We start from the raw sequence: 115,343 nt of genomic DNA on the forward strand, positions 1-115,343 counted from the left end.
AAAATGTTGCCCCATTCAGCTACATCAGGTGCAACACCAAGTCCTAGGAAACTTAAACTACTTGTTGTTAATACAACCACACCTATATTTAATGAAAAACGTACAATCATAGGCGCAATCGCATTCGGTAAAATATAACGCCATATGATATTCCAAGTGTTTTCACCAGTGATACGTGCTGCATCTACATATTCCATGCGTTTAATTTCTAAAACACTGGCACGCATTGTCCGTGCAAATGATGGTATATTACCGATACTTAAAGCAATAATTAAATTTGGAATACTTGCTCCAAATGATGCAATAATTGCCACCGCTAACAATAATGATGGAATTGCAAACACTACATCTAAAATTCGCATTATTAAATTATCAATATGATTAAAATAACCTGCGATAGTGCCTAGTAACACACCAAAAATAACTGCAATAACTACTGAAATAATTGAAATTGAAAATGTCAGTTTCGTTCCGACAACTACGCGTGTAAATAAGTCTCTACCGAAATCATCAGTATCAAACGGATAGGCTAGACTCGGTCCATGTAACAGTGCATTGAACTGATTTTTAGTAGCCAATGTCGTATCAAATGTAAATTGTGACACAATTGATAATGTCAGCATGTAGACTAAAATAAGTAACCCGATAATCGCAATACGATGTCTAGTAGTTTTTCGTATAAACGATTCCCACCCGTTATAACTATGTATTTGCGATGTACGTTGGTAACGTCTAATACTTACAAACATTAATAATGTAAATACGTTGCCTGTTAATGTCATCAACAATAACAACACTTCGACGATACGTCGCCATAGGTCATGATGCTTCCATGTTTGTTCCATTGTTAAAATGATAATTAAAATGATGGTTAAAACGATTAGCAATGTTTCAGCAATATAGAACGTATCGGCCACATAACCTTTAAAAAGATTTAATGCACTCGTTAATATAACTAAAATATAAGTTGCAATAGCATAACTTGCGAATAGTTTTAAGGAAGCTATCTTTGTTGTAAGTTTTACCATATGCCTCACTTCCTTTCGTTAATTTCACTACGTAATTTTGGATCGATTAAAGCATAAAATATATCAATAATTAAGTTTGCTAAAGATATTACAATTGATATATATACGACCCCACCCATGACTGCTGGAATATCAGGTATTAGTTGTTTTTGGACGATATAACGACCGATACCATTAATGTTAAATACTTGTTCCGTCACTGCTGAACCGCCTAGTAACTCTGCCACTAGAAGACCAACTAGCGTTACAATTGGAATAATGGCATTTTTCAAAATATGTTTAATAACTACTTGTATCGTCGATAATCCTTTTGCATAAGCAGTTAAAACATAATCGCTGCGCATTACTTCAAGTACAGAAGACCTTGTCATACGCGTGATAGAAGCAGCAATACTTGTTCCAATGACAAGTACAGGTAAAATCAACGATATTGGATGTTCTGGCATATAAGATGGTGGTAAAATATCCAATTTCAATGAGAACGCTAAAATGAATAATAGCCCTTGCCAGAAACTTGGAATAGATAAACCAATTAATGCAATTATCATTAACGTGATATCAAGCCAACTATTTCGCTTCATCGCACTGATAATTCCAATTGGTATCGCAATAATTAATGCCACAATTAGCGCTAATACTGCGACAATTATTGTAATTGGAATTCTTTCGCCAACTGCTTTAGTCACAACCTCATTCCCTTTGTAAGTCGTACCTAAGTCAAAGGTAAAAACACCCTTGATGGTATCCCACAATTGAATAAAATAAGGTTCGTTAAGATGATGTAATACATTGAATTGATGTATCTGTGCCTTTGTTGCATTTTGTCCCAGTATGCTATAAGCCGCATCAAGCGGTGAAAAATACAGAATGGTAAACACACTGACAATAACACCAATGATGACAATCACAGCCATGACAATTCGCTCAAAAATATATCTAACTAATGGCTGTAAATAAATAGTCAATAAGATGAACATCGGCAAGGCCAATATCACTTTGATCATGATGAACTTATGAAATAATACATTTTCAAAGTATGTTGAAAAATGTGCTTGTTCAATATTCTTTGAATTCGTATTAGAACTTTGTGCCTTGAATATTTTTAATGCTTCTTTATGTATTTGTGTGGATGACTTTTGCTGCGATAAATATTTATATTTTTGATGTAACGCCTGTTCAATTTCTGAAATTTCAGAATTATTAGCGTAAAAATTTTTTCTCTTAGCAGAAAAGAAAAACTTTATCACTGCATATAAAAATATTGGCAAGCTTAATACCGATAATACAAACTTGTAAAATGCCTTGTGATACAACGACTTAAAAGATTCTAAATAAGTAATTATGATAATCACTCCTTGTAAAATAATCTTGAGTAGATTACTATGATATACAAAAGTATAGAATAAATTTACACATTTGTGAATAGGGAGGCACAACATCATGTCAAATTTATTAGAAGTCAACAGTCTGAATGTACAATTCAATTATGATGAAACTACAGTTCAAGCGGTAAAAAACGTCTCTTTCGAATTACGAAAAAAACATATCCTAGGTATTGTTGGTGAATCAGGATCAGGAAAAAGTATTACCGCTAAATCTATTTTAGGACTACTACCAGATTATCCGAATCACACGTTAACAGGAGAAATTATTTTTAATGGGCAATCGTTAACAAATTTATCAACTTCAGCGTTACAACAAATTCGAGGTAAGGATATTTCAATGATTTTTCAAGATCCACTCTCTTCGTTGAATCCAAGATTAACGATTGGCAAACAAATTACAGAAGTACTATTTCAACATAAACGTGTATCTAAATCTGAAGCAAAGTCTATGACAATAGACATTTTAGAAAAAGTAGGTATAAAACATGCAACTCGACAATTTGATGCTTATCCACATGAACTTTCTGGTGGTATGCGTCAACGTGTCATGATAGCAATGGCATTGATTTTAAAGCCACAAATTTTAATCGCAGATGAACCAACAACGGCATTAGATGCCAGTACACAAAATCAATTACTGCAGTTAATGAAGTCCCTTTATGAGTACACAGAAACGTCTATTATTTTTATCACTCACGATTTAGGTGCTGTGTATCAATTTTGCGACGATGTGATTGTAATGAAAGATGGAAGTGTCGTTGAAAGTGGCACGGTTGAAAGTATTTTTAAATCGCCACAACATACCTATACGAAACGCTTAATAGATGCGATTCCTGATATTCATCAAACGCGCCTGCCAAGACCGTTAAACAATGATATTTTATTAAAATTCGATCGCGTGAGCGTGGATTACAAGTCACCAAGTGGCAGCCTATACCGAGCAGTTAATGATATTAACTTGGCTATTAGAAAAGGCGAAACATTAGGCATTGTCGGTGAGTCAGGACCAGGGAAATCGACATTAGCTAAGACGGTCGTCGGTCTAAAGGAAGTGTCAGAAGGTTTTATTTGGTATAACGAATTACCATTAAGTTTATTTAAAGATGATGAATTGAAATCTTTACGACAAGAGATACAAATGATTTTCCAAGATCCATTCGCATCTATTAATCCAAGATTTAAAGTCATTGATGTGATTAAACGACCACTTATCATTCATGGGAAAGTCAAAGATAATGATGACATTATTAAAACTGTCGTATCGTTGTTAGAAAAAGTTGGCCTAGATCAAAGTTTCTTATATCGCTATCCACACGAATTATCTGGTGGGCAACGCCAGCGTGTAAGTATCGCTAGAGCACTTGCTGTTGAACCTAAAGTGATTGTTTGCGACGAAGCAGTGTCAGCTTTAGACGTTTCAATTCAAAAAGATATCATCGAGTTATTAAAACAATTACAGTTAGACTTCGGCATCACTTATTTATTCATCACACATGACATGGGTGTTATCAATGAAATATGTGATCGAGTTGCAGTTATGAAAAATGGCGAAATCGTTGAACTGAATAACACAGAAGATATTATCAAACATCCGCAATCAGACTATGCAAAGCAACTTATTTCAGAAGTAGCAGTTATTGCTAAATAAAAGTTATGCGTTGTGCAACTTTATCACTGTATGGTCTGGAATAAATCGGGCAACTTCTGATGTGTTATGTTAGATGACTTTGTCATACTAACTATATTGTGCTATGTTAGGGCTCGGCACCATATCAAGTTTTAGGTGCTTTGCCATGATTTAAGGGTCACACCCATACTTTGGGCATTTTAACGCATAATAAATCCCCCGCCACTATATAAAGTGCGGGGGATTATTTGCATTTTATTAGAATATTCAGACTTTTAAGTGTGTCAACTTAGCTTAGTCAATGTATATTTAACGTCACTTACTCTTTTTCTTTCATAATTAACACATTCAAATAAATTTTGATCAAAAAACACAAAGTTAAAAGTACCATCTTGCAATATGCTCTCATACATTATCCCGTCATATTTAAGGCTTCGAATATAATCAGCTAAATATTGAAATGGCAAATAATCTATTCCTTGTTCATCGCTTGGATTTGTTATTCCTTTATGAATCTTTTTTAATGTTTGGTAATTTACAAAATACTTTCTAAATCCATCATCGCCAGCTTTGATTGCATTACTAGTTAAATTAGTTAAATTCGCAATTTTCAATTTCTCTTTTGTAACGTTTTTTTGTAACTTAACCTTACCTATATAAATAATGTCATTATGCTTAGGTTTAACTTCTTCTATACTGACCTGTTCTTTTGTACTAAGGTATAATACGCTTATCCATTTAGAATTCAATCTTCCTGCCGTTGCAAATCCCTTTGGTGGTGACATTAGTTCACTTTTCTCTGTAATGAACTTAACTATTCTAGATCTATATAATGGTTCAAATCTTTCTCTAAATTCCTCAATACTATAGTAATTAGTAGTGATATCGAGAAAGAACGCTAAATTCTCTAAATTGATCATATTATTATGAAATCTATTTTTATACTTCAAGCTCTCACAAAATCCATCCCAGTCATTATTTGCTACAATTAGATTTTCATTTGTATATTTTTTATCTTTAATGATTTTAGCGCCTACTAAACCTTCCAACACCCGTCTATCTATATTTTCATCATCTTTAAAAAGTTCATTTAAAATACAACTTATTTTATCTTCTTCAACATTAAATATACTCCAATCATCTTTTAATGCTGTTTCAATTTTTTTACCTTCTTTTGGGCTAAAAGTATCTGGTAAATTTATACTAATATCATATAATTCTAACGCTGGTCTTAAATAATCTCTAATCTGCTCTAATTTATCTATGTGTCGAGTCGTATCAAATATTTTAACACCAAGATGATCGTTATCAATATCACAATTGTCAAATTTGCTATTATCATTTACAATGATTTCTACGATTTCAGTATTATTAAAACATTTTTCACATATTTTCATTTTGAGACTCCAAGTATCTATTCATAATTTCTAGATGATGCATGATAGATAACCTTTTAATTAAACCTAATCCTGGATACTTATTATTTTCATTTAATTCTTCGAATTGTCCGATCGCATAAGATCTATTTTTATTATCTAAGTTTTTAGACCAAGTTACTAATTTATCTACAGCCTCAAAAAACTTTTTAGCTGGATTTAATCTATCGTTATTAGAATCAGAGACAAAATGTTTAACTCTTAACTCATTAGCCTCATCAAAATAGACAATATGTATCGCAATAGCTAATGGCGAAAAGCCACCGTCTACATATTCTCCACCTATAACAGAATAGTCTGAAAATGCTACGTATCCATCTTCCTTATAATAAAGGTGATCGTCGCTATAAAACTCGTCATCATTATCTAAATAATCAACATTACGACTTAGTTTATTAAAAGGATCCATAATGATGCCTTTGTTTGGAATATTACGCAATTTACGTTTAATGTGTCTATCATCTGGTACAAAAACCATTTCAAGTTTATTTTTATCTCCAAACATTTCCCAGTCATCTACACTTGTTAAAATAGCTAAACTATTACTTGAAAATTGCTGTTTCAACCTATCATTGCCTTCATCAGAAGGACCCAAGTAAGCTTTTTGAATAACACTTTTGTTTTTTGTTATTATTTCAGTTAAATGTTCAACAGTTTCGTTACTAATCTCTTCTTCAGTTAACTTTGAATTTACTACTAAATTTATAGAGAATGCTTTTTCACCACAGTATTGCAAAGTATTTTTAAATGTGGTTGTATATTTAATTGGTTCAATTATAGGTTGAATACAATCACCAATCAAACCTTTCTCTAACAATTCTCTAATTGCAAATAGTTCATTTTGTTTCCCACGCAAATAAGGATAATACATATTAATCCTCCTTAAGAAAATGATATAGTTTATTTTTATCTTTCTTTGTCATTTTTGCGAAATATAACAAGAACTTAATTTCAGTCGGAGCTGCTAAAAATTCATCTTTGTATTCTTTCATGTTGCCTCTTTTTTTCAACTCAGAAATCATATTGTTATGCAGTTTCGTCATTGGTATTTCTTTAAACACGTCAAATAACACATCATACTCTGTGAAATCATTATAAGTTGGCACATCCATATGATTTTGTGCAATAACTCTTTTTCTTTCTTCTTTTCGTAAAAAGTTGTACATCGCTTTTGTGTTTAAGAGACTATTGTTTTCTTTAGGTTTTTGAACTTCACTCAGTGTATTTCTAGTAGTTAACACTAAAATTCCAACTGTTGTATCTTTGTATCTAGCCATAACTTTATTCAGATGTTTGTCATTTGTAATGACTACGACATAATTAAACACTTCATAATAATCATTAATTTGATTATCTAATCTATCCAGCTTATCTAATTCTGTTTTAATCTCATAGACAACACCTTTGCCGTTTAACAATATAAAATCAGCAATACTTTTCCCTATGGGCATCTCAGAAAGTGCAGTAGTTGTATTAACAGAATGTCGTCCTAGAAGGAGTTTATTAAGCATTGTGTTTTTGTAAAAATATTCGTTACGATAAGACTTTTTAAGATAATTATATAAAGATTTCATCTTCTGTATTACATTGATATTTTTAGGTCCCTGTATATAAAAATCATATGCCTCATCAACAACATCACTTTTATTTTTGATTGCAATTTGATGTAATATCTTTTGACTAAAAACACGATTAATCATATTTCTATTATCCATAGCTACGCACCTCCTTCAACATACATTTAATACTTATCCTGTTAATATTATAAACTATTTTAAATGCCTATAGACATTATTTCTATACACATACGATGATAAAATTGTATTGAAACCAAATGATGATTGCCAAACACATGGTAACTAACAAAATATAGAAAATAATAATGCCCCCTACACTAATCTAGCGAGGGGGCTGAATCATTACACACCGTATTTTTCAGTTGTTTCTGCCACGAAAGATTCAATGGCTTTTCTTGCTTTACGTTTTTCTTTCAATGGCAAATCACCAATCATTTTTTTAAGGTGATGTGGGTTTACAACACCACTATACTGGTAGTCATTTGAAATTGTTTTTAGGGCTTGTTCATCGATAGATCTCTCTCCAGCAAATCCTTTGAACTCCGCTTCTTTTTTAATACTTTCGAAATTAACATATTCTTGATCGATATCATCATCCTTATTTAAAGAAGGTACAACATTGTCGATGAATTCTCTAATTAGATCTCGTTTTAACCTCAATGTCGGATCATCTGCATGATCTAAAATACGTCTAATTTGTTCTTGGTTACGACGTTGTTCCGCTTTGTCTTCAAGATCAATTTGTCTCAATATATTCATAATATAATTCACATTAATCGTATCATTACGCATCATTTCTATTTCGAAATCAATATCATTTAAAATGGATACTTTGTTTTTCTCAGCCGTCGCTCTTTTTACTTGATCGTACACAGCTAAATATTTACTTTTATAGTCTTCATTCTCTTGTTCATCCATTCCAATTTCATCAATTGTAAACTCAAACTCGTCAAATGCTTTTAAACGTAATATTATTTTAGCTAATAAACGATAAGCTTCAACAAAGCGCTTTAGCTCTTCTTCATCTTGAATGTCATCAACCATGTGTGGTGTCGGCACAATCATTTTAAGCTCACGATAAGCGTCCATAAATTCTTTTTTATACTCTTCATAACTACGCATTAAAATTGTATCCGTATCATTTGTTTGTGAGAATACTCTCAGTGCATCGTCTGTCTCTTTTTTCAAGTCACGATAGTTTACAATTTCACCAAATGGCTTTGATTCTTTTTCAACCCTATTTGTACGTGAATACGCTTGAATTAAATCATGATACATTAAATTCTTATCAACATATAAAGTGTTCAGTACTTTACTATCAAAACCAGTTAAGAACATATTAACAACGATTAAGATATCAATTTTACTATCTTTAACGCCCTTTTTAACGTTTTTTGAAATATGATTAAAATACTCATTAGTCGTGTCTGTTGAAAAATTCGTCTCGAACTTTTTATTATAATCACTAATCATTTTCTCTAATTTTTCACGTGAATGATATGGCACTTCACCATCACGATCATCTTCATTAGGTTTAAACGTAAATATACCAGCTACCGTTAATGGTTGTTCCAACTTTTTGTTAAGTCGCTTAAATGTCTCATAATATTTAATAAGCGCGTGAATACTTTGAACTGTAAATATACTTGAATATTGACGATTACGTGTATATTTATCATGATTATTGATGATATGTCGTGTTACTAATTCCACACGTTTATCCGCTAACCATACTTCTTCCGTATCAATTGCTTCAACCATGCTGTTATCTTCTGCTTTTAAAGCTTTATTTTTAAAAGTATTAATATAGTCAACTGAGAAACCAAGTACATTACCATCATGAATGGCATCTCTAATTAAATACGTATGTAAACATCTACCAAAAATATCTGCAGTTGTTCTACCATCTTGACTACTATTTTCTGGGAAACGTGGCGTACCAGTGAACCCAAAGTATTGGGCATTTTTGAAATGTTGTTTAACTAGACGATGCATGTCACCAAATTGACTGCGATGACACTCATCAATAATAAATACAACTTTATTCGTTTTATACTGTTCTAATAAATGGGCATTACCTTGAATCGCTTTAGCCATTTTTTGAATCGTCGTTACAATAAGTGGCAAACTTTTATCATTTAGTTGGCGTACCAGTTGCGAGGTATTAAAAGTTTTGTCTACAGCACCCTTAGCAAATTTATTAAATTCCTCTTCTGTTTGGCTATCCAAGTCTTTACGGTCAACCAAAAAGATAACTTTCTTAATGTCATCTTGCTGTGATAAAATCTGACTCGCTTTAAAAGAAGTCAACGTCTTACCACTTCCAGTTGTATGCCATACATATCCATTATTCCCTGTCTCAGTCGCTTGTTGAATAAGTGATTCTACCGCATACACTTGATACGGACGCATTGCCATCAGTATTCTATCTGTTTCATTAATAATCATATAGCGCGATATCATCTTAGCTAATTGACAAGGTCTCATAAATGACTCAGCAAACGATTGCAATGTATTGATTCGGTTATTCTGTTTATCACTCCAATAAAACATGTGACTCTTCAATAGTTCGCTATCATTATTAGAAAAGTATCGCGTTTCAACACCATTACTAATGATAAACATTTGTATGTAGCGGAATAAGCCTGTGTAATTTTGTTTACGGTAACGTTTTACTTGGTTAAACGCCTCATTAATATCAATGCCTCGACGTTTCAATTCAACTTGGACAAGGGGTAGTCCATTGATTAATATCGTTACATCATAACGTGCTTTATATGTATCCTCGACAGATACTTGATTCGTCACTTGAAACTTATTTTTACACCAACTTTTCGTATCTAAAAACGACAAATAAATCTCAGACTCATCATCACGTCTAAGTGGTAATTTATCACGTAAAATACGGGCACTCTCGAAAATACTTTTCCCATCAATCATCGTTAACAGACGTTGAAATTCTTTATCTGTTAAGGGATTGCCTTCTAATTTGTCCGCATGACGCTCATTTAAAATCGTTCTAAAATTATCAAGCAATTGCTTATTATCACGTATCGTTACTCTTTCGTAACCCAATTGTTCAAGTTGATTCATCATTTCATTTTCTAATGCGTATTCACTTTGGTATGCCATTCATATCCCCTTCCGTACACTTTCTATTGCTCTAAATATATCATAAACTTTAATGAAAAATGTTTGTTTTTTATCTTCAAACGTAAATTTATTCTAATTTTATTGTCTTATCTTTTAATATTTGTGTTTGAGGTAAGTCGTATACTAAAATTTGAATACAAATAATCAAATCATTGATAAATTTTTTGCCTACGATTAATGGAGGGACTTGAATGGTGTTAATTACCTATCAAATTATTTTATTTTTAATTATCAGTCTAAGTTATTATTTAACTTTAAATCATTTCATGGCAGTCACTGTAGGTAACTTCACTTCAATATTCGGCATGTTCGCAGCCATACTCTTTATGTACTACTACCTACTCTATAAAAGTCCCGAATACAATCAACGCAAACGATTTAAACATTTCATTCATATCACTAATTTGATAATAATTGCTTTTAGCACCTTCATATTAGTTCATTTAGCATTAAAATTATTCTTCAGCATTTAATTGCTATACTATGAAAAAAGCAAAGCTCAAATCTGAACTTTGCTTTAATTTGTCACGCCTTTATCATTTTCAAAATAGCCTCTATGCCAGTTTTACAAACTTGTATCAACAATTTTTCATCAAGCAACTGAATCACATCAAAAACTTCAATTGTTTACGTTGCAACTTACTTTATATTAGAACGCACACAATATCTAATGTTTAAAATCTATCGTCGCAAGATGCTTCCTGTAATTATCAAGTGCCATTTTCGATTGGGTTATACAATCTAGAATCGCATGATAATTTAATGCTACAAATCGATAGTACAATATATCTACCGTGAATAACTGTGCAAATAATGACGTTGTAGCCGCCATACGCATTTCATTTTCATCAGTTCTGCCATAAATCAATGCATAGTCTGCAATTTGAGCCACTGGATTATTAGCTGTACTAGATATAGTTATGATGGGAATACTGTAATGTGTGGCCACCTGTGCAATTGACTGCAATTCACTATGACTACCTTGATTCGTCACAAAAATCATGCAATCTCTATCATCATGCGTCGCAAATGTTGACACAAGTAAATGCGTTTCATGTAATAACCTGACATTTAAGCCAATACGAGATAACTTTTGAAAAAGATCACCAATAGTCAAACTCGATGCGCCAAATCCAAATAAAAATATTGTCCTGGCATTTTTCAACACATCACAAATTGCATCAATTTGCGCATCCATAATATTAGTAGCTACAAATCGCATCGTATTCGTTGCTCTAGCAATCATTTTATTTTTCAAAGTTTCTACAGATTCATTTTCAATCAATTCCAAATGTGGATTGGTTGCAATATCTTCGGGTAAGTATCGAGATATCGCAATCTTTAGCTCTTGAAAACCTTGATGTGTCATTTTCCGACTAAATCTAACAATTGATGCTGTACTAACATTCGTAACATCTGCCAAATCATTCACAGTCATATCAATGATTTTATGTGGATTCTTTAAAATGTAATCAGCGATTATCTTTTCTGTCTTCGTAAAATCACTCAACTGCTTATCAATGCGATATAAAATATTTGTCATCATTAATCACCCAACAAATCTGTCTGTCGCATCGCCTTTGTCGTTCCAAATAAATATGTACAAACGAATCCACCAGCATACGCAGCAAGTAATCCTGCAATATAACCTAAATACATATTATCTGAGATTAATGGTAATAGTGACACACCACTTGGGCCTATTGCTTTAGCACCAATATGTCCAATTCCACCTATTACAGCGCCACCAATACCACCGCCAATACAAGCAGTTAAGAAAGGTCGACCTAATGGCAAAGTCACACCATAGATTAATGGTTCTCCAATACCTAGGAAACCAACTGGCAATGCACCTTTTAAAGTATTACGTAATGTTGTGTTGCGTTTACATCTTACCCAAAGTGCTAATGCGGCACCTACTTGTCCAGCACCAGCCATCGCTGCTATTGGCAATAAGTAAGTAGCACCAGATTGGTTAATCATTTCTATATGAATTGGCGTAAAAATATGATGAAGTCCTAACATAACTAACGGTAGGAAGCTTGCACCAATGATAAATCCACTAAATACGCCACCAATACTAATAATTCCGTTAACTACTGAAACTAAACTGTCTGAAACAAAACCTGCTAATGGCATAAAGATAAAGATAGTTAATAGTCCTACAATCAACAATGCAATAGTCGGCGTTACAATAATATCAATCGCATTTGGCACAATTTTATGCAATCTCTTTTCGACAATACTTAAAATCCAAACGGCAAAAATAACGCCAATAATCCCACCTTGTCCAGGTTGCAATGGTTCTCCAGTGAAGACATTCATTAAAATATTTTTACCAGCAATACCCGTTAATAACGTTGTACCACCAATCACGCCACCAAGTCCTGGTGTCGCACCAAATTCTTTAGCCGCATTAATACCAGTGAAAATAGCTAAGTATGCTAACATACCGTCTTTAATGACATTAAATACTGTTATAAGTTGCGTAATCCAAGCACCTGAAATATAGCCTGCCACCATTAAGTTACTCAGTACTGCTGCAATACCACCAATTAATCCAGCTCCAATAAATGCAGGAATCAACGGTATAAAGATATTGGCAATTGATTTCAATACTTTATTCAACTTACCATTCTTTTGTTTTGCTTTATGTGCTTCTTTATTCGCCTTTGCTTTATCAGCTGCATATGATTTATAGTCCATTTTTTCACTATCATTGTGATTGTGTGGTATTGGGTCACCTAGTTTAACACCACTTAATTCCGCCATATGATTAGCCACTTTATTGACTGTACCAGGTCCAACCACAACTTGAATGCGTTCATCGTGTATAACACCCATGACACCATCAATGTGCCTTAGTTCTTGGTCATCTACTTTATTTTCATCTAATACTTTAATACGCACACGTGTCATACAGTTCATGACACTATCTATATTATCCATACCACCTACTGCAGCAATAATTCGTTCTGCAAGTTGTTGTTCTTTGGTCATTTAAATCCCTCCTAAGGTTGTCTATCTCTGATTGCTCGTTTAACAATGTCACCATTGTTTAATAACCGTCTTGTTGCTTCTTCCTTAGAAATGCCACACATACCCATAACTGTCGCAACTTTCACATCATGCTCAGATACCTGATATAACGCCATTGCTTCATCATATGTGATAGCACATATTTCTTGAATAATACGCACTGAACGGTCGATCAGTTTTTGATTGGTTGCTTTAACATCAATCATGAGGTTATCGTAAACTTTTCCGACACCAACCATTGTGATGGTTGAAATCATATTTAAAATTAATTTTTGTGCTGTACCAGACTTTAAACGCGTTGAACCAGTTAATACTTCTGGACCAACTTTAACTTCTACTGGATACTGCGCAATTTCACTTATAACTGCATGTTCATTGCATGAAATAGATACTGTTGTAGCACCGATTGTGTTAGCAAATGTTAAACCGCCTATAACATATGGCGTTTTGCCACTCGCGGCAATTCCTATAACGACATCTTTTGATGTTAAATCTATATTTTTCAAATCTTCTTCCGCTAATTTTTTGTGATCTTCCGCACCTTCTACAGCCATTGTCATAGCATGTTGTCCACCAGCAATAATACCTATAATTTCATGAGGGTCAGTATTGAATGTAGGTACACACTCCGCTGCATCTAAGACACCCAATCTTCCACTTGTACCTGCACCGATATAGATCAATCGTCCACCCTTTTTATACTGTGCAATTGTTTTTTTAATTACTTTTGTCAATTGTGGTATTGCCTTTTGAACTGCTAACGGGACTTGCTGATCTTCTTTATTCATCGTAATTAAAGCCTCTTCCACAGTCATTTCATCAAGATGCATCGTCGCTTCATTACGCGCTTCGGTCGTACTATTTTCCATCACTTCTTACACTCCCTAGTTTTTTGAAAATAAAATGTATCATTCGGCTCGATACAACTTAACAGTGGTAAGTCTTCTTTAATAATTTGTGCAACAACATTCACATTGTCATGTGCACTAAGCGTTTGTCTCACAATTTGCATTTCACCTTGATAACGACCGTTATTCAAATTATCAACGGTTACCGAACCAATGCGTCGTTGCGTTGTAAACTGTGGTTGAATCGAATGTGGACATATTTGTCTTGACGTTTCCGAACGAATGACATTTTCCGGATTATCCGGACGTACTTTATGACACATATCGAAAAGGTAAGTCACTGTCGTATCAAACACTTCTTCAATACATAACGTGAAATGCCTATGCTTGCAAAAATCTATAAGTTGTTTTGCCTGCCTCATTTCAATCAATGAGTCTCCAACTAACACTTCAGATACACCAGTTTCTTGTAATAATTTAGCTGCAACGACAGGATGACTATGTCTCGTTGCTTCAATTGTTGGCAAGCCTTTATGCAAAGGACCTCGCAAACCACTCCCTACAATAAAACCATATATTTGTGCCTTTGGATTAAATTGATAAATGAGTTCATTTTTCTTATTGACCAAGTCAACAGATAATCCCGTATCTGGTCTTGGATAATAGTTATGACAAAATGAAAGTAATGTAAAATCATTCAATTGTTGATGTAAGCTTGTTAACAATTCCCGGGAAATAATACTTGCATTCAAACAGCACTTTAAACCCTGTGCCATTATCGCTTCGATTGTCTCAATTGATGTACTATGATCGATACGAATCATAAATTGTGCATCATATTGTCGAAGATGCTCATAAAAAGATGGTGTTAAAATAGATGGATTAGCATCTATGAGGTAAGTCACTTGTTCATGTTTTAATAAATTGAGTAGTTTTGTGAAATAATGATATTTTGTCTCGTCATCTTCTTCTGGTATTTGTAAAGATGTAAAAATCATTTGGTAACCTTGTTTAATCATTCGCTTAATATACGCTTCATCTAAAGGTTGTCCTAAATACACTGAAAAGCCTGTCAAAGTAGCCCTCCTTAACAATATAATTATTAGGAAAATATAGTTGAGTTGTGTAATCGCTTACATTTTACTATAAGAGAAAACACATTACAATATTAATCAGTTGAAGCCTGTTCATTGTAATAATCTTACATATTTCTGTCACAAGTTAATTATTATACCATCAAAGATTATCCTTTTCTTTTAAGTGCTGATAATAGCTGCTACTGCTGGATTATTACAACAACTTTTATACATTTTATTCAGGATTATCTTATATTATGTTTTAATAATAATCTGTGAAAAATTAAGAGATTTGAAAGTGAATTTAATAATTGTATTGAAAACGCATACTTCACCATGCTAAAATAGGAGTCGCAAACAAATAAGATTCAATAAGATGTGATGGTAAGCTAGATAAACTAACGTATCAGTTTTATATGCTACTTAGTCAATTGCTTCTTTTACATTAATTACATACACCAACGTGTTACTAAGTAAGATTAGGCATGAGTTAAATTAAGCTGTGATGGTTACCAACACAGTCTATTTGCTCGTGTCTTTTTTATTGAATCTTAAATAATAAATACAACTTTGGAGGTTGGACAAGTGAGGAAGAAACTTTTCGGTCAATTGCAACGTATTGGTAAGGCACTAATGTTACCTGTTGCGATTTTACCAGCAGCGGGTCTGTTATTAGCTATCGGTACAGCTATACAAGGCGAAGCATTACAACACTACTTGCCTTTTATACAAAATGGTGGCGTTCAAAATGTCGCTAAATTAATGACAGCTGCCGGTAGTATTATTTTTGAAAACTTACCTATGATTTTCGCATTAGGTGTCGCAATCGGATTAGCTGGCGGTGATGGCGTAGCAGCTATCGCAGCATTTGTCGGTTACATAATCATGAACAAAACAATGGGTGACTTTTTACAAGTTACACCTAAAAATGTTACTGATCCAGCGAGTGGTTACGCTAGCATTTTAGGTATCCCAACATTACAAACAGGTGTGTTCGGCGGTATTATTATCGGGGCCCTGGCAGCTTGGTGTTATAACAAGTTCTATAACATTAACTTACCATCTTATTTAGGTTTCTTCGCTGGTAAGCGTTTCGTACCTATTATGATGGCTACAACATCATTTATTTTAGCATTCCCAATGGCATTAATCTGGCCAACAATCCAAACAGGATTAAATGCATTCAGTACAGGATTATTAGACTCAAATACTGGTGTTGCCGTATTCTTATTTGGTTTTATTAAGCGTTTATTAATTCCATTCGGTCTACATCACATTTTCCACGCACCGTTCTGGTTCGAGTTTGGTTCATGGAAAAATGCAGCTGGTGAAATTATTCACGGTGACCAACGTATCTTTATCGAACAAATTCGTGAAGGCGCACATTTGACAGCTGGTAAATTCATGCAAGGTGAATTCCCAGTTATGATGTTCGGTTTACCTGCAGCAGCTTTAGCAATTTATCACTCAGCTAAACCTGAAAACAAGAAAGTAGTAGCAGGTTTAATGGGTTCTGCTGCTTTAACATCATTCTTAACTGGTATTACAGAACCTTTAGAATTCTCATTCTTATTCGTAGCACCATTATTATTCTTTATTCACGCAGTACTTGATGGTTTATCATTCTTAACATTGTACTTATTGGATGTTCATCTAGGTTATACATTCTCAGGTGGTTTCATCGACTACGTTTTACTTGGCGTACTACCTAATAAGACACAATGGTGGTTAGTTATTCCTGTAGGTCTTGTATACGCAGTCATTTACTACTTCGTATTCCGATTCTTAATTGTAAAATTAAAATACAAAACACCAGGTCGTGAAGATAAGCAATCACAAGCTGTTACTGCTTCAGCAACTGAATTACCATATGCAGTATTAGAAGCTATGGGTGGCAAAGCAAACATTAAACATTTAGACGCTTGTATCACACGTCTACGTGTTGAAGTTAACGACAAATCTAAAGTTGATGTTCCTGGTTTGAAAGATTTAGGCGCATCTGGTGTATTAGAAGTCGGCAATAATATGCAAGCAATTTTTGGTCCTAAATCTGACCAAATCAAACATGAAATGCAACAGATTATGAATGGTCAAGTAGTAGAAAACCCTACTACTATGGAAGATGATAAAGACGAAACTGTTGTTGTTGCAGAAGATAAATCTGCAACAAGCGAATTGAGCCATATCGTTCATGCACCATTAACTGGTGAAGTAACACCATTATCAGAAGTGCCTGATCAAGTGTTCAGCGAAAAAATGATGGGTGACGGTATCGCTATCAAACCTTCACAAGGTGAAGTTCGTGCACCATTCAACGGTAAAGTACAAATGATTTTCCCAACAAAACATGCAATTGGTCTTGTATCAGATAGTGGTTTAGAACTATTAATCCACATCGGTTTAGACACTGTTAAATTAAACGGAGAAGGCTTTACTTTACATGTTGAGGAAGGTCAAGAAGTTAAACAAGGTGATTTATTAATCAACTTTGATTTAGACTACATCCGCAATCATGCAAAGAGTGATATTACGCCTATTATCGTTACACAAGGAAACATTACAAACCTTGATTTTAAACAAGGTGAACATGGCAACATTTCATTTGGCGATCAATTATTTGAAGCTAAATAATGCTTACTATAAACAGGTGCGTATACCTTCATAAGGTGACGCGCCTGTTTTTTCATTGCTATTGTGTTTTGCAGCATCATTGATAGTTCGCTCTCCCCTTAAATTTTGAATTTTAAGATCATCAATTAAATCCCCCTTCATACTCATTTCCTAAAAAATATTAATTGTTCACTATTGTTAGCGTTTTCACAACAAAGTCAACTTCCTTGACCTTACACTATATTCGAGGCTATCATTTTAAGTGTAAATATAGAGAAAAGGTGGTTTTTTTATGAAACAACGCATTGGAGCTTACTTAATTGACGCTATTCATCGAGCAGGCGTCGATAAAATTTTTGGTGTTCCTGGTGATTTTAATCTCGCTTTTCTAGACGATATTATCAGTAATCCCAATGTAGATTGGGTAGGAAATACAAATGAATTAAACGCAAGTTACGCAGCGGACGGTTATGCCCGTCTTAATGGACTCGCTGCATTAGTTACTACATTTGGTGTTGGCGAATTAAGTGCCGTCAACGGTATCGCAGGTTCGTATGCTGAGCGCATACCTGTCATTGCGATTACAGGTGCGCCGACACGTGCTGTTGAACAAGCCGGTAAATATGTACATCACTCACTTGGTGAAGGTACATTTGACGACTACCGAAAAATGTTTGCACATATAACCGTTGCACAAGGTTATATCACACCTGAAAATGCAACAACCGAAATACCACGTTTAATTAATACAGCAATCGCCGAAAGACGCCCAGTTCATTTACATTTACCAATCGATGTCGCAATCTCTGAAATTGAAATACCGACACCATTCGAAGTAACGGCAGCCAAAGATACTGATGCGTCAACATATATAGAGTTATTAGCATCTAAATTGCATCAATCGAAGCAGCCTATCATCATTACTGGACATGAAATTAACAGTTTTCACCTCCATCAAGAATTAGAAGATTTTGTAAATCAAACACAGATACCAGTAGCACAACTTTCATTAGGAAAAGGTGCTTTTAATGAGGAAAATCCATATTATATGGGTATTTACGATGGGAAAATTGCCGAAGATAAAATACGAGATTATGTGGACAATAGCGATTTAATTTTAAATATTGGAGCTAAACTAACAGATTCAGCAACAGCAGGATTTTCATACCAATTCAATATCGATGATGTCGTTATGTTAAATCATCACAATATCAAAATTGATGATGTTACAAATGATGAAATATCTCTACCTTCATTACTACAACAATTGACCGATATATCATATACGAATAACGCATCGTTCCCTGCTTATCATCGTCCAACATCACCCGATTATACTGTTGGCACAGAACTATTAACACAACAAACTTATTTTAAAATGATGCAAAATTTCTTAAAACCAAATGATGTCATTATTGCTGATCAAGGTACATCATTCTTTGGTGCTTATGATTTAGCATTATACAAAAACAATACTTTTATAGGGCAACCGTTATGGGGTTCTATCGGCTATACATTACCTGCAACATTAGGTTCACAATTAGCAGACAAAGATCGTCGTAACTTATTGTTACTTGGCGATGGTTCATTGCAACTAACTGTTCAAGCTATTTCAACTATGATTAGACAGCATATTAAACCGGTATTATTTGTGATTAATAATGACGGCTATACGGTAGAACGACTTATTCACGGCATGTATGAACCTTATAATGAAATTCACATGTGGGATTATAAAGCTTTACCAGCTGTATTTGGTGGTAAAAATGTTGAAATTCATGACGTTGAATCATCAAAAGATTTACAAGACACGTTTAATGCAATTAATGGTCATCCCGATGTGATGCATTTTGTCGAAGTCAAAATGTCTGTCGAAGATGCACCAAAGAAACTGATCGATATCGCTAAAGCTTTTTCGCAACAAAATAAATAATTTCATCTTATACAGGGTATAAGCTTTAACAGATATATTATTAAATGAAAAGGACTCTGATATAAGATGATTAATTTTAATAAAACCGCTTTAGTGTTAATCGATCTGCAAGAAGGTATTCTTAAAATGGATTATGCCCCATATACAGCTGAAAATGTCGTTCAAAACGCTAACAAGTTAATTGAAGCTTTTAGAAAAAACAATGGTTTTATCGTATTCGTTCGCGTGAAATTCTATGATGGTAAAGATGCATTGAAACCAAATTCGATGGTATCATTACCACCAAAAGAAGGCGGCGACTACAGTCGTTTCCATCATTTATTAGACAAGAGAGATGGCGATTTTGTCATAGACAAACGACAATTTAGTGCATTTGTAGGAACGGATTTAGACTTACAGTTGAGACGTCGAGGAATTGATACGCTTGTTCTTGGCGGTGTAGCAACACATGTTGGTGTAGATACGACAGCACGAGACGCCTATCAATTAAACTACGATCAGTATTTTGTTACTGACATGATGAGCGCTCAAAACGAAACGCTACATCAATTCCCAATAGATAATTTATTCCCTATAATGGGGCAAACAGTAACCACAAGCGACTTACTAAATATATTGAACTAAGCATACACTTACCCCCTTCGATCATGTTGAAGGGGGTATCTTTATTTTACAAAGTATTAATACGTCGAGTTGTCTAACCTTCTATATTTAACATATTCTATATCTGTTAAACCGTTCTTAACCTACGCCATTACTACACAAAAAACAGTATTTATTCCGGAATTTTCAAAAAATTTAGTATTTATTACAAAATTATGTATCACTTTAGGTTTAATTTTTGATATTATCTTAATTAAGTAGATTTTTATAAGTTCTAAAAAGGAGAACAAATACATATATGAAGAAGAAACTAACACTTAAAGAAAACATGTTTATAGGTTCTATGCTATTTGGTTTATTCTTTGGTGCCGGCAATCTTATCTTCCCAATACACTTGGGTCAAGCTGCTGGTTCTAACGTTTTTATCGCTAACTTAGGATTTTTAATTACAGCAATTGGCTTACCATTTCTAGGTATCATTGCTATTGGCATTTCAAAGACATCTGGTTTATTTGAAATTGCATCGCGTGTTAATAAAACATATGCTTACATTTTCACGATTGCCTTATATCTAGTTATCGGACCATTTTTCGCCTTACCTAGACTGGCAACTACATCATTTGAAATTGCATTTTCGCCATTTTTATCACCAAAGCAAATCACTTTATATTTATTTATTTTTAGCTTCGTCTTCTTTGTGATTGCATGGTTTTTTGCGAGAAAGCCATCAAGAATTTTAGAATATATCGGTAAATTTTTAAATCCGGTATTCTTAGTATTATTAGCAATTATTTTATTATTTGCTTTTATCCATCCATTAGGTGGCATTTCTGATGCACCTATTAGTAAACAATATCAATCAAACGCCTTATTTAACGGCTTTTTAGATGGATACAATACCTTAGATGCGCTAGCGTCTTTAGCATTTGGTATCATCATTGTAGCAACGATTAAAAAGTTAGGTATCGAAAATCCAACTGATATCGCTAAAGAAACAATTAAGTCTGGTACTATCAGTATCATTATGATGGGTATCATTTATACCCTACTAGCAATCATGGGTACATTAAGTATTGGTCATTTCAAACTTAGTGAAAATGGTGGTATTGCCTTAGCGCAAATTACGCAATACTACTTAGGTAACTACGGTATCGTCTTGTTATCACTCATAGTTATGGTTGCTTGTTTAAAAACAGCTATCGGTTTAATTACGGCATTTTCAGAAACATTTGAACACCTTTTCCCTAAAATGAATTACCTAGCGATTGCAACAGTTGTGAGCTTTATCTCATTCTTATTCGCGAATGTTGGCTTAACTAAAATTATTATGTACTCAGTCCCAGTGTTAATGTTCTTATATCCATTAGCAATTGCCTTGATTGTACTAACATTATTTAGTAGCAAATTCCATCATTCAAAAATTATTTATCAATGTACCATTTTCTTTACAATGATTGCTGCATTAGTAGATGGATTAAAAGCTAGTCCAGAGTTCATTTCAAGCACATCATTCTCACAAACTTTGATTAATTTCAGCCAAAAATATTTACCATTATCAGACATTGGTATGGGCTGGGTTGTTCTCAGTTTGATTGGTTTCATTATCGGCTTCATTATTTATAAAATTAAGCATCGTAAAATTCCACAAGCATAATACTATGCCACAGTCATATGTTAAACATATGCTTGTGGCATTTTTTATTCATACTACATTAAACTGCACTCGTATACATACATATTAATGATTATCCACGAAAAATATTAGTACTTTCATTTTACGAATCACATTAATACATACACAACTTTATCTTTATATTATTAAATTTACATTTGACACTTATATTGAACAACTGTAATATATTAATATTAATTCTTTAAATTGTATAAATATAAAGGAGGGAGACCGATGAATTCAATCATTGAATTAACTGATTATTATAGTTCTAATAATTATGCACCACTTAAGCTTGTAATTACTAAAGGTAAAGGTGTCAAAGTTTGGGATACTGATGGCAAACAATATATAGATTGCATTTCGGGTTTTTCAGTTGCAAACCAAGGCCATTGTCATCCAACAATTGTTAAAGCGATGACAGAACAAGCTTCAAAGTTGTCTATCATTTCACGTGTCCTTTATAGTGACAATCTCGGGAAATGGGAAGAAAAAATTTGTCATCTTGCTAAGAAAGACAAAGTACTCCCCCTTAACTCTGGTACTGAAGCTGTTGAAGCAGCCATTAAAATTGCTAGAAAATGGGGCTCTGAAGTTAAAGGCATTACTGACGGACAAGTTGAAATCATCGCTATGAATAACAATTTTCACGGTCGTACACTTGGCTCATTATCACTATCTAACCACGACGCATATAAAGCAGGATTTCACCCCCTACTTCAAGGCACTACAACAGTAGATTTTGGAGACATTGAACAATTAACACAAGCTATTTCACCGAATACAGCAGCAATTATTTTGGAACCAATTCAAGGTGAAGGTGGCGTTAATATACCACCGAAAGGATATATTCAAGCTGTGCGTCAACTATGTGATAAACATCAAATATTATTGATTGCAGATGAAATTCAAGTTGGTCTTGGTAGAACTGGGAAATGGTTTGCTATGGAATGGGAGCAAGTTGTTCCAGACATTTATATTTTAGGTAAGGCATTGGGTGGCGGCTTATACCCTGTATCTGCTGTACTTGCAAATAATGATGTCATGCGTGTTCTAACACCAGGTACACATGGTTCAACATTTGGTGGTAACCCTTTAGCCATTGCAATATCGACGGCAGCGCTTGATGTACTTAAAGATGAACATCTGGTTGAACGATCAGAACGCTTAGGTTCAATTTTATTAAAAGAATTACTACAACTTAAACATCCAAGCATTAAGGAAATTAGAGGTCGTGGTTTATTTATAGGCATCGAACTTAACACAGATGCCGCACCTTTTGTGGATCAACTGATTCAACGTGGAATCTTATGCAAAGACACGCATCGTACTATCATTCGATTGTCACCACCTCTAGTTATTGATAAAGAGGAAATCAATCAAATTGTTGCAGCTTTTCAAGACGTTTTTAAAAATTAACAATTAATCATTTATATATGATATAGGAGGGATTCATGATGATTAAAGTAGGTATCGTTGGCGGTAGCGGTTATGGCGCAATTGAATTAATTCGATTATTACAAACACATCCTCATGTAACGATTGCACACATCTACTCACATTCAAAAGTAGATGAACCGTTGAAATTAACATTTCCACATTTACAACATATTATGCAACATTTCGAAGCACTTACAGTGGACAATAATGACTGTGATGTAATTTTCTTTGCGACACCAGCACCCGTAAGTAAAACATGTATCCCTCCCTTAGTAGAAAAAGGTATTCATGTTATCGATTTATCTGGCGCATTTAGAATTAAGAATCGTGAAATATATGAAACATATTACAAAGAAACTGCTGCAGCACAAGATGATTTGAATCATGCTATTTACAGCATTTCAGAATGGCAATCTTTAGATAGCAATGGAACGAAACTCATTTCTAACCCTGGCTGTTTCCCTACAGCAACGTTATTAGCATTACATCCACTTATTAGCGAAAAAATTGTAGATTTGTCATCTATTATTATTGATGCTAAGACCGGCGTGTCAGGTGCTGGTCGTTCATTATCACAACGTGTTCATTTTTCAGAAATGAATGAAAATCTAAGCGCTTATGCAATCGGAAACCATAAACACAAACCGGAAATCGAGCAATATTTATCTATCATTGCGGGTCAAGATGTATCAGTCATATTTACACCACATCTCGTACCAATGACACGAGGTATTTTATCAACAATATATGTCAAATTATCATCTGAATATACGACTGAATCATTACATAAATTAATGACCTCTTATTATGCTAATCAGCCATTTGTCAGAATTAGAGATATTGGGACTTTTCCAACCACAAAAGAAGTACTCGGTAGTAACTACTGCGATATCGGTATCTATGTAGATGAAACAACGCAAACAGCAATTTTAGTATCAGTGATTGATAACCTTGTCAAAGGGGCAAGTGGTCAAGCCATTCAAAACTTAAATATATTATATGATTTTGAAGTTACGACTGGCCTAAAACAATCACCAGTTTATCCATAAGGGGTGTTAGAATGAAACATCAAGAAACGACATCACAACAACATAACTTTTCAATTATTAAACATGGCGATATCAGTACACCTCAAGGCTTCACGGCCGGTGGTATGCACATCGGTTTACGCGCTAACAAAAAAGACTTTGGCTGGATTTACTCATCGTCTTTAGCAAGTTCAGCTGCCGTATATACTTTAAACCAATTTAAAGCTGCACCACTTATTGTCACTGAAGACACTTTACAAAAGTCTAAAGGGAAATTACAAGCACTTGTTGTTAATTCAGCTAATGCAAATTCTTGCACAGGTCAGCAAGGTATCGATGATGCACAACAAACTCAAACATGGGTTGCTCAACAACTTCAGATACTATCTGAGCATGTTGCTGTTGCTTCAACTGGTGTTATTGGAGAATATTTGCCAATGGATAAAATTAAAACTGGTACAGAACATATTAATGATGCTAATTTTGCAACGCCAGGTGCTTTTAACGAGGCAATTTTAACAACTGATACATGTACAAAGCATATCGCTGTATCACTAAATATTGATGGTAAAACTATTACAATTGGTGGCAGTGCTAAAGGATCAGGTATGATTCACCCAAATATGGCTACCATGCTTGCTTTTATAACAACCGATGCATCAATTGAATCGAATACACTTCATCAATTATTAAAATCTTCGACTGACCATACATTTAATATGATTACTGTTGATGGCGATACAAGTACAAATGACATGGTATTAGTCATGGCAAATCAGCAAGTTGAACACCAAATACTTAATCAAGACCATCCACAATGGGAAATATTTGTTGATGCATTCAATTTTGTCTGTACATTTTTAGCTAAAGCTATAGCCAGAGATGGCGAAGGCGCAACAAAGTTAATCAGTGTCAATGTTTCAGGCGCTAAATCAATATCAGACGCAAGAAAAATCGGTAAAACTATCGTAAGTTCAAATCTAGTAAAATCAGCTATTTTTGGCGAAGATGCCAATTTTGGTCGAATCATTACAGCTATTGGCTATAGCGGATGTGAAATTGATCCTAACTGCACATATGTTCAACTGAACCAAATACCTGTCGTGGATAAAGGTATGGCTGTACTATTTAATGAGCAAGCTATGTCGAATACATTAACTCATGAAAATGTCACAATTGACGTTCAGCTTGGTTTAGGTAACGCTGTAGCGACTGCATACGGTTGTGATTTATCCTATGATTATGTGCGTATTAACGCATCATATCGAACATAAGGTGGTGTTGGTTAGATGAAATTTATTGTCATTAAAATTGGTGGCAGTACACTAAGTGACATGCATCCATCAATTATTAACAACATTAAGCATTTACGATCAAACAACATCTACCCCATTATCGTTCATGGCGGTGGCCCATTTATTAATGAAGCATTATCAAACCAGCAAATCGAGCCACACTTTGTTAATGGCCTAAGAGTGACTGATAAAGCAACCATGACTATTACTAAACACACGCTCATTGCAGACGTTAACACTGCATTAGTAGCTCAATTTAACCAGCGCCAATGTTCTGCAATAGGCTTATGTGGTTTGGATGCTCAATTATTTGAAATTAAACGTTTTGATCAACAATATGGATATGTCGGGGTTCCAACCACTTTAAATATAGACTCATTGTCTTATTTATGTACTAAATTTGTACCTATCATCAATTCGATTGGTTTCAATAACCATGATGGAGAATTTTACAACATAAATGCAGACACACTCGCCTATTTTATTGCATCATCATTAGAAGCACCCATTTATGTACTAAGTAATATTGCTGGCGTGCTAATCAACGATGTTGTTATACCTCAACTACCCTTAGCCGATATTAATCAGTATATTGAGCATGGTGATATTTATGGAGGTATGATTCCCAAAGTGCTTGATGCTAAAAATGCTATTAAAAATGGCTGTCCTAAAGTTATCATTGCATCAGGAAACAAGCCAAATATTATCGAAGCTATTTACAATAATGATTTTGTTGGGACAACGATACTAAAATCATCAGTATGACTTTGAATGTGACCACTCAATCTTGTATTTTTCGGCTTCGAAACATAGTTGTACCTAATTTGTTTAATGATTATGCAGCGTCACCTTTTCACCTGTCTCATTTCACAAAAGAAATCTCAGAATATAGTATGATACAATATGAGATGAAAAACACTATTAGTGATTTTCAAATTTGTAACTTGAAATATTTTATATTTTAAAAGTTTTTCATTGTGATTATTTTCACAAAATACTATAATGAGGATAGAAAAAAGAGAGGGGTCCTTAAGTTGACGAAACGACAAATGATAATATTCATTTATGCCGGAATCATTGGTGGCTTGTTGTCTGGAATTGTAAAATTAGGTTGGGAGGTCATGTTTCCACCTCGTACACCAGAACGAAATGCAACAAACCCACCTCAAGAGTTATTGCAACAATTAGGATTTAGTAGTGAGTTTACGCATCAAACATATACATTTTCAAATATGGAATTGCCTTGGGTAAGCTTTATTGTCCACTTTAGTTTTTCTATCGTCATTGCAATTATTTATTGCATATTAGTTAAAAAATACGCTTACTTAGCAATGGGACAAGGTGCTGTTTTTGGTATTGTAATATGGGTGTTATTCCACCTTATCATTATGCCGATTATGCATACTGTACCTGCTGTGTGGGATCAACCATTCCAAGAGCACATATCAGAATTATTTGGACATGTCGTCTGGATGATGACAATTGAATTAGTGCGACAACATTTTGTCTATCGCTATAAATTAAATTAATACATTGACTAACATTAACGTGAGTTTTAAATCATCGTTTGAGTATGATGATTGATACTCACGTTATTTTATTAACTGACATGATATGATTCCAGCCAACTTACGTGAGCATTAAAGTCTCAAATGCGTCGTAACAAGCCATTATTTTTGGCAATTTCAATATTGCTCAGTATATTTTCACCTTATCACTTACTTTAATCTCGTCATGATTTTGAATGATGCCATCGTGTATTCACCTTTCATTTTTCCAATAAAAAAAACATCTAACAGTAAACATTTAGGCAGTATATTTTAAAATCACTGCGCAATGATACTGTCAGACGTCATATTAACTACTCAATAACTGAAATACAGACACTTTTTTATAACCCCAGGGTGCTTGTCCTAAGAAACATACCTGTACCATAAACTGATCAAAAATAAATTGTTTGAACTTCACTTCACGTGATTGATAAAAGTGTGATTGCGTCATATCATAAATGTCCAATCCTTTGATTAAACCTTCACCAATCAATTTTGTAAAACTTTCTTTTTGTGTCCATATTTGATAAAAATCATTTAAACTACATATTTGATGTGCTTCGTTTGTAGAGAAACACGTCACTAATGTACGCCAGTCTAAACGTTGTGATATCTTTTCGATATCAATACCAACTGGTTCTTTATCGACAACACACACGATATAAGGATAACTATATGATAAGCTCACATAGATGGGCTGTCCATCACGATTGTGTTGAACTATATCTGCCTTACCTCGTGGCGAAATGTGATAATGCCATTCATGTGGTAATAACCCTGTGTCATGTTGAATTCCATATTGCACTAAAATATCTCCCAATCTGTGCATGAGTTTATCTTGATTGTATCTATAGTTGACTGTACGCGGTTTTTTATATGACCAACGACTTTGTGATATTAATTCTTCAATACTTTTCAAGTTACTCTGTAATTGCATTACAAATACTGTCATAACTTTCCCTACTTACTTATTGAATATTGTTTTGATATATTGCGCCCAATGATACAGCCAATTGTTAGTTATCGTTGGCCATTTTTCACTGATGTGATTCATTATTTTTAATGTTAATTTTGTATCTATCATTGCTAGTTGTTGTTCACGGTCAACACTAGTTAATCCAATTGTTTCGTACATGTCTTGTTTCTGTAAAATTTCATTAAATGATTCATCGCTGACGAGTTCAATTTCTTTGCGCTTAACGCATTCTAACAAAGATTTCACCGGCATTTTATTAGGTGATAGCACATGGTAAATGATTTGTGGTGTGTTGACCTGTGCTAATGCGACAATTTGTCTGGCAGTCGTATCCACAAAAGAAAAATCTACAGGCATTTCAGCGAGGCTAACCCCGATACAATTCAGTTGTAACAAATCATTCATTACCATTGAAAAACGGTTAGTCTTTATATTTCTCATATGCCATCTCCCATTGTAAGGACTCGTCAAATTACCAACACGTACAATCCGACCATCTAAGCCATTATTTACAGCTTCTAATACTTTTAATTCACTATAAAATTTACTCCGTGTATATGGTGATGTTAGTAGTTGTCCTTTATAGACATCTGCTTCTGAAAATGTCACATCTTCTGTGTCTATATCAAAATAAGTTCCCACACTTATCGTAGACACATATATTAACCTTGCATGATGTTGTAGTGCCAAACGTATGACATCAACAGTACCTTGAACATTTACTTTTTCAAATTCATCATCATCACCAAAATGATCTGTACGAGCACCTGCATGAATAATCGTATCCATGTTTTCTGGTAAAACAACATCATCCATACACTCAAAATCACCAACAATGACTTCAATGTTTGATAACATCATTTCAACCGTCTCTTCTGAAAAATAATCATTTAAATTCGTCATCAACTTATACCATGCTATTTCCTCATTATCAGCACGTACGAAACAATAAATGCGATGACTGTATCCTTGTAGTGCTTCAATCAGATAAGCACCTAAAAACCCTGTAGCACCAGTCAATAGTGTATTTCCTAGAGGTCGATGACTTAGACTATCCTCTAAAATACCCAAATTATAACGAGTCATAACTATGTTTTGTAATTCCGAAAGATTATCCGGTAATGCAACTAATGATTGTTGATTTTGGTGCATATAATTAACAATCTGTCGCACGGTTTTATATTGATATAATGTCTGCATTGAAATATGATGGCCAAATCGTTTTAAATGCGAGACAACTAACATCGCCTCTAATGAGTTACCACCAAGTTCAAAGAAATCATCGTCAACACCGACATCATTTTGTTTCAATACCTCTCCGAATACATCAACAAATGTCTGCTCAATTTCATTAGATGGTTCGCTATACACTTTATTAGACTGTTGTATAGGTGATGGATTTGGCAAACGCGTAGTATCCACCTTGTCATTCGTGGTTAATGGCATACAATCGATATGCGTTATAGTCTTAGGAATCATATACTTAGGCAGATGATCATTTAAATATTGCTTCAAATCCTGCTCCATTCGTTGCTCTCCAACATAATAAGCATTCAATATATCATGCGTATCAAAGTGACTTACTGTGACAACACAATCAGATATACCACGAATAGCTAATATTGCATTTTCAATTTCATCAAGTTCAATACGGTACCCGTTAACTTTCACTTGTTTATCTATTCTTCCTAAAAATTCAATTTGACCATCAGATGTATAACGTGCTAAATCACCACTATGATACAACTTTCCTTTACCAAATGGATTATTTTGCCATTTATCAGCCATTAATTCTGAACGATTAATATATCCTATCGCTAAACTATCACCTGCAATACACAACTCGCCTGGCATACCAATACCGCATAACAAACCATCTGACATAATATACACTTGGATGTTAGATAAGGGTTTGCCAATTGGAATCGTCTCAGGTATCAAATCACCACATTGATGTGACCAATACGATGTGATGACTGTTGACTCAGATGGTCCATAGGCATTGAAATACGTGCCACAATGCTTCTCAATATATTTAACAAAGTTTGCCGTACTAGTTGCCCCGCCTGTAATCAATTTTTCAATATAAAAGTCTTCCATAACACTACACATCTGTAATGGAATCGATGCCACCGTAACACGATGCTTATTAATGAGTTGTTGTAACTGTGTTGGATTAACACGTTCCTCTCTATCCGGAATCACAAGCGTATGACCATTTAACAAACAACAATAAATCTCCATAACTGATGCATCAAAAACAATATTTGCATGTTGCAAAAATACTTCATTGTCGCCTAATTGCAATTCAGTTGACCATGCATGCACTAAATTCAACAAATTTCGTTGTCGTATGGCAACCCCTTTAGGCATCCCAGTCGTACCAGATGTGTAAATAGCATACATCTCATTATCTAACATCGCTGTGTTTTCAAGTTGATCGCCATGTAAATCATCATATTGATCATTTTCCTTTGATTCAACAAAACCTTTAGCATTTTCCAATTGAATGACTGGTAATGTCGTTTCAATTTCAATGCCGTAAGACATGACTGCAGTTACTTTAGCATCCTCCAAAATTGCACCTTGTCGTTTTTTCGGAAAATCAATATCGATAGGTATATAAGATGCACCTACTTTAACTGTCGCCAACATCGCCGCAATCATTTCAAAACTACGTTCTGTAAACAAGGCAACCCGTTGACCATTGCCCACACCATTTGATAGGAGTATGTGCGCAATGGCATCCACATAGTTGCGTAATGTTTCATATGTCATTGTCAAATCATTCATGACTAGCGCAACATGATTACCTTGTCGTGAGACAACTTCATTAAAGTAACTTATGATAGATTTATTTCCCGGGACATTAAGCATTCGATCGTTAACATGCGTATTGACCCAATTTAGAAGTTCCTCCGTGCCATTTGGTATATCGCAAATTTGTAGTGTATCTTGATGCTTCAAAATATAATCAATCATAATCATACATTGATTACCCATGTGACGAACTGTTTCTGAGTGATATAAATCGGTATTATACTCGATATTGATTGTATAGTCATCGCGATCTTCTTCAATGATGAAAGATAAATCAAATTTCGCCGTCACCGATTTGGGTTGAATGTGTGTTAATTTACTATGCCCAAAATGAGCATGATTCGTTTCATTGTTTTGTAGTACTAACATGACATCAAATAATGGATTCCGTGAGGCATCATGTGATTGATCTAAGTCATTTACTAAGCATTCGAATGGGTATTCTTGATGCTCGTATGCCTCCAAACTCATTTCCTTAACTTCTTGTAAAAACTGTGTCCACATTTTATCAGGTGACGGTTGCCCTCTATATACCAACGTATTAGCAAACATGCCTAGCATTTGCTCCGCGCCTTTATGCATACGCGCACTCATTACACTACCGACAACAACATCATCTTTTCGAGCATATCTGCTTAACAACGTCATGACCACACTCATAAAGAACATAAAATCAGTAATTTGATGCTTTTCTACATATTTTTGAAGTAGCTGTCTCGTTTGTTGATTCATTGTAAATGACATCATTGCTCCATTTGTCGTTTTAATATTTGGTCTAACATAGTCTGTCGGTAAGCTTAAAATAGGTACTTCATCTTTGAATTGAGATAACCAATATTGTCTATGTTTCGTCATATCACGATGCGACATCCACTCACTATAGTCTTTATATTGCAATTTAAGTGGTAACAATAATTTATGTTGATAAAGTGCGTTAAGATCATTCATTAATTGTATATTACTCATACCGTCATTAATGATATGATGTGTATCTATAAACAGGTATGCATGTAATGGACTTCTAATGTATCTCACTCTAATTTGACTTGGCTTTTCCAAATTAAAAGGTGCCACAAATTGGCGCATGATTTCTTGTTCATCCGTAAAATGCGTGTTAACTTCTTCAAAGTCAGCTACAACATCTGCCACAATACGTTGTCGAACCTCATCATCTACAACAATATATTGTGTTCGTAGAATCTCATGTCGCGCTATCAAATGCTGAACTGCTTGTCGCAATTGAGCTACATTAAGTTCTGATGATAACCGCCATAAAAAAGGTACGTTATACACCGTATCTTTATGGTTTGATTTCCATAATAAATACATACGCTTTTGTGCAGAGCTCAACACATAATCATCTTTAACTATAGCTTCAGGAATCACTTCATAGTTTTGTTCTTGAACCTTAGCAATTGCTTGTGCTAGTTCAAATACAGTTGGCTTTTGTAATAAATCACCAATTTGTAATCGTTTCCCAGTAGATGCCTCTATCCGATTCACCACTAACGTTGCTTTTAATGAATGGCCGCCTAATTCAAAGAAATTATCATGAATACCTACTTGATTCACATGTAAAATATCTGCAAAAATTTGGCATAGCAAGTGTTCGGTATCTGTACTCGGTGCTACATAGGCATCCGTATCGACATAGTCCATGATAGGCAATGCCTTCTTATCTAATTTCCCATTAATAGTAATAGGAATTTGCTCAATATGCATAAAATTAACTGGTATCATGTACTCCGGTAAGGTCATACGTAATTGTGATTTAATCTTATTATGTGATAATGTATGCATCGCTTCATAATAAGCAACGATATACTGATCTTGATCATGATTTTGAACAGTAACAACAGCTTTATTAATACCTTGTATACGCTCGAGCGCATGCTCAATCTCTGACAACTCAATCCTAAACCCTCGAATCTTAACTTGTTTGTCCTTTCGATATAAATAATCTATGTTGCCATCGGGTAACAGACGAACGATATCACCACTTCTATACATCAGCTGATTTATATTTGAATCTTTGATAAATTTATCTGCTGTCAATTCTGGCTGATTTAAATAACCTGCAGCTAACCCAAAGCCACTTGTACATAATTCTCCAGGAATACCAACGCCACAGCGACGCTCGCCATGCATGATATAAACATGAGTACCAAGAATCGTTTTACCAATAGGAATACGATTTGGAACTTTGTTAGGTATATTATACGTCGTTGTAAATGTTGTATTTTCAGTTGGTCCATAACCATTAATAATTTGAGGATGCTTAGGTCTTTGATTAAGCAAATCTACCCACTTAGCATTCAATACTTCTCCACCAATTAATAAATACTTTAACGGTACCAATACTTCTATTCGTTCACTAGCAATCTGATTAAATAATGAGGAGGTTAACCACATAGTATTAACGTCATTTTCATTGATTAATTGTTCTAACACTATTGGATTTAATAATTGTTCTTTTTTAGCAACAATCAGCTTTCCACCATTGAGCAATGCACCATATATTTCAAATGTTGCAGCATCAAAGGCTATAGTTCCTGATAACAAAATCGTCGTCTCTTCATTTAATGGTACATAATGATTTTGATGGACCAAGCGAACAATACCTCGGTGCGGAATTAGTGTTCCTTTAGGGTTACCAGTTGTCCCCGACGTGTAAATAACATAAGCATGATCTTCTAACGTGTTACATTTAGAAAGATTATCAATATTTTTCCACGCTATCTTGTTCAAATCAATGTGATTAATATTTTGTTTACCATTTTCATATAAAGCTTGGTACGTTATTACAACTTTAGGCGTTGCATCTTTTAAAATGTACGCCTGACGATCACTTGGATAGTTCGTATCAATTGGCACGTAAGCCCCACCAGCTTTCAACACACCTATCATCGCTATTATCATCTCAATACTTTTTTCAGCTATGACAGCGACACGATCATTAGGTTCAACACCGTACTGGTTTCTCAAACGGTGTGCTAAATCATTCGCGCGTGCATTCAATGTTTGATATGTTATAAACACTCCGTCAAATTGCACAGCGATATGATTCGGCGTTGCTTCAACTTGTTGCTCAAATAAGGTAACAACTGTTTGCGCATCATCTAAATCAGGCAAACTTAAATTGATATCGTCATATAATTGAATATCACGTTCTGTCATCAAATTAAGTTCATCTACAGTTGTTCGTTTATTTCCATTTTCTTCAGTAATTTGCAAATAAATATTACGAACTAAGTCACTCAGCGTCTCGATTGAGAGCAAATCATATGCTGCACTGTTATATATAATTTTGAACCCGTGTTGATATGGAAAAATTTCAATATCCGCTAAAGATGTATGTGCATCATGTATTTGATGTACATCCTCAATAACATCATTACAACAAGACATCATTTGATGATAACAATGAAAAATAGTCTCTAATGAAAGCGAAGACTTCGCGCACTGTAATTGCGACATATTTTGCAACACACATTTATTAAAATCTGTTGTAAAACGTTGACATACATCTTTTGCATCGATTGTTAACGTTAAGGGCACAATATTTCCGTGCAAATCATTTGGTAAATGTGATGGTACATGTATTCCTAATGTGACATCATGTTGTTGACTCATTATATGGTTAGCTAAATACACACTAACAGCCAACGATGCCATATCTATTGATGTCATATCATCAATCAAATACGTTTGATATAAAGCTTGCTCAAATGGATGCTTAATTGGTAAATAACTATCAATATGGATGTCAGAGTTATTCTCTAACCGAAAGTAGTTTGAGTCTAATGCTATATGCGATGCATCTTGATTGTCTTTATCATCATTTCTATTTAAATGTGCATGCTGTCGAGTATTGTTAATAACAGTATTGCCACGATATGCATTGCATAAATCATCAAGAAAAATATCAATTTGACTATCATCGAAAATAGACACATGAAAATCTAATAGTATATATGCAGCATCAGCGAACTGAAACAATTTAAATTTGAATAAAGGTGAATCATTAAAATGGTAAGTACTTAATTCTTGCTTAAAAAAAGCTTCTAAATCATAGTTTGCGGAAGAAGATGGAACTTGTTTTATCTCAATAAAAGGCAGAAATTCATGAAGTATCATTGTTAAATTGTCATCGGTAGTAACATCAAAAAAATGTCTTATAGATGCATGTTGTTGCACAATTGTCGATAATGCATACATCATTTTAGTAGCTTCAACATTTTTAGCGAGTTTAACCCAATACGCATTACGGTGTGTCGTTGATTCTGTATTATTTTTGTATATACGAAAATATTCCTGTTGAAATCTCAAATTACCCATAATCATAAAAAGTCCTTCTTTCATATCATAATACTCATTACTTACTGAAATTGCATGATGATATGATAACCGACGAAATGTTAATTAACTCGTTATGTAATGATTAATATAAAACACCATTCGCAACATATAAGCGATATATTCTACCCTAAAATACATCTTGTATCATCGTTACAATTGGTATATTTTTCAATGTAAATTACATACATCTTCGATAAATAGCACACTACAACTCGTTAATCACTTTCTCTTGTTCACATCTCATTGCAAATTCAATATTGTTGTTACAAAATATCCATGAAGCAAGTTTATATTAAACAAACAACTCGCATAAAACAATTGTTATCCTTAAATTTTAACAAATTCTTAATAAATTTATCTCTATTTTAATCACGACCAAATTAATAGGTTTTCAATATAAAGAGACTTGTTAAATAAATGTTTCAGCAAATTCAATCTATGCTTACTTTCTTTCGTCCTCTAAATACACCTATAACAAGTAACAAAGCACCCATTACTAACAAGATAAACATACACAACCCCATTTGTAAGGAGGTTAAGAACACACCCAAGACAATCCCTAACCTCGCTAATGTTTCCGACATATGAATACCTAATGCATGAAAAGCACTATATGTCCCTCTTTTATCTTCTGGAATAATTTTAAAGCGTTGCTCTTCAAATATAGGCGAATAAACGATTTCACCTATAGTAGCAATCATCATGAATAAGATGAGCAAGCTAAATTGATTGAGATACGTGATTCCACTATAACCGACAATATAAAATAGTAAACTGAACACTAAAGCTATTTTAAAATCTATTTTTAATACAACTTTTGAAATAAAATACGTGAGTACAATGACACCAACAGTATTGGTCATGAGTAAAATTGCTAACATCTTTGCCCCTGTAATATCATAAGGACCTATGCTGATGGTCTCAAATTGATCTTTTAATCTAATTGCAATATACGAAGATGTTGAGAATTCACCCATCATTAAAATACTGAATCCTGAAATCATTAACATATAGTTTCGATCTTTTAAAACTGATTTATAACTACGCAACACTTTCAAAATATGAAATTGTTGATAAAAAGGCGTTTGCGCATTAGCAACAGTTCGTACTGATTGATTTTGGTCTTCTGGCAACCAAATATATAAAATCACCAGTACAATTAAAAAAATACATGCCGCGACTAAGAAAAGTATCAACATACTATGACCATAGATTAATCCACCTAACAAAGCTCCGATAGCAACCGATAAGTTCGTAATCCAATAACTCATTTTGTAAATGTAATGTTCAACATCTTCCGTTATTGCATCCATAATTAATGTATCCATAACTGGAAATTGCAAGCCCCAAACGATAGTGAATATAGCGTATGCAATGCAAAAGCAGATGATTTGCCATAGCTGGTTAGAGCTAAATATGCCCATTAACACTAACATAACAACCATCGTCAACTGATAAATCAGCACGAGAGCCTTTTTTGGAAATATTTCGATAATATAGCCAGAAATAATAGATAACGGAAACTTCAAAATCACTAAGACAACAAGATATATACCAACGATAGATTGATTTAACATATCAGTTAAATATAATGCTATAAATGGGATAAACGCTGTCGTAATAATCAATTGTAAAAAATTACTAATTAATCGTACTTTCAATGTTGTACTTAATCGCTTCATTGATGTCTACACCTCACTCGACATGTATAACAAGCTCAATATTTATGGACTCCTGATTTTTCACGTATTTTCACAAAAATTGTACATTTCACTCAAGACATACTCGTTCAACTTCTTAATACTTATTTAATTTATGACTATATAGCAGTAGTTGATGCGGGGGCCCCAACATAGAAGCTGGCGGAAAGTCAGCTTACAATAATGTGCAAGTTGGCGGGGCCCCAACACAGAAGCTGGCGGAAAGTCAGCTTACAATAATGTGCAAGTTGGGGTGGGACGACGAAATAAATTTTACGAAAATATCATTTCTGTCCCACTCCCAAGAACCACTACATAATAAATCATTTGTGACTCTTTATCATTTCTGTCCCACTCTCTAATTATATATTATTCCAGATGATTGAAATTTATCAATAATTGCGTAAGTGAACACATATGTGCCCGAACGTTGTATTATAATTCAGGCACTAAATTTTATATGCGTAATCGCAGTAAAAAACTACTACCATCTATAAAGCGGTAGTAGTTTTCGACGAATAGAATAATGCACCATCTTAATTCAGTTAGCTATTCAACTCTGCTTCAAGTTTACCTAAATGTCTTAATGTTGGTGTCAATGCTGCGAAGAAGAATCCTTCTTTTAACTTGCGAACTTGTGGTGAATATGGTGTATATGCTCTTGAGCCACCATTGACAACAGAAGCTTGATTCACATCTAGCAATAAATAGCCGATGTCCTTCTTCAATGATATTAATTCATTTAAATGTGAAGTTAAGTTACCGTCATCTAATATTGCATAATATTCCTCTCTAAGTTGACGATAACGTTTTTTAAAAGCTTCAACATCATACTCTAAATATTGATTTATTCCGTTTTGCGCATTTGAAAATGCATCAATTAACTCTAAAGAACTTTTAATTGAGCCTAATCCTATTGGAATTTGATAAGCAATAAATTGCGGGCGAATAGTTGCCGCAAACTGCTTCGCATCATGTGTGATAATTTGTGATTGTGGCACTACGACTTGATTCAATGTAATCTGATAAGTTGCCGAGCCGTTTACCCCTAAAAAATTTGTTTTTTCAACGAGAGTGATACCATCTTGATTGGCACGTAGAATGAACATGACAAATTCATCTGATGATTCATGCTTCGAAATCGCACCAAAATAATGGTCTTCTTGAATATTACTTACTGCTGGCATACGTCCACTGACAACCAATTGTCCATCAACATAAGTGTGTTCAAGATTCAACTTTTCTAAATCATTAAATGACTTCATCGGATTAGACAATCCAGTAGCACCTAATATTTCACCAGATAACAATTGTTGTTGTAAGTCTTTATTTAAATGTGGCTGCGCGGCATTTTCTAAATACGTTGAAAAAGCCAATTGGCACCATAAACAAAATCCTGTTGTCAAACAAGACTGCGATACAGCTTCGATTACTTCAGCATTTTTTCTCAGTGTCGCTTCACCAAAATAGCCATCTACAAATAATTGTTGGATAAATGTTCTCGGATAATACGTCCCTTCATCAACTTCTACTAAATGAGGATCTAATTGTTCTTTGATAAGCGTTTCTAAAGTCATCATCATCTCTCCTTATTCACCAAATCTTCTAAGTATAAACTGCTCAATATAACTAATGAATCGATCAATAATAAAACCAAATAATCCGATAAAGAATATTGCTGCTAAAACATCTTCTAAGTTCAACATATTTCGTGCATCAACGATTAAAAAACCTAATCCCGATTGTGCACCAATCATTTCACCAGAAACTAAAAATATCCAACTTGTTCCTACCGCCATATGTATCCCAGCCATGATTTGTTTAAATGCCCCGGGAAATAATATATTGCGATACAATGGCCACCCAGTTAAATTTAAATTTGCCGCTATTTTTAAATATTGCGGTTCAATGTCTCTAACGCCTTTAATGGTATTGAACACAATTGGGAAAAAAGCAGCGATAAAAATAATCGCAATCGCTGGCAAACTACCAATACCAAACCATAGAACAACAAATGGTGCCCATGCTATCGGAGATATCGGCCTAATCAATTGAAATAGCGGTTCGATAGCGTTGTATAGCCAACGATTCCTTCCAAGCAAGAAGCCCAATGAAATAGCAACCACCAATGCGACAACAAAGCCCGCTACAAATCTCCATAAACTAATTGCTAAATGTTGGAAAATTTCTCCAGTAACAATGAAAGTCCATATGCTTTTTCCTACAAGAGCAGGACCAGGTAACAATACAGGTTGGTAATGTCCAATAATAATGACCATTTCCCAAATGCCTAAGAAAATAATAAATGTGATAATAGGTAATATAATTTTATTAATTGTGAGACGTGTCATGAACGTGATGCCTCCTTATACAATGACGGTTCAACAAAGTCATCATATGCAGGTGGATTAAACAAATGATGTTGTTTTACCAATGTCGTAATTTCTTGATAGCCAGATGGCTTAATTGTTAAATCACCATAGGATGTCCATGCCGCTGACTGTGTTAAAACGTCACGACTTTGTTTAAAATGATGCGTCATAATGTCTACACTTTGCTTGTGATCATTCATTTTAAAGCCACACTTTTTATAATCTTGTACAAATGCTTGCGCTACATCCTTATGTTGATCAAGCAATTCGCCTCTCAGTACTAGCACACAGCAATACGCATCAGGTATAACGTCATCACCATGTTTCAAAGTCTTACCTTTGCCTAACTTTTCACCCAGTGCACCGAATGGTTCGGCTACAGAATACCCTGTAATTCTGTGTTCACTTAATGCGGCTGGCATCTCCGCTGGCGACATTTCATGATAGCTAAAATGACCCGGTTCAATCTTCAATTGTTTACGTAATTCCTCAAGTAAAAGATAATGCGTTGAATAACGATGTGGTATACCAAAATGGTAATCATCGCCATTATTATTAAATTCATTTAAGTGCATACCTTTTTGTCCCATAATGACATTGCCTTCATGATGACCCAATGCCACAGCCTTTATATTCGAGCCCTTCTGCCTTGATTTCATCGCGAGCTCTATCAAGGTAGATGCACCATCAATACGACCACTGTTTAATGCGTCCATTAAATCTGGCCAATTATTGAATTTAACTAATTCTAATTTATATTTCGGATGATTGTGTTGTGATAATAATTTTTTAGTCATCATCAAATTAGCTGAATGTGTAATCGGCAAATATCCAATTTTAATCACTTGCTGCTGTTGGGCATTTTTAGACGGTTCTTTAGACGTCCTTTGCCAATCACATCCTGTAATTATAAAGATTCCAATGATGACGATTATGCTTAACCTTTTCATCGTCACTCACTCCTTATAAATAATATTCAGGTTCAACTTGATGATGATTCAATGCAAATGTTTCCATAATATCATTACGAATTTTAAGTAGGTGGCTATCATTGCGACTGCGTGGATGTGATGCTGTAATATCATATTGCGAAATAATATTGCATCCTTCTCCTAATAGAACAATGCGGTCGGAAAGATAAATAGCTTCATCAATATCGTGAGTGACTAAGATAATAGTTGATTCCGTTTTGTGTTTTAGTTGCACTAGTTGATCTTGAAGTTTATAGCGTGTAAACGCATCTAATGCACCTAATGGCTCATCCATCAATATAACGTTAGGCTTATGCACATGCGCTCGACATAATGCTACACGTTGTTTCATACCTCCGGACAGTTGCTCGGGAAAATGCTTTCCTCTGCCTTCTAAATCAACTAATTTAAGCTGTGCGTTAATCTCTTCATCACTAATTTTCTGTTGGAATCCAATCCTAATGTTGTCATTAATCGTTTTCCATGGCAGCAGATTATGATGTTGAAATAGCATTAAACAATCTGGAGACGGCTGTTGTTTAATTTCGTTATCAATAATGACACGACCAGATGATGGATGAATAAATCCACCGATAATATTGAGTAAAGTAGACTTCCCGCAACCACTTTTTCCTATAAAAGTGACTATTTCTCCCTTACTAATGTCCAAATTAAAGTTATGAATTACTTTATGCAATCCAAAGTGATGTTGTAATTGTTGTATTTTAATCATGACAAGCCCCCTTTTATTCCCTACTATTTTAATAAGAATTAAATGTATATCTAAAGGGCTATGCCAAACACAGCCCTTAAATCGTGAATTGTTATATCTATAGATGATTATGGTTTGGTGCGAGCACTCTTATAACATAAGCGTTATTCAATTAACGACGTTATATTAATTTCAGCTCTACAAAATTTAATAAAATGATTGTTTTAGCCAATAATTGCATATAGTTCATTAGTTTCGCCATATCAACTACTTACATTTATAGCATTGAGCTATTCTAATTAACTGCCATCTCAAACCACGCCAAACCTATATACATATATCTCATCAACTTGTTGTCTTATTAAAGTTTTTCGATGCCATCAATCGGTGTATCAACTGCTTTGCGCGCGCGACGTACCGCTTCTTCATCAGGTGCGTTGTATAAACAAATACATTTAGACATATCTTCACATACATATGTGCGTTTAAATTCAACTTCCGGTACTTCTTCATAATGAATAGAATTTTTCTTTTTACGTGCTAAATACTGATCCATCGTAATACCTTCAGGAATGTTCCAAGTTACAAGGTAATCAACATGTGCATCACCATTTTTAACTTCATCTAAATCTTTACCAACTAAGCGTACTTCTTTGACTAATTGAATACTAATACCTGCTTTTGTTAAAAATTGTTTAGCTTCTGCTTCGTCATTTGCTTCCACAATAAAATAACCATGAGTTAAATTTTCAGTAGCTTGTACTTCAATTAATGTTGGAATTGTCTTCGTAGATAGTGATGCTGCCTTTGCTTCTAGTTCTTCTTTCGTTGATGCAAAATCAAGATTGTTAGCTTCTAATAAAAATAATGTCATTAATAAGACCTCCTATAACAATGGTTGAAAAAATATTACTACAATCCTTATCGGATTACAAGGATATTGAGCGATTTTTTTAAATATCTAGATAAAATTCTGTAAAATATATTTTCAAAGAGTATAAAAATAATGTTAGGGTATAAGTAAATAAACATATATATAGGGGGCTATCATTATGGATAAAGAATCCGTCGTAGCAAGTTTAGCAAGAAATAAAAAGATTGCTGTAGAAACAATGGCCGGTCAAAGATACATCATAGAACGCATTTTACATACAAATGATGAAAAACATATTCATATTTTGAAACCTAAAGATGTCGTGTTAGATGTAGATAGCATCAAAGAAATTGACGAAAATCATTTAAATGATGCAACATAATCCAAAACAAAACGTGCGCCTATGACATAGATTAATGTTTTAGGCGCTACAATGTTTTATTTATGTTAATTTGTCGAAGTATGGCTCATCTAATGGATTCAATTGCAAGTTTTCAATTTGCAACGTTGAATGTGCAATGCCATATTTTTCTTTCAACAATGATGATACTTGATCAATCGCTTGATAATCATCGCCCTCATATTTTTTATCTAACACAACATGGGCACTTAATGAATAATGCTCTGTTGTAATACTCCACAAATGAAATTCATGTACATCTAATATGCCATCTATGTTTTTAATATCTGCCATAATTTGATCAGTATCCAAATGTTGAGGCACACTTTCCATTAAAATCAACCACGCATTACGCGTAATTTTATAACCACCACGTAAAATGATGAGTGAAATTACAATACTAATGATTGGGTCGATGATGCGCCATCCTGTAAAGTAAATCAATACAACTGCAACGATGACACCAATAGAGTTCAATAAGTCTCCCATGAAATGCCATAATGCACTTTGAATATTGATATTGTCTTCTTGTTTTAAAGACCTTACAAGGATAATAGTCAAAATAATATTGACGAGTAAACCAATACTAGCAATCATAAACATAATGCCACTTTCAATTGGTTGCGGATAAATAATACGTACAATAGCTTCATATAAAATCCAGATTGAAATGACAATTAATGCTAAACCATTTAAAAATGCAGCTAATATCTCAAATCTTAAATATCCAAATGTATATCGTGCAGTCGGCTTCTTACTTGCAAAATAAATGGCCAACATGGATAAACCAAGTGCTAATACATCACTAAGCATATGAAATGAATCTGACAGTAATGCCAATGAATTAGATACTAAACCTCCGACAAATTCAATCACTGTAAATAACAATGTGATGATAAGTGATGCCCACAGCGTCTTTTTAGAACTTTGTTGAATTTTTTGATGATTGACATGATGAAAATATTTGTATCTGTTTATCGTATTCGCCTTTTTCCCATTCATACGTTTGCCACTCCTAAATAAATGCGTCGTATTTAATATTGTCGCTTTTAAAAATAATTCTTTATAGCTTCTCAGATTAATATTAATGCTTCCGTAATTAACCATGATTTATACACCATCGTTCTTCACATGACAACTCATTAATCTTTACCCTTTATACCTTTATGTAATATCACCTTGGAAAAACTTTTACAGCACACTCGCTCTTTGCTTTATCCCTATCATATAGAAATTTTTAATAATGTACGAGATTATTGTGTTAGTTACATAAAAATGACAAAAAAGCATCTCAAATTTATTGTTTAGTTTCATTAAGTTCAAAAAATCGCAATAGCTTTAATGATTGTTCCACATATTAAAACAAACGATGACTTTGCATATAGAACTTCACATTTCTAAATCACCACAATTAATAAACAACTCTGTCTTTATAATAGCCGCTCGCAAATTAGCATAATTAAAAACAGCAGTATGATGATTTGCAATTAAAAACCATCCTACTGCTATTATTTTAGTCATTATATCCTAATATCATTATGCATGTTCCTAAATATTTTGTTTCGCTTAAAATCTAAACAACTCCGTAAACATGTTAAGACTTACCGCTAGACTGACCTACGAACACGCCTCAAAAATGATATTGATTCTAGTACAAACCTTTTAAAGCGTTGCTTGTATCAATATAAATATTTTTAACTTGTTGATAGTTACTTAACGCACCTTTATAAGTTTCTCGTCCGATACCTGATTTTTTATAACCACCAAATGGTGCACCTTCTGGTACTTGGTTGTAAGTGTTAATCCAAATACGTCCTGTACGAACAGCTTTAGCAATATTTAATGCACGTGTGATATTTTGAGAAAATACGCCGCCAGCTAAACCATACTCTGAATCATTAGCTATATCAATTGCTTCTTGATCATCCTTCACTTTAATCACTGTTAAAACTGGTCCAAATATTTCTTCTTGCGCTAATTTATGATGATTATCTGGCACAGCAATTAATGTCGGTTCAAAGAAGAATCCTTTATCTAACCCATTTTCAGTTAAGCGATGACCACCTGCTAAAATTTGTGCATCTGATTCTTTTGCTGCATCAATATATGATTGAATTTTATCTAATTGATCCTTACCAGTTTGACTACCCATTTGTGTAGCTTCATCTTGTGGGTCTCCAACTTTAATATTTGAAAATGCCTCTTGTAAACGTGGCACCAATTGATCATAAATTTTTTCATGAACTAATAATCGAGAACCTGCACTACATACTTCACCTTGGTTGAATAAAATACCTAACTGAATACCTTCAACTGCAAGGTCTAAATTAGCATCATCCAATATGATATTGGCGCTTTTACCACCAAGTTCTAATGTAGCAGGTACTAGATGTTTTGCTGCAGCTTCGGCAACTTGATAACCTACATCAGTTGAGCCCGTAAATGATAATTTATCTACACCATCATGATTGAAAATTGCATTACCTGATTCTGAACCTTTACCCGTTAGTATATTGACAACACCTTTAGGTAATACCTCTTGGAAAATTTTAGCAACTTCCAATAAACTTAATGGTGTTGAAGACGAAGGTTGAATCACAATTGTATTACCTGCAGCAATGGCTGGCGCAATCTTCCATGCAGCTAATAGCATTGGGAAGTTCCAAGCAACAACAGCACCTACGACGCCAATCGGCTCATGACGTACGATACTCATTGTGTCTTTATCGATATCATTCACTGTACCTTCTTCTGTTTCAATAACACTTGCGAAATAATGGAAATGTCTTGCAGCAAATGGAATATCAATTGCTGTTGTCTCACGAATCGGTTTACCATTATTTAATGTTTCAATCATTGCAATTTTATCTTTTTGTGCCATTAATTTATCACCAATATCACGCAACATTTGTGCACGTTCTGATTTAGAAGTTAATGACCATGATTCAAATGCCTCTTGCGCCACTTCGACTGCATGATCGACATCTTTATCTTTTGCTCTTGTAATATGTGATAGTGTTTCTCCAGTTGCTGGATTAGTCACTTCGATTGTTTCGTCACTGCTACCTTTAACAAATTCCCCATTGATAAATAAACCATAATTCTCTGCAATATAATCTCGAACGTTTACTGCCATATTATCTCTCCTTTGTTTATTGGCTATAATATAAATCTCTTAGCATCATATTTAATAATGCTTTTAAACGATATGATTCACATTATATAGTAAGCGTTTACATTTTATAAAATAATCAGCTCACAGAAGTCTCATTTTTAAAACTTTTGCGTCGTTTTTGCACATAAAAATAATCTTATTTTCGAAAACATATTGCACTTTTCAAAAATAAAACACATAATATAACTATAATACTTGAGAACAATTCTCATTAAATAGTTTGGTTGTTATGAAAGTCGCGCTTAAAATGCGTTAATGGGACAAGGATAATTCAACAACGTTTCATTTTACTGAGTCATTGCACTTATCATACACATTATATTTAGCATGATTTATATTACTAAAACAATATTACATGCGCATTAGTACTAGAATGGAGTTTTTTCAATGCGACTTATTTTAATCGTCATTGGCTTAATATTTACAGCGCTTGGTATTGCAGGTGCCGTATTACCTTTACTGCCAACGACCCCTTTTTTACTCGTAGCAGTTTTTTGTTTTGCTCGAAGTTCAGATCGCTTTTACAATTGGCTTATTAATCAAAAAATTTATAAAGAATATGTAGAAAACTTTTATTTACATCGAGGCTACACGCTACAACAGAAAATTAAAATTTTAATTAGCTTATACATTGTAATAGGTTTTTCAATTTATATGGTGGATGTTCTTGCAGTCCGTATAGGATTAATCATAATGGTTATCATACAAACCGCTGTACTCTTTACATTTGTAAAAACATTACCCAAATCAAATAATAAAATAGAGGAGTGATTGCCCATGTTTATGGCAGAAAATAGATTACAATTACAAAAAGGCAGTGCGGAAGAAACGATTGAACGTTTTTACAATAGACAAGGTATTGAAACTATTGAAGGCTTCCAACAAATGTTTGTCACTAAAACATTAAATACCAAGGATACAGATGAAGTTAAAATCTTAACTATTTGGGAATCTGAAGATAGCTTTAATAATTGGTTGAATTCCGATGTATTTAAAGAAGCTCATAAAAATGTACGTTTAAAAAGTGATGACGATGAACAGCAAAGTCCAATATTATCAAATAAAGTATTCAAATATGATATTGGCTACCACTATCAAAAATAAACATATTAAAAACCCCTAGTCACCGCTGGTTGTCTAAACCAACTTCATGATTAGGGTTTTTTTATTATTTGTGACGTAAAGGTACGAATTCATCCGGCTTGTCTGAACGCAATCCAAAATAATATTCTATTGCTTCACAAATACGTCGTGATGCTTGTCCATCACCATATGGATTATTCGCTTGACTCATACGTTGATACGCTTCATCATCCTCAATCAATTGTTTCACATTTCGAACAATATTGTCATAATCTGTGCCAATTACTCTCGATGTTCCCGCCTCAACGCCTTCGGGACGCTCTGTATGATTCCTTAATACCAACACAGGTTTTCCAAATGTAGGAGCCTCCTCTTGAATACCACCAGAATCTGTCAGCACGAGGTACGATTGATTTGTAAAATTATGGAACTCAATCGCATCTAATGGCTCAATTAATTCAATCCGATTTCTCCCAGATAAATATTTTTCGGCAATCGCTCTTACCTTTGGATTACGATGCATTGGATAAATGAAGACAACATCTTTATATTCATCTGCCAAATCTCTTACTGCTTTAAAAATCTGATGCATCGGTTCCCCAATATTTTCACGACGATGCGCTGTTAGTAAAATAACTTTCTTACCTTTATGTTTATTAATAATCGTTGAAACAAAATCATTTTGAACTGTTGTTGACAATGCGTCAATAACTGTATTTCCAGTAATAAAGATACTCTCTTTGTCTTTGTTTTCAAAAAGTAAATTTTTAGCTGCAATTACTGTTGGCGCAAAATTCAATTCAGCAATATTACTTACCATGACTCGATTTAACTCTTCAGGAAATGGTGAGTATTTCTGATGTGTTCGAAGTCCAGCTTCTACATGTCCGACCGGAATTTGATGATAAAATGCTGCCAAGCTTCCTACAAAAGTCGTTGTAGTATCACCATGTACTAAAATCATATCCGGCTGTTCCTCATTAATGATGCTATCAAGTTTAGCAAGCGCATTCGCCGTAAGGCCCGCTAACGTTTGTTGATCTTGCATAATATTTAAATCATGATCAGCTTGAATATCAAATATACTTAACACACTATCTAACATATCTCTATGTTGTGCTGTAATCACAATGTTCGCTTCAAAGTTCCCATTATGATCAATTTCTTTTACTAATGGTGCCATTTTTATTGCTTCGGGTCTCGTACCGAAAATAACCATAATTTTTTTCATAACATTATCCTCTCTGAAGTTCAAACACATGACAGCTTATCTTTCCTTAATCATGTATGTCCTAGTTTGACACATTTTATTTGTCGATAAAATTAAATATATTGCCATAATTATAATACGATACATCTTCAAATGATGATTTCACAACGTTTTTTGTATCAAAAATCACTTTATGCTTCATTTTATCAAAATGACTGTCCGATAAATTTTTAAATTCTGAGTGGTCACTTAAAATCAATACTAGCGATGCGTCTTTGACAGCATGTGACATATCATGTTCCACAAAATCTAATTCAACATGTGGATCATAAGCACATACTTCTATGTCTGGTTCTTGATTTAATAGCTCATAAATATCAAATGCTGGTGATTCTCTTATATCATCAACATCACCTTTATAAGTTAAACCAAATACTGTGACTTTATTCCCGCTCAACGCTTTGATGATTTGCTTCGTTGTATCAACAACATAGGCCGGCATTGAATTATTAATTTCACGTCCAGTTTGAATTAACTTTGCATTTTCAGGGTCTTTAGCAATAATAAAGTACGGATCAACAGCTAAACAATGACCGCCTACACCTGGACCAGGTTGATGGATATTAACACGCGGATGTTTGTTTGCCATTTCAATCACATCTAATACATTAATATTTAAGTTATTGCAAATTTTTGTTAATTCATTAGCTAAAGCAATATTCACGTCTCTATATGTGTTTTCCATTAGCTTACTCATTTCAGCAGTACGTGCATCTGTTTCAATCATTTCTCCCTGAACGAATGTGCGATAGACACGTTTACCCGCTTCAATACAAGCTTTAGTCACACCGCCAATGATGCGATTGTTATGAACTAATTCTTCTAAAATTTTTCCTGGCAGTACACGTTCTGGACAATGTACTAAATAAATATCTTCACCTATTGTAAACCCTAAATTTTCAATGACTGGTTTTACAAAATCATCCATCGTTTTGGGCGCAATTGTCGACTCTACAATAATGGTATTTCCTTTTTCTAAAAATGGTAAAATACTATCTAATGCACGCATAACTAGCGAAATGTCACATGACCGGTACTGATCATCATTATTCGGCGTCGGAACGGCAATGATAAAAACATCAGATGCTTCTGGCGTTGTAGATACCTTCAATTTTCCCGATGACAGTACCTCTTCATAAACCTCTTGTAATCCAGGTTCTTCAATACTAATTTGACCACTTTGTAACTTATCAATCCTTTGCTGATTAATATCAACACCAAGCACATCGACGCCATGCTTTGCAAACATAATTGATGTTGGTAAACCAATATAACCTAAGCCAACTACTGTTAACTTCATACTATAACCTCCAAATAAAACGATTTGTATGTTGATTTTATTTAATAGATGACTTATGCCTTATCTTTGGTTGTCGTTTCATCCATGATGTCCGCAATAACAAGTGACATTTTTCCAGGAATAACTTCAAGCGCATTATTATTTTCATATAACGTATTGCTGTATGTTAAATTGCCGAATAATTTTCTAAAGACCGACAATTTATTAAAATACTTATTTAGCATTGAAGGCATGTTGATCAATACCGTTTTACGATGTGATTGGCGACGTATTTCATACATTACTGACGATGTATCAAAGTAAAAACTATCTTGAGGATGATACACTCCTGTCACTTCTAATGATATTAATTGATCAATAAATGCTGTCAGATGTTTAATATATAATGCACTCCGCTGATTGTTAATATTTGGAATGATTGGCAATCGCTTTGACAATTGCATTAACCGTTGGAAATTTCCTGGGCAATGTGCACCATAAATCATTGGTGGTCTCACAATTGCTACTTTAAACGAATCACTGATCAACTCTTGTAATGCTTGTTCAGCTAACTTTTTGGAAATACCATAATTGGTCGTAGGGTTCATTGGTGTTTGTGTATCAATTTGATCTGATTTACCAACCTGACCTTCTTTTCCATAAACTGCCATAGTACTCATAAAAATAAATTGTTTAACGTCTTCAGCTTTAGCCTTTTGTGCCAATTGTTTCGTAAGCAACATATTCACTTGCATATAATCAGATAGCCTTGCTTGAGGTGAATTGTTGTGAACCAAAGCTGCTGTATGAATTAAAACATCATAACCTTTGAACGAGGTCGACTTCCATAATTGATTCCTAACATTAATTTGATCCACTTGATGTCCTTGTTCAATAAGCTTATCTTTTAAAGCATTACCGATATATCCATGTACGCCTGTAATTAAAATATTTTTTCTCATTAGTGATGCACACCTTCTGAAGTAACGATATTTTTAATTGTTTTATATATGATATACATATCAAGCATCATAGATTGATGTGTTAAGTAATAATGATCATACGCTACTTTTTGATCATCAGTAATATCATCTCTCCCCATCACTTGAGCTAGCCCTGTTACACCTGGTCTAATCGTATGCACGTTCGCTTTTGTACGTTTTTCGATTAATTCGTATTGATTATAAAGAGCTGGTCTAGGACCTACAATTGACATTTCTCCTTTTAAAACATTCAATAATTGTGGCAATTCATCAATAGAGGTCTTACGAATGACCTTCCCTGTCTTTGTTATATACGATGTTGAATCCATTAAATCAGTTGCAACATTAGGTGTGTCTATTTTCATTGATCTAAACTTATAAATATTAAACAATTCATTATTAATCGTCGGTCTTTTTTGTTTGAAAATGGCTGGTCCAGGTGATTCCATTTTAATTAGTAATGCTGTAATTAACAGAATCGGACTTAAAACTACTAAACCATAAATTGAACTCACTACATCGAATAATCGCTTCATAATTATCTCCTCACTTCAACAGATTGTAATACTTCATAGTATTAATTTCTCTCGTATATTTATCTTTAAACAGTTGATGTGCGCGCTCACCCATCTCGTGCAATTCCTTACTCGAGTGAGTGTTGATGAAGTTATAAATGGCATGTGCATCGCCATTATCAATTTGGATACCCGCATCATATTGTTCAACATGTTGAACGATATCAGATTGCTTATCCATGATGAGTACCAACGGCTTCTTAGCTGCAAGGTAGCCATAATTCTTGCTCGGCACGCCTAAACCAACGCCTTCTTTAATCAGTGATGCAATACATACATCCGCAATTTTTAATACGTCAGCATAGTCTGTACCTGTTAAAAACTCAAACATTTTAACATTTTCAATACGATGGTCTTCTATTGCCGTTTTGACATCTGCAAATTTCTTACCATGACCACAAAGTATTGTTAACGTTTGAGGCTGATCCTTATTTAATTTTAAAAATGAGATAAGTGTCTCCGTATCCTGTAACTGCCCCATATTACCGCTATACAATATAATCTTGTCGTATTGCTCACGGTAATCTTTAAATGTGTCATTATAGATATGATTGTCTTGTAACTGACGCATGTCATACCAGTTAGGAATCACATGAATATTGTCAGGATTTTTAGAAATTTGATGATTTACTAAGTAGTTTTTCATTTCCGTACCAAGGACAATGACATTTTCAGCATTCTTGTAGACATGTTTATTAATGTAACGCATCAGTTTATCAATCATGCTACCTGGACGTGTTGCACCTGTCTTAATCGCATTATCAGGTGCTATATCATACACCACAAAAGAATATTCTTTCTTAAACAGTCTGTGTAGAACGTCTGGTATTAATGGCAAGATTGGTGGATTAGAGTAAACAAGAATCTGATCATATTTCAACATTTTAGGTATATTAATTACGAATTTTGAAAATAAACTAAAGAAATTGATGATCCTTCCAACCTTACTTTTGTTATTAAACCTCGAATACTTGAGACGTCGAATGCGAATACCACGATGCATCTCGGTTTTAGAAACCTGTTTATGATTACTATATTCATATGGCCATCCACACATGACATCGACATTAATGTGATTCGCAATTAAATCTTCTGCCAATTGTGTTGGTAACGTCGCAGAAGATACATATTCCGGATAAAAATACTGACATAAAATCAAAATCTTTTTTTCACTCATCTAATCGACGTCCTTTTTATTAATGAATTTAGACTAAGAATTTTTGAACTGCTTATTTTTAGCAAAATAATAGAGTGCTATGAAAAATATCATGTACGATAGGATTAAAACAACTGTATTAATAGATACAAAGTTTAAAAAAGTTAAATTAAGCATTTTTGATATAACAAATGTTACAGTAGTACCTATTAAAAATAACGCTTGTAGTATTAATTCTAACTGTTGTTTTTGTAATACAATCACAGAAAGTGATACCGTTGATACAATCAGCCTGATAACAAATAATGGGATAACAATTTTTATAACTGTAATTGCGTCAACCCAGCTGTGTCCTAATAATATATTGACTAATTCTTCACTGAACAAATAAAGTGGCACATAAAGAATTATAGAAACTATAACCAGTATGGAACTAAATTTAAGTAATAAATTTCGGAAGTTACCATGCTCAATATAATAGTCATTAGCTTGTTGCATAAATATTTTTGATAACCCTAAAGAAATAATTGTCACTGGTATTCCTAGTACTCTTATGGCCATACCATAAATACCTACTTCTGTATTGGTATACAAAATACCTATAAAGAACACAACAACCGAGAAAGACAAACTATTTAATAATATTGATGGTGTTGAATAAACTAACTGATTTTTATTTTCTAAAAATAATGCTTTAGTTTCTTCTTTATCTCTCACAATATTAAAGTGCTTTTTAAACGTTTTATATCCTAGTGTAATGCCTGCGATATAGGATAATGAAAAACCAATAATTAATCCTAGACTTCCTAATGCTAAAAGTCCGAAAATGATTTGAAGTAAAGCCATTGATCCAGCTCTAAACACATTAATCAAACTTAACACTTTATATTTTCTTTCCTTATTTAGATAATTTGTAAAAATGTTTGTTAAACTTACCAAAAACAACATAATAATAATGAAAATAAAATCTAATATAAAGTTTGGGTATAACCATGCACTAATCGCAAATATTGGTATCAGTATTAATAAAATAAGCAATGATATCAAAAAACTGATTTGTGAAAGTATATTAGCACTACGGTCATTTTTGGTATTCACAATCAACAAATCGTATCTTGCATTTATTATTGGTATTAAAATCATTGCGATATTTGAAAAAATTGTAAACTCACCAAATTCTGTAGGTGAATATAGTCTTGTAATAATTGGGGTAGTGATGATTAATATGACTTGAGCGATGCCACTGCTTAAAATCATTAAGAACGAATCGCCAATAAATTTATTTAATCTCATAATTAACCTCAGATTTTCTTGATGACTTTCGCTGGATTTCCACCTATAACAACGTTACCTTCTGGAAAACTTTTTGTTACAACCGACCCAGCCCCTACAATTGTATGTTCCCCCAATTCTACTCCTGGTAATATAACTGAGTTCATTCCAATCCAACTATAATTCCCTATTTTGACATCTTCACCTGGTGCATGTGACTTCAAATTTTTAATATTATGATTAGCTGTAATAATACCTACGTTAGGCGCTATATAAACACCTCTACCTATATATATAACTGCTGAAAAATTATTAAAATACGTCCCGGGCGATTGGAAAATATGAATATCATTTTTATCAAAAACAATGTTATTAGGGTTATGCATTCTAACAGTTATATCTGCAGGAAATGGCAAGCTCGTATTTATTCCTAACAACTTGAACGGAACAGCTTTCCACGCCCATAACCATCCAGCCACTTTATTTTCAAAATAATATCCAGTTAAATATTCTTTCTTATAAAATAATAATAGTGGTGTATTCATTAATCTAAATATTTTCGATTTCATAAATGTTTTTATAATCATTCTATCCCTACTTTTTTAGTAAATTTTTTTATTATAATGCCTGGGATAATAGCTATAACATATACAACTAAAATCATAGAAATCAATGTGATTAATGGTGTCGGGTGACTAAAAATACTCGTAATAAGTCTCATATAAATATATGTACCAATAAATATCACTTCTAACGAATGACTCTTCCGAATAATATACTCACTCAGAAATGCAAAAAAGATATTTGCAATTAAATTCAAATAGAAGAATAAGGGTCCAAAATAAATAATTCCATATCCAGCACTCGAAATTAGATGCCCAGTCAATTGTTTACTACCATATATCAATTGGTTAAAAAGTTGGCTAGTAATCAACTGCTTTTTATCTACAAAGAAATTAAAACCAAAAACAGCTCTAGTATTATCAAATAAATATTGTTTGAACGAACCATTATAGTAATTCAAATAGTCTATAGAAGCTGCAATATTGCTAGGTCCATAAAAATATGACTGCAACGTGTCAACTATCTTAAGATTACTTACACTTGTACTATTTAACGCCTCGCTATATGAACTATAATTAAACACATACAATTCTTTATATAGTGTCATCAATGCTAATACGAAAATACCAACAGATATAATAATGATATTGATACGTCTTTTGTGCTTAGAAAACAAGAGTGACACCACTGTTAAAACAGCAACCATCGTATAAAGTTGATAACTTCTTCTTTCACCAACAATTAAACTAATATTTAAAATTCCTATAGCTAGCGGCAATACAACATAAATAATTTTAGGATTCTCTTTATACTTTTTATATGAAGCATATGCGATTATTAAGAATAATAACGCTAAGGCAAGTTGAAATAGCATTACAAAAAGGACATTTAAACCACTTGTTGCTTCGGTTCCTCTTCCCATTGCATCTGTTTTAATAATTAAAAATGATATGTTTTTGCGCACTTCGGGAAAAGCTACAAAAATCCCACAAATAACAAGACCAAACACAATGTAATAAATTGATGATCCAGAAAGTGTAAAGCTATTTCTTGATACCACTTCATGTTTGAATAATTTAGATAGTATCAATATAAATAGAGAGCCTATGATAAACTCCACACTCATATAAATAACCGCTTGATTAAAATAAGCTTGTCCTAATGGTAAATTATCTATAGTTGAATCCTGGAAAAACACTATCATAGCAGGTATAAATACTAATCTAAGAAAACCTAAAACATCGTATACAATTTTCGAAAATTTAAAATTCGGATTATTCGAGAAGCTTATAAAGAGCTTTCCTACTCCATAACTTATAGGTGCTAAAAATAATAAAGGTTTATCACCTAACATAAGGCAAGGAAACATTAAAATGGCAATAACATATGAAGTGACATTATATATCTTATTCATTAAATATCCTGCCTATCTCTTGATAGAACTGTTTATTATTTTCAATTACATCGTTTCTATAAGCTTCTCTCTTATGATTAATGTCCATTACATCCAAATTGTTATACCAATCCATCAATTCATCACCAATACCTTTTAAATTTTCTGGATTAATACTAAAACCCAGTCCGAATTTATTAGCTTCTGTAGCGGTGAATGTATCATCTGTTGTAATAATAGGTTTGTTTAAAAACAACGCATAATACATTCTTATGGATAAAGCAGTATCTAAAGCAATATTTTGATTACCAAACAAATTATTAAGTATATCAATTTCATTTAAATATTTCGGTGTTTCTTTCAAGTCAAAGCCGCCAGAAAATGTAATATTATTAATAAAATTTTCTCGAGCAAAGACTTCTAATTTTTCCGACCCTGTTCCAAAATATTGCATATGGAACCTTGAATCATTTGCCAGTTCCTTTATCAATTTTTGATTTATCTCATTAAATCTAACATTACCAATAAAACCTATATTAATTGGCCATCTTTTTTTGAATCCATCGGTCACATTACTTTCTCTAATAATACTCATGTTATAACTATAAATAATTCTATATTTTTCAGATTTAGGTAAAAATTTAAGAAAACCTTCTGAAGATAATGTTGTCAGCCTGCTAGCATCAACGATTTTTTTCATTCTATACTTAATAAGTTTATTATTTTCAAAAAAGTAGTCCCTTATATTTAAAATAAATTTATTTTTATAGTGTTTTTCTAAAAAACTTTTAAATAAGTGTCCTGTATAACTTCCCCATACTATGACAAAATCATAATGATTTTCTTTAAGAATTTTCATAGCGTATGGCCTAAATCGATAGTAAGCAATAGCTTTTTTGATAAATGTCCAATCTTCTTTAATATCTACTTTATATTTATAGTAATTATTGATGCCTTGGATATGTTCTTCGATATCATATTTGTCAGTGTATATAATGTCCACCTCATTGATATTCAAATCAATGTGGTTTAAATAGTGTGATAATAATGACATATGCTTAATGTTAGTAGCGCCAAGAATCGCTATCCTCATCGTCATTTCCTCCAAGTATTTCGATTGATAATATCTTTATAACTTTGAATAATTTTAACTACTTTTGTCGAAACGTTAGTGTCTTTATAATCAATAGCATCAATCATCGGTTCGTTATTGTTTTGCATCTCTCTTGCTAGTTCAACAGATTGGATTAGATTGTTATAGGTAATACCACCTACAATAACCGTACCTTTATCTAGTACTTCCGGTCTTTCTGTGGAAGTTCGAATAAGGACACCAGGGAACTTCAAAATAGACGACTCTTCTGACAATGTTCCACTATCTGATAGCACAACAAATGCATCTTTTTGCAATGCATTATAATCAAAGAAACCAAATGGCTTTAACTGTTTAACTAATGGATCAAATTCAAATTTACTTTCTTCAATTTTCTTCCAACTTCTTGGATGCGTTGAATAAATCACAGGCATTTTATACTTTTTGGCAATATCATTTATCGCATTCATTAATGATTTAAAATTCTTTTCATTATCGATATTCTCTTCTCTATGCGCAGATACTAAAATGTATTGTTGCGGTTCTAATCCTAGTTTATTTAAAACGTCACTGTGATTAATTTTATCTCGATGCGCTTCTATCACTTCTGTCATCGGTGATCCTGTCACAAAGATATTCGCTTTATTGAAGCCTTCATCTAATAAATACCGTCTGCTATGTTCCGTATAAGGTAGATTCACATCACTGACATGGTCAACAATTTTACGATTGATTTCTTCAGGTACATTCTGATCAAAGCATCTATTACCCGCTTCCATATGAAACACAGGAATCTTTAATCGTTTAGCAGATACTGCTGCTAAACAACTATTTGTATCACCAAGAATTAAAAGTGCATCCGGTTGTTCGCGTAATAAAACGTCATATGTCTTCGCAATAATATTCCCCATCGTTTCTCCGAGGTTACTTCCAACAGCCTCTAAGTAGTGGTCCGGTTGTCTTAATTCCAAATCATCAAAGAAAATTTGATTCAATGTATAATCATAATTTTGACCAGTGTGTACTAATATCTGATTAAAATATTGATCACATGCTTTAATCGTTGATGATAAACGAATGATTTCAGGCCTTGTACCAACTATTGTCATTAATTTTAGTTTTTCCATGCGCTATACCTCCAAGAAATACGTATCTGGCTGATTTGGATCAAACATTTCATTCACCCACATAATAGTTACCATATCTGTGTCGCCTAAATTTTCAATATTATGTGTGTATCCTACTGGTATGTCTACAACTTCTAATTTGTCGCCAGAAACGTAATATTCAATGATTTCATCATCATTAACATGTCTAAAACGAATTACCCCTTTACCTGATACGACTAGAAATTTTTCGTTTTTAGTATGATGCCAGTGATTACCTTTAGTAATACCTGGCTTAGAAATATTTACAGAAACTTGACCACGATCCGGTGTTTTTATAAATTCTGTAAAAGAACCCCTATCATCCACATTCATAAGTAAGGGATAACTAAAGTCTGTACTAGGTAGATAGCTTAAATACGTACTATACAAATCTTTTTCAAACAAGTTATCTAATTTCGGCAATGTTCGATCGAGACGTGACTGTTTGAACTTGTATAATAAATCTACAATTTCTCCCAATGTCACTTTAAATACATTTGGTACTGTAGGTACACCATTTTCAATCGTTGGATTTCCTTCTATAGCACGTTTTATTTCAGCGACGATATCATCCACGTAGTTTAGCGTTAGTTCAACGTCCCGATTATTAACTTGAATCTCTTCGTTACGTGCAATTTTGTAACAAAATGTTGCTATCACTGAGTTATAATTCGGCTTACACCACTTGCCGAATAAATTTGGCCAGCGATAAATATAAACCGTATTGCCATACTCTTCGGCATATTGTCTTAATAGCTGTTCACCTTGCAACTTACTCTCACCATAAGGATTATCTTGTGTTGCTTGTATTGAAGACGATAATAATATCGCCGGCTTTTTCTTATTTCTAGTTAATATATCAAGCACATGATCTAAATAACTCACGTTTCCTAAGCTGAATTCTTTGTCATGTTCAGGTCGATTAACTCCCGCTAAATGCACGACAAAGTCTGCTTTCAACAACGCTGACTCTAATTCTTCCTCTTTAGTTTGTCGATGTACTTCGAAAATATGATGATCTGTCGTTGATGTTAAATCTGCTTTCAAGTTTTTTCCTACAAAACCTTTTGCTCCTGTAATTACAATATTCAACGTCAATCTCTCCTATCTCATTGAAGCTTTATAATCATTCAATTCGTTTCTAACATATTCTAGTGTTAAAAGTTTTTCTTTTATCTCTTCCACCGTTAAAATATGTGTATTATCGGAGTTATATTCATAAGATTGCGTAATCTTTTCGTTACCGGTTTCAACATAATTACTATAATTTAAATCTCTGGAGTCTGCCGGCACTCTAAAATAATCACCCATATCTTCACATTGTGCGTATTCTTCTCTCGTCAACAATGTTTCTGCTTTTTTCTCTCCATGTCGCGTACCAATGATTTCAATTGCATTATCAGCTTCAAACAATTCTAATAATGCGGTCGCAAGATCCCCTACCGTTGAACTTGGTGCTTTTTGAACCATGATATCGCCTGTCTCTGCATGCTTAAATGCATGAACAACTAGTTCTACCGCATCTTCTAAGCTCATTAAAAATCTTGTCATATCAGGATCTGTAATCGTTAAAGGTTCTCCAGCTTTGATTTTGTCGATAAACAAAGGAATTACTGATCCTCTTGAAGCCATCACATTACCGTATCTTGTACCGCAAATAAGCGTTTGTTCACTACGAATATTTCTTGATTTGGCTACGAATACTTTTTCCATCATTGCTTTCGAAATACCCATAGCATTAATAGGATACGCTGCCTTATCTGTAGATAAACATATGACTTTTTTAACATTTTGATGAATAGCACTTTGTAAGACATTTTCTGTACCAATAATATTTGTCTTCACTGCCTCAACTGGAAAGAATTCACATGACGGCACTTGTTTTAAAGCTGCTGCATGGAATACGTAATCAACACCTCGCATTGCTGTTTCTACACTTTGACTATCACGCACATCACCAATGTAGAACTTTAATTTTGAATTATTATATTTTTTTCGAATGTCATCTTGTTTTTTCTCATCGCGTGAAAAAATACGAATTTCTTTAACATTAGAATCTAAAAACCGTTTCATAACAGCATTACCGAATGATCCTGTGCCCCCAGTAATTAATAAAATTTTGTCATCGAACATAATTATCTCCCTTTTTGCCATTGGCATAGTTAATAATTTTTTCTTTACTAAAGTCATTGACGATGTCTTGAATAATCGCTTCAACTTCATTACATTTCATATGTTGTACTTTGCCACGATAAATTTTTTCAAATACTTGTTCAGGATGAACCTCATCTTTATTCATAAGCTCTTCAAACATTTTTTCACCGGGTCTAATCCCTGTATAAGTAATGCGTATGTCGTCTTCTTTTTTACCACTTAGCTTAATTAAATTACGTGCCAAATCTACAATTTTCACTGGTTCTCCCATGTCTAGCACAAATACTTCGCCACCTTCTGCTAATGCCCCTGCCTGCAAAACTAGTCTAGAAGCTTCAGGAATTGTCATAAAGTAACGTGTCATTTCAGGATGTGTCACAGTAACTGGCCCACCTTCTTCAATTTGACTTTTGAAAAGTGGAATCACAGATCCTCTCGATCCAAGTACATTACCAAATCTCACTGCAACAAAATTTGTTCGATGCGTTTCATCATTTAAACTTTGAATAATCATTTCTGCAATTCGCTTTGAAGCTCCCATGACATTAGGTGGATTAACAGCTTTATCCGTAGAAATCATAACGAATTTCTTTACCTCTGCATTTTTAGCAGCTTCAGCAGTATTTTTCGTACCTAAAATATTATTACGTACTGCTTCTTCAGGGTTGTCTTCCATTAACGGTACGTGCTTGTGTGCTGCTGCATGATAAACTGCGTATGGTTTATACCTTTCCATAATTTCAAACATACGCGCTCTATTTTGCACATCCGCTATAATAGGAACGATATCAACATTTTTTCCGAAGCGATTTCGCAATTCACGATTGATTAAATAAATACTGTTTTCACCATGGCCAAGTAGAATAATACGTTCTGGATAGAAATTACAAACTTGTCTACAAATTTCTGATCCTATTGAACCACCTGCACCCGTAACTAAAATAGTTTTATTCGTCAATTCATTTGATATCATATCCATATCTAATTCAACAGGATCTCTGCCTAGTAAATCTTCTACTTCAACTTTTTTCAGTTGGTTCACTTCTAACTCACCAGACATGACGTCTTCTATATTTGGCATTTTCAATAACTCAACGCCATCCATATGGCAAATATTATTAATTTCTTTCAAACGCTCTTGACCAATAGTTGGAATTGCAATGATGATTTTTTTAATCTTATATTTCCTCACTAGTTCTGGAATATCCGCAATTTTACCTTGGACTTTTACACCCTCAGTAATTGTGATATTGCGTTTATGTTCGTCATCATCGACTGCTAATACCGGTTCAAGTTTCATTTCGTCACTTTTCAACATTTGTCTAATCAGCATTGAACCTGCTTGACCAGCACCAACAACTAAAGTTGGCTTCTTATTAAATGACTTACCTCCAAGGTATTTCCGATAAATACGCCAAAATAACCTTGAGCCGCCTATTAAAATCAAGTGCATCATCCAAGTAATTAAATACAATCTAAAAAACGGTCTATTGCCTGTAACAATTGTCACGACCACCATCGTAATAACGATAGATGTCGTCACAGCTTTAACAATTAATATTAATTCACTCACACTGGCATATTCCCACGCTCGATGATACATATTAAAAATAAATGCTGAAATATGATGCGATATGAATAGTGATATAGCTGCCAATATTAATAATTTGACAGAATATGTTTTGAAATACGGTTCTAAAATGTAATAACTTACGAATACTGAAAATGTCACTATCAGTGAATCGATTAAAGCTAGTATTAAAAGCCGCAATTTCACAGATAAATGTGCCATAAAACCCCTCATTTGCTGTTTATAACCCAAACCATCTTTTCTGTTTATAATCTTGTTGTGGCATTCGTTTAGGAATTTTTTTATCATCAACAACTAACTTCGCATTACTAATAAATCCGTTCATATCTTCATGATAGTCACGTAATTTCTTATCATTAAATAGGTCTTTCATTAAGAACGGTCTAATTTCTGTGTTATGCGCATCTGAACCGATGAAATGTGTCAGATTGTTTTCAATCATTTGAATTGCTAATTTTCTAATTTTTTTACCGGAAATACCCGCTAATGATGCCGTTGTCACTTGACTTAAAGCACCTTTATTAATTAAATCGTATAGTATGTCAAGGTTTTGACTTATTGCTTTATTCCGCTCTGGATGTGCAATAATCGGTACAAAGCCTTTACTCTGTAATTCGAAAAATAATTGATCAGTATAGTGTGGAACTTCATTTGATGGAAATTCTATTAGTAAATAGCGTGAATCATTAATACCGGTAATAACTTTTCGATCAATATCATTAAGGATTTGATCGGTAATTCTTATTTCCTGACCATAATAAAACTTTAGATTCAGTGCTTGTACTTCCTCTAAACTTTCAATATGGTTTAAACATGATTTCACTTTTTCTATAGGTGTGGTATATCGAGGATGTAAGTGATGTGATGTTACAATGATTTCTGTAACACCTTGTGTTGTCGCTTGTCTTAAAAGATCCAGCATCTCTGTTTCATTTGTCGGACCGTCATCGATATTAGGCAATATATGGTTATGAATATCAATCATACTTATTCATCTCCATAATAGTGATAATAACTAGAAGATTTATCTACTTTTGCCTTATTTAAAATGACGCCTAGAATGTTACTGCCTGCTTTTTCCATAAGTGTTTTAGCTTTTTTAACTTCATTTTTATCATTTTTTTCACTATCAATTACTAACAGACTATCTTTAATAGCACGCGCATATAGTTGTGCATCAGTCACGGTATTAACTGGCGGTGTATCGACAATAATAATGTCGTAACGTTTATTAAACATATCAACTAATTCTTTGAACCTTTCAGACCCAATTAACTCAGATGGATTTGGAGGTACAGGACCAGCTGTTAGTAAATCTAAATTATCAATTTCTGTCGACGTAATTGCTTCTGACATAGTCGTTCTACCAATGATTAAGCTTGATAGTCCATTATTATTTTGCTCATTAAAAATATAATTTTGTGTTGGTTTACGCATATCGCCGTCAATAACTAACGTCTTATAGCCTGCTTGTGCATAAGTAATCGCTACATTCGATACAACTGTACTTTTACCTGCACCAGGCTTTTCAGAAGTAACCAACAAGCGCTTTACTTCACCATTTGCTTTTGAAAACATGATGTTTGAACGTATACCTCGAAACTTTTCACTAATTGTTGATTTTGGTTTTTCATACACAAATAGTGTTGTTGTCGTATTTTCCTTTTTTGACATAAGTAGCAACCATCCTTAATTAAATTTTTGAATTGAACCCAATACAGGCAATCCTAATTCTTTCTCTACATCTTCTTCATCTTTAATTCGCTTATCGAAAATTACTTTGAAGAAGATATATATAAGCGCGACAACTAATCCTAAAAAGAATGCACCGATTAGATTCACTACAGTTTTTGGTGCGACTTTAACTGCTGTACCGTCTGCTTTAGATAAAATTGATACGTTATCCACACTCATAATCTTCGGAATTTGTTTACTTGTAACTTTAGCGAAGCTATTCGCAATTTTTTCCGAATCTTGTTTATGACCACTTTTAACTTGGATGTTGATAAGTTGCGTATTTTCTTGGTTTGTAATTGTCAACATACTCGACAATTTAGATGGTGAATACTTATCATCTAAGTCCTTTGACACCTCATCTAAAATTCTAGGACTTTTAACAATTTCTTTATACGTATTTACAAGTTGAATATTACTTTGAACCTCTTGCGCCATAAACTGAGGATTGTCTCCCTTAGTTTGATTCACTAAAATTTGAGTATTAGCTTGATATTTAGGTGATAAGACGAAAAATGTAACAATAGCGCTAATAATTAAAAATAATAGCGGTAAAATAATTAAAATCTTCAAGTTTTTTTGTAATACTTCTTTAATTTTTGTTAATTCTAATGTACTTTCCATTATTTACCTCCCTTAAAAATTTTCATTAAAATTGGTATTATATATATAGTATTTACATATTACATATCGTTTAAACAATTAATTACTTTTAAACCGCATTATTTTCGCCTTTTTATTTATATGAAATTAAAAACAATTATACTCTAAAGTAGTAATAGTTTGTGAAATGAGTATCAATCTTAATATTTTCTTTATTTAAAAAAATGATTGTCTAGTTTGTATCTCTCTGAAGATTTGGCAATAAATAAAAGCCGATAACCGTATAATGATTATCGACTTAAAGTTTATGTGGTATTTTTTACTTTTGTAATTTCAGGTGAGTTAGATGATTATTATCAGATAGATTATTGCTTATAATCATATGATGTTTGAATGATATCTTTGATTTCACTGATTAGCGCTTCTTTAGGATTAGCAGTTGTACACTGATCTTCAAATGCGAGCTCTGCCATTCTATCAATTGACTCATTTAATTCTTCTTCAGACACACCTTGCGATTTCAAATTCATTTCAATTCCGACTGATTGACCTAATTCGTAGACAGCTTTAGCTAATGATTCTACGAGTGCTTCTGTCGTATTACCTTTTAATCCTAAGAATTTGGCAATATCTGCATAATCTGTATCTGCTCTGAAGAACTCATATTTAGGGAATAATGCATGTTTTTGCGGGTCTTTGGCATTATAACGGATAATATGCGGTAGTAATATCGCATTCGCTCTACCATGCGGAATACCATATTCCCCACCAATTTTATGCGCAATTGAGTGTGCAATGCCTAAGAATGCATTTGCAAATGCCATACCAGCCAAAGTTGATGCGTTATGCATTTTCTCTCTTGAAACTTTATCACCTTTTTCAACAGATGATTTTAAATATTCGAACGTCAATTTAATCGCTTGTAGACTCAAACCTCTTGTGTAATCTGAAGCCATTACAGATACATATGATTCCATGGCATGCGTTAGTACATCCATTCCTGTATCTGCTGTAACGCTTTTTGGCACACTCATCACAAATTGAGGGTCAATAATTGCAACATCAGGTGTTAAAGCAAAATCAGCCAACGGATATTTTACATTTGTTTCACTATCTGTGATAACTGCAAATGGTGTTACTTCTGAACCTGTACCTGATGTCGTAGGGATACAAATGAACGTCGCATTTTCAGGCATGCCTATTTTATAAGTACGTTTACCGATGTCTAGGAACTTTTGTTTAGCACCGAAGAATGATGTCTCAGGGTGTTCAAAGAACATCCACATTGCTTTTGCAGCATCCATCGCTGAACCACCACCAAGTGCAATGATTGTATCCGGTTGGAAATCAACCATCATTTCCAGACCTTTATATACTGTATTCGTTGATGGGTTCGGTTCGACTTCGCTAAATATTTTAATTTGAGGCTGTTCCGTTCTTTGTCTTAATACATTCTCAACTGTTTTTGTATAACCGAATTCAACCATGCCAGGGTCACAGACAATCATCACTTTTTCAATCTTGTCCATTGTTGTTAGACTCATGATTGCATTTTCTTCAAAATAAATTTGAGCAGGCACCTTGAAAATTTGAGTATTATTACGTCGTTTAGCAATTGTTTTAATGTTTAATAAATCTGTCGCACTAACATTATGTGAAATTGAGTTTCTACCGTACGAACCACAACCTAATGTTAAAGACGGAATCAATTCGTTATACATATCACCAATACCTCCAACCGCTGATGGTGTATTTACAAGTACACGACAAGCTTTCATTCTTAGTCCAAAATCTTTTTGTAATGTTTCATCTTCTGTATGGATAACGGCTGTGTGTCCTAATCCACCAAAATGTAGTGTGTCTTCACAAATTTGAAATGCTTGTTTTATAGATTGGGCTTTTACTAAGGCTAATACTGGAGATAATTTTTCACGAGATAACGGATAGTCTGAACCTACACCGCTAATTTCGGCTATGATAAGTTTTGTATTTTCGGGGACAGGTATACCTGCTAATTCAGCTATTTCAACTGCAGATTTACCGACAATATCAGGCTTAATACCTGTTTTTTGTTCATTCATAATTGCATTTTCTAAGCGTTGTAATTCATCTTTTTTAACAAAATATGCTTGATGTGCTTTAAATTCATTAGTAACGTCTTTATAAATTTCTTTATCAATGACTACAACTTGTTCAGAAGCACAAATCATACCATTATCAAATGTTTTTGAACCAATGATATCATTTACTGCACGCTTAATGTGTGCTGTTTTTTCAATGTAAGACGGCACGTTACCTGGTCCCACACCTAATGCCGGTTTGCCAGTTGAATATGCAGACTTGACCATGCCCGAACCACCTGTTGCTAGAACTAATGCAATACCTTTGTGATTCATTAATTGTTTTGTTGCTTCGATAGAAGGCACTTCAATCCATTGAATAATATCTTTAGGTGCACCTGCCTTCATTGCCGCTTCTAATACAACTTCTGCTGCACGCTTCGACGATTCTTGCGCACTTGGATGGAATGCAAAAATGATTGGATTTCCTGTCTTAATTGCAATCATCGCTTTAAAAATAGTTGTCGACGTAGGATTTGTTGTTGGCGTAACACCACAAATAACACCAATTGGTTCCGCTACATACGTTAATCCTTTTTCTTTATCTTCACCAATAATCCCTACTGTCTTGTTGTCTTTTATTGAATTCCATATATATTCAGAAGCGTATAAATTTTTAATCGCTTTATCTTCGTATATACCTCTTCCAGTTTCTTCATGTGCTAATTTTGCTAGCACCATATGTTGATCAACAGCTGCTAAACTCATTTGATGAACAATATGATCAATTTCTTCTTGTGACTTTTTAGATAATGCTTCTAATGCTTTTTTCCCTTTGTCAGCTAGAGCATCAATCATAATTGCCACTTCTTGTTCTTTCGATCCACGATTTTCTTTTTCAGGTATAGTTAACATATACAACCACTCCTTTATACTTTGTGAATTATTTCACAAAAATTATAGTACATGTCTCTCAGGATATAAAGAAAATTCTATACAAAAAAGTTTAATTTCGAATATTATTTGAACAAATATCAAATTTTAAAATAAATGTTTTCATGAAATCATTGTTATTTCGGTGTTTTTAGAATGATTTTATAATCATAATTTTTTCAATGACATAATTTATTCATAATTATATATTTAATTCTGAATATTCTTTAATAGCCTAAAAAAGCTTGTTATATCGCACAAAACACAACATTAAAAGGTCCTTGTCGATACCTATCAATAGATGTTACAAATAAAAACCTCGAACTGAAATGATGATCTTTTCAGCTCGAGGTTTAAATATTGGTGCCTTATTTATATAGATTCGTTATATTATATTCTCTATTTTCATTAACATAATCCTTAAAGAGTTTTAAATTAATACCTGCTAGATGATTCAAAAATGTTTCATCAACTTTTAAATAATTCAATAATTTTTGTGGTGTCAGTATATTTCTATCAAAATACAACTTTAATAAACTATTCATTTTGACAGGACGTGACATTTCAATCACGTCGTCTAAAGGCTCTTTACTTTTATAGCCTTTTTTATTTAATGATGCCCAAAAATATCTGTACTGAGTACTAGACATTAGACCTAGATAATAGGCTCTCATTGCAATTGCTTGTATAGAAACATACCATTTTTCTTTCAATACAGCTAAATAATCAGGATTTGATTTTTTTGTCATTTGATCAAAGTCCTTTTTAAACGCTTCTTCAGGTAGTAAAAATTCAGAGGCGAAAATATCTGCCTCATGTTCAATTGTCTTATATTCTTCAGGAGATAATAAGTCGAATTGAATATGACGATGTAGAACGAGATGTCCCAGCTCATGTGCAAGATCAAAATTCCTTCTAACTGCTACCCCCTTATTTGTACCCAGTATAATAAAAGGTGTCAGATCTTTACTCCAAAAACTATATGCGTCTATGCTATCATTAATTCGCTTTTCGTATATAACTATACCCGCTTTTTCAAGCATAAATAATAGTGCTTCATTGCTTTCGTCTTGAAGAATTTTAGCCCTCACAACTTTAGCAATTTCTTTTATGCTTTCTTTTTTATTTAGTGATTCTAAATTACCATTCAACAAGTCATCTAAATTATTTATTAAAGATAAAATAATATTATCCGGTATCTTTACAAAAGAAAATAAGTAGCTAGTTAAATTAGATAAATACATTGCTTGATAATATTGCTTATTTAATAGTTTCGTAGATACTTTATAATTTTTTGCTCTAAAAGCTATACTATGTTTATCGACAGAATTTATTAGGAGCTCTTCGGGCTGCTCGCTAATAAAGTAGCTAGATTTAACATTAAAAATAGATGTCATATCATAAATTTTACTAATTTCTGGCATCATATTTTTTGTTTCATATTGCCAAATTGCTTGTTCACTCACATTTATTTTTTCTGATAATTCTTTTCTACTTAGAGCATTAAGCTTTCTCACGTATTCTAAATTCTTGCCAATAAACATTAACTTCACCTTTCACTTTCAATCATATCGTTACCTTCATCGATACTGATACCAAATGCATGTTCCACATCTATGAGTTCTAACTCTCCATCGTTTTTAAGTACTTCTAACTCTTCTTCGTCAATATGATAATCTTCTCTTTCTACTATTACTTTTTCTATTAACTCTGTCAAATCATCAACCATAATTGCAGAATTTGTTTCTGGATTTGGTAACCATTGTTTGATTGCAGCTAATTGCTTTGATTCTTTATCAATACGATATGTAATAATTAAAAAATAAGAATTAATATCTCTATTACTGCCTTCTTTTATATTAAATAATATACTATCTGCAGTCATTTGATGCCTAATTTTAAAATCTTCTCCAACAGTATCAAAATTAATGCCACTATTCTTAGCTATAAGTCCCTCTAGGTAGTTTTTACTTTTTTGATTCTTATCAGCAACTAAACTCTTCCCTACGCTTACATTTTTTTCATCAAAGTAATCTTCATTTTTCAATATAAACATGATATTATTTTTCTCTTCATCTTTATTAAATATAAACTTTAAATACTTCCATGATGGTCCAGCATTTTCTTTAATATACTTAACAAAATTTTCCAAATGCTTAGCAACTTGATTTTCAATATGATTAGATTTGGTGTACACATAGGCATCACTAATCACCATACGTTTCTTGACTTCATTTCTCTCATTAACATAGTCCTTATATCCCGCGATAATTCCTTTAACAATAGATTCTCTTACTTCTTGTTTAATTGTTTCCAAATTAATCACTTCCTAATATTAAGTTATATAAAATATAAGCCTTTTTTTGTAAAATCAACATTTTTCTTAAAGTATATTGGTTTTTAAGAGTGATTAGTTTAAACAAAAACAAAAACTTACCCGATTAAAATCAAGTAAGTTTTACATATATCCGTCACTTTTCAACTTTAAAATCAACAACTTGCGGGATGCGCATCAAATTATTATTTGATAAAAAATCAATAAGTAATTGTGCGCCTTCAACTTGAATATCTTTTACAACTGGCGCGTCGATATACATATCATACTGACCACCGCCAACTGCACGATAATTATTTACACAAATTGTATATGTCTGCTTTAAATCAACTGCGTGACCTTGAATCATCATATTGCTCACACGTTGTCCCTTTGGCCTTCCAACATGAATGTTATAACTTACGCCACCATATATATCATAATTAAAGTGTTGGGGTTTGGGTTCAAGGAAGTCTGCGCTCACACTTACTTCATCATTTTTCACGTCAAAATATTCTGCTGATCGTTCAATGGCTTCTTTAAGTTTGGCACCACTTACAGCTAAAACTTTAAATGTATTTGGAAATGGGTAATTGTTAATAACATCTCGCATCGTCACGACTTGCTTGAAACCACTAGCAGAATCAAACAAAGCTGTACAGGCAACATCTGCACCACTTTTTTCTAATAAAGCGTAATTCATAAAATTAGTAAAAGGATGCGGTGCCACACGTGCCTCAAATGCATGATTAATCGTCATATCATATGGCAATGTAGTAATTTCGTAATCTAACCAGTCCTCTAACTGCTTTCGTAAATGTTGGTCATCTTCATCAATAGTAAATGTGGAATCATCTATAACAGGAAGTAATTCACATGATTCAACGGATACATTTTCATATTCATCAGTACTCAAGACAACTTTGCCTACAGTTGTACCTCTCGTACCAGGTTGAATCACAGCCGTTTGCTTAAATCTTTCAGCAATTTGTCGATGTTGGTGACCCGTAATAAAGATATCTATATCTTTAGAAAATGCTTCTAACATGGCATATCCTTCATTTTCACCCGTTAACACTTCGGTCGGCATACCACTTTCTAAATCCTTTTCAAATCCACCATGGTAACAAACCACAATGATATCTGCATGTCGCTTCATTTCAGGCAAGTGTTGTTGAAGTGTTTCAAAAGCACTATGAAACGTAAGTGACTGAATATGCTCTGGTTGTTCCCAATGGGGAATAAATTGTGTCGTTAAACCTATCACACCAACCGTTTGATCTCCAACCTGAAAATACTGCACACCGTTATCAGTCAATGTACTATCATTTTCATAAATATTAGCGCACAAAACTGGATAATTGAGTCTGCGTAAAGTGTCTTTTAAGTATGGTAATCCATAATTAAATTCATGATTACCAAGCGTACCAAAGTCGAATGCCATTCGATTATAAAAATCAACTAAAGGCTGGCTACTGCCGCTATGCGCGATTAAGTAATTACAAAATGGTGACCCTTGCAAAAAATCACCATTATCTATTTTAAAACTTTGGTCATACTGCCTTCTGTCTTGTTCTATAACATGATTCGCTAGTAACAATCCCATAGGTTGATATTGGTTTCTACTCGTAAAATCTGTTGGGAAAATATAACCATGTACGTCACTCATGACATAAAATGCTATATTTGACATCCTCACTCACTCCTTCAATCACAAACATCTTTCTTATTTCTATTATATATTTATTTGAAGTCTGTTGTAATCAAGGTTTTGTCACCGAGTTTTAAACGGATCTTTGAACCTTCCATACTTTCAAGTACTTTAGCATTGACCTTAATTGTGGCATTTCCGTTTTCATCTGCTTTAACTGTTGGCAAAGTACTGTAACCTGGCGGGTTATAATCGTTATCTTTACTTGAAAATTGTCCGATTTGACGTCCGCCTTCTTTGTAAATACCAACTCTAAGATTTTCAAGTGTTTGATTTGCTTCAAATCCTTTTAAATGTATTGTCACTTCAAATGGCTCATTTACAGAAACATTTTGCGGGATATCAAATGATACTTTTTCGGTCTGATTTGGTGGCGTATGATCATCTGGTGTGTTTGGCTGAGGATCCGTGCCTTTTTCACTGCCATAACTACCTGCTTTAAATGTTGTTGGGTCATACCATTTATAACCACTCGGCGGTTGTGACCATGGCTCTTTTTCAGGCTCAGTTGAAAGCTCTGGTCGTTCAAAATCAAGCAACTTAGTCTTTGTATCTAATGTTAGGCCACTCGCCTTAAGTGATTTCCCATCATTATCTTTAGACATCCAAGCCGTTATATTATTTAATAGCTTACCGTTGTCTTGTTCTTTAAAACCATCATATGTTTTCTTCTTTTCTCCATTATCTTCTCTTACATATTTGGGCGAACTATCTTCCACAAGTGATGAATCACCGATAAATGCTGCTTTACCTTTTCCAACTTTAGAAATTGCTACATAGGGACCTTCTGCTTTACCGCCCCCATTATAAATACCTTGATCTACAGCATGTGACCATTTACTTTTCGCTGGCAATTGTTCTGGTGTATACACAATACCTTTTGCTTTCTCTGGATTAGTAATTGCTAATGTCGATCCGGCATGCATAGATACAGATTTCACACCTTCAGTAATACCGAAACTTTCTTTTGAAGAAACAATATTGCTCGTATTTAAATCACCTAGTGCATTATATCGAAAACGTACGCCAAAGTTTGTAGATAACCAATCTGAACTTTTCACACCTTGCATTGCAGTAGAACTTTTTTCTTCTGCATTCATACCTTTCGACATATCTTCATACGCTCCACGTCGATAACCATTCATTGCCTCTGATGAATCAATACGATTTAAATTTCGGTCAGCATTGTAATGATCTGAAATAAAGACAACATTTCCCCCTTGTTTCACATAGTTAACAATTGCTGCCTGTTCTGATTCTTTGAAAGGAATGTTAGCCTCAGGAATTACAAATATTTTGGAACTTTTCAAACTTGCTTCTGTTATGTTCGAATGACCATCAATAGCTTTAACGTCATAACCTTGTTTTTGTATTGAATCCGCATAATCTGAAAATGCACCATCACTAACCCAATCTGCAGCACCAGCTGTTTGACCATGAGAACGATCGAATAATACCGTTCGCTGTTGCTTTGTAGGTTGCGATTCATGCGTTATAGCTAAAGATTGCGGTAAAGCACTTAATGATACCGTTGCAACAATTGCAGAGACAGTTAATGACTTATATATTTTTTTCATTTTGTGAGGCTCCTTTTAAAATAAATTTATTCTTGAATTATAGGATAAATATATGTTTGGAATGGACAATTTAACGAAAAATTTACAAAATCTTATCAAACTCTTAAAGAAAGTTATTAAAATTCATTTTTATAAAATACTTTTTCGTATTTAAATGTGGTACGCTATAAGTGTAATTTCATTGCATACATATTACACGATTAAGAATGTGAAGGGGACAGTTATCAAATGAAAAAATTTAAGTGTTTATTTGTATTAATGTTAGCAGTCATTGTTTTTGCGGCAGCATGTGGAAATTCAAGTTCTTTAGATAATCAAAAGAACGCTAGTAATGATTCGGATTCTAAATCAGGAGGATACAAACCTAAAGAATTAACAGTACAATTTGTACCTTCGCAAAATGCTGGAACATTAGAGGCTAAAGCAAAACCATTAGAAAAATTACTATCTAAAGAATTAGGGATTCCAGTTAAAGTGTCTGTATCAACTAACTACAATACAATTGTTGAAGCTATGAAGTCTAAAAAAGTTGATGTTGGTTTCTTACCACCAACGGCATACACATTAGCACATGATCAAAAAGCAGCTGATTTATTATTACAAGCACAACGTTTTGGTGTAAAAGAAGATGGTTCAGCAAGTAAAGAACTTGTAGATAGTTATAAATCAGAAATTCTTGTTAAAAAAGACTCAAAAATTAAAAGCTTGAAAGATTTAAAAGGTAAGAAAATTGCCTTACAAGATGTAACATCAACTGCTGGATATACATTCCCACTTGCGATGTTAAAAAACGAAGCAGGTATTAATGCAACTAAAGATATGAAAATTGTGAATGTTAAAGGTCATGACCAAGCAGTTATCTCATTATTAAATGGAGATGTAGATGCTGCAGCTGTATTTAACGATGCACGTAATACTGTGAAAAAAGACCAACCAAATGTATATAAAGACACACGAATTTTAAAATTAACACAAGCTATTCCGAATGACACAATTTCTGTAAGACCAGATATGGATAAAGATTTCCAAGAGAAATTGAAAAAAGCTTTTATAGACATTGCTAAATCAAAAGAAGGTCACAAAATTATTAGCGAAGTTTATTCACATGAAGGATACACAGAAACGAAAGATTCAAATTTCGACATTGTAAGAGAGTACGAAAAATTAGTTAAAGATATGAAATAATCATTATTTAACCAATGAATCATTATCGAATTTGGTATTAAAAGCTTTCGATCAATAGATATATTCTAGATTAATATTGAAAAGCTAGGCGCTAAACTGAAACAGATATAGAAAGGTGTCGCTGTACATTTGAAATCATTTGTACACAGAAACCCAATGTCTATGATATTTCAGTTTACCTTGGCTTTTCTTTATTAAAGAAAGGTGTCAAACATGAGTCAAATCGAATTTAAAAACGTCAGTAAAGTCTATCCTAACGGTCATGTAGGCTTGAAAAATATTAACTTAAATATTGAAAAAGGTGAATTTGCAGTCATTGTCGGACTATCTGGTGCTGGGAAATCCACGTTATTAAGATCTGTAAATCGTTTGCATGATATCACGTCAGGTGAAATTTTCATCCAAGGTAAATCAATCACTAAAGCCCATGGTAAAGCATTATTAGAAATGCGCCGAAATATAGGTATGATTTTCCAACATTTTAATTTAGTTAAACGGTCAAGTGTATTACGAAATGTACTAAGTGGACGTGTAGGTTATCACCCTACTTGGAAAATGGTATTAGGTTTATTTCCAAAAGAAGACAAAATTAAAGCAATGGATGCACTAGAACGGGTCAACATCTTAGATAAATATAATCAACGCTCTGATGAATTATCAGGTGGCCAACAACAACGTATATCTATTGCACGTGCGCTATGCCAAGAATCCGAAATTATTCTTGCAGATGAACCAGTTGCTTCATTAGACCCATTAACAACGAAACAGGTTATGGATGATTTAAGAAAAATCAACCAAGAATTAGGCATTACAATTTTAATTAATTTACATTTTGTTGACTTAGCAAAAGAATATGGCACACGCATCATTGGTTTACGTGATGGTGAGGTTGTCTATGATGGTCCTGCATCTGAAGCAACAGATGACGTATTTAGTGAAATATATGGACGTACAATTAAAGAAGATGAAAAGCTAGGAGTGAACTAACATGCCTTTAGAAATACCTACAAAGTATGACTCCCTTTTAAAGAAAAAGGTTTCTTTAAAAACGAGTTTTACCTTCATGTTAATCATTGTGCTTATCATTTGGAGCTTCATTTATACGGGGTTTAATTTTGGAGATTTAATGATAGGAATACCTCAAATAGGTGATCTATTCAAACAAATGATTCCACCTGATTTCGAGTATTTACAACAAATTACAACGCCAATGTTAGATACCATTCGAATGGCTATCGTAAGTACAGTATTAGGTAGCATCGTTTCAATACCAATTGCGTTATTATGTGCTAGCAATATCGTTCATCAAAAGTGGATTTCAATACCCTCGCGTTTTATTTTAAATATAGTTCGTACTATACCGGATTTGCTATTAGCAGCAATCTTTGTGGCTGTATTTGGAATCGGTCAAATTCCAGGGATATTAGCATTGTTTATTTTAACTATCTGTATTATTGGAAAATTATTATATGAATCATTGGAAACGATAGATCCAGGTCCAATGGAAGCAATGACGGCTGTTGGCGCTAATAAAATAAAATGGATTGTTTTCGGTGTTGTACCACAAGCCATATCGTCATTTATGTCATACGTATTATATGCATTTGAAGTAAATATACGTGCTTCAGCTGTTCTTGGATTAGTCGGCGCTGGCGGTATTGGATTGTTTTATGATCAAACACTTGGTTTATTTCAATATCCAAAAACAGCAACGATTATTTTATTTACTTTAGTTATCGTCGTCGTCATTGATTACATCAGTACGAAAGTGAGGGCACATCTCGCATGACACAGGAAATAGCAAAATATAATGTTCACACAAAAGCACACAAACGAAAATTGATTAAAAGATGGCTTATTGCAATTGTCGTCTTAGCTATTATCATCTGGGCATTTGCAGGTGTACCAAGTTTAGAACTTAAAAGTAAATCATTAGAAATCTTAAAATCCATATTCAGCGGATTATTCCATCCTGATATCAGCTATATCTATATACCAGATGGCGAAGACTTATTACGTGGTTTACTTGAAACCTTTGCGATAGCCGTTGTAGGTACTTTCATCGCCGCAATTATCTGTATTCCATTAGCATTTCTAGGTGCAAATAATATGGTAAAGCTACGCCCAGTTTCAGGTGTTAGCAAATTTATTTTAAGTGTTATACGTGTCTTCCCAGAAATTGTAATGGCACTTATATTTATCAAAGCTGTTGGCCCAGGTTCATTTTCAGGTGTATTAGCTTTAGGTATCCATTCCGTAGGTATGCTTGGGAAACTTTTAGCTGAAGATATTGAAGGTCTAGATTTCAGTGCTGTAGAATCATTAAAGGCCAGTGGTGCGAATAAGATTAAAACACTCGTATTTGCAGTCATACCACAAATTATGCCTGCCTTTCTATCACTCATACTTTATCGCTTTGAACTAAACTTACGTTCAGCTTCTATACTAGGGCTAATTGGAGCTGGTGGTATCGGGACACCACTCATATTTGCCATTCAAACACGTTCTTGGGACCGTGTAGGTATTATATTAATCGGTTTAGTACTAATGGTCGCAATTGTCGATTTAATTTCCGGTTCAATCCGAAAACGTATTGTTTAACATTGAATCAAGATACTCCTAAATAAGAGGTATTACCGTCTTACGTTTCTCTATTATATTAAAACAGCAGTGAAGAAAACTATTATTATAGTTAACTTCACTGCTATTTTTATAATATCTACTAATCATAAAATTTTAGTTTTCTTGTTGATTTTATAGACTTGTTTTAATTAGGTATCTATCTGATAAAACAAAGATTTACAGATAGATAATTTTCTTCTTGCGAGTAATTATTGTTTATCTTATAAGACTTATTTAAGAAATTAACTATACTTGAATATTGTAATAAAGCAAATAAAAATTAAATATAATACAGATTTATATCAACAAAACAATAAATAAAGAAATAAATATGTTCAACAAAACATTACATTTACATTTTATTAAATTAATGTATAATACAAGTGTAAAATCCAAAAAATCATGACAAAGGGAGGGAAGGTTAATGAATAAAATCAACAAAATTTTATTGCCTTTTTTCATTTTAGTATTAACCATTAGTGTTACAACTTTACCAATTAGTCAAACAAGAATAGCAAATGCTCAAAATTCAAACCTTCCGAGTAAAGAAGAAATTAACAAAACAGCGTCTATAATAAAGTTCATATATGAAGAAGCATCTACAAAAGATGGGAATGGCAATATAATAGATATTGATGTTCAAAAAATAGAAAAAAAATATCATAATTCAAAAGAACTTGAATCCTTGAAAGAAGAAATCAACACAATTAAATCCACTTTAACACCTAGATCTTTTAGCGATAAAAAATTCATGAGTTGCATTAAAAGTGCGGTGGCCGACCAATTTGGCGTCGGTGTTGTAAAATCTATTATGGAAGGCGGGTTTTATACATATATGAAAAAGAAAGCATATAAAGAAGCTGCGAAGTTAATATTAAAGTTTGCTATAGGTTCTAATATCGTAGGACTTTCAGCTTTTGTAGCATATTATGGTGGTAAATGTGCCGCTCATGCAAATAGTTAAAATAACTTGAGAGGATGTTCCTATGAATTTAACAAAATCCATTTTTATTCTAGTTTATTTAATAAGCCCTATTTCGTATCTAATAATATACAGTATTTTTACTTTAATAAGAAAAAACGATATTCTTATATCTATATACCAAATATTACCAATGTTGGCTATATATTATTTAGTCGCTAGTGTAATAGCTTCAATTTTTTTTGAAAAAATCATTAAAAAGATTCAAGATGTCAATGAAAAAGAGTAAATCTAAATTGTTTTTAGGCTTAGAAACTAAAACATAGTTGGCATCATGGCGCAATTATTTTAAAAAAATTATGCTCTCGAGATTCTTACTAAAGCAAGGTCTAAAGCATTATGTTCAAAATATCCAGCCATAGCAAAGTTATAAAGGACAAAGTAAAACAGCAGAATCTGGGACATAAATCAATGTCCTAGTCACTGCTGTTTTTATTATATCTAAATTTATTCTATTTCAATTCCTTTAAATAACTTTTACCGAACTCTGGTAATGTTACGTTGAAATTATCTGCTATAGTTGCACCGATAGAACTGAATGTAGTATCACTTTCTAGTGCATGACCACCTTTAAATTTCGGACTGTACATAATTACTGGGATATATTCTCTCGTATGGTCCGTACCTGGCGCTGTCGGGTCATTACCATGGTCTGCTGTAATAATTACTAAATCGTCTTCTTTTAAGTTGCTAAACAGTTCTGGCAAGCGATCATCGAAATCTTTAATTGCTTGTGCATAACCCGGTTTATCACGACGATGACCGTATAATGCATCAAAGTCTACTAAGTTTAAGAAGCTAATACCTGTGAAATCTTTCTTAACAATTTTCATCAATTGATCCATACCGTCCATGTTACTCTTCGTACGAACCGCTTCTGTTACACCTTCACCATCATAAATGTCATTAATTTTACCGATGGCAATGACATCATAACCACCGTCTTTCAAATGATCTAAGACAGTTTTACCAAATGGTTTTAACGCATAGTCATGTCGATTAGATGTACGTGTAAAGTTTCCTGGTTCACCAACATATGGACGTGCGATAATACGACCAATTAAATATTTAGGGTCTTTTGTCAGCTCACGAACCTTTTCACAAATATCATATAACTCTTCTAATGGGATAATGTCTTCATGTGCAGCAATTTGCAATACTGGGTCTGCACTTGTATAAACAATTAAGTCACCAGTTTTCATTTGGTGCTCGCCCCACTCATCGATAATTTGCGTACCCGATGCCGGTTTGTTAGCAACAACTTTACGACCTGTCATTTCTTCAATTTGTTGAATTAACTCTTCAGGGAATCCATTAGGGTATACTTTAAAAGGTTGCATAATATTTAATCCCATAATTTCCCAGTGACCAGTCATTGTATCTTTACCAACTGAAGCTTCACTCAATTTAGTATAGTATGCTTCTGGTTGTTCAACTGCATTTACTACTGGTAATTTATCGATGTTCCCTAGACCTAACTTTTCAAGGTTTGGTAAAGTTTGATCGAAGCCTTCTAAGGTATGTCTTAAAGTATGTGAACCTTCATCTTTAAAATCAGCTGCGTCTGGCGCTTCACCAATACCTACTGAATCCATTACGATTAAATGTACACGATTAAATGGTCTTGTCATAGCTATCACTCCCAAATTTTATATATATTAGTAATCTGAATCTGCTTCTAAACCTTGCATAATTTGAACGCCTGCACTCGCACCAATACGTGTCGCACCTGCTTCAACCATTTTATTGAAATCTTCTAAATTACGTACGCCACCTGATGCTTTTACTTCTACATCAGCACCTACTGTATCTTTCATTAATTTAACGTCTTCTGCAGTCGCACCGCCACCTGCAAAACCTGTTGAAGTTTTAACGAAGTCCGCACCAGCCGCTTTTGTTAATTCACTCGCTTTTACGATTTCGTCATGGTTCAACAATACCGTCTCAATAATCACTTTTACTGTGTGACCTTTCGCAGCTTTAACCACTGCTTCAATGTCTTGTTGTACATCATCAAAACGTCCATCTTTTAATGCGCCGATGTTGATGACCATGTCAATTTCATCTGCACCATTTTGAATTGCATCTTCTGTTTCAAATGCTTTCGTTGCAGTTGTCGACGCACCTAATGGGAATCCTATTACCGTACAAACTAGCACCTCTGAATCAGCTAGTCGCTCTGCTGCATATTTTACATGCGTTGGATTCACACATACAGATTTAAAATTGTATGCTTTCGCTTCATCGATGATTTGATCGATTTGCGTACGTGTTGACTCAGGCTTCAATAAAGTGTGATCTATATATTTCTCAAATTTCATACTTACTACTCCTCGTGTTATATAATCTCTTTATTTAATTTTACTATAAATACGAATATATCTCGCGAATTTATATCTATTTATTTTTCAGATTGTGTCCAACGATTTAAGATGACGAATAAAACTAATCCGACAATACTCATTAAACCTAAAATAATTAAAATAATACCGAAATGTGAACTTAATGCATCATTGCCTGGGAAATTTAATGCTTTAAAATCGATTAGAGCCGCAGCAATCGCAATACCTACAGATACTGCCACATTAATAATTAAATTATAAAAACCAATAGCCACACCTGTCATATTAAGATCTATTGTTTTAATGGCTTCGTTAAGTAAAGGTGCATACATTAAAGCAAAGCTACCTGCAAAGAATATCATAGAAATGACGAAGATTGAAATGTGATTACCTACTGCAAATGCAGGTAAAATCAAGCTCAGTGCGATTAAAATAATTGCTGTGATAATCGCTTGTTTTGAATTAAGATATTCGCCGATTTTACCACTAAGTGCACCAACGATGACTGCTACAATATAACCCGGTACTAATAACAGTGATGTTGTGTCTAGTTGAAGATGATAAATTTGTTCCATTATGAATGGGAACGTAAAAATATAACCCAATTGGATGGCATACATTACAAATACTATAAATAAAAATGAAGCATAACGTTTATTTTGGAAAAATGATTTGTTTACTAATGGACGTTGAGCATTTTTAATATATAGCGCAAAAACGATAATCGCAATTAAGGCACCAATCATATATAACCAATTAAAGTTCGTAATAAACAGCATGACTGTTGTAGCAATAGTTGCCACTAGAATTAAGCCAACAAAATCTAAATGGGCTTTATTTGTATTATTTTCTTTTGGTAATAATTTAAATAGGAATGGCAACGTAAATACTACGATTAATGCAATTAAAAACATATTTGTCCAGTGTAAATACGTAGAAATAAATCCACCTGATAATGTACCGATAACTAATGACAAGGAATAACTGCTCGTACTTAAGCCAAGGTAAGTCTTCTGGTCCTCTTTAGAAAGATACTTTGCAACATATATCACATATAATGTCTCTGCAGCAGCTAAACCTGCAGTTTGAATAATACGTCCAACTAAAAGTAATGCGAATTGATGTTGGAAAATGTAACCAATAATTGATCCGATAATGATTAATATCACGCCATAAATAAATAGTGTGCGTATACTAATGGCATCTGATAAAGAAGCGTATACTACAGCACCAATACCAATAACTAATCCAGCTAATGTCGCTTGCCAACTTACTGTTGTTACAGAGATATTTAAGTCATCAGCAATGGCTACAGAAATCAATTTGAATGAGTTGTCTATAACCAAACTGAATACAAATAAGAATAATAAAATAGGTACTGCTTTCTTTATTTTAGAATATTCAACATTCATAATCATCTACACCAATGACAGTGCAATTTCAATCATATCTGTAAATGCACGTTCCCTTTCCTCAGGTGTTGTTGACGTTTCATGAATTAAATGATCGCTCACTGTGAACACACCTAATGCTTCGACACCAGCGTAAATTGCATTCATGTATAATGCAGCTGATTCCATTTCTACACCTAAAATACCCATACGCATCCAACGTTCACTCGCTGTTGTATCCGCGTTATAGAAAATATCACTTGATAACACATTACCTACATGATGACGTACACCTTTGTCACGTGCTGTTTCAACTGCTTTTTCTAATAACTGATAAGAAGCAATTGGCGCAAAATGACCTGGTAATTGATATTGTTGAACGTAATTTGAATCAGTAGAGGCACCTTGTGCAATAATCACATCATATAAATCAATGTTTTCTTGCATCGCGCCACAAGAACCAACGCGAATTAATTTTTTACAACCAAAAGTATGAATTAATTCATAAGAGTAAATGCCAATAGATGGCATACCCATTCCTGAACCCATGACAGAAACTTTTTTACCTTTATATGTTCCGGTAAAACCAAACATGTTTCGCACTGTATTGAACTGTTCCACATCATCCAAATATGTTTCTGCAATGAACTTAGCTCTTAACGGATCTCCTGGCAATAGAACCGTTTCTGCAATTTCGACGTCATTCATTGGTTTAATGTGTGGTGTTGATTTCATAAAATATTCCTCCCAATATTTGTATAGTGATTTGTCTATTTGTCTAACCATTTATATAATAATATTTTTTAAAAGCGCTTTCAAGCATTACATTTTGACAATATTAAGAACATTTTACAGTTATAGCTTCTAACCTTGTATAAAACTAATTTTCAAAGCCTATCTATGTTTAATTTTTATAATTTTTCCAAATCGAGTAAAAATTATTGTATGATGAGAGTGATTAAGTAACTTTATGGAGGTTGTCTACGTGACGCAAACACAACCAAAATTTTTAACGATTTATAATACGTTATATAAAGAAATTCAAATAGGAAAATATCCGAGTGGCCATGCATTACCTACTGAAAAGGAACTTTGTGCGCGCTTTGATGTCAGTCGTATGACTTTGCGCCAAGCTATAAAATTGTTGGCCGAAGATGGCATCGTTGAGAGTACAAGAGGGAAGGGACACTTCGTTGTTCCACAAACAAATGCCCAACACGCTTCAAGTATGGATCAATTTAAGCATCCACTTGATCAAATATTATTAGATCGTGTATCTATGTCATCAATTAATTATCGTGTTGATTTAGAAAGTGAATATACAAATCATTTGTTTGCAAACCATCCTTCTGCCGTCATTGCAATGGAACGCTATTATCAAAAAAAGGACAACCATTCTAAGCAAGCTGATGCATTTTGTTTTACCTTTATACCGTTAAATGTCATTGACACATTTAAAGTGAATACACAAAACGAAGACGACATGAAAGCGTTCGTTGAGCAAACAATTTATAGCAATGCATATCAATCAGATTTAAAAATGTCTATTACCAAAGCACCTCACTTCAAAAATCATAGTCACGTGTTTGATGGTGATACACATTGTTGGTTGATTATTGAAACATTGTACGCACAAACACCTTATCCAATTATGATTAATAAGTGGTATATTCCACAGGAAATCTCTGAATTAACACTGACACGTATAAGACAATCAGATTATTAAAATTATTGAAATATAAGAAATTTTGTGATGACTATTTAGGAAGTGGGCAAGAAATGGAAAAGCTTGTTACAAGCGCAATTTCATCAGTCAACTACTGCCAATATAACATTAGCGAGCCTAGGATATTGATTTATGTCCTAGGCTCGCTCATATAATCACACGATTTTTTTATTATTAATCGTATTATGTTTATTTATTTGTTGAACGTCGTCTAAATAATTTTGTTATTCGATGTGCGCTCTTCTCGAAACATTGAGTTCACAAGCACAGAGAACACAAGTAAAGTATTCATCATTGTATATGATTGTACTGTTTTATTTTGCCACTTTTACGTGCTATCCCATTACACAAAAACGAATAAGTAAAGATATTAAGTACAAAAAAGGTGAAACACCTTGTAGATGCTCCACCTCAATTATATTAAGTTATATTATTTTGCTGCTTGGTATAATTCATCAACTTTTTTCCAGTTAACAATATTCCAAAATGCAGTCATATAGTCTGGACGTTTATTTTGATATTTCAGATAGTAGGCATGCTCCCAAACATCAAATAGTAAGATTGGTGTCTTGCCTTCTGTTAATGGATTATCTTGGTTTGGCGTTGTCACAATTTCTAATTTTCCATCATTAACAACTAACCAAGTCCAACCTGATCCAAATAATGTTGTTGCTTTATTTGCAAATTCATTTTTAAATTCATCTAAAGTGCCCCACTGCGCTTTAATGTCGTCTATTACGCCACCTTTTTCTTCAGAATTAGGTGATAGTATTTCCCAGAATAATGAATGGTTAAAATGACCACCGCCATTATTACGGACTGACATCCTCATCGCTTCCGGTACCTTGTCTAGGTTAGCAATCATATCCGCTAGTGATTGATGCTCTAACTCTGTTCCTTCAACTGTTGCGTTTAATTTCGTCACGTACGTATTGTGATGTTTGTCGTGATGAAACTCCATTGTTCTTTGATCTATATATGGTTCCAATGCATCATATGCATATGGTAAATTTGGTAATTTAAATGCCATAAGTATATTCCTCCTTTTATGAATATACTTTTATAATAATTAATTTCGGGTGTGTTTTGCAATAATTATTATTTATTTGTTATATCCAATTATATAAAATTTAAATATTCGAAATTGATATAATATTTAATATTGAATGCAAAAAGGCATTTAACTGCTTTTGTTAACCGCTTTTAAAAAGAATTAAAAAAGACAACTTCCATTTTTCAATAAGAAATTGCCTTTTCTTCTTCATCTTAAATTTCTAAAGTATAGCGTTACCGATACTTAAATTGTTTTATGTCGAAGATGCCTCAATATTTGCCATACGTATTGATTTTTCATAGTCATCATTAATAAAAGATAAACTACTATACCAATCGCAATTAATAGCAGCGTAGCGTACATTGTAGGGGGCAAATAATGATTGACCACACCAAGTACAATAAACATCATAACGGCAGCAATGACACATTGAATCGTACTTACAATATTCAACTTCACATTGATTTTAGTAATATCAATAAATCGCCAAATGAGCAAGAAAAACTCTGTAATTAAACGCGCAATAGCAGCACCGTAAATTCCATAAAAATATATCAAAACAAGACATAATACTAAATTCATTACCGCACCAATAGTAATTGACGCATTATATAATCTTATTTTATTCACTATTAATAAATATTGCCTGCTTATCAACATATTTAAAGGAATGATTAATACAAGTATCGCCAAAATGGTCATCAATGGGACAGTTGATGCGAATTCCTCACCAAAGAACCATAAATAAAATGATGGCATAATTGCAATTAAACCAAAGACCATAGGTACTGTTAATATCAATTGAATATTCATATTATTAGCTAACGTTTTAGTTAAACTATGTGATTGCTGGATAGACATTTTGGTAATACGCGGAATCATTACAAGATCAAATGTATTAATCATTATGATTGCGACCGTTAAAATATTAAATGCGTTAGAAAAGATACCAACTTGTTGGTATGTGCCTACTAAACCAAGAACAACGCAAGAAATACTAGTATATAAGTTGAGCTGTCCATTTGGTAATAAGTATGCTAATGACGAACGAAACAATTGCCAGACGTGTATCCAATTAACTGAAACAAAGCTAATGTATCGTTTTAAATAGATAAACAAAGGTAATTGGTTTAATACCGTCACAATAGCAATAGTAAATACATACAATGATAAATCTGATTGATCTTTGACAAAGATAACAACTACACTTAATACAATACCAGACGCAACAATATTACTAAGGCTAGGGATTTTAAACTTTTCAGTTCCAGCATAAAACCATGAAATATCGAGTGCTGCACCTATAATATAGATTCCTTGTAGTAGGAAAATAAGATAGTAATCATCTATAAAGATTGTAATCACAGCGATATACATCGCAAAAACTGTTAGCGACAATAATAATTTACTAACAAAGATATCCCAAAACTGCTGAGACAATTGCCGTTTGTCGTTAACGGACTTCGCGATAACTCTATTAAAATATAACTGAACGCCAACACTTGCAATCATCAAAAAGTATTGTACGATATTGAAAGAAAATGAAACAATACCCACACCACTGGGACCAAATGCACGTGAAATAATGGGTATTGTAATCAGTGGTGTCATCGTCCTAATCAATTGGTATAGCCCTTGATAAATAATATTTTCTTTTAGTGAATCACTCTTCATTACGATCCCTTTCCATCTTTTCATATTGAACAATAAAGACGATAATTCCTAAAATAAATGCGACATATCTTGAGTTATTAAACGATACTGTTAAAAAGTAAATCAGCATCGTCAACATTACAACAATTGCTGTTACATTTTTCCCAGAAATGTTAAATCTAAATAATTCAAACAGTAAATAAAGCATAAATATGATAAATAATGCACCGAATAAAATGCCCCATTCCGCAAAAATCTGCAAATATGTATTATGGGCAACAAGTAAAATACCATTAATTTGCGAGCCAATATGTACATAATCCACTAAGCCAACACCAAAACCTAGTGTATATTTAATTACTGAAATGGCATTTATCCATACAACACTTCGCTCAGATCCACTATCATTTAATGATGCAAACCCCTCTTCAAAAATAGAAGCCATTCGATCTAATGACGGTAAGGCATCAAGGTCGCTTAATTGGAATAAATAGTAGTTGATATTATAAAAGGTAAAACAAAGTAATATCAGCATAATCACTAACATACTCACAACACCTACCGCATTTCTGCTAAATAACTTTTTAATAAAGAAATAAATGGCTAAGACGATTAATATGATAAACGCAGTCTTAGATCCGGTTGTAGTTAATGACCATAGCAGAATGCCACATCAAGAACCTTGAATACATAATTATGAACATACTTGTATGCAAGTACTAATGTGATAATCTGTGTCATCGCGAAATAGTTAGGGTCATTCATTAATCCTTTTGAACGTATTTCATCAAAGTATAACAATTTCATTAGTAAAGGGGACTTGTTCAAACCGGCTATAATACAAAATAGACCTATAGTCACACTGCTTATAATATAAGAAGTAACGATCACTTTTTTGCTATTACCTAACTTAAAGATGATCATCCCTAAATAGAAATAAATGACTACAAATGCATATTTAACTGTAGATGCAAGAACTTCCTTAACCGTAATAAATATCAAATCATCAAAAAATAGTAAACAAAGCGTAATAATCATACGATATGTATACAAAATAATGAAAAACTGTAAAAAATGATTTGCCTTTAATAAATGGTTAGCGAAAAACAGTAAATAAACTAATATTAGTAATGTGATAAAGTCAGCTATAGAAACATTCACACCGGCAATAACCGAAGATTGCTGAATAAAAACCGCTAAACCGATAAGTAACAATGTTAGTAATTTACTATTGTGTTGATTTTCCATTATAAACGTCTTCCACTTCTTTAATCATTTTCTCCTCAGTAAAACATTCTAAATAACGTTTTCTAGATTGATTACTCATTTTGATGTAATCACTGTCTATTAAATATTTTTCCAGGACTTTGGCAATAGTTTCGGGTTGGTTGTTCATCATACATATACCATTATCAGTTACTAATTCTGAAATACCGCCAACATGACTGGCTATAACAGGCAAACCTGTAGCCATAGCTTCGATAATGCTAATTGGCAAACCTTCATGCTTACTTATTAAAATAAACGTATCGTATTGTGATAATAAATGACTCGCATTAATGACATTGCCCAAAAATGTGACATCATTTTCTAACCCAGCTTGTACAACTTGTTGCTGACAATCATTTAATGTAGGTCCATCGCCTATAAATGTAAAATGCGCATGATTACTGTTATGTAATTTCAATATCTCTATTGCCGCGATTAGATTTTGTGGCAATTTTGGATAAGCAAATCTTGCAATCATAACAAATTGATGCTTTGTCGGGGCATTAATCTGTAAATCTTGTTTATTAGGCAACATTCCAACTACTTCGCCAATATTGTTATGTGATTGGCTTTTTAGCGTTTGCTTAACAGCGGGAACATCTGCAATACCATTATGTATTGTGGTTAATTTCAATCGATTAAATCGATATTTTAGCGCTAACTGTTTATCGAAATCTGAAACACAAATAATGCTATCTGTAATACGTGACATTAATTTTTCGATAACTAGATATAGAAATTTTTTAGCTGGTTTAACACCCTCTGTAAAAGCCCATCCATGCGCTGTAAAAACTACACGTGTGTCTTTCGATTTCGAAATGAACTTCGCAATTCGTCCGACCGTTCCAGCTTTGGAAGAATGTAAATGGATAACATCAGGTTTAATTTTCGAGAATAACTGTGCTAACACTTTGACAGCTAAAATATCTTGTTTAAAGTCAATTGGACCTACTAAATGTTCGATAATAATTACATTAACTCTTGCATCTAGTTGTTCAATCATTGGTCCATGATTGCCTACAATGACATAAACATCATGGTGTACGCAAAAATGGTTGGCGAGTTGAATGAGATGTGTTTGTGCACCACCATTGTCTGCTTTAGTAATACAATATATAATTTTCAACTGTTACAAACCCCTTTAACGCTATACTTTCAATTTCTTAACATAGCTATCTCATCAGATGAATAGTATTTATAGCCATGCAAATCAATGATGGCACATATTTCTTAATGCCATTTGATACTGTCTCAAGGGATTCCTCGTTATACTGTAACAATTGGTCACAATCTTTAAAATGTAACTTTTATTTGAACTTATTAAGTAAATTAAGACTACCTTGAGCCTTCCCCTGTAATAACAACCATCAATGTTCTAATTGATATATATAGTTCCATCATTAAACTACCTTTATGTATATATTTCATGTCATATTTCAGTTTTTGTTGCGGTGTTAAGTCATATCCACCTTGAATTTGCGCAAGTCCTGTTAACCCTGGTGTAACAAGACATCTTTGCTCGAAACCTATCACTTCTGAACTAAATAATTCTACAAATTCCGGACGTTCCGGGCGTGGTCCAATAAAACTCATTTCCCCTTTAACAACATTAATTAGTTGTGGTAATTCATCAATGCGTGTTTTACGAATAAACTTACCGACATTTGTTATACGATCATCATCTTTATCAGCCCATTGCGCACCATTTTTCTCTGCGTTTTTACACATCGAACGTAATTTGTATATTTTAATTAATTTACCCATCTTCCCAACTCTAACCTGACTATAAATAGGATTTCCTGGCGAATCTATGACAATAGCAATGGCGAATATGAACATAATCGGAAATGTTAAACATAATAAAACGATACTTAATACTAAGTCAATCGCACGTTTAATTGGGTAATAGCCTTTTCTCACTTCTTCGAGTGCATCTAATTTTCTTTGATAATTATAATTTTTATTTATATGAACATCTTCAATGTTATTTTTATGACATTTCCACTTCTTTAGCTGTAACTTCTTCAATATTATCTACCTCAAAATTAAAGTAATCCTTTAAACCTGTTTCTACTGTATATTTAGGAACAAATCCTAATGCCTTTAAGTTAGAAATATCTGCATAAGAATGCTTAATATCTCCTTTTCGTGCTTCTTTAAATTCATGCTCGACTGATTTTCCATATAATTCACCAATAATACGATAAACCTCTAATAAATTAGTAAAAGTGCCTGTACCAATGTTATAACCGTGTCCAATTGCATCTTTGTGTTCCATAATTAAGCGTACAGATTGAACAACATCATATACATATACAAAATCTCTAGTTTGCAGTCCGTCACCAAAAAATGTAAATGGCTTGTTATGCTCAAATGAATCGAACATCTTTGAAATCACACCTGAATATTGTGACTTAGGGTCCTGTCTTGGCCCAAATACATTAAAAAATTTAACAACCGCTGTTGGTATGTTATATAACGAGCAATAATTTAATGTCGTCCGTTCGCCGTAATATTTATCTATTGCATATGGTGATAATGGTAAGATTAATGATTGATCATTTTTAGGTAAATCGGGAAGATCACCATAAACAGCTGCTGACGAAGCAAAGATAAAACGTTTTATACGACTATTATATTTTTTAATGATTTCTAACAATCTTAATGTTGCTACGACGTTTATTTCCTGAGATAAGATAGGTTTCTCAACCGACTCAGCAACACTAACTAATGCTGCTAAATGAATAACATAATCAAATTGATATGTCTTCATGATTTGTTCAACTGCATCATATTCACGAATATCTAATTCAAACACATGATCGTCAGCCAAACTTTTAATATTTTCTCGTTTACCTGTTCTATAGTTATCTAGAACATAAACATCATAATCTTGTTGTAAATCATCTACTAAATGCGACCCAATAAAACCAGCCCCACCAGTTATCAAAACTCTTTCCAAATCTTCCACCTCTTTTATACATTAAAAATATATCATAAAAACATAAAGTGTTGTAAGCTTTTTATCGATATTTTTTATTTATAAAAATAAAATGAGATAACTTTGTGAATTTTTATTGAGATAAATTAGATAGTGGGGTTTTTGTGATATTTTATAATATCTTGAGTGTGTTAATACTAGTAATGCTTTCAACTGATGCATTAGACAGTGACATCATAACTCACTTAAGAACTTCGCTTATTAATTTTCTACCAATACAATCCCTTCTAAGTGCACTAAAAAATCCTTACTGCTAAGTGATTAAACTTAACAATAAGGATTTATTTATCATTAGTGGATGATTATTAACGGAATCTCATACCACCATCTACAATAATTGTTTGTCCAGTAATGTAATCAGAGTCTTTACCAGCTAAGAAGCTCACTACATTTGAAACATCTTCTGGTTGAGAAACTCTGCCCAAAGCAATCTGACTTGTAAATTGTTCCCAGCCCCATGCTTCAGGTTTACCTGCTTCTTCGGCTGTTGCCACTGCGATACTTTCCATCATTGGTGTTTGAACGATACCAGGTGCGAAGGCATTCACAGTAATACCTTCAGACGCTAAATCTTGTGCGGCTACTTGTGTTAAACCTCGCACTGCGAATTTTGTACTGCAATATAAAGACAAGCCTGGGTTACCCTCAACGCCTGCTTGAGATGTTGCATTGATAATTTTACCGCCATGATTGAATTTTTTAAATTGTTCATGTGCGGCTTGAATACCCCATAGCACACCTGCAACGTTCACGCCATATACTGTTTTAAACTGTTCTTCAGTAATTGTATCGATTGGTGTTGTTGGTCCAAGGCCGGCATTGTTAACCATAACATGGAAATCGCCAAATTGCGCTGCAGTTTGTCTTACTGCATTAAATACATCATCACGGTTTGATACGTCTGCTTTGATAGCAATAGCTTTTGTACCATCACTTGATAATTTAAGTGCAGCTGCTTTTGCCCCTTCTTCATTGAAATCAACAACTGCTACTTTGAAACCATCTTCCACTAAACGTTCTGCAATTTTAAAACCAATCCCTTGTGCTCCGCCAGTTACTAATGCTACTTTGTTGTTTGTCATAAAGATCACTCCTCAAATTACTTTCCTTTAATTACATTTTACTCCTCTTCATTTGAATAGTACAACAAAGGTAACTCCATTTAACAAAATATTCAGATATTTAAGGTATAGTTAAACGCACTACCTTTAGTGATTGGCAATGCGTTTAAATGTCGTTTTAAAAGTGCTTATGTTGAATATTATTTTTTAAGTCTCTCGATTAGTTTGTTATCAATCTTTTTTCGAGACATGGTCTTTTGATTCAATCGGCGGTTCCGTATTATCACTGTCAACTTTAGTTGTAGCTTCATCTTTATGTACTTCTTCGTTTAATCCTTCTAGGTTTTTAGTCGTGGGATTTTTAAACTCAGGATGTTCTATCATGTCTTGACTATCAAGTTTCTTTTTACACGTGTCTTTATGTGATGCTTGATTTGCGTCAGTACTAATCTTTTTTAATATTTCACTTGAATCAAGGTGAATATCAATTGTTTTGTCATCAATTAGTTTTTTATTTCCCACTGTATGTGCTACTTTAATTGAATCATCACTATGTTTTATCGAGACAGACTTGTACACAAGTTTATAACGTATTTCTTGTTTAGAAGCTCCTTTGTGACTTTGAACAGCAACAGTATTTTCTGCAGATAAAGATTTTTTTCTAATAAAAAGAGAAATGGCTACAATAAACCAAAGTATTGCAGATACAAAGTTGTATAATAACGCAGCAATAATCGCATATACAACTAATATGATACCTTTTAAAATTCTTCTTTTAGATAAGTCAAATGCTAGTACAGTAACAGGTAAGACTGAAAATATAATTAGACATGTAGCAAATATCATAAATGAAGTGGGTGTTTTTAATAAATCTCCAATTTCATTACCTGTTAACAAAAATAAAAATCCAAAAAATGATCCAAAAAATAATGTAAATATATATATGAGCAAAGCTATAATAGCCATGTATGCTATTTGAATATATATACCCATCCATATTAATATCAATTCTATATTTTTCCTCATGCTCATTCCCCATTTATTTAAACTTTATACACTACCACAAATATTCGCTTTATTCTTTAGTAATTTTATCTTTAGATTCAAATTGATTCTCTGTACTTTCAATATCAACTTTTTTATTTTCATCATCGTCTGTCGATTCACCTTTTGAGTATTTATTCCAAATCAGAAAAATGCCACAAACCACCCATAACATTGATGAAAGGTAATTAAACATACAAAATGCCACAATTGCATAAACAATAAAAAGCGTACCTTTTACTACCATTTTATTCTCTAAGTTAATCGCGGTTAGGATAGGTGGTAAAGTTAAGATAAGAATGATTACTAATGCTATTAAAACAGCTATTTCAGGGCTTGCTCCTTCAACATTTATAAAAATGATGAAGGTTGTCATACTAACAATAACGACGTTATAACATATTTGAACTACGATGCCTATCCAAATAGCGATTTTTCCTATAATTAAATTCATGTTCATGATTATTCCCCATTTATTTAAAATTTATACTTTACCTTAATATACCTTATTTTATTTAATTTTTATATGCAAAATACAAAAATGGAGAACTTTAATATTTATAAAATATCAAAAGTTCTCCACACTATATTGTTTATTATATTTTCGCTATCAATACGCTAAATCATCATATTTCTCTCAACATCACAGTAAAACTATTGCTCCACCAAGTATACTTTTTCAGTATAGCATCTCATATTGGCAAACTTATCTGCTAAAAACTGCTTCCAATTGCGCAGTTGTTCAACATCATCATCTTGTTTAAGTAATGCCAGTGGTACTTGAAGATTAAGACATCGTCCTGAAATATTAAAGCGTGTCACACCTGCTGGCACAGTTTCCCCTTTATGAACAACCGCTTCAATTTCCTTATAACTCAATGGCTGATACTTCATGAGTACATCTTGTTGAGAAAGACAAGGATATGTACCTTGTGCAATTCTCTCTACAGAACAACAACCACTATAACTTGCGACAACCTTTTCCCATACTTGAAAATGTGCTTCGCCTAAATCTTTTCTATACAAATATTGTTCTGTATCACCATGACACATCGTAATAAATGGCGCTTCTTGTCTTGTCTCAGTAGTCCATGGCAAGCGATGTTCTTGTTGTAACGTTTCCCACCACACACCAAATGGAACTTTATGTTGCCATGTACTAATTGAATATTGTGTTTCATGGATTTCTTGCACTGGAACTTTCTTACATCCTAACGCTTTCAAACTTGTATACCGATGCACACCATCTATAACCATATATCTACCATGTTGCATCGCTGTCACTAAAATAGGATGACGTATAAAATCATCTGCTTCAATACTACTTTTCGTCTTTTCCAATCTTAAAGGTTCGAATGTTTCGTGAAGATCAATCTTATCTACTGGTACCAATTTTAAATGTTCATGAATATGATTCAATAGTTATTCATCCTCCTTTGTTTGCGTTAAATAAATAAATTCAGGATGTGGATGGCTTAAGAAATCGTGATGTGAAATAGACCATCCGTATGCACCTGCATATTTGAAAACAATAACGTCGCCTGTACTGATTGCATCTATCTGTACTTCTCTAGCAAAGACATCTTTCGGTGTACATAATTGACCGACTAACGTTGTGTCCTGTCTCGAAATTGAAACTTTTTCAAATGAATATGGATTGTCTTTATAGCGATAAATGTCAAAAGGATGGTTATGCTGCCAAGATACCGGCAGTCTAAATTGTTGCGTACCTCCTCTTAAAATGGCATACCAAGCACCATGTACTTTCTTAATGTCTAGCACTTCTGTCACATAGTAACCAATGTGTGCCACAATAAAGCGCCCACATTCAAAGTTCAATGTCACATCTTCCATTTCTTGCTCAACGATAAGTGTTTTAAAATTTTCTACAAAATTATCCCACTCAAATTGGCTAGTTAAATCTGCATAGTTAACACCTATGCCACCACCAAGATTGATATGTTTGAGAGGAAATTGATGTTTTTCAGACCATGCCTTTGCTTTTTTAAAATAAAGTTTCACTACATCGACATGTAAATTCGAGTCTAAATTGTCAGAAATAGAATGAAAATGAAATCCATCTAAATGAATATTTGGCATTGCTAGCGTAGCTTCAATGACATCATCAACTTCGTCTTCAGAAATACCAAATTGTGTTGGGCGTCCTGCCATATGCAACGTTGCATTGGGAAATGGTCCTGCTAAATTAACACGCAATAAAATGTGTTGTGTCTTATCTTCATCTTCTAAGATGGCATTTAGCCGTTGTAATTCATGCATACTTTCAACATGAATACGCTGAACACCTTCACTTACTGCATATCTTAGTTCCTCGTCTGTCTTACCAGGGCCACCAAAAATAATATGATTTGCTGGTTTAAAAGCAAGACCTTTTGCTATTTCACCTTGAGATGCAACTTCGAATCCTTCAACATACTGACTAATTGTATCTAGGATTGTTCGTTCACTATTTGCTTTCATTGCATAGTACATCTGACAATTATTAGGCAATGATGATGTAATATGTTGCAAATGATGTTCCAGTCCGACTAAGTCATAGATATAATGACAAACTGGATAAGATTGTGCTTTTAATTGTTCAATAACGGGTTGAACTATACGCATTAGTCTTCATCCCCCTTCTGTTTAGACGTCGCTAGAGATGCACTTAAATGGCGATATATTTCTCCACGATCATCACCTAAAATAAATGTTTGTACACCTTGTGCCTGCCATTTTGCAATATCTTCATCTTCACGTGGTAATGCACAAAAATGTTTACCATGTGCATTCACAACTTCAAAAATATGTTGAACATGTGATGTTACTTGATCATCACGCGTTTGCCATGGTATGCCAAGTGACTGGGATAAATCTGCGGCACCTTCGACTATCATGTCTAAACCTTCGACTTGTGCTATATCGTCAATGGCCATAACCCCTTCAACATCTTCTATCATGGCAATCACCATAATATGCTCATTAGCCATCTCCATTGCATCAAGTAATGGTGTACGTCCAAATCTTGCCATGCGACCACCATTCAAACTTCTTAATCCTTGCGGGTAATAACGACTTAATTTCACAATATGCTCAACTGTCTCACGATCTTTAACGTGTGGCACAATAATACCTCTCGCACCCATATCCAACACTTTAATGATATCTCTATCTATCACTGCAGTGACACGTACAATTGGTATAATATGCGCTGCTTCAGCTGCACGAATTAAATGCGCTAGTGTCTCATCATTAATCGCCACGTGTTCTGTATCAATCACAACAAAGTCATACCCGCTTGCTGCGATAACCTCTATCATTAATGGGTCCGGTATAGAATTAAAAATGCCATAAACTGAATCACCATTGTTTAATCTATGTTTCAGAGATAGTTGTTGCATCAGTAATACCTCCTACACCTAATGGATTTGTAACATGATGAATTCTTAACTCGGAGTCACTTAATAATCGACGTGTCGTTAACTTTTCAACTTGAATCGTAGGTTCAAACAAATCGAAATGTTGATAGTTATTCAACTCTGGAAATGCTTCTTGATACGCCTCGATGATGCCTTTAACCCATTTCCATTGCAGCTTCTCATCGATATCATATTGCTTTTCAATAAATAAGATGATTTCGGCGATATTAATAAAGAAAAATGCATCATGTAAAAAGTCGCGTACTAAACGTTCGTCATCTGTTTCAATAAATGAATTACTATTCACTTTTTTATGTGCTTCTGGCATTGGCTTTAATGTCAGATGTGAAGCAGCTTCACTTAAATGCTCACGCTTAAAACGAACACCATCATGGAAATCTTTTAAGGCAATACGTGTAGGCCAACCATTTTCATGAATGAGCATCATATTTTGTGCATGCGATTCAAAGGCAATACCGTGATAATAAAGCATATGAATCATTGGACGAATCGCTACAGCTAAAAATTGCTTTGTCCAAGCTTCAGAACCATATTGTTTAATCCAATTTTCAATGAATGGTACACCATCCTTATCACTCGCATAAAGTGCATTAAATGGTATCGCATCCTCTTCATCGATTAACATATGATATATATTTTCACGCCATATAACACCTAACGCACCATAAACTTGAGTTTGTTTATAAGGCGAAAGTTGTGTATTTAAATAAGACTGTCCTAAGACTTCCCCTAGAAAAGCTGTCTTTAATTCATCTTTTAAATACGTATCTTGTTGCTGTATCTGCTTTAACCAATCCGTAATTTGCGCTGCATTTTCAATTGTATGAGGCGCCAACACTCGTTTCGTTGAAGTATTCGTTATACTTATTGGTACCTTTAAATAATATTTTGTCGTGTCTATTGGCGACATCGTACGAATCGATTGTTGAGGGTGATATAGCTCATCACTTTCCCCTAACCATAGTACTGTGCCATTAAGCCTTTCTTCAGCCAAATCAACTTGGATGACATGTTCAAACTGCCATGGGTGTACAGGTATCATCTCAACATCATTTACATGTTTGCCAGACGCTTCAATTTGCTGTACAAAATGTTCATAAGTCTTATCGCCAACTTGTTGACGTAACATTTCGTTAACTACAACATTTCTTGATACCGTCGTTTCTACTTTATCTTTGTCGATAGCTAACCACTGCAGTTTAACGTTTGGTACAAAGTCAGGACCAAATTTCAAATTATCACTCAACGTAAATCCTAAACGTGATTTGTAACTTGGATGATACTGATGCCCTTCCATCGCATAAAATTCATAGTCGTTAAATGTCTCAGGTGTTGCTGGTGGGGTTGATTCTCGATACTGCATACTTTGTGTATCTTTTAGTTCTGTCTGTAATAACTCGACAATAAATTGTTCTAGCTTTTCATCATTTTTAGGAAATGTAAATACAACCTCTCTCAATAATTGTGTATAGTCTGTTGTTGTATCTGCCTCATCTCCTACGACACGCTCAATTGGTGATGTGATACGTATACGATCAAAGCTATGTGTCTTTTCAGCAGTAAAACGATACTCTGAATCATGTCCTTCTATTGTAAAATGAACGACACCGTCTTGATATGACGTCTTATAAACAACGATATTCTCATAAATAAGTGATGATACCAGTTGGTGCATCACTCTAGTCTTTACACGATTAAGAATTGTTTGATTCACAATACGATACCTCCTTGTTATGACAGATTGGATTTGGTATATGTGTATAAATAGGGTTTGCACCACAATCATTCAATTTACTCATCAAATTCGCTTTAGCCGCAATGGTCGGCGTTTGATATAAATCTTCTACACAGTCAACAAATACTGCGTTATTCGCGTATTCTTTTTTCCAAGTCATAAGACGATGCGCTACAAGTTGCCATAACACAACTTCATTTCTAGTCGCTTTACCAATGGTTGATACTAAATGTCCTAAGTGATTTACTACAACGTAATATTTAAGACGATGCCATGCTTCATCATGTGCATATACAACAGGGCTTGATGCTGTCACAACATTTGGCACAAGTTGTTTTTCAGTAGCAATCGTTCTAGATAGACAAATGCCTTCAAGATCTCTGACAAAGCATACGTCGGGTATGCCACCTTTTAATTCAATTAATGTATTTTGTACATGTGCTTCTAGACTAATGCCTGTGTTACTAAACAGCTTTAATATCGGCAATAATGTACGATCCAAATAACATTCAAGCCATGCTTCTGGTGCTAAACCACTTTGCTCAATCACTTGTGATAACTTAGAGGTCGGTGAATCTGGCATCGTTTCAAATAATGACGCCAATACATGAATATCTTTATCAGCATGGTAATTTGGTATCCCTTCACGAACAATCATGGCGCTATTAGTTAATAAATCCATTTCAGGTTCAACTGTTTGCCCTAATGGATTCGGTAACAATGCACGATATCCTTCTTCAAACATCAATTTAAAATGGGGTGTTTCAACCTCATCTTTGACTGATGCGATAACTTGCGCGGCATCAATTGTCCGTTCAATCTGTTCAAGGTCATTCGTACGTATAAAATTAGTGATTTTAACGTGTATCGGTAATTTTAAATAAATGTTTAATGCTTTTGAAAATACAGTTCTAACCGAAGACGTCGGGTAAACTGAATCACCGGAAACGCCAAGGTCTTTTATTAAACCTTGTTCACTATATTGCATATACTGTGGATGCTGTCGCAACACATTGATTTGATAAGGATGTATTGGTAATAAAATAAAATCTTTAGGTATCTCTGATATGTCTATATCTGCTAATTGATACAACACTTTCTCAACCTGATTTTCTTTACCTTCTACATAGCGCGTGAGCAGAACATCTTGATGCACAGCTAAATAATGCAATTGGAATGATGTATGACATTCGGGTGCATATTTCTCTAAATCTGCTTCTGAAAACCCACTTGCACTCTTAGGAGTCGGATGAAATGGATGACCTAAATATAAAGATTGTTCTGAAACGATATAGCGATCCTCTGCGTAGTCTATTGTGTTACTTTGCAAATAACGCGCCGTGCGATGAATGCTATTATCGATGTCAGACATAATTTGCGCCATATGTTGTTGCACTGCCGTTTGATTATCTGCACTTTGAGCCATATGTTGCAAAATACGCGCAATTGCTTCTTTATAAGTTGTTAATTTTTTACTTTTTCCATCAATTAGCCATACCTCTGGATGATACATATGATGCCCCATCGCAGACCAATAAGCGAATTGACCTGTTAACGTTTCGAGCTCAGATAATTGTATAGACCATTGATGATTTTGAGGTGGTACTTGATATAAATTTTCTTCTCTAAAATATTCATTTAAAATGCGTTCGATAGCCGCATACGCTGCATGTTGTATTAATTCTTTATTTTGCACTTTTTTGTTTCAACTCCCATAATTTCATTAATGTGTGATCGTTGATTTGATTAGTGATGGTTGAACAAATTAAAAATAAACTACTTACTGCAAATACTATGCCCATAACGATAAACGTAGTAGCTGGTGTAGTATAACTTGTAATGGCAGCGCCACTAAGACTACCAATAATTTGACCAATAACTAACATACTGTTCGTCGTTCCAACAAACGTGCCTTTAAGTTGCTGATGACACGCATTCACGACGACAAACATAACACTTTGAATCAATGCACTGTATGTTAATCCTTGAAGTATTCTTGCAGCCATTAAAAACTCTATATTCGTCGCTAAACCTTGCAGTATCGCACTACAACCACATGCAATCGTGGCAAATATATATACTGATTTAACATATGATTTATCATTAAAGCGACCCCATAAAGGCGCGCTTAATATCGAAGCCGTCCAAAATGCGGACTGTAAAAATCCAATCACACTACGGTCATCTATCGCTGTATGATTCACTGATGAAGCAAGTGGTGATAATGCAGTTAGCATGCCATACATAGCAAAGTTTGCTAAAACGCCAACGATAATAAATCGACATGTTTGTTGTGTGCATAATAGACATTGAAATGAACGGCGAATACCTTTATTAATATTTGGTGTTTGTGATTTTGGCATATGTGTCGTTTCAATCAATTTTAATGCACCGAAAATACAGACAATAAAAGTAATAACGGCAATACTCATCAGTAACGCACTAAAACCTAATATCGAAGCTGTAACACCGCCAATTAATGGCCCCACAAGAGACCCTGCGCTGACTGAACTTTGCAGTTTTCCTAATACCTTTCCACGATCTTCAGCTGGCGCCTCTGCACTCGCAAACGCACTTGATGCATCAACAACACCACCAAATAGTCCCTGCAATAACCTCACAAGTACAAACTGTAATGGTGTAGTACACAATGCCATTAAAAATAAGCATACCGCCAAACCAAGTAACGCTCTTAACACCATCCATTTTCGGCTGATCTTATCACCTAGCTTCCCCCATATCGGCGAAGCTATCATCGTCGTTACAGCTGGAGCAGCAATCGCTATACCACTCCACAACTGTATTTCTACGACTGATAGATTTTGTAGTGATGCCATATAAATTGGCAATAATGGCACAAGTACTGTCAGTCCAGCAATCGCTATAAACTGACTGAGCCATAAAATGCGAAAGTTACTGCGCCATATAGTCTGATTAATCATATGTCACCATTGGATTTGGTACGGTAGTTAAACCTGAAGGCATACTACCTCCACCACTATCACGTTGATATAGCAATGGTAATAAAATTTGTTTAAATGGCCACGTCTGTTTATCAAATAAAATGTGTCTGACAGCTAGCTGATCAGTTGTAACCCAGGAAATAGTTGCCACTTCATTTTTTAAAATTTGTTTTAACAACGACATAAGTTCATGCTCACTTACACCAAATAAATCTTGAATTGCATCAATAATGGCATATAGATTTACCGATACAGCTAATGTTTGAAAATAAGCAAAGAATGTTTCCAAATCTTCATTAATTAGCGTATTAGGTGTATCTTCTCTGACGACATACTTCGGCAATGAAAGCTGATGTGCTGTTAGCCATGGTTTATAAATTCTGACAGTATCATGATCACGTAACACGCATTTTTGTACACGTCCATCTTCAAATGACAACAATATATTTTGACCATGCAACTCTGGTAATGCGCCGTATTGCATAAATGATAGTGTTACCTTTAAAAAGACTCGTGCGATATCTTCAAGTAACGTCATGACATCATTTTTAGAAATATTATCTTTTCCACAAATCATTTGATATAAGGTGCGATTATTTGCCGCGAGTGCTGCCATTGACACTAGCTGTTGCGTATCATTTTTGGCTAGCACTTCGGGATATTTTCTTAACTGAACAGTTAAATGACCTAATTGATCTTTGAAAATATCATTATCTTGACCCATATATGACCACCAAGCTGTTTCATCACAAACCATGACATACTTAGCTAGTGCTTCATCTTTTTCTATAAGCTGACGTAATAATTGTTCTGCTTGTTCTCCGTTTTTCATGTAACGCGTAGGCGTTAGCCTTAATGCGCCTAATGACTGCATTGCAAATGGTACTTTGACATGGTTATACGGTGCGCCAATATCAATTAATGAACGCATACTTGAAGATGACAGATAATCTCCAAATTTTAACGGTAATAGTACAACCAATTTTTCACTAATTTCTTTCGCAAAGACGTTCGGCAGAATATGCTGATATTGCCAAGGATGTACCGGAAATAGTACATAGTCATCTATTGATAACCCTTGATCATTTAACATGTCTGTCGCTTGTTCTTTTATAGGTGCTGTCAAATTTTCTAATTCATCAATATTTGCAGTATCGCCATGAATCATATGTGTCTTTTTAACTGCTGCAACCATTAAAGGAAATGATTGATTTAATTCAGCTTGATACACTTGATAATCCGCTTCTCTTAATCCTCTTTTTTCTTTAGCTAATGGATGAAATGGACGATCTTTTAAACTTGCAAACTGCTCTGACATCACAAAAGGATGTGACGCTAAATCTAATTCTGATAATTGTTTAGCAAGCTGTGTGGCAGCAGTAGTCAGTCCTTCTTCAACGCGAGCCACTTCCCATTCATGACTTAAATCACAATTCATATTAGCGATTGTTTGCCAAAATTCAGCTGCAGTTAGTGGTTGTTTAGACGTCCTTCTTTCTATCGTAATTGGTTGTGAACTTTCATAACGAAACATATTTAAAGCACTAAAATAAACAGGTATCTTTATTTGTTGTGTTTCACGTTTGTATATCAAAATGGTTTGTCCATTTTCTTTAGTAATCTCACTATTCGATACAATACCGGCTATATCTTCAAATAATAATGCATCAACTAAATCCCTTAATATTATCGTTTGTGCTGTATTGACTGCTGTATGATTCTGCAATGTTCAGACACCTCGCATTCTTAATATAGGTTCAATGTTGTCCCAATATTTTGTTGTTGTGCCTGTTGATAAATAAAGTAAGCACTTGAAATATCTTCGATAGCCATACCCATCGGATTAAGTAATATGATTTCATCATCGTCTTCACGTCCTGGTATGTCACCTGTCACAAGTTGTCCTAGTTCAGCATGAAGTGCTTCTTTGCTGAATTTACCTTCTAACACTAATTGGTTAATAGTTTTCTTTTCTCGATTACATTGTGACCAGTCATCTACTACGACTTTGTCAGCTTTAATAAAGACTTCTTTATGCACATCCATGATAGAAATGTTGCTAATAAATGCACCCTTTTGTAACCAATCATATTCAATGTATGGTTGATCCGTTACGGTACATGTAATGACTACTTCACCATTTGATACTGCTTCTTTAGCATTTTCTGTCGCAATAAAATTAATTTCCGGACGCTGTTGTTGCCATCTATCAACAAAGCGTGCACATGCTTCAGAGAATTGATCGTAAACAAACACGCGTTCAATATGATCGAATTGCTCTAACATACTTTGTAATTGCTTGTCTCCGATTAGCCCGCAACCAATGATTGTTAAATCTTTAAATCCTTTTTTAGCCAAATGCTTAGCTGCAATCACTGAAACTGCTGCAGTACGCATACTACTAATCAAACTTGCTTCCATAACTGCAATTGGATAATTCGTTTCTGGATCATTCAAAATAATAACACCACTTGCACGCTCCATATTACGTTTCGATGGATTGTCGTGCTTACTACCTATCCACTTAATACCTGAAATTGCGTGTTCACCACCGATATGACTTGGCATTGCAATAATTCGATCTGCGATGTGTCCATTTTCAGGATCCTGTCTTAAATACGGCTTAAGCGGTTGTACAAAATCATTGTGCGCATGCGCTGTTAATGCCTCTGTTAATGCGTCCACATAAACTTGTGAATGATTTCCTCCCGCTTGTTCAATATCTGATCTATTTAAATACAACATCTCTCTATTCATTCTGATTTAACTCCTTGTCTTGATTTCATTTTTTCTAACCATGTATCTGAATAAACTAAATCTAAGTAACGATCGCCTCGATCTGGTAAAATCGTGACAATTGTTGCACCTTCTTCAATTGACGTTATCAACTGCTCAATCGCTGCAATAATCGAACCTGTTGAACCTCCAGCAAATATGCCTTCATAATCAATCAGTTTTCGACAGCCCAAAGCAGATTGATAATCATCTACATGGATCACTTGATTAATTTCTGATCTATTCAATATTTCGGGTACACGACTAGCACCGATACCAGGTAATTCTCTATTAATAGGTTTGTCACCAAAAATGACTGACCCTTTCGCATCAACAGCAACAATTTGTGCGTTTGGATGCACTTCTTTTATTTTTCTACTCATACCCATAATGCTACCTGTCGTGCTGACTGGCGCGACAAAATAATCTATAGGTTGCTTAATTGTTTCAACAATCTCTGTGCCTGCACCATGATAATGGGATTGCCAATTTAACTCATTCGCATATTGATTAATCCAATATGCATCGTCAATAGTGGCTAACAGTTCTTGCACCTTTGCAATACGAGTCATTAAATAACCCCCATGTGCATCAGGTTCTTCAACCATTTCTACATTGGCACCATAACTTTTAATAATTTTCAAATTTGTTGGTGATATTTTAGGATCAACAACACACGTGAGTTTTAATCCCTTGATTTTAGCTATCATTGCCAACGCAATGCCTAAATTACCAGAAGTACTTTCAATTAAATGTGTATTCTCAGTGATTAAACCATGTTTAATACCATGTTCAATGATGTACTTGGCAGGTCGATCTTTCATGCTGCCTCCAGGATTCATATACTCTAACTTTGCAAACACTTCATGTTTCGGAAATAGTTGATGAAGTTGAACCATAGGTGTTTGCCCTACAGAATCTAACAATGAATCGTGACATGCTTGACTTTTTTCAATCAAAAGCGCTTCCTCCTCAAATTTAAAATTCTATAATATTGTGTGTTACCTAATTGATAATGATTCTCACTATCAAGTAATTAGGATTATATTTTTTATGCATTTATATGTCAAATAATTATAAGTTGCATGTAAATCATAAATATTTTATTGACTTAGGAAAAAATTTAATTCATACTAAATCGTGATAATGATTCTCATTGTCATACATCACGAAGGAGGCTAATTAGTCAATGAATAAAGTAATTAAAATGCTTGTTGTTACGCTTGCTTTCCTACTTGTTTTAGCAGGATGTAGTGGGAATTCAAATAAACAATCATCTGATAACAAAGATAAGGAAACAACTTCAATTAAACATGCAATGGGTACAACTGAAATTAAAGGGAAACCAAAGCGTGTTGTTACGCTATATCAAGGTGCCACTGACGTCGCTGTATCTTTAGGTGTTAAACCTGTAGGTGCTGTAGAATCATGGACACAAAAACCGAAATTCGAATACATAAAAAATGATTTAAAAGATACTAAGATTGTAGGTCAAGAACCTGCGCCTAACTTAGAGGAAATCTCTAAATTAAAACCGGACTTAATTGTCGCGTCAAAAGTTAGAAATGAAAAAGTTTACGATCAATTATCTAAAATCGCACCAACAGTTTCTACTGATACAGTTTTCAAATTCAAAGATACAACTAAGTTAATGGGGAAAGCTTTAGGGAAAGAAAAAGAAGCTGAAGATTTACTTAAAAAGTACGATGATAAAGTAGCTGCATTCCAAAAAGATGCAAAAGCAAAGTATAAAGATGCATGGCCATTGAAAGCTTCAGTTGTTAACTTCCGTGCTGATCATACAAGAATTTATGCTGGTGGATATGCTGGTGAAATCTTAAATGATTTAGGATTCAAACGTAATAAAGACTTACAAAAACAAGTTGATAATGGTAAAGATATTATCCAACTTACATCTAAAGAAAGCATTCCATTAATGAACGCTGATCATATTTTTGTAGTAAAATCAGATCCAAATGCGAAAGATGCTGCATTAGTTAAAAAGACTGAAAGCGAATGGACTTCAAGTAAAGAGTGGAAAAATTTAGACGCAGTTAAAAACAACCAAGTATCTGATGATTTAGATGAAATCACTTGGAACTTAGCTGGCGGATATAAATCATCATTAAAACTTATTGACGATTTATATGAAAAGTTAAATATTGAAAAACAATCAAAATAATTAAGGAGTTTTACGATGCTACTTAAACCAAAATACCAAATCGTTATTGCTGGTTTATGTCTTGCAATAGTAGCTATCTTAAGTTTAATGATTGGAAATACGCTTGTGTCACCAGGTACGGTGATACAGGCGTTATTCAACTTTGATAGTGAAAACGATTTACATGATGTTGTCACTGGTGCACGGGCGTCGAGAACAATCATTGCGTTATTGACTGGTGCTGCCCTTGCTGTCTCAGGTTTGTTGATGCAAGCACTTACACGAAACCCAATAGCATCACCAGGGCTTTTCGGTGTCAATGCAGGCGCAGTATTTTTTGTCATCTTTAGTATTACATTTATCCAAATTCAATCTTTTAAAATGATTGTTGTCATCGCATTTTTGGGGGCTATTGTTGTTACAGTCTTAGTCGTTGCACTAGGTATGTTTAGACAAACCCTATTTTCACCTCATCGTGTCATTTTGGCAGGTGCTGCGATTGCGATGCTATTTACAGCCTTTACTCAAGGCATACTTATTATGAACGAAACAGACTTACAAGGCCTATTATTTTGGTTGAGTGGCTCCGTTTCATTACGTAACATTTGGGATATCCCATGGGTTATTCCGCTTGTATTGATACTTATTTTAATTGCATTTAGCATGGCTGCACACATCAACATCTTGATGACAAGTGACGACATTGCAACCGGCCTCGGTCAAAACATAAAATTAATCAAATGGATGATTATTATGCTTATCAGTATGTTAGCCGGTATTTCGGTAGCCGTAGCTGGATCAATCGTCTTTGTGGGTCTTATCGTACCGAATATTAGCAAACGATTATTACCACCAAACTATAAGTATTTAATTCCTTTTACTGCATTAGCTGGAGCAATCCTAATGATCATTTCAGACATTGTTGCTCGTATAATAATTAAGCCACTAGAGTTGCCTATCGGTGTCGTTACCGCTGTCATTGGCGCTATTGTCTTAATCTATATTATGAAGAAAGGACGTCAACGCTTATGACCGAAAAGATTAATAAAAAAGACAATTACCATCTCATCTTCGCGTTAATCTTTTTAGCCATCGTTTCAGTGGTAAGTATGATGATTGGTTCAAGCTTTATACCATTACAACGCGTACTGATGTACTTTATAAATCCAAATGACAGTATAGATCAATTCACTTTAGAAGTATTACGCTTACCTCGCATTACACTTGCGATATTAGCTGGTGCCGCACTAGGGATGAGTGGTTTAATGTTACAAAATGTATTGAAAAATCCAATTGCCTCACCAGATATTATCGGAATCACAGGTGGTGCTAGCTTAAGTGCTGTTGTCTTTATTGCATTTTTCAGCCATTTAACGATACATTTACTTCCACTATTTGCAGTATTAGGTGGCGCAGTTGCAATGATGATACTATTAGTGTTTCAAACGAAAGGACAAATACGCCCGACAACACTCATAATCATCGGTATTTCGATGCAAACGTTGTTTATTGCGCTTGTCCAAGGATTACTCATTACAACGAAGCAATTATCTGCTGCCAAAGCTTATACATGGCTAGTCGGAAGTCTTTACGGTGCTACGTTTAAAGATACAATCATTTTGGGTATGGTTATTTTAGCTGTTGTGCCGTTGTTATTTCTTGTTATACCAAAAATGAAAATATCTATACTTGATGACCCTGTAGCGATTGGCTTAGGCTTACATGTACAACGTATGAAACTAATCCAATTAATCACTTCTACTATACTCGTATCTATGGCAATCAGTTTAGTAGGTAACATTGGGTTTGTCGGTTTAATCGCACCACATATCGCGAAAACAATCGTTCGCGGAAGTTATGCTAAAAAGTTACTAATGTCAGCAATGATTGGTGCCATATCAATTGTTATTGCAGACTTAATTGGGCGTACCTTATTCTTACCTAAAGAAGTGCCAGCAGGTGTATTTATTGCTGCTTTTGGTGCCCCATTCTTCATATACTTATTATTAACCGTGAAAAAGTTATAACGATATTATTAAAACAAAATGACCTCACAACAACGTTAGCAAAATGTTTAAGCTAACTAACCGTTGCGAGGTTTTTTATACATATAGTTGTCGTTATTGTTAACAAGCGTCGACTTTCTTAATTACATATTAATACTTTATATACAAATAACACCGACTCATATTCTATAATATCAATCAATATTCTTCGATTTTTCAAATATCGATAACTATTTCTTATTTAAATATAGTGTTTGATAATGTCATTTATTCAAAAACACAAATTTTAATAAAAATATCATATTATTTTTAATTGTAAATTATGGATTATTTTTCTTATTATATTGTGTTATATTAAAATAAAGTGCATATACAAGGAGATAAAACAATGAAATATAATAACCATGACAAAATTAGAGATTTTATAATCATTGAAGCATATATGTTTCGTTTTAAGAAAAAAGTCAAGCCTGAAGTCGATATGACTATAAAAGAATTTATATTACTGACTTATTTATTTCATCAGCAAGAAAACACACTTCCATTTAAGAAGATTGTTTCAGATTTATGTTATAAACAATCGGATTTAGTACAGCATATAAAAGTACTTGTGAAACATTCATATATTAGTAAAGTTCGAAGTAAAATTGATGAGCGTAATACTTACATTTCAATATCTGAAGAACAACGAGAGAAAATTGCAGAACGTGTTACATTGTTTGATCACATCATTAAACAATTTAACCTTGCAGATCAAAGTGAATCACAAATGATACCAAAAGATAGTAAAGAATTTCTAAACTTGATGATGTATACAATGTATTTCAAGAATATTATCAAAAAGCATCTAACATTAAGTTTTGTAGAATTCACAATTCTAGCTATTATCACTTCTCAAAATAAAAACATCGTTCTTCTTAAAGATTTAATTGAAACAATCCACCATAAATACCCTCAAACTGTTAGAGCTCTCAATAATTTAAAAAAGCAAGGCTATCTAATAAAAGAACGCTCAACTGAAGATGAAAGAAAAATTTTAATTCATATGAATGACGCGCAGCAAGACCATGCTGAACAATTATTAGCTCAAGTGAATCAATTATTAGCAGATAAAGATCATTTACATCTTGTTTTTGAATAATATCTCTATTACGCAAGTGTGCTGTATTCTAAAGTGCACTTGTGTTTTCTATTTTTTAATAAAACCTCAGCACATTATGAACAACTTTCTATTTTCTATATCTCTTAAAACCATTTCCGAAATTAAACCTCAGCACATTTAAAGCCCCACTTTATTCTTAAAAATATTTTTTAACTTATATACATTAAAACGCTTTCATTATAAAAAATATCTCTATATTTTATCTGTTTTTATTAATCGAAATAGCGTGATTTTGCGGTTTTAAGCCTTTTACTTCCTGAATAAATCTTTGAGCAAAATATTTATTTTATAAGTTGTAAAACTTACATTTAAATTTAATTATAAATATAGATTTTAGTATTGCAATACATAATTCGTTATATTATGATGACTTTACAAATACATACAGGGGGTATTAATTTGAAAAAGAAAAACATTTATTCAATTCGTAAACTAGGTGTAGGTATTGCATCTGTAACTTTAGGTACATTACTTATATCTGGTGGCGTAACACCTGCTGCAAATGCTGCGCAACACGATGAAGCTCAACAAAATGCTTTTTATCAAGTGTTAAATATGCCTAACTTAAACGCTGATCAACGTAATGGTTTTATCCAAAGCCTTAAAGATGATCCAAGCCAAAGTGCTAACGTTTTAGGTGAAGCTAAAAAATTAAACGAATCTCAAGCACCGAAAGCTGACAACAATTTCAACAAAGAACAACAAAATGCTTTCTATGAAATCTTGAACATGCCTAACTTGAACGAAGAACAACGCAATGGTTTCATCCAAAGCTTAAAAGATGATCCAAGTCAAAGTGCTAACCTATTGTCAGAAGCTAAAAAGTTAAATGAATCTCAAGCACCGAAAGCGGATAACAAATTCAACAAAGAACAACAAAATGCTTTCTATGAAATCTTACATTTACCTAACTTAAATGAAGAACAACGCAATGGTTTCATCCAAAGCTTAAAAGATGACCCAAGCCAAAGCGCTAACCTTTTAGCAGAAGCTAAAAAGCTAAATGATGCACAAGCACCAAAAGCTGACAACAAATTCAACAAAGAACAACAAAATGCTTTCTATGAAATTTTACATTTACCTAACTTAACTGAAGAACAACGTAACGGCTTCATCCAAAGCCTTAAAGACGATCCTTCAGTGAGCAAAGAAATTTTAGCAGAAGCTAAAAAGCTAAACGATGCTCAAGCACCAAAAGAGGAAGACAACAACAAGCCTGGTAAAGAAGACGGCAACAAGCCTGGTAAAGAAGACGGCAACAAACCTGGCAAAGAAGATGGCAACAAGCCTAGTAAAGAAGACGGCAACAAGCCTGGTAAAGAAGACGGCAACGGAGTACATGTCGTTAAACCTGGTGATACAGTAAATGACATTGCAAAAGCAAACGGCACTACTGCTGACAAAATTGCTGCAGATAACAAATTAGCTGATAAAAACATGATCAAACCTGGTCAAGAACTTGTTGTTGATAAGAAGCAACCAGCAAATCATGCAGATGCTAACAAAGCTCAAGCATTACCAGAAACTGGTGAAGAAAATCCATTCATCGGTACAACTGTATTTGGTGGATTATCATTAGCGTTAGGTGCAGCGTTATTAGCTGGACGTCGTCGCGAACTATAAAAACAAACAATACACAACGATAGATATCATTTTATCCAAACCAATTTTAACTTATATACGTTGATTAACACATTCTTATTTGAAATGATAAGAATCATCTAAATGCACGAGTAACATCTTTTGTTGCTCAGTGCATTTTTTATTTTACTTACTTTTCTAAACAACTTCTGAAGCGCCTCAACACTTTCTACTCTAATTACATATACGACATTTTTAGACATTAAAAAATCGAACTAGACAAGATGCTCAATGCATTTCGTACTAGTTCGATTCATGAATAATTAGATTTAAAATGTCATTTGAATCCAAGTGACAACATTATTTATATTTAGAATATTAACGTTAGTATAAACGTCCAAACACAAATAAAGGCAACAAATATAATACTGTATTTTAACGTCATTTTTAATAATGCAGACTCTTCACCAACTTTTTTAACAGCTGCAGTCGCAATGGCAATTGATTGTGGTGAAATAAGTTTCGCTGCTACACCACCTGCAGTGTTAGCTGCCACAAGTAATGAACCGCTTGTTGAAATTTGTTGTGCCACTGTCGCTTGAATAGGTGCGAATAAAGTATTGTTATTTACAACTGAACCAGTCATAAACACACCAATCCAACCTAATACTGGAGAGAATAATGGGAAAATTGCTCCCGCTTTAGCAATACCTTGTCCAATTGCTACAGTCAAACCACCGTATGTCATAACTTTAGCAATAGCTAGGATAGCTGAAATTGTAAGGATCGGTAACCATAATTCTTTAATTGCTTCGACCAATAAAGCACCTGCACTTTTCCATTTTAACTTCGTAATTAAAATTGTAATAATTACTGTTAATAAAATCGCTGTCCCAGTTGCACCAATTAAATCGAGACGCAACGCAATTCCTTTAGGCGATAAATCACTCACAGTATTTGGAATTGGCAATTTTATTACTAGACTTTCAAGTGCACCTCCAGGTTGGAATAATTTTTTGAAGAATGGTGCACTCCATACTAATACAAAGGCAGTTAAAATGACGAATGGACTCCAAGCAAAGACAATTTCTTTAGGCGTTCGTTTTTGAATTTTATGTTCAGACGCTTCCAATCTGAAAATGTTTTTCGGTTTAAATTTACGACAAACAAATGCTAACACCACCATTGTTGCTAGTGATGGAATAATGTCTGCTAGTTCTGGACCATGGAATATTGTTAATAATAATTGTAATCCAGTATATGTACCACTCACTGTTAAAATGACAGGTAAAATTTCTTTAATACCTTTCATACCATCTACAATGAATACTAAAACAAATGGAATAATAAAGTTTAAAATTGGAAGTGTTAATGCTGAGTATCTCGCAACATCTAATGTTGTAACGCCTCCACTTAAGTTAAACGTATCAATAATACTAACTGGTAAACCAATTGCACCAAAGGCACCCGCCGCACCATTAGCAATTAAACATAACATCGCTGCTTTTAATGGTTCAAATCCAAGTTGAATTAATAATACTGCACAAATCGCAATTGGCACACCAAATCCTGCTGCACCTTCTAAAAATGCGTTGAAACAAAATCCAATTAATAATAGTTGGATTCTTTGGTCCTCTGAAATACTTGCAATACTATCTTGAATAATAGAAAATTGTCCTGTTTTAATAGAAACTTTATATAACCAAACTGCCATTAAAACGATATATCCTATTGGGAAAATACCGGCAACAACGCCTTCTGTAATCGCACCTGCTGATACACGCGCTGGTAATTCAAATACAAATAAAGCCACAATCAATGTAACAACCAAAGTTGTCAATGCTGCATAAATGCCTTTCATTTTAAAAACGGTTAAGCATAATAAAAATAAAATAATAGGTACTGCTGCAACTAAGGCTGATAATCCAACATTATCGAATGGATTTACAGTAAGTAGTGTCATAATGACTCCCTCTCTTTATATAAAATATTTATCATCCTGATTAATCTACACCCTATTTCAACTTATATTTTGCGATGATCACATATTTAAAATGTAACACTCCTATATGTGACAGGCAATCGAATTTTTACAAAAAGTTCACAAAATATACACAATATTTAACTATAATAAATAATATATCATTTTAATTATAAATACTAGATATTATTTATAATAATCTCAGGAATCCGCTTCAAAACTGCATCATGACAGTTTATATTTTTATTGAGAATCTCTCATTTTATGAATTGTAGGAAGCAAACAAAATATGACAAGCGTCAAACCAATGATAATGATAAATATCATATTAAACCATAGTAAATTGAATTGATGATGGTATTGTATTTGCCAAATTTCTAATATTGTGAAGATAGACATATAGCTCATAATCTCTAAATTTAACGTACTTAAAAATAATTTAATCGCTCGAATTTCACGTGGTGTATGATTGTAATGTGACCATTTGGCAAATCGTTCATAGTATCTACCTGCAATGAAAAATATAAGCCAAATCACTATAAATGCGCTATTAATCAAAAGCAGCACCCATTTATCAGCAAAGTTATCAGCATCCCCTGCTAAATTATAGTGAATAGGTACTTTGGTTGGTAATTTTGAATAGGTCACTACTGTATAGCACATCATAGCTAAGTAAATAAGTAGACTTAATATTGTAAAAGACCTGATTTTAGACATTCTATCGCCTCTTTCTTTACATTTTATGTATAACACTCTGCCTATTTTACCTTTTAATTACATTACCCCAAACGATTAAACAATATGTAATGATACTATAATTGCGTCATAAGTATCCGCTTGTTAAATGTGCATAGCTTATATTTAGCTGTTTAACATGCCACAATAATGATTCGAATTATTGTTTTAATTATACCTTTTTCACATATGTATAAATTTTATAGAGCGCATGCTTAATATTTTCATTTGATTCAAAGGCAAAAGATAGCCTTATACTCTTTTCTTTACTGCCATAAATGTAACCCGGATTGATTAGTATTTTTTCTTTACTTAACAATTCGTAGAATAAATATTTAATATCTATATCTATTTTAAAGACTAACCATACAAAATAACCTCCACTTGGAACTTCCCAATGTGCTATATCCTTAAATAAATTATTGAGGATGTTTAACATAAAGTCTCGTTTATCTTTTAAAACATACCTTAACTTTACTAAGTGTTTATCATAAGACTTATTTTTCAACATCTCATATACAACCATTTGTGACAAAATACTGAATCCATAGTCAATTTGCATTCTTACATCTGCCAATTGCTCTATTATTTTTTCAGAAGCAACAATCCAACCTATTCTTATTGCTGGTGCAATCGTTTTTGAAAAACTGCTTATATGTATAACTTTTCCCAATTTATCATAAGTTTTGATAGCAGGAGTTGGATCGCTAAAGAAAATATCTCTAAAGATATCATCTTCAATGATAGGAATATTATGTCTTTCGCTATAAGTAATTATATTTTGCTTTTGCTCATTCGTTAAAGAACGACCTGTCGGGTTATTAAACCTAGGTTCTATATAAATCGCTTTATTTTTAAAATTAATAAATCTATCAATGATGGTATTAATTTCATTAATTTGATTATAAGGAACATCAATATGTCTAAAATTCAATTGCTCAAAAACATTTGTAGAGTGAATATATGATGGTGTATTTGAAATTATTATGGCATCTTGACCTAAAAACCCAATAGATAAAAGTTGAATGGCATGTAAAGCGCCTGAAGTGATCATTACATTTTCTCTACCTACATTTATACCTTGCTTTGACATTCGTTCAACGATGATATCTCTTAACTTGATATAACCATAGCCATTATTATAACCAAAAGATAAGTCTTCAATATGACTGGCTGTATTAGACATGGCTTTTTTCAATTGAATATGTGGCATTAATGGTTGACCCAATTCACCTTTACTTATATGTATATACGAGTCATCTGTCTCAATTTTATTAATTAATTGCACCGTATACTGACTTCTTTGTCGAGAGGACCATAACATCATTTCAGACCATTTATTTGTAATATGTGCTTCGTTCAAATAGTCATTAACATATGTTCCACTCCCCACTTTAGTATAGATAAATCCTTCAGCCTCTAATAACTCAATACTTTTAATAATCGTCACTCTATTTACGTTGTATTGTATCGCCAACTGCCTCTGTGAAGGTATCTTCATTCCATAAAACCAATCCCCTGCGATTATTTTATCTCTGATGTCACTAGCAATATCTTTATATTTCGTCATCTTCTCCCCCCTTTTTATAAATTGGATAGGTAAATCTAATCAAAATTGGTTGTACTCATTTTAAATCATATTTTTTAATATAGAAACACATAATTAAAGGAGTGATGATATTAATGAATAAGCTTCGAGACACTACTTTTCTATCATATTTATTTACTATCATATTGTGGGGATCTGCATTTCCAATGATAAAGATTGCGTTAAATGATTTTAGTGCAGAATCATTGTCGGCATTTCGTTTAATTTTAGCAACAATAATTCTCTTGCCGTTCGTAATTATAAAGAAATTGCCTACCCCTGAACTAAGAGATATCCCTGTTATTTTTATTTTAGGATTTTGTGGATTTGTGATATATCACACAGCTTTAAATTTTGGTGAAACTTTGATTAGTGCAGGTATATCTGGAATTCTAGTCTCTACAACACCTATTTTTTCTAGTGCTTTAGCTTATATATTTTTAAAAGAGCGTTTTTCAAAATGGAATTGGTTAAGTTCACTCGTCGCATTTATAGGAATATCCATTATTTCAATAAGTAAAGATGATTACACAACTATTAATGTATTAGGTGTTTTTATTATTTTACTTGCATCTTTTAGTGAAAGTTTGTATTTTACTTTCCAGAAAAAATACATAGAAAAATACGGCTTCATCGCTTTCACACTATATACAATAATGGCAAGCTCACCATTTATGCTTATTTTTATTCCTGAAATCATCAACGATATACACGGCGCCACTTTTACATCAATAGTATCGGTACTTTATTTAGCTATATTCCCTACAATAATTCCATACGTTTTACTTGCTTATATCGTGAAGTCAGTTGGTGTCTCTGATGCAACAATGTCTCTTTATTTAACACCTATTGTTTCTTTATTATTATCTTATCTGTTATTAGATGAGCTACCAACAACCCTTGCTATTATAGGCGGACTTATCACTCTACTAGGCGTTAGTTTAAGTAACTTCTTTCAAAATACATAATTATTCCAAGTCCCGCACCTCAGAATCCAAAAACATTCGAATGATAAAATTTTAAAAATCAAAAATATAAAAAAGATCTAATTTTGTCAAATTCACCAATATAAATACTAATATTTGCAATTCACAAAGGGGTATAGTCTGAGTGTATTCTAATACGAAAGGACTTGGTGGATATGTATTACAGTTATGGAAATTATGAAGCATTTGCGCGCCCTAAAAAACCTGAAAATGTAGAAAACAAATCCGCTTACTTAATCGGATCTGGTCTAGCTTCACTTGCTGCAGCTTGTTTTTTAATAAGGGATGGTCAAATGGAAGGTTCTAAGATTCATATTTTAGAAGAGTTACCCAAAGCGGGCGGTAGTCTTGATGGTGAAAATATGCCTTTAAAAGGCTATGTTGTCCGAGGTGGTCGTGAAATGGAGAATCACTTTGAATGTTTGTGGGATTTATTCAGATCTATCCCTTCACTTGAAATTGATCATGCGTCTGTATTAGATGAATTCTATTGGTTAAACAAAGAAGACCCTAACTATTCTCGCTGTCGTGTTATTGAGAAACAGGGTCAACGTTTAGTCACAGATGGAGACTTCACTTTGACTAAAACGGCAATTAAAGAAATTTTAGATTTATGCTTAACGAATGAAGAAGATTTAGATGATGTCAAAATAACAGATGTATTTTCCGACGATTTCTTTAATTCAAACTTTTGGATTTACTGGAAAACGATGTTTGCATTTGAACCGTGGCATTCTGCTATGGAAAT

At 33.6% G+C, this 115,343-nt stretch carries 94 protein-coding genes and 1 pseudogene (2 of these 95 only partly in view); 27 read left to right on the plus strand and 68 right to left on the minus strand.

All coding sequences use genetic code 11. The features are described 5' to 3' along the window. On the minus strand, positions 1 to 1,028 hold the 5' portion of the coding sequence (locus IDG45_RS03145) for an ABC transporter permease (RefSeq protein ID WP_000240093.1). 136 nt of this gene lie to the left of the window's left edge; the window shows 1,028 of its 1,164 coding nt (coding positions 1-1,028); the start codon lies at positions 1,026 to 1,028; its stop codon lies beyond the left edge, outside the window. Positions 1,029 to 1,033: 5 nt separating this feature from the next. Continuing rightward, on the minus strand, positions 1,034 to 2,512 hold the full coding sequence (locus IDG45_RS03150; protein ID WP_001807309.1) for an ABC transporter permease: 1,479 nt from the start codon (positions 2,510 to 2,512) through the stop codon (positions 1,034 to 1,036). Between IDG45_RS03150 and IDG45_RS03155 the strand changes: the two genes are divergently transcribed. After that, positions 2,469 to 4,061 carry an ABC transporter ATP-binding protein gene (locus IDG45_RS03155; protein WP_000067373.1) on the plus strand — a complete coding sequence of 531 codons (1,593 nt, stop codon included), beginning with the start codon at positions 2,469 to 2,471 and terminating at the stop codon, positions 4,059 to 4,061. The two genes, IDG45_RS03150 and IDG45_RS03155, sit on opposite strands and share 44 nt — an antisense overlap. Positions 4,062 to 4,324: 263 nt before the next feature. Here the strand turns inward: IDG45_RS03155 and IDG45_RS03160 are convergent, their stop codons facing one another. The 4 genes from IDG45_RS03160 to IDG45_RS03175 form a co-directional block, all read right to left on the minus strand. Next, on the minus strand, positions 4,325 to 5,437 hold the full coding sequence (locus tag IDG45_RS03160) for an RES family NAD+ phosphorylase (RefSeq protein ID WP_000686459.1): 1,113 nt from the start codon (positions 5,435 to 5,437) through the stop codon (positions 4,325 to 4,327). After that, positions 5,424 to 6,347: a sce7725 family protein gene (locus IDG45_RS03165; RefSeq protein WP_000291762.1), complete on the minus strand. Its 924-nt coding sequence runs from the start codon at positions 6,345 to 6,347 to the stop codon at positions 5,424 to 5,426. The genes IDG45_RS03160 and IDG45_RS03165 overlap by 14 nt, the downstream gene beginning before the upstream one ends. Before the next feature lies 1 nt (position 6,348). After that, the gene (locus tag IDG45_RS03170) at positions 6,349 to 7,191 is read right to left on the minus strand and encodes a sce7726 family protein (protein ID WP_000370349.1); all 843 of its coding nucleotides are present in this window, start codon (positions 7,189 to 7,191) and stop codon (positions 6,349 to 6,351) included. Positions 7,192 to 7,395: 204 nt separating this feature from the next. Continuing rightward, positions 7,396 to 10,185, minus strand: coding sequence for a type I restriction endonuclease subunit R (locus IDG45_RS03175; protein ID WP_054193785.1), 2,790 nt, complete (start codon positions 10,183 to 10,185; stop codon positions 7,396 to 7,398). A gap of 212 nt (positions 10,186 to 10,397) precedes the next feature. Here IDG45_RS03175 and IDG45_RS03180 point away from each other — a divergent pair, with 212 nt between their 5' ends. Then, positions 10,398 to 10,679 carry a hypothetical protein gene (locus tag IDG45_RS03180; RefSeq protein WP_031927695.1) on the plus strand — a complete coding sequence of 94 codons (282 nt, stop codon included), beginning with the start codon at positions 10,398 to 10,400 and terminating at the stop codon, positions 10,677 to 10,679. 194 nt (positions 10,680 to 10,873) lie between these two features. Here IDG45_RS03180 and rpiRb read toward each other — a convergent pair whose 3' ends face one another. The 4 genes from rpiRb to mupG are packed head-to-tail and all read right to left on the minus strand — an operon-like array spanning position 10,874 to position 15,169. Then, complete coding sequence (rpiRb, locus tag IDG45_RS03185) at positions 10,874 to 11,749, minus strand: pentose phosphate pathway transcriptional regulator RpiRB (protein WP_000181832.1); 876 nt, start codon at positions 11,747 to 11,749, stop codon at positions 10,874 to 10,876. A gap of 2 nt (positions 11,750 to 11,751) precedes the next feature. Continuing rightward, entirely contained in the window at positions 11,752 to 13,206 is a 1,455-nt protein-coding gene (locus IDG45_RS03190; RefSeq protein ID WP_000159755.1) for a PTS transporter subunit EIIC, read from the minus strand. Between the two features lie 11 nt (positions 13,207 to 13,217). Continuing rightward, complete coding sequence (murQ, locus tag IDG45_RS03195; protein WP_000432007.1) at positions 13,218 to 14,114, minus strand: N-acetylmuramic acid 6-phosphate etherase; 897 nt, start codon at positions 14,112 to 14,114, stop codon at positions 13,218 to 13,220. After that, on the minus strand, positions 14,114 to 15,169 hold the full coding sequence (mupG, locus tag IDG45_RS03200; RefSeq protein WP_206171553.1) for a 6-phospho-N-acetylmuramidase: 1,056 nt from the start codon (positions 15,167 to 15,169) through the stop codon (positions 14,114 to 14,116). The genes murQ and mupG overlap by 1 nt, the downstream gene beginning before the upstream one ends. Before the next feature lie 585 nt (positions 15,170 to 15,754). Here mupG and ptsG point away from each other — a divergent pair. After that, entirely contained in the window at positions 15,755 to 17,800 is a 2,046-nt protein-coding gene (ptsG, locus tag IDG45_RS03205) for a glucose-specific PTS transporter subunit IIBC (RefSeq protein WP_001227713.1), read from the plus strand. Here the strand turns inward: ptsG and IDG45_RS03210 are convergent. Next, the gene (locus IDG45_RS03210; protein ID WP_000979527.1) at positions 17,779 to 17,880 is read right to left on the minus strand and encodes a hypothetical protein; all 102 of its coding nucleotides are present in this window, start codon (positions 17,878 to 17,880) and stop codon (positions 17,779 to 17,781) included. The two genes, ptsG and IDG45_RS03210, sit on opposite strands and share 22 nt — an antisense overlap. 191 nt (positions 17,881 to 18,071) lie before the next feature. Here IDG45_RS03210 and IDG45_RS03215 point away from each other — a divergent pair, with 191 nt between their 5' ends. From IDG45_RS03215 to IDG45_RS03250, 8 genes are all read left to right on the plus strand, one after another. After that, complete coding sequence (locus IDG45_RS03215; protein WP_000813543.1) at positions 18,072 to 19,712, plus strand: alpha-keto acid decarboxylase family protein; 1,641 nt, start codon at positions 18,072 to 18,074, stop codon at positions 19,710 to 19,712. Between the two features lie 66 nt (positions 19,713 to 19,778). Continuing rightward, a complete protein-coding gene (locus tag IDG45_RS03220) occupies positions 19,779 to 20,336 on the plus strand; it encodes an isochorismatase family protein (RefSeq protein ID WP_031927697.1) in 558 nt (185 codons plus the stop codon). A 277-nt stretch (positions 20,337 to 20,613) separates the two neighbouring features. After that, the gene (brnQ1, locus tag IDG45_RS03225) at positions 20,614 to 21,969 is read left to right on the plus strand and encodes a branched-chain amino acid transport system II carrier protein BrnQ1 (RefSeq protein ID WP_000728238.1); all 1,356 of its coding nucleotides are present in this window, start codon (positions 20,614 to 20,616) and stop codon (positions 21,967 to 21,969) included. A 252-nt stretch (positions 21,970 to 22,221) separates the two neighbouring features. Beyond that, positions 22,222 to 23,406, plus strand: a complete 1,185-nt coding sequence (gene rocD / locus IDG45_RS03230; protein ID WP_001084448.1) for an ornithine--oxo-acid transaminase — start codon at positions 22,222 to 22,224, stop codon at positions 23,404 to 23,406. A 38-nt stretch (positions 23,407 to 23,444) separates the two neighbouring features. Continuing rightward, the gene (gene argC / locus IDG45_RS03235; protein WP_000598499.1) at positions 23,445 to 24,476 is read left to right on the plus strand and encodes an N-acetyl-gamma-glutamyl-phosphate reductase; all 1,032 of its coding nucleotides are present in this window, start codon (positions 23,445 to 23,447) and stop codon (positions 24,474 to 24,476) included. 11 nt (positions 24,477 to 24,487) lie between these two features. Continuing rightward, positions 24,488 to 25,729, plus strand: a complete 1,242-nt coding sequence (gene argJ / locus IDG45_RS03240) for a bifunctional glutamate N-acetyltransferase/amino-acid acetyltransferase ArgJ (RefSeq protein ID WP_000682594.1) — start codon at positions 24,488 to 24,490, stop codon at positions 25,727 to 25,729. Between the two features lie 15 nt (positions 25,730 to 25,744). After that, positions 25,745 to 26,515 carry an acetylglutamate kinase gene (argB, locus tag IDG45_RS03245; protein WP_000668897.1) on the plus strand — a complete coding sequence of 257 codons (771 nt, stop codon included), beginning with the start codon at positions 25,745 to 25,747 and terminating at the stop codon, positions 26,513 to 26,515. Between the two features lie 284 nt (positions 26,516 to 26,799). Continuing rightward, complete coding sequence (locus tag IDG45_RS03250; RefSeq protein ID WP_072357661.1) at positions 26,800 to 27,279, plus strand: YagU family protein; 480 nt, start codon at positions 26,800 to 26,802, stop codon at positions 27,277 to 27,279. 328 nt (positions 27,280 to 27,607) lie between these two features. Here the strand turns inward: IDG45_RS03250 and ausB are convergent, their stop codons facing one another. The 8 genes from ausB to IDG45_RS03290 form a co-directional block, all read right to left on the minus strand. Further along, on the minus strand, positions 27,608 to 28,252 hold the full coding sequence (gene ausB / locus IDG45_RS03255) for an aureusimine biosynthesis 4'-phosphopantetheinyl transferase AusB (protein ID WP_000215724.1): 645 nt from the start codon (positions 28,250 to 28,252) through the stop codon (positions 27,608 to 27,610). A gap of 12 nt (positions 28,253 to 28,264) precedes the next feature. Beyond that, a complete protein-coding gene (gene ausA / locus IDG45_RS03260; protein WP_111063711.1) occupies positions 28,265 to 35,440 on the minus strand; it encodes an aureusimine non-ribosomal peptide synthetase AusA in 7,176 nt (2,391 codons plus the stop codon). A 446-nt stretch (positions 35,441 to 35,886) separates the two neighbouring features. Continuing rightward, the gene (locus tag IDG45_RS03265; RefSeq protein ID WP_000826844.1) at positions 35,887 to 37,137 is read right to left on the minus strand and encodes an MDR family MFS transporter; all 1,251 of its coding nucleotides are present in this window, start codon (positions 37,135 to 37,137) and stop codon (positions 35,887 to 35,889) included. A gap of 563 nt (positions 37,138 to 37,700) precedes the next feature. Beyond that, positions 37,701 to 38,732 (minus strand): acyl-CoA dehydrogenase family protein, encoded by a 1,032-nt coding sequence (locus IDG45_RS03270; protein WP_000171660.1) that lies wholly within the window; start codon positions 38,730 to 38,732, stop codon positions 37,701 to 37,703. Positions 38,733 to 38,744: 12 nt separating this feature from the next. Next, entirely contained in the window at positions 38,745 to 39,506 is a 762-nt protein-coding gene (locus IDG45_RS03275; RefSeq protein ID WP_000197559.1) for an ABC transporter permease, read from the minus strand. After that, positions 39,503 to 40,477, minus strand: coding sequence for an ABC transporter substrate-binding protein (locus IDG45_RS03280; RefSeq protein ID WP_111063693.1), 975 nt, complete (start codon positions 40,475 to 40,477; stop codon positions 39,503 to 39,505). The genes IDG45_RS03275 and IDG45_RS03280 overlap by 4 nt, the downstream gene beginning before the upstream one ends. A gap of 13 nt (positions 40,478 to 40,490) precedes the next feature. Then, positions 40,491 to 41,231 (minus strand): ABC transporter ATP-binding protein, encoded by a 741-nt coding sequence (locus IDG45_RS03285; protein ID WP_000590836.1) that lies wholly within the window; start codon positions 41,229 to 41,231, stop codon positions 40,491 to 40,493. 340 nt (positions 41,232 to 41,571) lie between these two features. After that, positions 41,572 to 42,084, minus strand: coding sequence for a DUF4242 domain-containing protein (locus IDG45_RS03290; protein ID WP_000171924.1), 513 nt, complete (start codon positions 42,082 to 42,084; stop codon positions 41,572 to 41,574). Positions 42,085 to 42,262: 178 nt separating this feature from the next. Between IDG45_RS03290 and IDG45_RS03295 the strand changes: the two genes are divergently transcribed. Further along, complete coding sequence (locus IDG45_RS03295) at positions 42,263 to 42,466, plus strand: hypothetical protein (RefSeq protein ID WP_000356963.1); 204 nt, start codon at positions 42,263 to 42,265, stop codon at positions 42,464 to 42,466. Between the two features lie 60 nt (positions 42,467 to 42,526). Here the strand turns inward: IDG45_RS03295 and IDG45_RS03300 are convergent, their stop codons facing one another. Both IDG45_RS03300 and IDG45_RS03305 read right to left on the minus strand, forming a co-directional pair. Beyond that, positions 42,527 to 43,486, minus strand: coding sequence for a cation diffusion facilitator family transporter (locus IDG45_RS03300; RefSeq protein ID WP_001013481.1), 960 nt, complete (start codon positions 43,484 to 43,486; stop codon positions 42,527 to 42,529). Positions 43,487 to 44,132: 646 nt separating this feature from the next. Beyond that, positions 44,133 to 45,620, minus strand: coding sequence for an aldehyde dehydrogenase family protein (locus IDG45_RS03305; protein WP_000290388.1), 1,488 nt, complete (start codon positions 45,618 to 45,620; stop codon positions 44,133 to 44,135). Between the two features lie 426 nt (positions 45,621 to 46,046). Between IDG45_RS03305 and IDG45_RS03310 the strand changes: the two genes are divergently transcribed. Together IDG45_RS03310 and isdI are read left to right on the plus strand one after the other, a co-directional pair. Beyond that, complete coding sequence (locus IDG45_RS03310; protein ID WP_001237003.1) at positions 46,047 to 46,430, plus strand: YbaN family protein; 384 nt, start codon at positions 46,047 to 46,049, stop codon at positions 46,428 to 46,430. Positions 46,431 to 46,436: 6 nt separating this feature from the next. Continuing rightward, a complete protein-coding gene (gene isdI, locus IDG45_RS03315; RefSeq protein ID WP_000480604.1) occupies positions 46,437 to 46,763 on the plus strand; it encodes a staphylobilin-forming heme oxygenase IsdI in 327 nt (108 codons plus the stop codon). 64 nt (positions 46,764 to 46,827) lie between these two features. Here the strand turns inward: isdI and cap8P are convergent, their stop codons facing one another. The 21 genes from cap8P to IDG45_RS03420 form a co-directional block, all read right to left on the minus strand. After that, complete coding sequence (gene cap8P, locus IDG45_RS03320) at positions 46,828 to 47,973, minus strand: type 8 capsular polysaccharide synthesis protein Cap8P (RefSeq protein ID WP_000723456.1); 1,146 nt, start codon at positions 47,971 to 47,973, stop codon at positions 46,828 to 46,830. Positions 47,974 to 48,049: 76 nt separating this feature from the next. After that, a complete protein-coding gene (cap8O, locus tag IDG45_RS03325) occupies positions 48,050 to 49,312 on the minus strand; it encodes a type 8 capsular polysaccharide synthesis protein Cap8O (protein WP_000779486.1) in 1,263 nt (420 codons plus the stop codon). A gap of 53 nt (positions 49,313 to 49,365) precedes the next feature. Then, entirely contained in the window at positions 49,366 to 50,253 is an 888-nt protein-coding gene (gene capN, locus IDG45_RS03330; protein ID WP_001230692.1) for a capsular polysaccharide type 5/8 biosynthesis epimerase CapN, read from the minus strand. Beyond that, positions 50,253 to 50,810: a type 8 capsular polysaccharide synthesis protein Cap8M gene (gene cap8M / locus IDG45_RS03335; protein WP_000825098.1), complete on the minus strand. Its 558-nt coding sequence runs from the start codon at positions 50,808 to 50,810 to the stop codon at positions 50,253 to 50,255. The genes capN and cap8M overlap by 1 nt, the downstream gene beginning before the upstream one ends. Positions 50,811 to 50,820: 10 nt before the next feature. Then, a complete protein-coding gene (cap8L, locus tag IDG45_RS03340) occupies positions 50,821 to 52,026 on the minus strand; it encodes a type 8 capsular polysaccharide synthesis protein Cap8L (RefSeq protein WP_001291012.1) in 1,206 nt (401 codons plus the stop codon). A gap of 33 nt (positions 52,027 to 52,059) precedes the next feature. Continuing rightward, positions 52,060 to 53,298, minus strand: coding sequence for a type 8 capsular polysaccharide synthesis protein Cap8K (gene cap8K / locus IDG45_RS03345; RefSeq protein ID WP_001238809.1), 1,239 nt, complete (start codon positions 53,296 to 53,298; stop codon positions 52,060 to 52,062). Positions 53,299 to 53,306: 8 nt separating this feature from the next. After that, complete coding sequence (cap8J, locus tag IDG45_RS03350) at positions 53,307 to 53,864, minus strand: type 8 capsular polysaccharide synthesis protein Cap8J (RefSeq protein ID WP_000584661.1); 558 nt, start codon at positions 53,862 to 53,864, stop codon at positions 53,307 to 53,309. Further along, positions 53,861 to 55,255 carry a type 8 capsular polysaccharide synthesis protein Cap8I gene (cap8I, locus tag IDG45_RS03355; RefSeq protein ID WP_001034054.1) on the minus strand — a complete coding sequence of 465 codons (1,395 nt, stop codon included), beginning with the start codon at positions 55,253 to 55,255 and terminating at the stop codon, positions 53,861 to 53,863. Before cap8I ends, cap8J begins: the two co-directional genes overlap by 4 nt. Then, positions 55,248 to 56,327, minus strand: coding sequence for a type 8 capsular polysaccharide synthesis protein Cap8H (gene cap8H / locus IDG45_RS03360; RefSeq protein ID WP_001216929.1), 1,080 nt, complete (start codon positions 56,325 to 56,327; stop codon positions 55,248 to 55,250). Before cap8H ends, cap8I begins: the two co-directional genes overlap by 8 nt. 2 nt (positions 56,328 to 56,329) lie before the next feature. Beyond that, positions 56,330 to 57,454, minus strand: coding sequence for a type 8 capsular polysaccharide synthesis protein Cap8G (gene cap8G, locus IDG45_RS03365; protein WP_000413171.1), 1,125 nt, complete (start codon positions 57,452 to 57,454; stop codon positions 56,330 to 56,332). A 3-nt stretch (positions 57,455 to 57,457) separates the two neighbouring features. Next, the gene (cap8F, locus tag IDG45_RS03370; RefSeq protein ID WP_001028289.1) at positions 57,458 to 58,567 is read right to left on the minus strand and encodes a type 8 capsular polysaccharide synthesis protein Cap8F; all 1,110 of its coding nucleotides are present in this window, start codon (positions 58,565 to 58,567) and stop codon (positions 57,458 to 57,460) included. A gap of 12 nt (positions 58,568 to 58,579) precedes the next feature. Continuing rightward, complete coding sequence (gene cap8E / locus IDG45_RS03375; RefSeq protein ID WP_000459067.1) at positions 58,580 to 59,608, minus strand: type 8 capsular polysaccharide synthesis protein Cap8E; 1,029 nt, start codon at positions 59,606 to 59,608, stop codon at positions 58,580 to 58,582. Next, positions 59,598 to 61,421, minus strand: coding sequence for a type 8 capsular polysaccharide synthesis protein Cap8D (gene cap8D, locus IDG45_RS03380; RefSeq protein WP_000940788.1), 1,824 nt, complete (start codon positions 61,419 to 61,421; stop codon positions 59,598 to 59,600). The genes cap8E and cap8D overlap by 11 nt, the downstream gene beginning before the upstream one ends. Positions 61,422 to 61,440: 19 nt before the next feature. Then, positions 61,441 to 62,205 carry a type 8 capsular polysaccharide synthesis protein Cap8C gene (gene cap8C / locus IDG45_RS03385; protein WP_000565299.1) on the minus strand — a complete coding sequence of 255 codons (765 nt, stop codon included), beginning with the start codon at positions 62,203 to 62,205 and terminating at the stop codon, positions 61,441 to 61,443. A gap of 2 nt (positions 62,206 to 62,207) precedes the next feature. Then, on the minus strand, positions 62,208 to 62,894 hold the full coding sequence (cap8B, locus tag IDG45_RS03390) for a type 8 capsular polysaccharide synthesis protein Cap8B (RefSeq protein ID WP_000037326.1): 687 nt from the start codon (positions 62,892 to 62,894) through the stop codon (positions 62,208 to 62,210). 15 nt (positions 62,895 to 62,909) lie between these two features. Beyond that, positions 62,910 to 63,578 (minus strand): capsular polysaccharide type 5/8 biosynthesis protein CapA, encoded by a 669-nt coding sequence (gene capA, locus IDG45_RS03395; protein WP_000446296.1) that lies wholly within the window; start codon positions 63,576 to 63,578, stop codon positions 62,910 to 62,912. 344 nt (positions 63,579 to 63,922) lie between these two features. After that, a complete protein-coding gene (gene adhE, locus IDG45_RS03400) occupies positions 63,923 to 66,532 on the minus strand; it encodes a bifunctional acetaldehyde-CoA/alcohol dehydrogenase (RefSeq protein ID WP_000955773.1) in 2,610 nt (869 codons plus the stop codon). A 386-nt stretch (positions 66,533 to 66,918) separates the two neighbouring features. Further along, positions 66,919 to 68,094, minus strand: coding sequence for a spr1629 family repressor/antitoxin (locus tag IDG45_RS03405; protein WP_000469825.1), 1,176 nt, complete (start codon positions 68,092 to 68,094; stop codon positions 66,919 to 66,921). A gap of 5 nt (positions 68,095 to 68,099) precedes the next feature. Then, on the minus strand, positions 68,100 to 68,867 hold the full coding sequence (locus IDG45_RS03410) for a spr1630 family ClpXP-sensitive toxin (RefSeq protein ID WP_000447783.1): 768 nt from the start codon (positions 68,865 to 68,867) through the stop codon (positions 68,100 to 68,102). 154 nt (positions 68,868 to 69,021) lie between these two features. After that, positions 69,022 to 70,557, minus strand: a complete 1,536-nt coding sequence (locus IDG45_RS03415) for a bifunctional metallophosphatase/5'-nucleotidase (RefSeq protein WP_111063697.1) — start codon at positions 70,555 to 70,557, stop codon at positions 69,022 to 69,024. A gap of 50 nt (positions 70,558 to 70,607) precedes the next feature. Continuing rightward, positions 70,608 to 72,152, minus strand: coding sequence for a hypothetical protein (locus tag IDG45_RS03420; protein ID WP_000725602.1), 1,545 nt, complete (start codon positions 72,150 to 72,152; stop codon positions 70,608 to 70,610). Positions 72,153 to 72,380: 228 nt separating this feature from the next. Here IDG45_RS03420 and IDG45_RS03425 point away from each other — a divergent pair, with 228 nt between their 5' ends. From IDG45_RS03425 to IDG45_RS03445, 5 genes are all read left to right on the plus strand, one after another. Next, positions 72,381 to 73,337 carry a phosphate/phosphite/phosphonate ABC transporter substrate-binding protein gene (locus IDG45_RS03425; protein WP_000713599.1) on the plus strand — a complete coding sequence of 319 codons (957 nt, stop codon included), beginning with the start codon at positions 72,381 to 72,383 and terminating at the stop codon, positions 73,335 to 73,337. Positions 73,338 to 73,550: 213 nt separating this feature from the next. Further along, a complete protein-coding gene (gene phnC / locus IDG45_RS03430) occupies positions 73,551 to 74,324 on the plus strand; it encodes a phosphonate ABC transporter ATP-binding protein (RefSeq protein WP_000078092.1) in 774 nt (257 codons plus the stop codon). Position 74,325: 1 nt separating this feature from the next. Then, entirely contained in the window at positions 74,326 to 75,126 is an 801-nt protein-coding gene (gene phnE, locus IDG45_RS03435; RefSeq protein WP_001127689.1) for a phosphonate ABC transporter, permease protein PhnE, read from the plus strand. After that, positions 75,123 to 75,938 (plus strand): phosphonate ABC transporter, permease protein PhnE, encoded by an 816-nt coding sequence (gene phnE, locus IDG45_RS03440; protein ID WP_000191092.1) that lies wholly within the window; start codon positions 75,123 to 75,125, stop codon positions 75,936 to 75,938. Before phnE (IDG45_RS03435) ends, phnE (IDG45_RS03440) begins: the two co-directional genes overlap by 4 nt. A 445-nt stretch (positions 75,939 to 76,383) precedes the next feature. Then, positions 76,384 to 76,923 (plus strand): hypothetical protein, encoded by a 540-nt coding sequence (locus IDG45_RS03445; RefSeq protein ID WP_031927700.1) that lies wholly within the window; start codon positions 76,384 to 76,386, stop codon positions 76,921 to 76,923. A gap of 470 nt (positions 76,924 to 77,393) precedes the next feature. Here IDG45_RS03445 and deoB read toward each other — a convergent pair whose 3' ends face one another. The 4 genes from deoB to deoD form a co-directional block, all read right to left on the minus strand. Then, complete coding sequence (deoB, locus tag IDG45_RS03450; protein ID WP_000197806.1) at positions 77,394 to 78,572, minus strand: phosphopentomutase; 1,179 nt, start codon at positions 78,570 to 78,572, stop codon at positions 77,394 to 77,396. Positions 78,573 to 78,599: 27 nt separating this feature from the next. Continuing rightward, positions 78,600 to 79,262 carry a deoxyribose-phosphate aldolase gene (gene deoC, locus IDG45_RS03455; RefSeq protein WP_000667277.1) on the minus strand — a complete coding sequence of 221 codons (663 nt, stop codon included), beginning with the start codon at positions 79,260 to 79,262 and terminating at the stop codon, positions 78,600 to 78,602. 80 nt (positions 79,263 to 79,342) lie between these two features. Then, positions 79,343 to 80,695: a tetracycline efflux MFS transporter Tet(38) gene (gene tet(38), locus IDG45_RS03460; RefSeq protein ID WP_001100293.1), complete on the minus strand. Its 1,353-nt coding sequence runs from the start codon at positions 80,693 to 80,695 to the stop codon at positions 79,343 to 79,345. 6 nt (positions 80,696 to 80,701) lie between these two features. After that, a complete protein-coding gene (deoD, locus tag IDG45_RS03465; RefSeq protein ID WP_000843292.1) occupies positions 80,702 to 81,409 on the minus strand; it encodes a purine-nucleoside phosphorylase in 708 nt (235 codons plus the stop codon). A gap of 235 nt (positions 81,410 to 81,644) precedes the next feature. Between deoD and IDG45_RS03470 the strand changes: the two genes are divergently transcribed. Beyond that, positions 81,645 to 82,400 (plus strand): GntR family transcriptional regulator, encoded by a 756-nt coding sequence (locus tag IDG45_RS03470; protein ID WP_001798312.1) that lies wholly within the window; start codon positions 81,645 to 81,647, stop codon positions 82,398 to 82,400. Between the two features lie 430 nt (positions 82,401 to 82,830). Here IDG45_RS03470 and IDG45_RS03475 read toward each other — a convergent pair whose 3' ends face one another. The 19 genes and pseudogenes from IDG45_RS03475 to sbnA form a co-directional block, all read right to left on the minus strand. After that, the gene (locus IDG45_RS03475) at positions 82,831 to 83,430 is read right to left on the minus strand and encodes a superoxide dismutase (RefSeq protein ID WP_000874681.1); all 600 of its coding nucleotides are present in this window, start codon (positions 83,428 to 83,430) and stop codon (positions 82,831 to 82,833) included. Positions 83,431 to 83,697: 267 nt separating this feature from the next. Then, complete coding sequence (locus IDG45_RS03480) at positions 83,698 to 85,128, minus strand: oligosaccharide flippase family protein (RefSeq protein WP_000834102.1); 1,431 nt, start codon at positions 85,126 to 85,128, stop codon at positions 83,698 to 83,700. Beyond that, positions 85,118 to 86,355, minus strand: a pseudogene (locus IDG45_RS03485) (O-antigen ligase family protein). Before IDG45_RS03485 ends, IDG45_RS03480 begins: the two are co-directional and overlap by 11 nt. Then, positions 86,336 to 87,502 carry a glycosyltransferase family 4 protein gene (locus tag IDG45_RS03490; RefSeq protein ID WP_000692495.1) on the minus strand — a complete coding sequence of 389 codons (1,167 nt, stop codon included), beginning with the start codon at positions 87,500 to 87,502 and terminating at the stop codon, positions 86,336 to 86,338. Before IDG45_RS03490 ends, IDG45_RS03485 begins: the two are co-directional and overlap by 20 nt. A gap of 209 nt (positions 87,503 to 87,711) precedes the next feature. Then, the gene (locus tag IDG45_RS03495) at positions 87,712 to 88,404 is read right to left on the minus strand and encodes a sugar transferase (protein WP_000736077.1); all 693 of its coding nucleotides are present in this window, start codon (positions 88,402 to 88,404) and stop codon (positions 87,712 to 87,714) included. Next, positions 88,367 to 89,347: an NAD-dependent epimerase/dehydratase family protein gene (locus IDG45_RS03500; RefSeq protein WP_072433290.1), complete on the minus strand. Its 981-nt coding sequence runs from the start codon at positions 89,345 to 89,347 to the stop codon at positions 88,367 to 88,369. Before IDG45_RS03500 ends, IDG45_RS03495 begins: the two co-directional genes overlap by 38 nt. Positions 89,348 to 89,416: 69 nt before the next feature. Next, positions 89,417 to 89,539, minus strand: a complete 123-nt coding sequence (locus IDG45_RS03505; RefSeq protein ID WP_014532536.1) for a hypothetical protein — start codon at positions 89,537 to 89,539, stop codon at positions 89,417 to 89,419. Positions 89,540 to 89,682: 143 nt separating this feature from the next. Further along, a complete protein-coding gene (locus IDG45_RS03510) occupies positions 89,683 to 90,459 on the minus strand; it encodes a (S)-acetoin forming diacetyl reductase (RefSeq protein ID WP_000183771.1) in 777 nt (258 codons plus the stop codon). 210 nt (positions 90,460 to 90,669) lie between these two features. Next, positions 90,670 to 91,464 carry a hypothetical protein gene (locus IDG45_RS03515; RefSeq protein WP_031927393.1) on the minus strand — a complete coding sequence of 265 codons (795 nt, stop codon included), beginning with the start codon at positions 91,462 to 91,464 and terminating at the stop codon, positions 90,670 to 90,672. Between the two features lie 49 nt (positions 91,465 to 91,513). Then, complete coding sequence (locus IDG45_RS03520) at positions 91,514 to 91,942, minus strand: hypothetical protein (protein ID WP_001056924.1); 429 nt, start codon at positions 91,940 to 91,942, stop codon at positions 91,514 to 91,516. A gap of 194 nt (positions 91,943 to 92,136) precedes the next feature. Further along, positions 92,137 to 92,901: a bifunctional transcriptional regulator/O-phospho-L-serine synthase SbnI gene (gene sbnI, locus IDG45_RS03525; RefSeq protein WP_111063699.1), complete on the minus strand. Its 765-nt coding sequence runs from the start codon at positions 92,899 to 92,901 to the stop codon at positions 92,137 to 92,139. A 3-nt stretch (positions 92,902 to 92,904) separates the two neighbouring features. After that, positions 92,905 to 94,107, minus strand: a complete 1,203-nt coding sequence (sbnH, locus tag IDG45_RS03530) for a staphyloferrin B biosynthesis decarboxylase SbnH (protein WP_001223722.1) — start codon at positions 94,105 to 94,107, stop codon at positions 92,905 to 92,907. Then, the gene (gene sbnG / locus IDG45_RS03535) at positions 94,107 to 94,883 is read right to left on the minus strand and encodes a staphyloferrin B biosynthesis citrate synthase SbnG (protein WP_001186803.1); all 777 of its coding nucleotides are present in this window, start codon (positions 94,881 to 94,883) and stop codon (positions 94,107 to 94,109) included. Before sbnG ends, sbnH begins: the two co-directional genes overlap by 1 nt. Next, positions 94,858 to 96,708, minus strand: coding sequence for a 3-(L-alanin-3-ylcarbamoyl)-2-[(2-aminoethylcarbamoyl)methyl]-2-hydroxypropanoate synthase SbnF (sbnF, locus tag IDG45_RS03540; RefSeq protein ID WP_072433288.1), 1,851 nt, complete (start codon positions 96,706 to 96,708; stop codon positions 94,858 to 94,860). Before sbnF ends, sbnG begins: the two co-directional genes overlap by 26 nt. Beyond that, positions 96,617 to 98,353: an L-2,3-diaminopropanoate--citrate ligase SbnE gene (gene sbnE / locus IDG45_RS03545; protein WP_001179899.1), complete on the minus strand. Its 1,737-nt coding sequence runs from the start codon at positions 98,351 to 98,353 to the stop codon at positions 96,617 to 96,619. The genes sbnF and sbnE overlap by 92 nt, the downstream gene beginning before the upstream one ends. Next, positions 98,343 to 99,599: a staphyloferrin B export MFS transporter gene (gene sbnD, locus IDG45_RS03550; RefSeq protein ID WP_000610135.1), complete on the minus strand. Its 1,257-nt coding sequence runs from the start codon at positions 99,597 to 99,599 to the stop codon at positions 98,343 to 98,345. The genes sbnE and sbnD overlap by 11 nt, the downstream gene beginning before the upstream one ends. Next, a complete protein-coding gene (gene sbnC, locus IDG45_RS03555; protein WP_001179407.1) occupies positions 99,592 to 101,346 on the minus strand; it encodes a staphyloferrin B biosynthesis protein SbnC in 1,755 nt (584 codons plus the stop codon). Before sbnC ends, sbnD begins: the two co-directional genes overlap by 8 nt. A gap of 20 nt (positions 101,347 to 101,366) precedes the next feature. Then, positions 101,367 to 102,377 carry an N-[(2S)-2-amino-2-carboxyethyl]-L-glutamate dehydrogenase SbnB gene (sbnB, locus tag IDG45_RS03560; protein WP_001078456.1) on the minus strand — a complete coding sequence of 337 codons (1,011 nt, stop codon included), beginning with the start codon at positions 102,375 to 102,377 and terminating at the stop codon, positions 101,367 to 101,369. Further along, the gene (gene sbnA / locus IDG45_RS03565; RefSeq protein WP_000570808.1) at positions 102,374 to 103,354 is read right to left on the minus strand and encodes a 2,3-diaminopropionate biosynthesis protein SbnA; all 981 of its coding nucleotides are present in this window, start codon (positions 103,352 to 103,354) and stop codon (positions 102,374 to 102,376) included. Before sbnA ends, sbnB begins: the two co-directional genes overlap by 4 nt. A 230-nt stretch (positions 103,355 to 103,584) precedes the next feature. Between sbnA and sirA the strand changes: the two genes are divergently transcribed. From sirA to spa, 5 genes are all read left to right on the plus strand, one after another. Further along, positions 103,585 to 104,577, plus strand: a complete 993-nt coding sequence (gene sirA / locus IDG45_RS03570) for a staphyloferrin B ABC transporter substrate-binding protein SirA (RefSeq protein WP_001045111.1) — start codon at positions 103,585 to 103,587, stop codon at positions 104,575 to 104,577. A gap of 15 nt (positions 104,578 to 104,592) precedes the next feature. Then, positions 104,593 to 105,588, plus strand: a complete 996-nt coding sequence (gene sirB, locus IDG45_RS03575) for a staphyloferrin B ABC transporter permease subunit SirB (RefSeq protein WP_000925003.1) — start codon at positions 104,593 to 104,595, stop codon at positions 105,586 to 105,588. After that, positions 105,585 to 106,583, plus strand: a complete 999-nt coding sequence (sirC, locus tag IDG45_RS03580) for a staphyloferrin B ABC transporter permease subunit SirC (RefSeq protein WP_000136629.1) — start codon at positions 105,585 to 105,587, stop codon at positions 106,581 to 106,583. The genes sirB and sirC overlap by 4 nt, the downstream gene beginning before the upstream one ends. 367 nt (positions 106,584 to 106,950) lie before the next feature. Next, positions 106,951 to 107,703, plus strand: coding sequence for an HTH-type transcriptional regulator SarS (gene sarS / locus IDG45_RS03585; RefSeq protein ID WP_000876752.1), 753 nt, complete (start codon positions 106,951 to 106,953; stop codon positions 107,701 to 107,703). Positions 107,704 to 108,123: 420 nt separating this feature from the next. After that, positions 108,124 to 109,347, plus strand: a complete 1,224-nt coding sequence (gene spa, locus IDG45_RS03590) for a staphylococcal protein A (protein WP_000728701.1) — start codon at positions 108,124 to 108,126, stop codon at positions 109,345 to 109,347. Positions 109,348 to 109,675: 328 nt separating this feature from the next. Here spa and IDG45_RS03595 read toward each other — a convergent pair whose 3' ends face one another. From IDG45_RS03595 to IDG45_RS03605, 3 genes are all read right to left on the minus strand, one after another. Next, a complete protein-coding gene (locus IDG45_RS03595) occupies positions 109,676 to 111,268 on the minus strand; it encodes an L-lactate permease (protein ID WP_000173891.1) in 1,593 nt (530 codons plus the stop codon). A 261-nt stretch (positions 111,269 to 111,529) separates the two neighbouring features. Next, positions 111,530 to 112,003, minus strand: coding sequence for a DUF1648 domain-containing protein (locus IDG45_RS03600; RefSeq protein WP_000036328.1), 474 nt, complete (start codon positions 112,001 to 112,003; stop codon positions 111,530 to 111,532). Between the two features lie 190 nt (positions 112,004 to 112,193). Next, entirely contained in the window at positions 112,194 to 113,591 is a 1,398-nt protein-coding gene (locus IDG45_RS03605; protein WP_111063701.1) for an aminotransferase-like domain-containing protein, read from the minus strand. 113 nt (positions 113,592 to 113,704) lie between these two features. On the opposite strand from IDG45_RS03605, the gene IDG45_RS03610 reads away from it, so the two are divergent. Together IDG45_RS03610 and IDG45_RS03615 are read left to right on the plus strand one after the other, a co-directional pair. Further along, positions 113,705 to 114,577: a DMT family transporter gene (locus IDG45_RS03610; protein ID WP_001038111.1), complete on the plus strand. Its 873-nt coding sequence runs from the start codon at positions 113,705 to 113,707 to the stop codon at positions 114,575 to 114,577. A gap of 173 nt (positions 114,578 to 114,750) precedes the next feature. Next, positions 114,751 to 115,343 carry the 5' end (the start) of an oleate hydratase gene (locus IDG45_RS03615; RefSeq protein ID WP_001807311.1) on the plus strand. 1,183 nt of this gene lie beyond the right edge of the window, so only the first 593 of its 1,776 coding nucleotides appear in the window; its start codon is at positions 114,751 to 114,753; the stop codon falls past the right edge of the window.

Source organism: Staphylococcus sp. EG-SA-10 (assembly GCF_017151945.1).
In the GTDB taxonomy this organism is placed as follows: Bacteria; Bacillota; Bacilli; order Staphylococcales; family Staphylococcaceae; genus Staphylococcus; species Staphylococcus aureus.

Coding starts and splice junctions, on each gene's coding strand:
- cap8H (WP_001216929.1), bottom strand. CDS start 56,327: ATGAGGATAGCGATTCTTGGCGCTACTAACATTAAGCATATGTCATTA.
- IDG45_RS03160 (WP_000686459.1), bottom strand. CDS start 5,437: ATGAAAATATGTGAAAAATGTTTTAATAATACTGAAATCGTAGAAATC.
- IDG45_RS03215 (WP_000813543.1), top strand. CDS start 18,072: ATGAAACAACGCATTGGAGCTTACTTAATTGACGCTATTCATCGAGCA.
- adhE (WP_000955773.1), bottom strand. CDS start 66,532: ATGTTAACTATACCTGAAAAAGAAAATCGTGGATCGAAAGAACAAGAA.
- IDG45_RS03175 (WP_054193785.1), bottom strand. CDS start 10,185: ATGGCATACCAAAGTGAATACGCATTAGAAAATGAAATGATGAATCAA.
- cap8L (WP_001291012.1), bottom strand. CDS start 52,026: ATGAGTGAAAAAAAGATTTTGATTTTATGTCAGTATTTTTATCCGGAA.
- IDG45_RS03415 (WP_111063697.1), bottom strand. CDS start 70,557: ATGTCAAATATAGCATTTTATGTCATGAGTGACGTACATGGTTATATT.
- IDG45_RS03305 (WP_000290388.1), bottom strand. CDS start 45,620: ATGGCAGTAAACGTTCGAGATTATATTGCAGAGAATTATGGTTTATTT.
- deoD (WP_000843292.1), bottom strand. CDS start 81,409: ATGAAATCAACACCACACATTAAACCAATGAATGACGTCGAAATTGCA.
- ausB (WP_000215724.1), bottom strand. CDS start 28,252: ATGACAGTATTTGTAATGCAATTACAGAGTAACTTGAAAAGTATTGAA.
- IDG45_RS03475 (WP_000874681.1), bottom strand. CDS start 83,430: ATGGCATTTAAATTACCAAATTTACCATATGCATATGATGCATTGGAA.
- ausA (WP_111063711.1), bottom strand. CDS start 35,440: ATGATTATGGGTAATTTGAGATTTCAACAGGAATATTTTCGTATATAC.
- cap8I (WP_001034054.1), bottom strand. CDS start 55,255: ATGAATAAGATATATAATGTCACTTCATATGTTATTGCCATTTTAATG.
- IDG45_RS03290 (WP_000171924.1), bottom strand. CDS start 42,084: ATGACATTATTTTTATTAGAAGCTAACAATCTTGATTTTGCATCAACG.
- IDG45_RS03280 (WP_111063693.1), bottom strand. CDS start 40,477: ATGAAAAGGTTAAGCATAATCGTCATCATTGGAATCTTTATAATTACA.
- IDG45_RS03155 (WP_000067373.1), top strand. CDS start 2,469: ATGTCAAATTTATTAGAAGTCAACAGTCTGAATGTACAATTCAATTAT.
- IDG45_RS03210 (WP_000979527.1), bottom strand. CDS start 17,880: ATGATGCTGCAAAACACAATAGCAATGAAAAAACAGGCGCGTCACCTT.
- IDG45_RS03180 (WP_031927695.1), top strand. CDS start 10,398: ATGGTGTTAATTACCTATCAAATTATTTTATTTTTAATTATCAGTCTA.
- sirB (WP_000925003.1), top strand. CDS start 104,593: ATGCTACTTAAACCAAAATACCAAATCGTTATTGCTGGTTTATGTCTT.
- sirC (WP_000136629.1), top strand. CDS start 105,585: ATGACCGAAAAGATTAATAAAAAAGACAATTACCATCTCATCTTCGCG.
- IDG45_RS03270 (WP_000171660.1), bottom strand. CDS start 38,732: ATGACTTTAGAAACGCTTATCAAAGAACAATTAGATCCTCATTTAGTA.
- deoB (WP_000197806.1), bottom strand. CDS start 78,572: ATGACAAGACCATTTAATCGTGTACATTTAATCGTAATGGATTCAGTA.
- IDG45_RS03310 (WP_001237003.1), top strand. CDS start 46,047: ATGCGACTTATTTTAATCGTCATTGGCTTAATATTTACAGCGCTTGGT.
- cap8M (WP_000825098.1), bottom strand. CDS start 50,810: ATGAAGCGATTATTCGATGTAGTGAGTTCAATTTATGGTTTAGTAGTT.
- IDG45_RS03480 (WP_000834102.1), bottom strand. CDS start 85,128: ATGAAGAGTGATTCACTAAAAGAAAATATTATTTATCAAGGGCTATAC.
- IDG45_RS03510 (WP_000183771.1), bottom strand. CDS start 90,459: ATGACAAACAACAAAGTAGCATTAGTAACTGGCGGAGCACAAGGGATT.
- rpiRb (WP_000181832.1), bottom strand. CDS start 11,749: ATGACAAATATTTTATATCGCATTGATAAGCAGTTGAGTGATTTTACG.
- sbnB (WP_001078456.1), bottom strand. CDS start 102,377: ATGAATAGAGAGATGTTGTATTTAAATAGATCAGATATTGAACAAGCG.
- IDG45_RS03610 (WP_001038111.1), top strand. CDS start 113,705: ATGAATAAGCTTCGAGACACTACTTTTCTATCATATTTATTTACTATC.
- IDG45_RS03250 (WP_072357661.1), top strand. CDS start 26,800: ATGATAATATTCATTTATGCCGGAATCATTGGTGGCTTGTTGTCTGGA.
- argJ (WP_000682594.1), top strand. CDS start 24,488: ATGAAACATCAAGAAACGACATCACAACAACATAACTTTTCAATTATT.
- brnQ1 (WP_000728238.1), top strand. CDS start 20,614: ATGAAGAAGAAACTAACACTTAAAGAAAACATGTTTATAGGTTCTATG.
- capA (WP_000446296.1), bottom strand. CDS start 63,578: ATGGAAAGTACATTAGAATTAACAAAAATTAAAGAAGTATTACAAAAA.
- IDG45_RS03445 (WP_031927700.1), top strand. CDS start 76,384: ATGAATAAAATCAACAAAATTTTATTGCCTTTTTTCATTTTAGTATTA.
- cap8E (WP_000459067.1), bottom strand. CDS start 59,608: ATGTTCGATGACAAAATTTTATTAATTACTGGGGGCACAGGATCATTC.
- IDG45_RS03605 (WP_111063701.1), bottom strand. CDS start 113,591: ATGACGAAATATAAAGATATTGCTAGTGACATCAGAGATAAAATAATC.
- IDG45_RS03515 (WP_031927393.1), bottom strand. CDS start 91,464: ATGAGGAAAAATATAGAATTGATATTAATATGGATGGGTATATATATT.
- IDG45_RS03285 (WP_000590836.1), bottom strand. CDS start 41,231: ATGATTAAAATACAACAATTACAACATCACTTTGGATTGCATAAAGTA.
- IDG45_RS03300 (WP_001013481.1), bottom strand. CDS start 43,486: ATGAATGGGAAAAAGGCGAATACGATAAACAGATACAAATATTTTCAT.
- argC (WP_000598499.1), top strand. CDS start 23,445: ATGATTAAAGTAGGTATCGTTGGCGGTAGCGGTTATGGCGCAATTGAA.
- phnE (WP_001127689.1), top strand. CDS start 74,326: ATGCCTTTAGAAATACCTACAAAGTATGACTCCCTTTTAAAGAAAAAG.
- IDG45_RS03470 (WP_001798312.1), top strand. CDS start 81,645: ATGGAGGTTGTCTACGTGACGCAAACACAACCAAAATTTTTAACGATT.
- phnC (WP_000078092.1), top strand. CDS start 73,551: ATGAGTCAAATCGAATTTAAAAACGTCAGTAAAGTCTATCCTAACGGT.
- IDG45_RS03425 (WP_000713599.1), top strand. CDS start 72,381: ATGAAAAAATTTAAGTGTTTATTTGTATTAATGTTAGCAGTCATTGTT.
- IDG45_RS03600 (WP_000036328.1), bottom strand. CDS start 112,003: ATGTCTAAAATCAGGTCTTTTACAATATTAAGTCTACTTATTTACTTA.
- cap8K (WP_001238809.1), bottom strand. CDS start 53,298: ATGAGATTAAATAAATTTATTGGCGATTCGTTCTTAATGATTTTAAGC.
- IDG45_RS03220 (WP_031927697.1), top strand. CDS start 19,779: ATGATTAATTTTAATAAAACCGCTTTAGTGTTAATCGATCTGCAAGAA.
- IDG45_RS03190 (WP_000159755.1), bottom strand. CDS start 13,206: ATGACCAAAGAACAACAACTTGCAGAACGAATTATTGCTGCAGTAGGT.
- IDG45_RS03265 (WP_000826844.1), bottom strand. CDS start 37,137: ATGAAGCGATTAAGTACAACATTGAAAGTACGATTAATTAGTAATTTT.
- sbnG (WP_001186803.1), bottom strand. CDS start 94,883: ATGCAACAACTATCTCTGAAACATAGATTAAACAATGGTGATTCAGTT.
- isdI (WP_000480604.1), top strand. CDS start 46,437: ATGTTTATGGCAGAAAATAGATTACAATTACAAAAAGGCAGTGCGGAA.
- IDG45_RS03275 (WP_000197559.1), bottom strand. CDS start 39,506: ATGACACGTCTCACAATTAATAAAATTATATTACCTATTATCACATTT.
- IDG45_RS03505 (WP_014532536.1), bottom strand. CDS start 89,539: ATGCATCAGTTGAAAGCATTACTAGTATTAACACACTCAAGATATTAT.
- cap8O (WP_000779486.1), bottom strand. CDS start 49,312: ATGAAGTTAACAGTAGTTGGCTTAGGTTATATTGGTTTACCAACATCA.
- sirA (WP_001045111.1), top strand. CDS start 103,585: ATGAATAAAGTAATTAAAATGCTTGTTGTTACGCTTGCTTTCCTACTT.
- sbnF (WP_072433288.1), bottom strand. CDS start 96,708: ATGATTGTGGTGCAAACCCTATTTATACACATATACCAAATCCAATCT.
- rocD (WP_001084448.1), top strand. CDS start 22,222: ATGAATTCAATCATTGAATTAACTGATTATTATAGTTCTAATAATTAT.
- sbnH (WP_001223722.1), bottom strand. CDS start 94,107: ATGCGTATAGTTCAACCCGTTATTGAACAATTAAAAGCACAATCTTAT.
- IDG45_RS03165 (WP_000291762.1), bottom strand. CDS start 6,347: ATGTATTATCCTTATTTGCGTGGGAAACAAAATGAACTATTTGCAATT.
- IDG45_RS03295 (WP_000356963.1), top strand. CDS start 42,263: ATGGATAAAGAATCCGTCGTAGCAAGTTTAGCAAGAAATAAAAAGATT.
- IDG45_RS03520 (WP_001056924.1), bottom strand. CDS start 91,942: ATGAACATGAATTTAATTATAGGAAAAATCGCTATTTGGATAGGCATC.
- capN (WP_001230692.1), bottom strand. CDS start 50,253: ATGAGAAAAAATATTTTAATTACAGGCGTACATGGATATATCGGTAAT.
- sbnD (WP_000610135.1), bottom strand. CDS start 99,599: ATGATTAATCAGACTATATGGCGCAGTAACTTTCGCATTTTATGGCTC.
- deoC (WP_000667277.1), bottom strand. CDS start 79,262: ATGAAATTTGAGAAATATATAGATCACACTTTATTGAAGCCTGAGTCA.
- murQ (WP_000432007.1), bottom strand. CDS start 14,114: ATGGAAAATAGTACGACCGAAGCGCGTAATGAAGCGACGATGCATCTT.
- IDG45_RS03405 (WP_000469825.1), bottom strand. CDS start 68,094: ATGTTTATTGGCAAGAATTTAGAATACGTGAGAAAGCTTAATGCTCTA.
- cap8J (WP_000584661.1), bottom strand. CDS start 53,864: ATGATTATAAAAACATTTATGAAATCGAAAATATTTAGATTAATGAAT.
- cap8G (WP_000413171.1), bottom strand. CDS start 57,454: ATGGAAAAACTAAAATTAATGACAATAGTTGGTACAAGGCCTGAAATC.
- cap8P (WP_000723456.1), bottom strand. CDS start 47,973: ATGAAAAAAATTATGGTTATTTTCGGTACGAGACCCGAAGCAATAAAA.
- sarS (WP_000876752.1), top strand. CDS start 106,951: ATGAAATATAATAACCATGACAAAATTAGAGATTTTATAATCATTGAA.
- IDG45_RS03170 (WP_000370349.1), bottom strand. CDS start 7,191: ATGGATAATAGAAATATGATTAATCGTGTTTTTAGTCAAAAGATATTA.
- cap8D (WP_000940788.1), bottom strand. CDS start 61,421: ATGGCACATTTATCTGTGAAATTGCGGCTTTTAATACTAGCTTTAATC.
- cap8B (WP_000037326.1), bottom strand. CDS start 62,894: ATGTCAAAAAAGGAAAATACGACAACAACACTATTTGTGTATGAAAAA.
- phnE (WP_000191092.1), top strand. CDS start 75,123: ATGACACAGGAAATAGCAAAATATAATGTTCACACAAAAGCACACAAA.
- IDG45_RS03420 (WP_000725602.1), bottom strand. CDS start 72,152: ATGAAAAAAATATATAAGTCATTAACTGTCTCTGCAATTGTTGCAACG.
- cap8C (WP_000565299.1), bottom strand. CDS start 62,205: ATGATTGATATTCATAACCATATATTGCCTAATATCGATGACGGTCCG.
- argB (WP_000668897.1), top strand. CDS start 25,745: ATGAAATTTATTGTCATTAAAATTGGTGGCAGTACACTAAGTGACATG.
- IDG45_RS03595 (WP_000173891.1), bottom strand. CDS start 111,268: ATGACACTACTTACTGTAAATCCATTCGATAATGTTGGATTATCAGCC.